Source organism: Paraburkholderia terricola (genome assembly GCF_003330825.1).
Lineage (GTDB): Bacteria > Pseudomonadota > Gammaproteobacteria > Burkholderiales > Burkholderiaceae > Paraburkholderia > Paraburkholderia terricola.
The window spans coordinates 1656046-1771388 of the sequence record NZ_CP024941.1; the positions used below are offsets into that span (position 1 = coordinate 1656046).

The 115343-nt window shown below is 64.7% G+C and carries 101 protein-coding genes, 1 tRNA gene and 1 other RNA gene (2 of these 103 only partly in view); 60 read left to right on the forward strand and 43 right to left on the reverse strand.

Going from position 1 to position 115343, the window contains the following annotated elements; all coding sequences use genetic code 11:
• Window positions 1-1688, reverse strand: partial view of a glyoxylate carboligase gene (gene gcl, locus CUJ90_RS07520; RefSeq protein ID WP_073426827.1) — the 5' portion only. Its footprint begins 88 nt before the window's first position; the window shows 1688 of its 1776 coding nt (coding positions 1-1688); the start codon lies at window positions 1686-1688; its stop codon lies beyond the left edge, outside the window.
• A 184-nt stretch (window positions 1689-1872) separates the two neighbouring features.
• Here gcl and CUJ90_RS07525 point away from each other — a divergent pair, with 184 nt between their 5' ends.
• From CUJ90_RS07525 to CUJ90_RS07560, 8 genes are all read left to right on the forward strand, one after another.
• A complete protein-coding gene (locus CUJ90_RS07525; RefSeq protein WP_073426826.1) occupies window positions 1873-2787 on the forward strand; it encodes a LysR family transcriptional regulator in 915 nt (304 codons plus the stop codon).
• A gap of 180 nt (window positions 2788-2967) precedes the next feature.
• On the forward strand, window positions 2968-3342 hold the full coding sequence (rpsF, locus tag CUJ90_RS07530) for a 30S ribosomal protein S6 (RefSeq protein WP_073426825.1): 375 nt from the start codon (window positions 2968-2970) through the stop codon (window positions 3340-3342).
• Between the two features lie 50 nt (window positions 3343-3392).
• Window positions 3393-3692, forward strand: a complete 300-nt coding sequence (priB, locus tag CUJ90_RS07535) for a primosomal replication protein N (RefSeq protein WP_073426824.1) — start codon at window positions 3393-3395, stop codon at window positions 3690-3692.
• A 2-nt stretch (window positions 3693-3694) separates the two neighbouring features.
• Window positions 3695-3970 (forward strand): 30S ribosomal protein S18, encoded by a 276-nt coding sequence (gene rpsR / locus CUJ90_RS07540; RefSeq protein ID WP_073426823.1) that lies wholly within the window; start codon window positions 3695-3697, stop codon window positions 3968-3970.
• 27 nt (window positions 3971-3997) lie between these two features.
• A complete protein-coding gene (gene rplI, locus CUJ90_RS07545) occupies window positions 3998-4450 on the forward strand; it encodes a 50S ribosomal protein L9 (protein WP_073426822.1) in 453 nt (150 codons plus the stop codon).
• 157 nt (window positions 4451-4607) lie between these two features.
• Window positions 4608-5993, forward strand: coding sequence for a replicative DNA helicase (locus tag CUJ90_RS07550; RefSeq protein ID WP_073426821.1), 1386 nt, complete (start codon window positions 4608-4610; stop codon window positions 5991-5993).
• A 130-nt stretch (window positions 5994-6123) separates the two neighbouring features.
• Window positions 6124-6750, forward strand: coding sequence for a DUF47 domain-containing protein (locus CUJ90_RS07555; protein ID WP_073426820.1), 627 nt, complete (start codon window positions 6124-6126; stop codon window positions 6748-6750).
• A complete protein-coding gene (locus CUJ90_RS07560) occupies window positions 6750-7760 on the forward strand; it encodes an inorganic phosphate transporter (protein WP_114162328.1) in 1011 nt (336 codons plus the stop codon). Before CUJ90_RS07555 ends, CUJ90_RS07560 begins: the two co-directional genes overlap by 1 nt.
• 60 nt (window positions 7761-7820) lie before the next feature.
• On the opposite strand, the gene CUJ90_RS07565 is transcribed toward CUJ90_RS07560, so the two are convergent.
• The 12 genes from CUJ90_RS07565 to CUJ90_RS07625 all read right to left on the reverse strand — a co-directional run bounded on the left by CUJ90_RS07565 (window position 7821) and on the right by CUJ90_RS07625 (window position 21215).
• Window positions 7821-8627, reverse strand: a complete 807-nt coding sequence (locus CUJ90_RS07565; protein ID WP_073426818.1) for an SDR family oxidoreductase — start codon at window positions 8625-8627, stop codon at window positions 7821-7823.
• Between the two features lie 146 nt (window positions 8628-8773).
• A complete protein-coding gene (locus tag CUJ90_RS07570) occupies window positions 8774-9952 on the reverse strand; it encodes an NlpC/P60 family protein (protein ID WP_073426817.1) in 1179 nt (392 codons plus the stop codon).
• 204 nt (window positions 9953-10156) lie between these two features.
• Complete coding sequence (locus CUJ90_RS07575) at window positions 10157-12022, reverse strand: PhoH family protein (protein WP_073426816.1); 1866 nt, start codon at window positions 12020-12022, stop codon at window positions 10157-10159.
• 338 nt (window positions 12023-12360) lie between these two features.
• Window positions 12361-12822: a peroxiredoxin gene (locus CUJ90_RS07585; protein ID WP_073426815.1), complete on the reverse strand. Its 462-nt coding sequence runs from the start codon at window positions 12820-12822 to the stop codon at window positions 12361-12363.
• Window positions 12823-12972: 150 nt separating this feature from the next.
• Complete coding sequence (locus tag CUJ90_RS07590; RefSeq protein WP_073426814.1) at window positions 12973-13869, reverse strand: polysaccharide deacetylase family protein; 897 nt, start codon at window positions 13867-13869, stop codon at window positions 12973-12975.
• Window positions 13870-13878: 9 nt separating this feature from the next.
• A complete protein-coding gene (locus CUJ90_RS07595) occupies window positions 13879-14943 on the reverse strand; it encodes a bifunctional UDP-4-keto-pentose/UDP-xylose synthase (RefSeq protein WP_073426813.1) in 1065 nt (354 codons plus the stop codon).
• Window positions 14940-15875 (reverse strand): formyltransferase, encoded by a 936-nt coding sequence (locus tag CUJ90_RS07600; protein ID WP_114162329.1) that lies wholly within the window; start codon window positions 15873-15875, stop codon window positions 14940-14942. Before CUJ90_RS07600 ends, CUJ90_RS07595 begins: the two co-directional genes overlap by 4 nt.
• Window positions 15872-16912, reverse strand: a complete 1041-nt coding sequence (locus CUJ90_RS07605) for a glycosyltransferase (protein ID WP_073426811.1) — start codon at window positions 16910-16912, stop codon at window positions 15872-15874. Before CUJ90_RS07605 ends, CUJ90_RS07600 begins: the two co-directional genes overlap by 4 nt.
• Before the next feature lie 6 nt (window positions 16913-16918).
• Window positions 16919-18070 carry a DegT/DnrJ/EryC1/StrS family aminotransferase gene (locus CUJ90_RS07610; RefSeq protein WP_073426810.1) on the reverse strand — a complete coding sequence of 384 codons (1152 nt, stop codon included), beginning with the start codon at window positions 18068-18070 and terminating at the stop codon, window positions 16919-16921.
• Window positions 18071-18294: 224 nt separating this feature from the next.
• On the reverse strand, window positions 18295-18666 hold the full coding sequence (locus tag CUJ90_RS07615; protein ID WP_073426809.1) for an SMR family transporter: 372 nt from the start codon (window positions 18664-18666) through the stop codon (window positions 18295-18297).
• Window positions 18667-18691: 25 nt separating this feature from the next.
• Entirely contained in the window at window positions 18692-20440 is a 1749-nt protein-coding gene (locus tag CUJ90_RS07620) for a glycosyltransferase family 39 protein (protein ID WP_114162330.1), read from the reverse strand.
• A gap of 400 nt (window positions 20441-20840) precedes the next feature.
• Window positions 20841-21215 (reverse strand): Mth938-like domain-containing protein, encoded by a 375-nt coding sequence (locus CUJ90_RS07625; RefSeq protein ID WP_083083591.1) that lies wholly within the window; start codon window positions 21213-21215, stop codon window positions 20841-20843.
• Between the two features lie 517 nt (window positions 21216-21732).
• On the opposite strand from CUJ90_RS07625, the gene CUJ90_RS07630 reads away from it, so the two are divergent.
• From CUJ90_RS07630 to moaE, 6 genes are all read left to right on the forward strand, one after another.
• The gene (locus CUJ90_RS07630) at window positions 21733-22980 is read left to right on the forward strand and encodes a pyridoxal phosphate-dependent aminotransferase (protein ID WP_073426806.1); all 1248 of its coding nucleotides are present in this window, start codon (window positions 21733-21735) and stop codon (window positions 22978-22980) included.
• Window positions 22981-23054: 74 nt separating this feature from the next.
• The gene (locus CUJ90_RS07635; RefSeq protein WP_073426805.1) at window positions 23055-24386 is read left to right on the forward strand and encodes a homoserine dehydrogenase; all 1332 of its coding nucleotides are present in this window, start codon (window positions 23055-23057) and stop codon (window positions 24384-24386) included.
• Between the two features lie 8 nt (window positions 24387-24394).
• The gene (gene thrC / locus CUJ90_RS07640; RefSeq protein WP_073426804.1) at window positions 24395-25846 is read left to right on the forward strand and encodes a threonine synthase; all 1452 of its coding nucleotides are present in this window, start codon (window positions 24395-24397) and stop codon (window positions 25844-25846) included.
• 179 nt (window positions 25847-26025) lie between these two features.
• Window positions 26026-27363: a molybdopterin molybdotransferase MoeA gene (locus CUJ90_RS07645; RefSeq protein WP_235004785.1), complete on the forward strand. Its 1338-nt coding sequence runs from the start codon at window positions 26026-26028 to the stop codon at window positions 27361-27363.
• A gap of 26 nt (window positions 27364-27389) precedes the next feature.
• Window positions 27390-27647 (forward strand): molybdopterin converting factor subunit 1, encoded by a 258-nt coding sequence (moaD, locus tag CUJ90_RS07650; protein WP_073426803.1) that lies wholly within the window; start codon window positions 27390-27392, stop codon window positions 27645-27647.
• A 36-nt stretch (window positions 27648-27683) separates the two neighbouring features.
• Complete coding sequence (gene moaE, locus CUJ90_RS07655; RefSeq protein ID WP_073426802.1) at window positions 27684-28160, forward strand: molybdopterin synthase catalytic subunit MoaE; 477 nt, start codon at window positions 27684-27686, stop codon at window positions 28158-28160.
• Window positions 28161-28178: 18 nt separating this feature from the next.
• On the opposite strand, the gene CUJ90_RS07660 is transcribed toward moaE, so the two are convergent.
• Window positions 28179-28742, reverse strand: a complete 564-nt coding sequence (locus CUJ90_RS07660) for a group III truncated hemoglobin (RefSeq protein ID WP_114163479.1) — start codon at window positions 28740-28742, stop codon at window positions 28179-28181.
• A gap of 302 nt (window positions 28743-29044) precedes the next feature.
• Between CUJ90_RS07660 and CUJ90_RS07665 the strand changes: the two genes are divergently transcribed.
• Both CUJ90_RS07665 and clpB read left to right on the forward strand, forming a co-directional pair.
• Complete coding sequence (locus CUJ90_RS07665) at window positions 29045-29545, forward strand: Rrf2 family transcriptional regulator (RefSeq protein ID WP_073426801.1); 501 nt, start codon at window positions 29045-29047, stop codon at window positions 29543-29545.
• A 121-nt stretch (window positions 29546-29666) separates the two neighbouring features.
• Window positions 29667-32264, forward strand: a complete 2598-nt coding sequence (clpB, locus tag CUJ90_RS07670; protein ID WP_073426800.1) for an ATP-dependent chaperone ClpB — start codon at window positions 29667-29669, stop codon at window positions 32262-32264.
• A gap of 187 nt (window positions 32265-32451) precedes the next feature.
• On the opposite strand, the gene CUJ90_RS07675 is transcribed toward clpB, so the two are convergent.
• Complete coding sequence (locus tag CUJ90_RS07675) at window positions 32452-32880, reverse strand: YidB family protein (protein WP_073426799.1); 429 nt, start codon at window positions 32878-32880, stop codon at window positions 32452-32454.
• Window positions 32881-32963: 83 nt separating this feature from the next.
• The gene (locus CUJ90_RS07680) at window positions 32964-33545 is read right to left on the reverse strand and encodes a ComEA family DNA-binding protein (protein WP_114162331.1); all 582 of its coding nucleotides are present in this window, start codon (window positions 33543-33545) and stop codon (window positions 32964-32966) included.
• 301 nt (window positions 33546-33846) lie between these two features.
• On the opposite strand from CUJ90_RS07680, the gene CUJ90_RS07685 reads away from it, so the two are divergent.
• Together CUJ90_RS07685 and CUJ90_RS07690 are read left to right on the forward strand one after the other, a co-directional pair.
• Window positions 33847-34377: a MerR family transcriptional regulator gene (locus tag CUJ90_RS07685; protein WP_114162332.1), complete on the forward strand. Its 531-nt coding sequence runs from the start codon at window positions 33847-33849 to the stop codon at window positions 34375-34377.
• Window positions 34296-34739 (forward strand): carboxymuconolactone decarboxylase family protein, encoded by a 444-nt coding sequence (locus tag CUJ90_RS07690; protein ID WP_114162333.1) that lies wholly within the window; start codon window positions 34296-34298, stop codon window positions 34737-34739. The genes CUJ90_RS07685 and CUJ90_RS07690 overlap by 82 nt, the downstream gene beginning before the upstream one ends.
• 152 nt (window positions 34740-34891) lie before the next feature.
• Here the strand turns inward: CUJ90_RS07690 and CUJ90_RS07695 are convergent, their stop codons facing one another.
• From CUJ90_RS07695 to trxA, 8 genes are all read right to left on the reverse strand, one after another.
• Window positions 34892-36229, reverse strand: a complete 1338-nt coding sequence (locus CUJ90_RS07695) for an MATE family efflux transporter (RefSeq protein WP_073426795.1) — start codon at window positions 36227-36229, stop codon at window positions 34892-34894.
• Window positions 36230-36231: 2 nt separating this feature from the next.
• Window positions 36232-37989 (reverse strand): ArnT family glycosyltransferase, encoded by a 1758-nt coding sequence (locus CUJ90_RS07700; RefSeq protein WP_073426794.1) that lies wholly within the window; start codon window positions 37987-37989, stop codon window positions 36232-36234.
• Window positions 37990-38278: 289 nt separating this feature from the next.
• On the reverse strand, window positions 38279-38545 hold the full coding sequence (locus CUJ90_RS07705; protein WP_073426793.1) for a type B 50S ribosomal protein L31: 267 nt from the start codon (window positions 38543-38545) through the stop codon (window positions 38279-38281).
• A gap of 164 nt (window positions 38546-38709) precedes the next feature.
• Window positions 38710-39543, reverse strand: a complete 834-nt coding sequence (locus CUJ90_RS07710; RefSeq protein ID WP_073426792.1) for a M90 family metallopeptidase — start codon at window positions 39541-39543, stop codon at window positions 38710-38712.
• Window positions 39544-39557: 14 nt separating this feature from the next.
• Complete coding sequence (locus CUJ90_RS07715) at window positions 39558-41114, reverse strand: MFS transporter (protein ID WP_114162334.1); 1557 nt, start codon at window positions 41112-41114, stop codon at window positions 39558-39560.
• Window positions 41111-41638: a MerR family transcriptional regulator gene (locus CUJ90_RS07720; protein WP_114162335.1), complete on the reverse strand. Its 528-nt coding sequence runs from the start codon at window positions 41636-41638 to the stop codon at window positions 41111-41113. The genes CUJ90_RS07715 and CUJ90_RS07720 overlap by 4 nt, the downstream gene beginning before the upstream one ends.
• A gap of 175 nt (window positions 41639-41813) precedes the next feature.
• A complete protein-coding gene (gene rho, locus CUJ90_RS07725) occupies window positions 41814-43082 on the reverse strand; it encodes a transcription termination factor Rho (protein WP_006048863.1) in 1269 nt (422 codons plus the stop codon).
• Between the two features lie 237 nt (window positions 43083-43319).
• A complete protein-coding gene (gene trxA, locus CUJ90_RS07730) occupies window positions 43320-43646 on the reverse strand; it encodes a thioredoxin TrxA (RefSeq protein WP_006048864.1) in 327 nt (108 codons plus the stop codon).
• A gap of 446 nt (window positions 43647-44092) precedes the next feature.
• Between trxA and ffs the strand changes: the two genes are divergently transcribed.
• From ffs to CUJ90_RS07770, 8 genes are all read left to right on the forward strand, one after another.
• Window positions 44093-44191, forward strand: an RNA gene (gene ffs / locus CUJ90_RS07735) — signal recognition particle sRNA small type.
• 218 nt (window positions 44192-44409) lie between these two features.
• Complete coding sequence (dnaX, locus tag CUJ90_RS07740) at window positions 44410-47373, forward strand: DNA polymerase III subunit gamma/tau (protein ID WP_114162336.1); 2964 nt, start codon at window positions 44410-44412, stop codon at window positions 47371-47373.
• 79 nt (window positions 47374-47452) lie between these two features.
• Window positions 47453-47779 (forward strand): YbaB/EbfC family nucleoid-associated protein, encoded by a 327-nt coding sequence (locus CUJ90_RS07745; RefSeq protein WP_006048866.1) that lies wholly within the window; start codon window positions 47453-47455, stop codon window positions 47777-47779.
• A gap of 267 nt (window positions 47780-48046) precedes the next feature.
• The gene (gene recR / locus CUJ90_RS07750) at window positions 48047-48643 is read left to right on the forward strand and encodes a recombination mediator RecR (protein ID WP_083083604.1); all 597 of its coding nucleotides are present in this window, start codon (window positions 48047-48049) and stop codon (window positions 48641-48643) included.
• 100 nt (window positions 48644-48743) lie between these two features.
• Window positions 48744-50003, forward strand: coding sequence for a CaiB/BaiF CoA transferase family protein (locus CUJ90_RS07755; RefSeq protein WP_114162337.1), 1260 nt, complete (start codon window positions 48744-48746; stop codon window positions 50001-50003).
• Window positions 50004-50161: 158 nt separating this feature from the next.
• Complete coding sequence (locus CUJ90_RS07760) at window positions 50162-51202, forward strand: ABC transporter substrate-binding protein (protein ID WP_114162338.1); 1041 nt, start codon at window positions 50162-50164, stop codon at window positions 51200-51202.
• A gap of 109 nt (window positions 51203-51311) precedes the next feature.
• On the forward strand, window positions 51312-52124 hold the full coding sequence (locus tag CUJ90_RS07765; protein ID WP_073426785.1) for an ABC transporter ATP-binding protein: 813 nt from the start codon (window positions 51312-51314) through the stop codon (window positions 52122-52124).
• Between the two features lie 91 nt (window positions 52125-52215).
• Complete coding sequence (locus CUJ90_RS07770; protein WP_073426784.1) at window positions 52216-53040, forward strand: ABC transporter permease; 825 nt, start codon at window positions 52216-52218, stop codon at window positions 53038-53040.
• 176 nt (window positions 53041-53216) lie between these two features.
• On the opposite strand, the gene CUJ90_RS07775 is transcribed toward CUJ90_RS07770, so the two are convergent.
• Entirely contained in the window at window positions 53217-54191 is a 975-nt protein-coding gene (locus CUJ90_RS07775; RefSeq protein WP_073426783.1) for an NADPH:quinone oxidoreductase family protein, read from the reverse strand.
• A gap of 248 nt (window positions 54192-54439) precedes the next feature.
• Here CUJ90_RS07775 and surE point away from each other — a divergent pair, with 248 nt between their 5' ends.
• The 6 genes from surE to rlmD all read left to right on the forward strand — a co-directional run bounded on the left by surE (window position 54440) and on the right by rlmD (window position 60734).
• Window positions 54440-55198, forward strand: a complete 759-nt coding sequence (gene surE, locus CUJ90_RS07780) for a 5'/3'-nucleotidase SurE (protein WP_114162339.1) — start codon at window positions 54440-54442, stop codon at window positions 55196-55198.
• Window positions 55195-56328, forward strand: a complete 1134-nt coding sequence (locus CUJ90_RS07785) for a protein-L-isoaspartate(D-aspartate) O-methyltransferase (protein ID WP_114162340.1) — start codon at window positions 55195-55197, stop codon at window positions 56326-56328. The genes surE and CUJ90_RS07785 overlap by 4 nt, the downstream gene beginning before the upstream one ends.
• Window positions 56329-56333: 5 nt before the next feature.
• Entirely contained in the window at window positions 56334-57257 is a 924-nt protein-coding gene (locus tag CUJ90_RS07790; protein ID WP_114162341.1) for a peptidoglycan DD-metalloendopeptidase family protein, read from the forward strand.
• Between the two features lie 12 nt (window positions 57258-57269).
• Window positions 57270-58352 carry an RNA polymerase sigma factor RpoS gene (rpoS, locus tag CUJ90_RS07795; protein ID WP_073426779.1) on the forward strand — a complete coding sequence of 361 codons (1083 nt, stop codon included), beginning with the start codon at window positions 57270-57272 and terminating at the stop codon, window positions 58350-58352.
• Window positions 58353-58356: 4 nt separating this feature from the next.
• Entirely contained in the window at window positions 58357-59133 is a 777-nt protein-coding gene (locus CUJ90_RS07800; protein WP_114162342.1) for a 3'-5' exonuclease, read from the forward strand.
• Between the two features lie 170 nt (window positions 59134-59303).
• A complete protein-coding gene (rlmD, locus tag CUJ90_RS07805) occupies window positions 59304-60734 on the forward strand; it encodes a 23S rRNA (uracil(1939)-C(5))-methyltransferase RlmD (RefSeq protein ID WP_114162343.1) in 1431 nt (476 codons plus the stop codon).
• 126 nt (window positions 60735-60860) lie between these two features.
• On the opposite strand, the gene CUJ90_RS07810 is transcribed toward rlmD, so the two are convergent.
• Window positions 60861-61721, reverse strand: coding sequence for an outer membrane protein assembly factor BamD (locus tag CUJ90_RS07810; protein WP_114162344.1), 861 nt, complete (start codon window positions 61719-61721; stop codon window positions 60861-60863).
• A gap of 38 nt (window positions 61722-61759) precedes the next feature.
• Between CUJ90_RS07810 and CUJ90_RS07815 the strand changes: the two genes are divergently transcribed.
• The 11 genes from CUJ90_RS07815 (at window position 61760) to CUJ90_RS07865 (ending at window position 75322) form a co-directional block, all read left to right on the forward strand.
• A complete protein-coding gene (locus tag CUJ90_RS07815; RefSeq protein WP_114162345.1) occupies window positions 61760-63022 on the forward strand; it encodes an RluA family pseudouridine synthase in 1263 nt (420 codons plus the stop codon).
• A complete protein-coding gene (pgeF, locus tag CUJ90_RS07820) occupies window positions 63019-63876 on the forward strand; it encodes a peptidoglycan editing factor PgeF (RefSeq protein ID WP_114162346.1) in 858 nt (285 codons plus the stop codon). Before CUJ90_RS07815 ends, pgeF begins: the two co-directional genes overlap by 4 nt.
• Before the next feature lie 698 nt (window positions 63877-64574).
• Window positions 64575-66374, forward strand: a complete 1800-nt coding sequence (phaC, locus tag CUJ90_RS07825) for a class I poly(R)-hydroxyalkanoic acid synthase (protein WP_167449664.1) — start codon at window positions 64575-64577, stop codon at window positions 66372-66374.
• Between the two features lie 145 nt (window positions 66375-66519).
• A complete protein-coding gene (locus CUJ90_RS07830; protein WP_073426940.1) occupies window positions 66520-67701 on the forward strand; it encodes an acetyl-CoA C-acetyltransferase in 1182 nt (393 codons plus the stop codon).
• Window positions 67702-67923: 222 nt separating this feature from the next.
• Complete coding sequence (locus tag CUJ90_RS07835) at window positions 67924-68664, forward strand: 3-ketoacyl-ACP reductase (protein ID WP_073426772.1); 741 nt, start codon at window positions 67924-67926, stop codon at window positions 68662-68664.
• A gap of 133 nt (window positions 68665-68797) precedes the next feature.
• A complete protein-coding gene (phaR, locus tag CUJ90_RS07840; protein ID WP_073426771.1) occupies window positions 68798-69415 on the forward strand; it encodes a polyhydroxyalkanoate synthesis repressor PhaR in 618 nt (205 codons plus the stop codon).
• Between the two features lie 228 nt (window positions 69416-69643).
• Window positions 69644-71035, forward strand: a complete 1392-nt coding sequence (rimO, locus tag CUJ90_RS07845) for a 30S ribosomal protein S12 methylthiotransferase RimO (RefSeq protein ID WP_073426770.1) — start codon at window positions 69644-69646, stop codon at window positions 71033-71035.
• 3 nt (window positions 71036-71038) lie between these two features.
• Window positions 71039-71986: a sugar kinase gene (locus CUJ90_RS07850; RefSeq protein ID WP_114162348.1), complete on the forward strand. Its 948-nt coding sequence runs from the start codon at window positions 71039-71041 to the stop codon at window positions 71984-71986.
• A gap of 68 nt (window positions 71987-72054) precedes the next feature.
• Window positions 72055-73239 carry a beta-ketothiolase BktB gene (gene bktB / locus CUJ90_RS07855; protein WP_073426768.1) on the forward strand — a complete coding sequence of 395 codons (1185 nt, stop codon included), beginning with the start codon at window positions 72055-72057 and terminating at the stop codon, window positions 73237-73239.
• Window positions 73240-73310: 71 nt separating this feature from the next.
• Entirely contained in the window at window positions 73311-73994 is a 684-nt protein-coding gene (locus CUJ90_RS07860) for a hypothetical protein (RefSeq protein ID WP_114162349.1), read from the forward strand.
• Window positions 73995-74137: 143 nt separating this feature from the next.
• Window positions 74138-75322, forward strand: coding sequence for a cystathionine beta-lyase (locus CUJ90_RS07865; protein WP_114162350.1), 1185 nt, complete (start codon window positions 74138-74140; stop codon window positions 75320-75322).
• A 248-nt stretch (window positions 75323-75570) separates the two neighbouring features.
• On the opposite strand, the gene serB is transcribed toward CUJ90_RS07865, so the two are convergent.
• A complete protein-coding gene (gene serB, locus CUJ90_RS07870) occupies window positions 75571-76410 on the reverse strand; it encodes a phosphoserine phosphatase SerB (protein WP_114162351.1) in 840 nt (279 codons plus the stop codon).
• A gap of 371 nt (window positions 76411-76781) precedes the next feature.
• On the opposite strand from serB, the gene CUJ90_RS07880 reads away from it, so the two are divergent.
• From CUJ90_RS07880 to CUJ90_RS07895, 4 genes are all read left to right on the forward strand, one after another.
• Window positions 76782-78035, forward strand: a complete 1254-nt coding sequence (locus tag CUJ90_RS07880) for a cytochrome P450 (protein WP_114162352.1) — start codon at window positions 76782-76784, stop codon at window positions 78033-78035.
• A 130-nt stretch (window positions 78036-78165) separates the two neighbouring features.
• Window positions 78166-79179, forward strand: a complete 1014-nt coding sequence (gene ku / locus CUJ90_RS07885; RefSeq protein ID WP_114162353.1) for a non-homologous end joining protein Ku — start codon at window positions 78166-78168, stop codon at window positions 79177-79179.
• Between the two features lie 94 nt (window positions 79180-79273).
• Window positions 79274-82168 carry a DNA ligase D gene (gene ligD / locus CUJ90_RS07890; RefSeq protein WP_114162354.1) on the forward strand — a complete coding sequence of 965 codons (2895 nt, stop codon included), beginning with the start codon at window positions 79274-79276 and terminating at the stop codon, window positions 82166-82168.
• A 54-nt stretch (window positions 82169-82222) separates the two neighbouring features.
• Window positions 82223-82525, forward strand: a complete 303-nt coding sequence (locus CUJ90_RS07895; protein ID WP_114162355.1) for a hypothetical protein — start codon at window positions 82223-82225, stop codon at window positions 82523-82525.
• A gap of 5 nt (window positions 82526-82530) precedes the next feature.
• Here CUJ90_RS07895 and CUJ90_RS07900 read toward each other — a convergent pair whose 3' ends face one another.
• Complete coding sequence (locus CUJ90_RS07900) at window positions 82531-83496, reverse strand: LysR family transcriptional regulator (RefSeq protein WP_114162356.1); 966 nt, start codon at window positions 83494-83496, stop codon at window positions 82531-82533.
• A gap of 145 nt (window positions 83497-83641) precedes the next feature.
• Here CUJ90_RS07900 and CUJ90_RS07905 point away from each other — a divergent pair, with 145 nt between their 5' ends.
• Together CUJ90_RS07905 and CUJ90_RS07910 are read left to right on the forward strand one after the other, a co-directional pair.
• Window positions 83642-84658: a zinc-binding alcohol dehydrogenase family protein gene (locus CUJ90_RS07905; RefSeq protein ID WP_083083623.1), complete on the forward strand. Its 1017-nt coding sequence runs from the start codon at window positions 83642-83644 to the stop codon at window positions 84656-84658.
• Window positions 84659-84917: 259 nt separating this feature from the next.
• Window positions 84918-85466 carry a DUF6013 family protein gene (locus CUJ90_RS07910; protein ID WP_073426757.1) on the forward strand — a complete coding sequence of 183 codons (549 nt, stop codon included), beginning with the start codon at window positions 84918-84920 and terminating at the stop codon, window positions 85464-85466.
• Between the two features lie 24 nt (window positions 85467-85490).
• Here CUJ90_RS07910 and CUJ90_RS07915 read toward each other — a convergent pair whose 3' ends face one another.
• Both CUJ90_RS07915 and CUJ90_RS07920 read right to left on the reverse strand, forming a co-directional pair.
• Window positions 85491-86297, reverse strand: coding sequence for an ABC transporter permease (locus CUJ90_RS07915; protein WP_083083625.1), 807 nt, complete (start codon window positions 86295-86297; stop codon window positions 85491-85493).
• The gene (locus tag CUJ90_RS07920; protein ID WP_114162357.1) at window positions 86294-87004 is read right to left on the reverse strand and encodes an ABC transporter ATP-binding protein; all 711 of its coding nucleotides are present in this window, start codon (window positions 87002-87004) and stop codon (window positions 86294-86296) included. The genes CUJ90_RS07915 and CUJ90_RS07920 overlap by 4 nt, the downstream gene beginning before the upstream one ends.
• A 101-nt stretch (window positions 87005-87105) precedes the next feature.
• Here CUJ90_RS07920 and CUJ90_RS07925 point away from each other — a divergent pair, with 101 nt between their 5' ends.
• Complete coding sequence (locus CUJ90_RS07925; RefSeq protein ID WP_114162358.1) at window positions 87106-89622, forward strand: AsmA family protein; 2517 nt, start codon at window positions 87106-87108, stop codon at window positions 89620-89622.
• Between the two features lie 122 nt (window positions 89623-89744).
• Here the strand turns inward: CUJ90_RS07925 and CUJ90_RS07930 are convergent, their stop codons facing one another.
• Entirely contained in the window at window positions 89745-90236 is a 492-nt protein-coding gene (locus CUJ90_RS07930) for a hypothetical protein (protein WP_073426753.1), read from the reverse strand.
• Window positions 90237-90610: 374 nt separating this feature from the next.
• Between CUJ90_RS07930 and CUJ90_RS07935 the strand changes: the two genes are divergently transcribed.
• The 3 genes from CUJ90_RS07935 (at window position 90611) to CUJ90_RS07945 (ending at window position 94897) form a co-directional block, all read left to right on the forward strand.
• Complete coding sequence (locus CUJ90_RS07935; RefSeq protein WP_114162359.1) at window positions 90611-92221, forward strand: sensor histidine kinase; 1611 nt, start codon at window positions 90611-90613, stop codon at window positions 92219-92221.
• 78 nt (window positions 92222-92299) lie between these two features.
• A complete protein-coding gene (locus CUJ90_RS07940) occupies window positions 92300-92815 on the forward strand; it encodes a response regulator (protein ID WP_083083629.1) in 516 nt (171 codons plus the stop codon).
• 108 nt (window positions 92816-92923) lie between these two features.
• Window positions 92924-94897: a hybrid sensor histidine kinase/response regulator gene (locus tag CUJ90_RS07945; RefSeq protein WP_083083630.1), complete on the forward strand. Its 1974-nt coding sequence runs from the start codon at window positions 92924-92926 to the stop codon at window positions 94895-94897.
• 108 nt (window positions 94898-95005) lie between these two features.
• Here the strand turns inward: CUJ90_RS07945 and mscL are convergent, their stop codons facing one another.
• From mscL to mfd, 4 genes are all read right to left on the reverse strand, one after another.
• Window positions 95006-95452: a large conductance mechanosensitive channel protein MscL gene (gene mscL / locus CUJ90_RS07950; protein WP_073426749.1), complete on the reverse strand. Its 447-nt coding sequence runs from the start codon at window positions 95450-95452 to the stop codon at window positions 95006-95008.
• Window positions 95453-95542: 90 nt separating this feature from the next.
• Window positions 95543-96577: a threonine ammonia-lyase gene (locus CUJ90_RS07955; protein WP_073426748.1), complete on the reverse strand. Its 1035-nt coding sequence runs from the start codon at window positions 96575-96577 to the stop codon at window positions 95543-95545.
• A gap of 56 nt (window positions 96578-96633) precedes the next feature.
• Window positions 96634-97872 (reverse strand): acetylornithine deacetylase, encoded by a 1239-nt coding sequence (gene argE / locus CUJ90_RS07960; RefSeq protein WP_073426939.1) that lies wholly within the window; start codon window positions 97870-97872, stop codon window positions 96634-96636.
• A gap of 151 nt (window positions 97873-98023) precedes the next feature.
• A complete protein-coding gene (gene mfd / locus CUJ90_RS07965) occupies window positions 98024-101506 on the reverse strand; it encodes a transcription-repair coupling factor (protein ID WP_114162360.1) in 3483 nt (1160 codons plus the stop codon).
• A gap of 121 nt (window positions 101507-101627) precedes the next feature.
• Here mfd and ispD point away from each other — a divergent pair, with 121 nt between their 5' ends.
• Complete coding sequence (gene ispD, locus CUJ90_RS07970; protein WP_114162361.1) at window positions 101628-102344, forward strand: 2-C-methyl-D-erythritol 4-phosphate cytidylyltransferase; 717 nt, start codon at window positions 101628-101630, stop codon at window positions 102342-102344.
• A gap of 39 nt (window positions 102345-102383) precedes the next feature.
• Entirely contained in the window at window positions 102384-102863 is a 480-nt protein-coding gene (gene ispF / locus CUJ90_RS07975) for a 2-C-methyl-D-erythritol 2,4-cyclodiphosphate synthase (RefSeq protein ID WP_073426745.1), read from the forward strand.
• Window positions 102864-102939: 76 nt separating this feature from the next.
• On the opposite strand, the gene CUJ90_RS07980 is transcribed toward ispF, so the two are convergent.
• The 4 genes from CUJ90_RS07980 to ompR form a co-directional block, all read right to left on the reverse strand.
• The gene (locus tag CUJ90_RS07980) at window positions 102940-103458 is read right to left on the reverse strand and encodes a carboxymuconolactone decarboxylase family protein (protein WP_006048914.1); all 519 of its coding nucleotides are present in this window, start codon (window positions 103456-103458) and stop codon (window positions 102940-102942) included.
• A 74-nt stretch (window positions 103459-103532) separates the two neighbouring features.
• Window positions 103533-104081, reverse strand: a complete 549-nt coding sequence (locus tag CUJ90_RS07985) for a peroxiredoxin (protein ID WP_073426744.1) — start codon at window positions 104079-104081, stop codon at window positions 103533-103535.
• A 192-nt stretch (window positions 104082-104273) separates the two neighbouring features.
• Complete coding sequence (locus tag CUJ90_RS07990) at window positions 104274-105623, reverse strand: ATP-binding protein (RefSeq protein WP_073426743.1); 1350 nt, start codon at window positions 105621-105623, stop codon at window positions 104274-104276.
• 88 nt (window positions 105624-105711) lie between these two features.
• Complete coding sequence (ompR, locus tag CUJ90_RS07995; RefSeq protein WP_006048917.1) at window positions 105712-106446, reverse strand: osmolarity response regulator transcription factor OmpR; 735 nt, start codon at window positions 106444-106446, stop codon at window positions 105712-105714.
• A gap of 226 nt (window positions 106447-106672) precedes the next feature.
• Here ompR and CUJ90_RS33185 point away from each other — a divergent pair, with 226 nt between their 5' ends.
• The 3 genes from CUJ90_RS33185 (at window position 106673) to CUJ90_RS08010 (ending at window position 110157) form a co-directional block, all read left to right on the forward strand.
• Window positions 106673-107002, forward strand: coding sequence for a hypothetical protein (locus CUJ90_RS33185; protein ID WP_073426742.1), 330 nt, complete (start codon window positions 106673-106675; stop codon window positions 107000-107002).
• 198 nt (window positions 107003-107200) lie between these two features.
• On the forward strand, window positions 107201-108841 hold the full coding sequence (locus tag CUJ90_RS08005; RefSeq protein WP_114162362.1) for a DUF1800 domain-containing protein: 1641 nt from the start codon (window positions 107201-107203) through the stop codon (window positions 108839-108841).
• A gap of 71 nt (window positions 108842-108912) precedes the next feature.
• On the forward strand, window positions 108913-110157 hold the full coding sequence (locus CUJ90_RS08010) for a DUF1501 domain-containing protein (protein ID WP_114162363.1): 1245 nt from the start codon (window positions 108913-108915) through the stop codon (window positions 110155-110157).
• 54 nt (window positions 110158-110211) lie between these two features.
• On the opposite strand, the gene CUJ90_RS08015 is transcribed toward CUJ90_RS08010, so the two are convergent.
• Window positions 110212-111036 (reverse strand): squalene/phytoene synthase family protein, encoded by an 825-nt coding sequence (locus CUJ90_RS08015; RefSeq protein WP_114162364.1) that lies wholly within the window; start codon window positions 111034-111036, stop codon window positions 110212-110214.
• A gap of 229 nt (window positions 111037-111265) precedes the next feature.
• Between CUJ90_RS08015 and CUJ90_RS08020 the strand changes: the two genes are divergently transcribed.
• Window positions 111266-111352: transfer RNA gene (locus CUJ90_RS08020), tRNA-Leu, on the forward strand.
• Between the two features lie 86 nt (window positions 111353-111438).
• Here the strand turns inward: CUJ90_RS08020 and CUJ90_RS08025 are convergent.
• Window positions 111439-111720: a hypothetical protein gene (locus tag CUJ90_RS08025; protein ID WP_083083635.1), complete on the reverse strand. Its 282-nt coding sequence runs from the start codon at window positions 111718-111720 to the stop codon at window positions 111439-111441.
• A 450-nt stretch (window positions 111721-112170) separates the two neighbouring features.
• On the opposite strand from CUJ90_RS08025, the gene CUJ90_RS08030 reads away from it, so the two are divergent.
• Window positions 112171-113646, forward strand: coding sequence for a DUF3999 domain-containing protein (locus tag CUJ90_RS08030; protein ID WP_114162365.1), 1476 nt, complete (start codon window positions 112171-112173; stop codon window positions 113644-113646).
• A gap of 238 nt (window positions 113647-113884) precedes the next feature.
• Here the strand turns inward: CUJ90_RS08030 and CUJ90_RS08035 are convergent, their stop codons facing one another.
• Both CUJ90_RS08035 and CUJ90_RS08040 read right to left on the reverse strand, forming a co-directional pair.
• Window positions 113885-114337, reverse strand: a complete 453-nt coding sequence (locus CUJ90_RS08035) for a MarR family winged helix-turn-helix transcriptional regulator (protein ID WP_083083637.1) — start codon at window positions 114335-114337, stop codon at window positions 113885-113887.
• A gap of 107 nt (window positions 114338-114444) precedes the next feature.
• Window positions 114445-115343: the 3' portion of a glycerate kinase gene (locus CUJ90_RS08040; RefSeq protein WP_114162366.1), read on the reverse strand. 247 nt of this gene lie beyond the right edge of the window; 899 of the gene's 1146 nt are visible here — the last part of the coding sequence; its start codon lies beyond the right edge, outside the window; it ends in the stop codon at window positions 114445-114447.

Sequence of the window (115343 nt, forward strand, 5' to 3'; positions counted from 1 at the left end):
ATCGAAATGTTGGTCACGCGTTCCAGAATCACTTCGACGATCACCGGCACGTTGAACTCGGAGAGCATCGCCTGGGCCCTTTGCAAGGCGGGCTTCAGTTCTTCGGGCTTGAACACGCGGATCGCCTTGCAACCCAGGCCTTCGGCCACCGCGACGTGGTCCACGCCGTAGCCGTTGGTCTCCGGCGAATTGATGTTCTCGAAACCGAGCTGCACGCAGAAATCCATGTCGAATGCGCGCTGCGCCTGGCGGATCAGGCCGAGGTAGGAGTTGTTCACCACCACGTGTACATAGGGCAGATTGAATTGCGCGCCGGCGGCCAGTTCCTCGATCATGAACTGGAAGTCGTAGTCGCCCGAGAGCGCGACGATCGGACGTTGCGGGTCCGCCGCGCGCACGCCGAGCGCGGCCGGAATCGTCCAGCCGAGCGGGCCGGCCTGGCCGCAGTTGATCCAGTTGCGCGCCTTGTAGACGTGCAGGAATTGCGCGCCCGCAATCTGCGACAAACCGATCGTGCTCACGTAGCAGGTGTCGCGGCCGAACACCTGGTTCATCTCTTCGTACACGCGCTGTGGTTTCATCGGCACGTTGTCGAAGTGGGTCTTGCGATGCATCGTGCGCTTGCGTTGCTGGCAATCGGCAACCCATGCGCCGCGGTCCTTCAGTTTGCCGGCCGCCTTCCATTCCTTCGCGACTTCGACGAACAGTTCGAGCGCGGCCTTCGCGTCCGACACGATGCCGAGGTCCGGGCCGAATACGCGGCCGATCTGCGTCGGCTCGATATCCACGTGCACGAACTTGCGGCCTTTCGTATAGACCTCGATGCTGCCGGTGTGACGATTCGCCCAGCGGTTGCCGATGCCGAGCACGAAGTCGGAGGCGAGCATGGTCGCGTTGCCGTAGCGGTGCGAGGTTTGCAGGCCGACCATGCCGGCCATCAGCGGATGATCGTCGGGTATCGCGCCCCACGACATCAGCGTGGGGATCACCGGCACGCCGATGGTTTCGGCGAACTCGACCAGCAGATCCTCGGCGGCCGCGTTCAGCACGCCGCCGCCCGAGACGATCAGCGGCTTGTCCGAATCGTTCAGCAAGGTGAGGGCGGCTTCGATCTGCTTGCGCGTCGCCTTGGGCTTGTAGACGGGCAGCGGCTCGTAGGTGTCGATGTCGAATTCGATTTCGGCGAGCTGCACGTCGATCGGCAGATCGACCAGCACCGGGCCGGGACGGCCCGAGCGCATCAGGTGAAACGCCTGCTGGAACACGCGGGGCACCAGCGCGGGCTCGCGCACGGTGACGGCCCATTTGGTGACGGGCTTGGCGATTGATTCGATGTCGACGGCCTGAAAATCTTCCTTGTACAGACGCGCGCGCGGCGCCTGGCCGGTGATGGCCAGGATAGGAATGGAGTCGGCCTGAGCGGAGTACAAACCGGTGATCATGTCGGTGCCGGCGGGGCCCGACGTGCCGATGCACACGCCGATGTTGCCGGGCTGGGCGCGCGTATAGCCCTCGGCCATGTGCGACGCGCCTTCGACGTGACGCGCCAGCACGTGGCTGATATTGCCTGCCTTGCGCATGGCCGAGTAGAACGGGTTGATCGCAGCGCCCGGAACGCCGAATGCGGTGTCGATGCCTTCTTTTTCGAGCACCAGCACGGCTGCGTCGACGGCTCTCATCTTGGCCATGAATGTCTCCTGAATGTCTGTGGTCTGTGGCGGGCGCAATCCGCGGATGAAGCTGCAACGAATTTGCGAATCAAGCGTTGTCGAATGCACTTTAGGCCTGACCTAAAGGTTTGATAAGATCAGTTCGGGTCGCTTATTTCGAAACAAAAAGTATGGAATGGCACGAGGCCGGCAGGAGACAGACATGGACCGCTTCAAGCAGATCGAAACCTTCGTGCGCGTGGCAGATGCGGGCAGCCTGGCCGCCGCCGCGCTGGAAGAGGGCGTGTCGCCGGTGATTCTCGGCCGCCGGATCGATGCGCTGGAAAAGCGCCTCGGCGTGAAGCTGATGTACCGCTCGACGCGCCGTCTGGTGGTCAGCGAGGAAGGCGCCGCGTTTCTGGAGCGCTGCCGCGGCCTTCTCACCGAATGGGACCAGGCGGAAAACGAGCTGAGCGCCGGACGGCGCGCGGTGAACGGCCATCTGATCGTGTCGGCGCCGGCCGCGTTCGGGCGCAAGCACGTCGCGCCGCTCGCCCCGGCCTTTATCGTCGACAAGCCGGAATTGCAGGTGTCGTTCAATCTGACCGACCGTGTCGTGGATCTGGTGCGCGAGGGCTACGACCTGTCGATCCGGATCGGCGGGGCGGTGGATCCGAACTTCGTCGCGGTGAAGCTGGCGTCGAACCGGCGCGTGGTGTGCGGCACGCCGGAATATTTCCGCCAGCACGGCAAGCCGAAAACGCTCGAGGATCTGCCGCGCCACAATTGCCTCGCCTTCAATCTGCAAGGGGGACAAAACCGCGGCTGGTACTTTCGCCGCAACGGCAAGCTGGTGACCGTGCGGGTAGGCGGCTCGCTCGACTGCAACGACGGCGAGCTGCTGCATCGCTGGGTCTCGGAAGGGCTCGGGCTCGGCTGGCGCTCGACGTGGGAGATCCAGCAGCAACTCGCGCGCGGCGAACTGGAAACCGTGCTGGACGAATTCGCGCTGCCCGATTACGACATCCTCGCGGTGTATCCGCAGCAGCGTTACGTGCCGGCGAGGGTGCGCTATTTCATCGATTATCTGAAAGAGGTGTACGCGAGCGAGGATTACTGGAACCGTCCGGCCTATTGACGGATGGCTCCAGCCTCGGGTTTGCGGCGCTAAACCGTTGAAAACACACCTGATTCGCGCGCCGCAATAACGGGATATCTTGCAGCCCGGCCCCATTCGGGTTACACTCTTCGGCTTCTCACTTGCCACACCGGTTCCGACGCCCGGGTGGCTTTAATCCACAAGTCCACAGGAGTGTGTATGCGTCATTATGAAATCGTCTTTATCGTGCACCCCGATCAGAGCGAGCAAGTGCCCGCCATGATCGAGCGCTACAAGACCACGATCACCTCGCACGGTGGCCAGATCCACCGTATCGAAGACTGGGGCCGTCGCCAACTGGCCTACATGATCGAGAAACTCGCGAAGGCTCACTACGTCTGCATGAACATCGAATGCGACCAAACCACGCTCGACGAGCTGGAGCACGCATTCAAGTTCAACGACGCCGTTCTGCGTCACCTGATCGTCAAGATGAAGAAGGCCGAAACCGGCCCGTCGCCGATGATGAAGGAAGTGCAGCGCGAAGAAGCCAAGAAGTCGGCTGCCACGCAACCGTCCGAAGCGCAGGCTTAAGACACACTATTTAAGCTACCAGAACAAGCGTCGCTCTCGTCAAAGGGCTCATGAACCGGCTGCAACTCACGGCCAGCGTCGTCGAACGCGAACCGGTGCGGTACACCCCCGCCGGCGTTCCGATTGCAGGCTGCACGTTGCACCACCGCGCGGAAGTCGTCGAAGCCGGCATCACCCGGCAAGTCGAACTGACCATGCAGGCGGTAGCCGCGGGTGAGGCGAGCGGTAAGCTGGAAAGCTGCCAGATGGGCGTGGAAACGCTCTTCACAGGCTTTCTGGCGAAAAAGCACCGCAACGCAAGAACTCTGGTATTTCACATCACAGCATTGCAGGACATTGGAAAGGACTGAACATGGCCCGCCCGACTGGTAAGAAATTCGACAAACGTCGTCAGCAACAAAATCCGCTCTTCAAGCGCAAGAAGTTCTGCCGTTTCACGGCAGCCGGTGTCGATCACATCGACTACAAGGACCTCGAAACGCTGAAGGACTTCATCGGCGAAAACGGCAAGATCACGCCGGCGCGTCTCACGGGTACGAAGTCGCACTATCAACGCCAGCTGGACACGGCAATCAAGCGCGCACGTTTTCTCGCGCTGGTGCCGTACACCGACCAGCACAAGGCCTAACCCGACGACGCGATAAGGAGCATCCGCATGCAAATCATTCTTCTGGAAAAAGTCGTCAATCTGGGCAACCTGGGCGATATCGTGAAGGTCAAGGACGGTTACGCACGTAACTTCCTGATCCCGAACAAGCAAGCTCGCCGTGCAACGAAGGAAGCTTTGGCCGAATTCGAAGTGCGCCGCGCCGAACTCGAAAAGACCGCCGCTGAAAAGCTGGCTGCCGCTCAGGCTCAAGGCGAAAAGCTGGCAGGCTCGACGATCCAGATCGGCCAGAAAGCCGGCGTGGACGGCCGTCTGTTCGGCTCGGTGACGAACGCGGACATCGCCGAGGCGCTCGGCAAGCAAGGCTTCGCGGTGGAAAAGGCGCAAGTGCGTCTGCCGGAAGGCCCGCTGAAGATGGTCGGCGACCATCCGGTCCAGATCTCGCTGCACACCGACGTTGTCGTCGATGTGACGGTGTCGGTTCTGGGCGAGCACGTCTAAGCATCGTCTGACATCTGCCAGGACCTTGTGCTGGCAAATGGGATAGGAGGCAGGGGCCGGGTGACCGGCCCCTGCCTTTTTTATGCCCGTTTTCGATGTCTCGAAGTATCGGTTTTTAGATTTCCCTCGGCACGCATTTACCCGATAATTCCTCTCCATGAACGCACCGTCCAAAGATCCCCAACTCGAGTCGCTGAAAGTCCCGCCGCATTCGATCGAGGCCGAGCAATCGGTGCTGGGCGGCCTGCTGCTCGACAACGCGGCTTGGGACCGCATCGCCGATTTCTTGTCGCAGAGTGATTTTTACCGCTACGACCACCGCCTCATTTTCGAGCACATCGGCAAGCTGATCGCAGCGACGCGGCCGGCCGACGTGATTACCGTCTATGAAGCGCTCGGCACCGCGGGTAAAGCCGAGGAGGTCGGCGGTCTCGCGTACCTGAACGCGTTGGCGCAGAACACGCCGAGCGCGGCCAATATTCGCCGTTACGCGGAAATCGTGCGCGATCGCGCCGTGCTGCGCCGGCTCGTATCGGTGGCCGACGAAATCTCGGCCGACGCATTCAACCCCCAGGGTAAGGAAGTCCGGCAATTGCTGGACGAGGCCGAATCGAAGGTGTTTTCGATCGCCGAGGACGGCGCGCGCGGCACGCAGGGTTTCCTCGAAATCGGGCCGCTGCTGACGCAGGTGGTCGAGCGGATCGACACGCTCTATCACACCGCCAATCCGAGCGACGTGACCGGCACGCCAACCGGCTTCGTCGACCTGGACCGCATGACCTCGGGCATGCACGGCGGTGAGCTGATCATCGTCGCGGGTCGTCCGTCGATGGGTAAAACGGCGTTTTCGATGAATATCGGCGAATACGTGGCGGTCGAATACGGCTTGCCGGTCGCGGTGTTCTCGATGGAAATGCCGGGCTCGCAACTCACCATGCGGATGCTGGGTTCGGTCGGCCGGCTGGATCAGCACCGCATGCGAACCGGGCGCCTGACCGACGAGGATTGGCCGAAGCTCACGCACGCCGTGCAGAAAATGAGCGAGGCGCAGATTTTCATCGACGAAACCGGCGGCCTGAACCCGATGGAACTGCGTTCGCGCGCGCGCCGGCTGTCGCGCCAATGCGGCAAACTCGGCCTGATCATCATCGACTATTTGCAACTGATGAGCGGCTCTTCGACCGGCGAAAACCGCGCGACCGAGATTTCCGAAATCTCGCGTTCGCTCAAGAGTCTCGCCAAGGAACTCGACGTGCCCGTGATCGCACTGTCGCAGCTCAACCGCGGTCTCGAGCAGCGCCCGAACAAGCGGCCGATCATGTCGGACCTGCGCGAATCCGGCGCTATCGAGCAGGACGCGGACGTGATCCTGTTCATTTACCGGGACGAGGTTTACAACCCCGACAGTCCCGACAAAGGCACGGCCGAGATCATCATCGGCAAGCAGCGGAACGGTCCGATCGGTCCGGTGCGCCTCACGTTCCACGGCCAATATACGAAGTTCGATAACTTTGCGGGTGCGCAAAATTTCTACGGCGAGTGACGCCCAGGAAGTAAAGCGACAACTCACGCGCCTGTTGTAACGGCGCTTTCACAAGTGCGGCATCCACCCCGGAACGGTACAATATGGCGGTTTTATGTCAGCCATTACGTGACCAATTTCCGGGATCCCAATGTTCGGTCGATTCATGCCCACCGAGGGCAAGTTCTTTGAAATTTTCAATGCGCACGCAAAGTGCATCGTCTCGGCGAGCCACGAACTCGAGCTGCTGATCGACAATCTGCAAGACGCCGAAACCCATAAGCAAAACGTGCAGAAAGCCGAGAAGGCTGCCGACAAGCTCACGCACGAAACCATCGACCTGCTGCACAAGACCTTCATCACGCCGCTCGACCGCGACGAGATCCACAAGCTGATCACCACGATGGACGACATCCTCGATCTGATGGAGGACGTCGCCACCGCCATTTCGCTGTACGACGTGCAGGCGGTGACCTCGGAAGCGAGCCAGCTGGCGCACATTTGCACGGCGACCTCCGAGCGCGTGCAGTTCGCCGTCAGCCTGCTGTCGGACATGAAGCAGGCGAGCCAGATCCTGAAGGCGTGCGAGGAAATCGACCGTCTGGAATCGGAAGCCGACCGCGTGCTGCGCTCGGCCATGTCGAAACTCTTCCGCGAAGAAGACAACGTCAAGACCCTGATCAAGCTGAAAGCGATTTACGAATTGCTCGAAACGATCACGGACAAGTGTGAGGACGTAGCGAACATCATCGAAGGCATCGTGCTGGAAAACGCATAATGCAATCGATACAACTCGCTATCTGGGTCGTCACCGGCCTGGTCGCCGTCGCACTGATTTTCGACTTCATGAACGGCTTTCACGACGCGGCGAATTCGATCGCCACGGTCGTCTCCACCGGCGTGCTGAAGCCGCAGCAGGCGGTGGCCTTCGCGGCGGCATTCAACGTCGTCGCGTATTTCGTGTTCCATCTCAAAGTGGCGGCGACCGTCGGCAAGGGCACGATCGATCCGAATATCGTCGACCATTACGTGATTTTCGGCGCGCTGGTCGGCGCGATCGGCTGGAACGTCATCACCTGGCATTACGGCATTCCGTCGAGTTCCTCGCATGCGCTGATCGGCGGGCTGGTGGGCGCGGCGCTCGCCAAGTCGGGCTGGGACTCGCTCAATTTCGACGGCCTGATGAAGACGGTGACTTTCATCTTTATCTCGCCGCTGCTCGGTTTCGTGCTGGGATCGTTCTTCATGCTGGCGGTGTCGTGGCTGTATTTCCGCACGCCGCCGAGCAAGGTCGACCGGCGTTTCAGGCGTCTGCAACTGCTGTCCGCGGGCTTATACAGCCTCGGCCACGGCGGCAACGACGCGCAGAAAACCATCGGCATCATCTGGATGCTGCTGATTGCAACCGGCTATGCGTCGTCGATCGCGGAAGCGCCGCCGCTATGGGTGATCGGCGGCTGTTATCTGTCGATGGGCCTCGGCACGCTGTTCGGCGGCTGGCGGATCGTCCGCACAATGGGCCAGAAGATCACCAAGCTCAAGCCGGTCGGCGGGTTTTGCGCGGAGGCGGGTGGGGCGATCACGCTGTTTACCGCCTCGGCACTCGGCATTCCGGTGTCCACCACGCATACGATCACCGGCGCGATCGTCGGTGTCGGCGCCACGCAGAAGCTGAGCGCGGTGCGTTGGGGCGTGGCCGGCAACATCGTCTGGGCGTGGATCTTGACGATTCCGGCTTCCGCTGCCCTTGCCGCAGCCGGCTGGTGGCTCGGCCACCACTTTCTGTAAGCGCGGGGCGGTCTCGCCGCCTTCCGCGCAATTCACATACAGCGCTTTGAAGCGCGCCGTTCAGATCAGCGGCGCGCTGGCTCCGTCCATCGGGACGATCGCGCCTGTCACATAGCTCGCGCGGCGGCTCGCCAGAAACAGCGCGACGTCGGCGATTTCTTCCGGCTTCGCAAAGCGTCCGAGCGGCACTTTCGCCTGGCCGCGCGCGAGCGCCTCCGTGTTCTCGATGCCCTGCTGCGTCGCCTCCAGGTTGACCGCTTCCTCGACGCGTTCGGTCAGCGTGGAGCCGGGGTTGATCGCGTTGATGCGGATGCCGTAGCGCGCGTAATAGTGAGCGAGGCCGACAGTCGCGAGCATCAGCGCGGCATTCGCGGCGCCGCCGGCGATATGGATATCGCTGGGAACCTTGCCGCCCATGCCGATGATGTTGACGATCGTGCCGGGCGCCGCGCCGCTGCCGGTTTTCACGCGCTCGGCCATGCGGCGCAACACTTCCTGCTGCGGATAGATGTAGGGGAAATACTTCGCTTCCATGGTGGCGCGGAACGCGTCGGCGTCGAGCGTTTCCGGGTCATAGCGGCGGGCGGCGCCCGCGCTGTTGATCAGTACGTCGATCGGGCCAACCGCGGCGCTGACTTCCTCGACGATATCGGCGGCGCTGTGCGGCTCGTGCAGATCGGCGCGGGTGCGGTGCACGTGCAGACCCTCCTGTTTCAACTGCTCGTAAGCGCGCGCCAGATTGGCGGGGTCGCGCGAGACGATCGCGACTCTGGCGCCCTCCAGCGCGAATGCACGGGCGCAGGCAAGCCCGATTCCCTTGCTGCCGCCCGTGATCAACACCACCTTGTCTTTGAGCCCGAGGTCCATTGTTACCACCCGCTGTCGGAAGAAATATCGGTGACGATAGCAGATCGGCGCGCGGGGCGTGATGCGTTGGCTCGTGGTGCGGCGCGCTGTGCATGGTGCTCGGCTCTCCTCCGATTGCGGGACGCACAGCCGAACTGAGCAGCCCCTTAGAAGTTGCCGTTAGCGAAACGGGCGATGGGGTCGTCGTTGGTTTGCGAAGGAGCGGGGGTGCCGCGCGAGGCCGTCGAGGCGCGCATGATCTGTACGTCGCCGCCATCGGCACCCGCTTGCTGGGCCTGGCGGGCGGCCACCGAAGCGGGCGGCGGCGGTTCGAACGCATCGGCGGCGGCGTCGATCGGGTCAGGCGTCCGGCTGCCCGATGTCTGCTGGCCAGTGCTTGCGGTGGTCGCCGATTGAGTCGCGGAGCCCCCGGCGGCGTCGTAGACACCGGCTTGAGCCGCGGGAACAGCCGCCGGGGATACCGCGCCTGCCGCTCGCGCCTGGATCTGCGCGGCGCTCATGCCGGGCGGCGGCGGTTCGAACGCGTCAGCTTGCGGCGCTGGCGCTGCTGTCACGACTGCGGCGGCCGATTGAGCGCCCGCGCTCGATGGAGCACGAGACGCCGTCGCGATGCGGCTCGCCTGTTGCGGCGCGGTGGCGCCGGCCGCGTAAGCCGGTGAAGTCTGCGTTGCCTTCGCCGGCGCGGCCGCCGGGCCCGTCGACGCCATCGACTCGCCCGGCACGACGCGCTCGGGCTGCGGCGCCGAGGCTTGATAGTTCGGCGTATCGAACGGGGTCGGTTTCGCGGCCGGCGCGGCCACGCGACGAATACCGTCGAAGCGCTTGGCCCAATACGGATTGGTCAGGTAATCGAGCCGCACGGTGCCGCCCGTCGACGGCGCATTGACGAAGCGCAGCTTGCCGACGTAGATGCCGACGTGCGAGTGCGCGCGCCCCGTCGTATTGAAGAAAATCAGGTCCCCCGGCGCGATTCCGTCCGGCTCGATCGATTCGCCGCGCCCGCTCATGTCGGCGGTGGTCCGCGGCAGATTCACCGATGCGGCGCGCGCGACCACGTAGCGAACCAGGCCGCTGCAATCGAAGCCGCTATCCGGCGTATTGCCGCCCCAACGGTAGGGGATGCCGACGAGACTCATCGCCTGGATCGAGATTTCCTCGCGGCCCACGCTGTGATCGACGAAATTCGGAAAGCCCGGGGGCGGCGCGCGGTAAGCGCCATTCGCGACCGCCACCGACGAACCCGACCCGCGCGACGTCTTCTGCGGCGCGCCGGCACAGGCGGCGAGCAGCACAACGGTCAGCAGCGAAAAGGCGAGTCGGCGCATGAGGACGACCGAGCGGTAAACGCTCGTTTAATGGCAAACGATGTCGGGATGGTAGCCCGCACTGCATGGCTGCGGCAAGAATTCCTGATAAATTACTTGAAGTTCGTGCGCTAAGTGTGGCCAGAACCGAACGCGCGGCGCATGAAAAAGCCGCGTCCGGAATGCTCCGGACGCGGCTTGGATGTAACGCCAATGCGCTGAAACTTAAAGAATTTCCGACGCGTAGTCGGCGAGACGGGAGCGTTCGCCGCGCGCCAGCGTCACGTGGCCGCTGTGCGCCCAACCCTTGAAGCGGTCCACCACGTAGGTCAACCCCGAACTGCCTTCCGTCAGGTAAGGCGTGTCGATCTGCGCGATATTGCCGAGACAGATGATCTTGGTGCCCGGACCCGCGCGCGTGACCAGCGTCTTCATCTGCTTCGGCGTCAGGTTCTGCGCCTCGTCGATGATCAGATACTTGTCCACGAACGTGCGGCCGCGCATGAAATTCATGCTCTTGACCTTCAGGCGCGAGCGGATCAGTTCCTGAGTCGCGGCGCGGCCCCATTCGCCGGCGGCATCGTCGGTTTTCTGCAGGACTTCGAGGTTGTCGTCGAATGCGCCCATCCACGGCTGCATCTTTTCCTCTTCCGTACCCGGCAGAAAGCCGATGTCTTCACCGACCGGCACCGTCGCGCGCGTCACGATGATCTCGTTGTAGCGCTTGTCGTCGAGCACCTGCGCGAGACCGGCCGCGAGCGCGACCAGCGTCTTGCCGGTGCCTGCCTGACCCAGCAGTGTGACGAAGTCGATTTCCGGATTCATCAACAGGTTGAGTGCGAAGTTCTGCTCGCGGTTGCGCGCGGTGATGCCCCACACGTTGTTCTTATGATGACCGTAATCGCGCAGGGTCTGCAGCAGCGCCGTCTTGCCGTTCAGTTCGCGCACCAGCGCATGAAACGTCGGCTCGCCGTTCTGCGGTTCCAGATAAACGAACTCGTTGACCAGCATCGAGGCGCACAGCGGCCCCGTCACACGGTAATAGGTGGTGCCGGTTTTCGTGTCCTGCCAGCTCTCCATGCCCTTCGCGTGCCTGGTCCAGAAATCCTGCGGCAGCGCACGGATGCCGGAGTACAGCAGGTCGCTGTCCTCGAGCACCTGGTCGTTGAAGTAATCCTCGGCGGGCAGGCCGAGCGCATGCGCCTTGATGCGCATGTTGATGTCTTTCGACACCAGCACGACCTGACGGTCCATCCGGTCGCGCTGCAATGCGCGCACGACGCCGAGAATCTGATTGTCGGCCTTGCCTTCCGGCAGGCCTTCGACCGGCTCGATGGCGGTGAGCTTGGTCTGGAAATACAGACGCCCGGACGCCTCGCGGCTGCCCAGACGCGCCAGCGAAATGCCGTCGGACATATTGCCGGCGTTCGCCACCAGCGCGTCCAGCGTGCGGCTCACCTGGCGAGCGTTGCGCGCGACTTCCGACATGCCTTTCTTGTGGTTGTCGAGCTCTTCCAACGTCATCATCGGCAGATAGACGTCGTGTTCCTCGAAACGGAACAGGCAGCTTGGATCGTGCATCAGCACGTTCGTGTCGAGCACGAAGAGCTTCTGCATTTCGAGCGTGCCGGTGGCGGCGCCGCGCTTCTTGCCGGTGCCGCGCGTGCCTGGCGCCGTGACGGCGGGCGCGCTCGCGGCAGGCTGTTTCGCGCTCGGCGCGCGCGCGACGACCGGCTGTGCTTCGGCCGCGGGCGCAGCCGGCTCCGCCTGCGGACGAGCGGCGGGAACCGGTTGCAGCAACGCGGCTTTCTGCCGCGATTTCCGGCCGGGCGCCGGCGCGGCTTGCGCGGCTGCGGCGGACGAAGCAGGGGAAGCCGACGACGCCGGCACGGGCCGCAAGGTGGTCGCGGCATTGGCGGCATGCGCCATCGGCGTGGCGACATTGGCGCGGCCGTAATCGGCCGGCTCCGCGTTGTCCCCGTCGCCAGCCTGTTTCTTCGCGGCGGAGCGCGCCGGCGTGGCGGCCTTGGCCTTGTATTCGTCAGGCGGCAGGAGATTGCCGAGCTTGCTGGGGGGGGTAGGCAAAGGCATGGTTTCCCTCGAAAAAGTCGGGTCACATATCGTGCGCCGCCTGTCGCATTCTGCCGGTGCGCGTGAGTGCGCACGCAGTTTGCGCCCGGAGGCGCGCATTCGGTCTAGAGATGCCGGTTCGCCTGGTCTTCGATCGGCTCCTTAACGGAAACGCGCGGCCGAGTGAACGAACGGCTGCGCGCAATTAAAAAAGCCGCCGCCCCGGCGTACGGGGCAAGCGGCTCGCCTACGGTCATCGCGTTGCGCCTCACGACTTCGACAAGACCACTGTCAAGTCCGGCACAGCCGCGGAAGGAATGGGGTGGACAGGCACTCATTGCGGCCCAATATAACGCGCCTCACAGCGCTTGTACAGCTTCCAGAATGTCGTCGACATGCCCTGGCACCTTCACGCCGCGCCACTCCTGGCGGAGCACGCCTTCAGCGTCGATCAGGAACGTCGAGCGCTCGATTCCCCGTACTTCCTTGCCATACATTTTCTTCATTTTGATGACGTTGAAGAGCGCGCACAGCGTTTCTTCAGGGTCCGAGATCAGCGGGAAGGGCAGTTCGAGCTTGGCCTTGAAGTTGTCATGCGAGCGCAGGCTGTCGCGCGACACGCCGAGAATTTCGGCGCCGGCCTTCTTGAACTTCGGATACAGATCGCGGAATTGCAGACCTTCGGTCGTGCAGCCCGGCGTGTTGTCCTTCGGATAAAAATACAGCACCACCTTCTTGCCCCGCAGCTTGGACAGCGTGATCTCGCCGCCGGTAGCGGGGGCGGTGAAGTCGGGGATGGGTTGGTCGACTGCGATGGGCACGAGGTTCTCCGGTTGTTATGGCCGGCGCCGAATGGATGAGTGCTGGCGGCGTCGGCCTGGCATCGATGCTTGTGGGGGAAAGTGAACCGCGGCGCGGGCAGGTTTTCGCGCGGCGCTCAGGATCGTCGGAGCCGGCTGTCGGACGGCCAGTCAGGAAGGCTGGACGATCAACTCGCCGGAGCGGCCTGGAATTTCGCCCCACGTGACAGGGTACGTGGGCAGCGTGCCGCGGTCTAGCGTGGCGTGGTAATCACCCATGGTCGCAAAGGTATGGCCTTGCGCGCGCCAGCCGTCCAGCAACTGTTCGAAAATCGGGGCGAGCTTTTGCCCTTCGAGTTCCGCGTGCAGCGTGAACACCTGATCGTGCGGATTGTTCTCGGTGTGCTTCAACATCCATGCGGCGACGTTGTGCTCGTCGACGCCGTCCACGCCGAGCACTTCGTCGAGCGTGGGCAGCGTGGTGGGCATCTGCACGTGCGCAAGCGTCTTGCCGCCCACCACCGGCAGATACGGCGAATGGCCGCGACCGTCGGACGCGTAGCGCATGCCCCAGGCGTCGATCTGTTCGAACGCGTGGCCGTTCATCTGCCAGCCGGCCGCGCCGTGCGTGACGGGCGGCGTGCCGAACACCTCGATGAAACGGTCGTGGCTTTTCTGCATTTGCGCCGCGGTCCACGCGCGGTCTTTCGAACGCACGTTGTCCTGCCAGTACACGTGATCCCACGTATGAATGCCGCATTCGAAGCCGGCTTCATGAATCGCGCGCATTTCCGCCGACGCCCGCGCGCCGATGTCGGGACCGGGCAGCAGCACCCCGTACATCAGTTGCCGGATGCCGTAGTGCTCGACCACCGAGGTGCGCGACACCTTCTTCAGAAAGCCCGGCCGCAACACGCGGCGCATCGCCCAACCGGTGTGATCGGGCCCGAGGCTGAAGAGGAACGTGGCGCGCGCCTTGAAGCGGTCGAAGATGCGCGCGAGATTCGGCACGCCTTCGCGAGTGCCGCGCAGCGTGTCGACGTCGATCTTCAGGACGATACGAGCCAAGGATCGGCCTTATTGCTGTTCGACGAGCGCGCGCGCTTCCGCGACGTGACCGCGATACGCTTCGAAAATCTTGCGCAGCGCTTCGTCGAAGGTCGACTTGGGCGCCCAGTTGAGTTCCTGCATCGTGTTGTCGATCTTCGGCACGCGGTTCTGCACGTCCTGGTAGCCCGCGCCGTAGTACGCGCCCGACGACGTCTCGACCAGTTGCACTTTCTTCGCGGTCTCGGCGTACTCCGGGAATTCGGCGGCCAGCGTCAGCATCTTGTGCGCGAGCTCGCGCACGGAGAAGTTGTTGGTCGGGTTGCCGATGTTGTAGATCTTGCCCGTCGCCACCCGGTTCTTGTTCTCGATGATCTTCATCAGCGCGCCGATGCCGTCGTCGATATCCGTGAACGCGCGCTTTTGCGCGCCGCCGTCCACGAGACTGATGTTCTCGCCGCGCACGATATGGCCGAGGAACTGCGTGACCACGCGCGAGCTGCCTTCCTTCGGCGTGTAGATCGAGTCGAGGCCCGGGCCGATCCAGTTGAACGGACGGAACAGCGTGAAGTTGAGGCCCTCCATGCCGTAGCCCCAGATCACGCGGTCCATCAACTGCTTCGAGCACGCGTAGATCCAGCGCGGCTTGTTGATCGGGCCATACGACAGTTGCGATTCTTCGGGATCGAACTGCTCGTCCGCGCACATGCCGTAGACCTCGGACGTGGACGGAAACACGAGGTGCTTGCCGTACTTGACGGCCGAACGCACGATCGGCAGGTTCGCCTCGAAATCGAGTTCGAACACGCGCAGCGGCTGCTTCACGTAGGTGGCGGGCGTGGCGATCGCGACCAGCGGCAGGATCACATCGCACTTCTTGATGTGATACTCGACCCACTCCTTGTTGATCGTGATGTCGCCTTCGAAGAAGTGCATCCGCTCATGATTGAGGAGGTCGCCCAGACGCTCGGTTTGCATGTCCATCCCGAAGACTTCCCAATCGGTGGTTTCGAGAATGCGTTTGGACAGGTGATGGCCGATGAAGCCGTTCACACCCAGAATCAGGACTTTTTTGGCGAAACCTTCGGTTTTCATGAGTGACGGGGAGTTTGGATGAGCTGGGCGAATTCGGCTGGCGTGAGAACGGTTTCGTGGCCGTCGTGCTGGTGCCGCAATTCGTGGATGGCGATTGCGCGACCGTCGCCGCATATCGCGAAAACGGCATTATCGCTTACGTGCAGGCCAGGGGGCAAATCCGAGCGGAGCGCGCCCGGCACGGCCAGACGCGCGCGAGCGATGATGAAACGCCGCCCGCCGAGATCGGCGAAAGCGCCGGGATAGGGCGGCGCGACCGCGCGGATCAGGTTGTAGACCTGCTGCGCGGGCTGCGTCCAGTCGATGCGGCCGTCTTCCGGCTTGCGTCCGCCGTAATAACTGCCTTGCGACAGATCGTTCGGCAGATGCGGCGCTTCCCCCGCCAGCAGCGCCGGCAGCACACGCCACAGCGTTTGCTCGGCGGCGACCGTGACCTTGTCGAACACTTGCGCGGCGGTGTCGTCGGGCAGGATCGGCACCGGCGTTTGCGCAATGATCGCGCCGGCGTCGGGCTTCGCGGCCATTTCATGCAGCGTCGCGCCGGTCTCGGTTTCACCGTGGATCACCGCCCAGTTGGTCGGCACGCGGCCGCGGTATTTCGGCAACAGCGAGCCGTGCATGTTGTAGGCGCCGCGCGCGGCGAGCGCGAGCAGGTCGACCGGCAACATGTGGCGATAGTAGAACGAGAAGATGAAGTCCGGCCGCGCGGCGCTCACCGCGGCGCGCAGTTCCGGGCTCTTCGGATCCGCCGGCGTCACGACCGGAATGCCGTGCTCGGCCGCCACCGTTGCGACGCTGCCGAACCAGATGTTTTCGCTCGGGCTGTCTTCGTGCGTGACGACCAGCGCCACCTCGACGCCGCGCGCGAGCAGCACCTGCAGGCAGCGCACGCCGACGTTGTGATACGCGAATACGACGGCGCGCGGTTTCATGGATTGGGTCCCTGATTGACTGGCGCCGATTGCACGGCCTGCACGACCGTTTGACGCGGCGCCTCGCTCACGGCGGCGCCGTCGCGTTGCTCGAGAATGGTCTGCACCAGATAGCGCGGACGCGCGCGCACCTGCTGATAGATCCGGCCGATGTATTCGCCGAGCAGCCCCAGCGCGAAGATGATCACGCCGAGCAGGAAGAAGGTGATGGCGAACAGCGTGAACACACCTTGCACTTCCGCGCCGATGATGAAGCGGCGAATCAGCAGCAGCACGAAGAGCGCCGCGGACCCGAGCGACAGAATCACGCCGATGAACGACAGCCACTGCAGCGGCACCACCGAAAAGCCGGTGACGAGGTCGAAATTCAGGCGGATCAGCGAATACAGCGAGTACTTCGATTCGCCGGCGAAACGCTCTTCGTGCGCGACTTCGATTTCCACCGGATTCTGCGCGAAGGTATACGCGAGCGCCGGAATGAACGTGTTGATCTCGCCGCAGCGATTGATCGTGTCGATGATGTGACGGCTGTACGCGCGCAGCATGCAGCCCTGGTCGGTCATCTTGATGCGCGTGATGCGCTCGCGCAGGCGATTCATCGCGCGCGAGGCCTTGCGGCGCCACAAGCTGTCCTGGCGTTGCAGGCGAATCGTGCCGACGTAGTCGAAGCCTTCGCGCATCTTGTTGACCAGCTTGCCGATTTCCTCGGGCGGGTTTTGCAAGTCGGCGTCGAGCGTGATGACGATCTCGCCGCGCGACTGCTCGAAGCCCGCCAGAATCGCCATGTGCTGACCGTAGTTGCCGTTCAGCAGGATCACGCGGCTCGTGTCGGGCCGCGCGCGGAACTGCTCGGCGAGGAGAGCAGCGGATTTGTCGCGGCTGCCGTCGTTGATGAAGATCACTTCATACGACGTGCCGAGCGCATCGAGCGCCGGGTAGAGGCGCGCGAACAGCGCGGCCAGCCCGGCTTCCTCGTTGTACACCGGAATGATGATCGACACTTCCGGCGTGACGGCGCGTTGTTCCGTATAAATCATTTCCGCTTATTTTCCGTATTGTTCGCAAATTTCATTGACCGCGCGGCAGACCCGCGCCACGTCGCCTTCGTTCATCAGCGTGAAGAGCGGCAGCGTGACGTTGGTGGCGCCGAAGCGCTCCGCGTGCGGGAACATCCCTTCCTTGAAGCCGCGCGCCCGGTACAGCGAGAACAGGTGGATCGCCGGATAGTGCACGCCCGAGCCGATGCCGCGCTCCTTCAACTGTCCCATGAAACCGGCGCGGTCGATCGAGAGCTGGTCGAGCGGCAGCGTGATCTGGAACATGTGCCAGTTGCTGTTCTCGAAGTCCGCGAACGGCAGGCCGACGCCGAGCTTGACCGCCGCGCCGCCTTCGAACCCGGCGAAATACGCGCGGACGAGTTTGCGGCGCTGCGCGAGGAAGCGCTCCAGATGCGGCAACTGCCCGAGGCCGACGCGCGCGGCGACGTCGGTCAGGTTGTACTTGCCGCCCAGCACGTCGCAATCCATGCCGTCGAAGCCGGTGCGGGTGATGCCTTGCAGACGGTACTTTTGCGCGAGGACCGCTTCTTCCTCGTTGTTCAGCACGAGCGCGCCGCCTTCGATGGTGGTCAGGTTCTTGTTCGCGTGAAAGCTGAACGAGACCATGTCGCCGAGCTTGCCGATGCGCTCGCCTTTCCACGTCGAGCCGAACGCCTGGGCGGCGTCCTCGACCACGCGCAGCTTGTGGGCGCGCGCGATGCCGTAGAGGCGGTCCATGTCGACCGGCAGGCCCGACAGATACACCGGAATGATCGCCTTGGTGCGCGGCGTGATGGCCTTTTCCAGCAGATCGAGGTCGATGTTGCGCGTGATCGGATCGATGTCGGCGAACACCGGCGTCGCGCCGGTTTCGTAGATGACGTTGCTGGTCGAGACCCACGAGGCGGGCGTGGTGATGACTTCGTCGCCTTCGCCCACGCCGGCGATGCGCAGCCCGATTTCGAGCGTCGCCGTGCCCGAATTGAACGTGCGCACCGGACGGCCGCCGCAAAATTCCGAAAGCGCCGCCTCGAACTTCTGATTCTGCGGACCGGTGGTGATCCAGCCGGAGCGGAGCACGTCGGCGACGCCCTGGATCGTTTCTTCATCGATCTCGGGTTTGACGAACGGCAGGAACGGGAGTGTTGACTGGGTCATGAATGCATCGCTCGATGAAAGGGCGCAGCCTGAAAACGCGAAAAGCACGACTGCGCAAATCTAGGGTGGCGGCTAAAAGGGCGGTAACCGCACAGCATAACGCGGTCAACCTTACATTTTTCTTGGCCGGCGTGACGCCCGGCTTACGGTATTTTGTGCCACGCATTCCCGCCACGGCAGCGCCGCGAGTTCGCGGAGCCCGGCCGGGCCGCGTTGCCGGCAACCTAGCTGCGCGCCAGCACCACCACACCGATCAGAATGATGCCGATGCCCACCAGCTTTTGCACCGACATCACCTCGCCGAACAGATACCACGCCGCGAACGCGTTGACGACGTAGCCGAGCGACAGCATCGGATAGGCGATCGACACGTCCACCCGCGACAGTCCCACCACCCACACGACCACGCTGATCACATAGCAGGCGAGCCCGCCGATGATCGGCGGCTGGGTCGCGAGACGAAAGGCGATGGGCAGGATGTTCGCACGGCTGAATTCGAAGTGTCCAACGGCATTGGTTCCGGCTTTGAGCAGCAATTGCGCGCCGGCGTTCAACGTCACGCCGGCAAGGATGCAAAAGAGGGAAATCGGGTTCATCGAACGGTCTGATCCTGATATGGGGTCATTGTTGCGGTTTTTCCACCGGCGCCGCGGCATTCGGCGCCGGGGTGGGCGCCGCTCCAGCGGACGCCGCCGGCGGCTTCGCCACCACCACCCGGCGCGAATCGCGGGCGATCACCTGCATCGGCAGGCCTTGCTTCAGAAGCCGGTCGTAGATCGGCGGCGGGATCAGCGCGAGCGCGTAGCGCTCGGCCTTCCAGCGCTCGACCCAGGCGTCGATCGACGGCAGCCACTTGTGCGGCTCGACGGATATCCCGAACGCCAGTTCGTCGGGATGCTCGACCATGATCGTGGTGTGCCCGATGTAGAACGGCAACGTGTGATCGAGCACGCCGACCGAATAGAACGGCGTATCCGCCGGCAACTTCGCCATCTCGGCCTTGATCGCGGGCGTGAGCTGCGCGCCGGAACTCAGCCGGCCGAACACGTCGTGACCGGTGCCGGCGATCGTGCCGAGCAACAGCCACGCCGTGGCAAAGGTCACGATCGTGCCAAGGCTGCCGGCCCGGCTGCGGCGGTTCAGCCACAGCGCGGCGAGCGTCAGCACGAACGCGACGGCGAGCGCCGCCAGCACCCAGCCGCGGTATTCGGCGTACAGCTCGGCCGGATTGCGCTCGCTGCCGAAGCGCGACAAAAACAGCGCGGCAAACGCGGCCGCCACAAGAAAGAGCGCATAGCCGGCCAGATGGCGGCGCAACTGGTCACGCGTGACGAGCGGCAGGTACATGCCGATCACCAGCGCGATCGGCGGGGCGATCGGCAGCGTGTAGGACAGCAGTTTGGAATGCGACGCGCTGAAAAACAGGAAGATGAACGCTGTCCACACCAGCATCATCGTCACCGGGGCGAAGCCGTTCGGCTGGCGCGGCAGGCGCCATGCGTGGCGCACGCTCTGCACCGTGATCGAAAGCCACGGCAGGAAGCCCACCAGCAGCACCGGCACGAAGTAGTAGAAGGCTCCGGGGCGGTTCTGTTCGGGCGTCAGGTAGCGCCTGAACTGCTGAACGATGAAAAAGAAGTTGAGGAATTCCGGATTGCGCTGCTGCACCAGCACGAACCACGGCGCGACGATCGCGAAGAACACGATCAGGCCGCCGATCAGGTGCAGGCGCTTCCACATCGCCCAGTCGCGGGCGATCAGCGTATACAGCACGAGCACCGCGCCCGGCAGGATCACGCCGACAAGACCCTTGGAGAGCACGGCGAGCGCCATCGCGCCCCAGCAGACCCACATCCATGCCCGCGTGTGGGCGGTCGGCAGATTGGGGCGCTGCGCGAGCAGCAGCGCGCACAGCGTCAGCTCCATCCAGAACGACAGGCCCATGTCGAGCGTGTTGAAGTGGCCCATCAGGTTCCAGTACGGCGAAGTCGCCAGCACGATCGCCGCGAACACGCCGGTCGCCGCGTTGAACACCCGCGCGCCGGTGAAGCCGATCAGCAGCACGCCGGCGAAGCCGGTCAGCGCGGTATAGAGCCGCGCCTGCCATTCGCCGACGCCGAACCACGCGAACGTGAGCGCGTTCATCCAGGTTTGCAGCGGCGGCTTCTCGAAGTATTTGTAGCCGTTGTAGCGCGGCGTGATCCAGTCGCCGGTGACGAACATCTCGCGCGCCATTTCGGCGTAGCGGCCTTCGTCGCTCGGCAGCAGATGGCGCCAGCCGAGCGGCACGAACCAGATCACGGCGAGGGTCAGCACCAGCAGCAGGATCGTGGTGCGATTGAGCGCTAGCCTCGACGGCGTATCGTTCATGGAATCTCAACCTTTTTGGCGACGCCGCATGCGCGGCGACGCGATGTTGTTTGGAAATGGCGATCGGCGATGCCGGGGCCGACTGTCCGCGAGACGGCTGCGGGAGCGGCTGCATGAAGCGCCGCGGGCCGCCTGGGCGGCTCGCCGGCTACCGGAGAAGCGCTGGGTTCCCGCGGCGGTCAGCGCCTCATCGGCTGTGCCAGTGCACGGCGCTCACGCGGGTCAGGGCCCTGCTCTGGGCGCCGGCACGCCACCGATGGCGCAGCAGTGTACGTTATCGGCCGTGACGCGGCCAGGGCGACGAGGCCGTTCGGCCGCCCGGAACGCGTTGGATATCGCGCATGGCGGCGCGTGCCGGCATCACGATGCCACGAACGACGAGGCGCTGACGCAGGCGTCGCTAAGCTTCGATCAGCAACGCCGCCGCGACTTTGCGGCCTTCGGCCATCAGGATGTTGTAGGTGCGGCAGGCGGCCTTGAAGTCCATCGTTTCCACGCCGATGCGTTTGGCGGTCAGCGCGGCGGTCAGGCGCGGATGCGGGAAGCGCAGCCGCTCGCCGCTGCCGAACACCACCACTTCGGGCGCGGAATCCACCAGCATGGCGAAGTGCTCGGCGCTCAACTGGTCGAACGAGGACACGGGCCAGGGGATGACAGGCGCCTCCGGCAGCACGAGAAGGCTGCCCGAATGGCGCACCAGATTGATTTCGACATAGTCGGCGCCGTAACCGGTGACGGTGTTGAGGGCGCCGCTTGCGTCCTGATGTAATTTCAAATCGGTTTTCCGAAGTCGTCGTGAGACATCATGCGTGTTAGCGGCCTGACCGGACGCAGCCGGGCGAGGGCGAGTCGACGCGAATGGAAGATGCGAACGTGACAGAAGCGGCCGAAAAGCCTTGCCGTTGCGCCTGGCGCATTGCGGAAGTCGGCCCAAATCCGCTAAATTATAACTTTTTAGCCGCCTGGCGGCGCCCCCGCTCAAGTGCCGTCTCAGGCGCCGTCACAAGCTGCGCTGAGCACACGGGCGCGGCCAACCGGCTACCTGCCTCGGTTTTTGCTCCGCTGTTCGTCCGTATTTCGTCGGGTTCTCGTCTGTTTGCCGGTGTTTTGCCGGTGTTTTGCCGGCGCATCGGCGCAACCCCCGCGGGCGCCACCCGGCCGAAAAGGCGGCCGATCCGCGTCTGACGGTCGTCGCCGGGCGCGCCGCGCCCGACGTCCCATATCGGCGAACTTGCCCGGCCCGGCGTCGCCGCCTCCGCTTGTTCGCCCCCAGGCTCATTAACCAGGATGAAGTGCCCGCCGTGAAACCGATTCTCAAATCCAACAAGTTGTTGAATGTCTGCTACGACATTCGCGGGCCCGTCCTCGAACATGCGAAGCGGCTCGAAGAAGAGGGCCACCGCATCATCAAGCTGAACATCGGCAATCTCGCGCCGTTCGGCTTCGAGGCGCCCGATGAAATCATTCAGGACATGATCCTGAACCTGCCGGGCTCGTCCGGCTATTCGGACTCCAAGGGTGTGTTCGCCGCGCGCAAGGCGATCATGCATTACACGCAGCAAAAGGGCGTGCACGGCGTCGAGCTGGACGACATCTACATCGGCAACGGCGCCTCCGAACTGATCGTGATGGCGCTGCAGGGGCTGCTGAACGACGGCGACGAAGTGCTGCTGCCCGCGCCCGACTATCCGCTGTGGACCGCCGGCGTGAGCCTGTCGGGCGGCACGCCGGTGCATTACATCTGCGACGAGTCGAACGGCTGGATGCCCGACCTCGACGACATCCGCGCGAAGATCACGCCGAACACGCGCGCGCTCGTCGTCATCAACCCGAACAACCCCACCGGCGCGCTGTATTCGGACGAACTGCTGCTCGGCCTGATCGAGATCGCCCGCCAGCACGGCCTCGTCATCTTCGCCGACGAGGTCTACGACAAGATCGTCTACGACGGCAAGGTGCATACGTCGGTCGCGGCGCTCTCCGAAGACGTGCTCACCGTCACGTTCAACAGCCTCTCGAAGAGCTACCGCTCCTGCGGCTACCGCGCCGGCTGGATGTTCATCTCGGGCCTGACCGGCGAGAACCGCCGCCACGCGAAAGACTACTTCGAAGGGCTCGGCATTCTCGCGTCCATGCGCCTGTGCCCGAACGTGCCCGGCCAGTACGCGATCCAGACCGCGCTCGGCGGCTATCAGAGCATCAACGACCTGATCGTGCCGAGCGGGCGCCTGTACAAACAGCGCCAACTCGCGTATGACATGTTGACGGCGATTCCCGGCGTGAGCTGCGTAAAGCCCGAAGCCGCGCTGTACATGTTCCCGCGCCTCGACCCGAAGATCTATCCGATCCAGGACGACCAGCAATTCATCCTCGATCTTCTGCTGGAAGAGCGCGTGCTGCTCGTGCAGGGCACCGGCTTCAACTGGAAAACGCCGGATCACTTCCGCGTCGTGTTCCTGCCGAACGTCGACGATCTCGCGGACTCGATCAACCGGATCGCGCGCTTTCTCGACGGTTACCGCAAACGTCACACGGCCTAGCGCACAATAATGCGCATGGCGCGCCGCGCCGGCACCCGTTTCCTTTTAATCACCTACTCGAAAACACACGCTGCATGGAACCGATCAAAGTTGGACTGCTGGGCTTCGGCACGGTAGGCAGCGGCACCTTCACGGTACTGCGCCGCAATCAGGAAGAAATCAAACGCCGCGCGGGCCGCGGCATCGAGATCGCGCGCATTGCCGTGCGCAATCCCGCCAAGGCGAGCGCGGCGCTCGGCGGCGCGGCCGGCACGGTGGCGTTGACCGACGACTTCAACGCGGTGGTGGACGATCCCTCGATCGCCATCGTGGCGGAAATGATCGGCGGCACGGGCGTCGCGCGCGACCTCGTGCTGCGCGCGATCAACAACGGCAAGCACGTGGTCACGGCCAACAAGGCGCTGCTCGCGGTGCACGGCACGGAGATTTTCGAGGCGGCGCGCGCCAACGGCGTGATGGTGGCGTTCGAGGCGGCGGTGGCGGGCGGCATTCCGATCATCAAGGCGCTGCGCGAAGGGCTCACGGCCAATCGCATCCAATACATCGCGGGCATCATCAACGGCACGACGAATTACATCCTCTCGGAAATGCGCGACCGCGGCCTCGACTTCGCGACCGCGCTGAAGGCCGCGCAGGAACTGGGCTATGCCGAAGCCGATCCGACCTTCGACATCGAAGGCGTGGACGCCGCGCACAAGGCGACGATCATGAGCGCGATCGCGTTCGGCGTGCCCGTGCAGTTCGACAAGGCTTATGTGGAAGGCATCAGCAAGCTCGCCGCGATCGACATCAAATACGCCGAGGAACTCGGCTACCGCATCAAGCTGCTCGGCATCGCGCGCCGCACGGATAAAGGCATCGAATTGCGCGTGCATCCCACGCTGATTCCCGAGAAGCGTCTGCTGGCGAATGTGGAGGGCGCGATGAACGCGGTCGTCGTGCATGGCGATGCGGTCGGCGCGACGCTCTATTACGGCAAGGGCGCGGGCGCGGAGCCGACGGCGTCCGCGGTGGTTGCCGATCTGGTCGACGTGACGCGCCTGCACACGGCGGACCCCGAGCATCGCGTGCCGCATCTGGCGTTCCAGCCGGACAGCCTGTCGAGCACCCCGATCCTGCCGATCGACGAAGTGACGAGCGGCTACTACCTGCGCCTGCGGGTCGCGGACGTGACCGGCGTGCTGGCCGACATCACGCGCATTCTCGCCGACACGGGCATTTCGATCGACGCGCTGCTGCAGAAGGAATCGGAGCAGGTCGACGCGAACGGCAAGGGCGAAACCGACATCATCCTGATCACGCACGAGACGGTCGAAAAGAACGTCAACGCCGCGATCAAGACCATCGAAGCGTTGAAGACCGTCGTCTCCCAAGTCACGAAGCTGCGCATGGAAGCGCTGAACTAGGCCGAACTATGAACTACCTCTCTACGCGCGGCGCCGGAGCCGGCGAGCGCCATACCTTTTCCGACATCCTGCTGGGCGGTCTCGCGAAAGACGGCGGCCTGTACCTGCCCGCCGAATACCCGCGCGTGACCGGCGACGAACTCACGCGCTGGCGTACGCTGCCGTATGCCGATCTCGCGTTCGAGATCCTGTCGAAATTCAGCGACGACATTCCCGCCGAAGACCTGCGCGCGCTCACGCGCAAGACGTACACGGGCGAAACGTACTGCCACGTGCGTGACGACGAAAGCGCCGCGCAGATCACGCCGTTGAAGACGCTCGGCGTTGAGAACGGTGCGCCGCTGTCGCTGCTGGAACTGTCGAACGGTCCGACGCTCGCGTTCAAGGACATGGCGATGCAGTTGATCGGCAACCTGTTCGAGTACGCGTTGGCGAAGCACGGCGAGACGCTGAACATTCTCGGCGCGACCTCGGGCGACACCGGCAGCGCCGCTGAATACGCGATGCGCGGCAAGCAGGGCATTCGCGTGTTCATGCTGTCGCCGCATAAGAAAATGAGCGCGTTCCAGACCGCGCAGATGTACAGCCTGCAAGACCCGAACATCTTCAACCTCGCGGTCGAAGGCGTGTTCGACGATTGCCAGGACATCGTGAAAGCGGTCTCGAACGATCATGCGTTCAAGGCGAAGTACAAGATCGGCACGGTCAACTCGATCAACTGGGCGCGCGTCGTCGCGCAAGTCGTGTACTACTTCAAGGGCTACTTTGCCGCGACGAAGTCGAACGACGAACGCGTGTCGTTCACGGTGCCGTCGGGCAATTTCGGCAACGTCTGCGCGGGTCACATCGCGCGCATGATGGGTTTGCCGATCGAAAAGCTGGTGGTCGCCACGAACGAAAACGACGTGCTCGACGAATTCTTCCGCACCGGTATCTACCGCGTGCGCAAGGCGGTGGAGACGTATCACACCAGCAGTCCGAGCATGGATATTTCGAAGGCGTCGAACTTCGAGCGCTTCGTGTTCGATCTGCTGGGCCGCGATCCGGCGCGCGTGCTGCAACTATTCCGCGACGTCGAGGAGAAGGGTGGTTTCGACCTCGCGGCGAGCGGCGACTTCGCGCGCGTGAAGGAATTCGGGTTCGTCTCCGGCCGCAGCAGCCACGACGATCGCGTGGAAGCGATCCGCGACGTGTTCGAGCGTTACGACACGATGATCGACACCCACACGGCCGACGGCCTGAAGGTGGCGCGCGAGCATTTGCAGCCGGGCATTCCGATGATCGTGCTGGAAACCGCGCAGCCGATCAAGTTCGGCGAGACGATCCGCGAAGCGCTGCTGCGCGAGCCGGAGCGTCCGGCCGCGTTCTCGGGTCTGGAGGCGCTGCCGCAGCGTTTCGAGGTGTTGCCGGCGGACGCGCAGCGCGTGAAGGACTACATCGTGGCGAACACGGGCGAGTAAGCACCGGCGAGCGTGAGCTTCGCGGCTCACGCAGCTTCGTCCGATGCAGGCACGGCGCTCGTCGCGAATCGTCGCGGCGGACGCCGACCACCGAACAACCCCGCCATCGCGCCAAGGCGCCCATGCCGCCGCCATCGACCGCTACAATATTCTTTTCACCCGCGGCTTCGAAACCACCGATGTCCACCACCACGCCCCGCGCGCCGATGCTCGCCACCGCCGAAGCGTTGGCGACCTTGCTTGGCGCCGCCAGCCCGATCGCGGGCACCGAGACGATCCCCACGCTCGAAGCGCTCAACCGCGTGCTGTCCGCCGACGTCACCTCGCCGCTGGACGTGCCGCCGATGAACACCAGCGCAATGGACGGCTACGCGGTCCATGCCGCGGATCTGACGGCGCACGGCAACCGCCGCTTGCCGGTGTCCCAACGCATCCCGGCCGGGCACGCGCCACAGCCGTTAAAACAGGGCACGGCGGCGCGCATCTTCACGGGCGCAACGGTGCCGCCGGGCGCCGACGCCATCGTGATGCAGGAACAGGCTGAAGCCGCCGGCGAGGAAGTCACGCTCCTGCACAGCCCCCAACCCGGCGAATGGATCACGGCTCAAGGCGCGGACATCCGCAGCGGTTCCATCATTCTCCCGGCAGGCACGCGGCTCACGCCGCAGGCCTTGGGGCTCGCGGCGTCGGTAGGCTGCGCCGAACTCCAGGTGCGCCGCCGCGTGAAGGTCGCTGTTTTTTTCACCGGCGACGAGCTCACCATGCCGGGCGAGCCGCTCAAGCCGGGCGCGATCTACAACTCGAATCGCTTCACGCTGCGCGCGTTGCTGGAAAAGCTAGGCTGTGAAGTGACCGACTACGGCATCGTCGCGGATCGGCTCGACGCCACGCGGGCCACGCTGCGCGAAGCCGCGCAGGCGCACGACCTCATTCTGACCTGCGGCGGCGTGTCGGTCGGCGAGGAAGATCACGTGAAGCCGGCTGTCGAGGCGGAAGGGCGCCTTGCGATGTGGCAGATCGCGATGAAGCCGGGCAAGCCGCTCGCGTTCGGCGCGGTGCGCCGGGTGGCGGGACAGGCGCCGGAGAATGCGGGCGGGTTGGCTCGGACTCAGGCTTCGGTTTCCGCTTCGGCTTCAGCTTCGGCTTCGGCGCAAACGCCGGCATCGGCTTCAGCGGAAACCTTTTTCATCGGCTTGCCCGGCAACCCGGTCTCCAGCTTCGTCACGTTCCTGCTGTTCGTGCGGCCGTTCATCCTGCATCTGGCCGGCGTGCGGACGGTCACGCCACGAGCGCTGACATTGCGCGCCGATTTCACGCAGAGCAAGGCCGACCGCCGCAACGAGTTCCTGCGGGCCCGCATCAATCAGGCCGGCGGCCTCGATCTGTTTCCGAATCAAAGCTCGGCCGTGCTGACTTCGACCGTCTGGGGCGACGGCCTGATCGACAATCCGCCGAACCACGCGATCAGCGCCGGCGAGACCGTGCGCTTCATCCCCTTTTCCGAATTGCTGAACTGAGGCCGGCAAAAAGCCGGCGGTATCCGATGAAGATTCAACTCCGCTATTTTGCGAGCGTGCGCGAAGCGCTCGACACGGCCGACGAAACGGTCGATGTGCCCGACGGCATCGCGACCGTCGGCGACGTGCGCGCGTGGTTGCGCGCGCGCGGCGGCATCTGGGCCGACACGCTCGCCGAAGGCCGCGCGCTGCGAATGGCCTGCAACCACGTGATGACCGGCGCCGCCACGCGTATCACCGAGGGCTGCGAAGTCGCGTTCTTTCCGCCCGTCACCGGCGGCTGACGCGCCGGAACGCCGCTCACCGCATAGGAGCCAGAGATGCCCGTTCGAGTCCAAACGGAAGATTTCGACCTCAGCGCCGAGGTCGCCGCGTTGCGCGCGCGCAATCCGAAGGTCGGCGCGGTCGCATGTTTCGTCGGCACGGTGCGCGATCTGAACGACGGCAGCGCGGTCGAAACGATGGAACTGGAGCATTACCCCGGCATGACGGAGAAGTCGCTGGAAGCGATCGTCGTGAGCGCACGCGAGCGTTGGCCGGGCATCGAGGTGCTGATCGTGCATCGCGTCGGCAAGCTTTATCCGCTCGATCAGATCGTGCTGGTGGCGACCACCGCCGCGCATCGCGGGGACGCCTTCGCGTCGTGCGAATTCGTGATGGACTATCTGAAGACCCAGGCGCCGTTCTGGAAGAAAGAGAAGACCGAGGCCGGCGAGCGCTGGGTCGACGCCCGCGTGACCGACGACGCCGCGCTGGCCCGCTGGGGCCTCGAATCGGGCAATCAGGCCGAGGATTGAACCCTTAGCCCGCGCGCGTCATTCGTCGCGCCCCTCGTCGGGCCCCTCGTCGCGCCCCCGGCCAATGATCCGCGTGGGAAATGGCTCGCCGCGCGGGCGGGCGGCGTGGTCGTCGCCATCGTCGCGAGGACGCTTCGGCGCCACTCGGTCCAGCAACGCCTGTTGTTCCGCCGGAATCTGGTAGTCCCAGCCGAAGCGGCTCAGTTGCAGGCTCTGCGCGATGCGCAGCGCCGGTTCCATGAAGCGGACCGCCGCGGCCGGCTGGTAGCGCGACTCGACCGTATCCAGAAACAGATACAGCCAGCGGCTGAAGTGCTCGGGCCCGACGCCCTCGAGCGGCTGATGCGCCTGCTGCACGTTGCCGCGGTACTGCTTCGCGCCCAGCACGAGGCTCGCCCAGAACGTGCACATTTTCGGCAGATGGTCGTCCCAGCGGCCCGCCAGCGTCGCTTCGAACACCGGACCCAGCAGCGGATCGGCGCGCACGCGGTCGTAAAAGCCGTAGACGAGTTCGCCAATATTCGCGTCAGTGGGTTCGGCGGCGCGCTCGACAACCGGCGCGGCGGGGAAAGACGGGTTCATGCTGGTTTCCAGAAAATGCGGTGCTTCGTCGCGGCCCGCCATACGCGCCGTCGAATGGCGGAGAATCGCTCGCGGCGTAGTCAGACGAAACAAAGTAAATCGGCAATTTCCGCTTATCGGGCGAACGGCTTATGCGGAAAACGCTACCATTACTGCCGAACGACAAACTCCGCGCCGTCAGCGCAGAATAACAAACTATGCGTAGCGCCTGCATGTTATGACCAGGCGACGGCACCGGCAACCCTTGCATCCACGCGGTTATCCCCGGATCGCGGCTTGCGCTCACCGCGGCACCTGCACTTATGAGACTCACCGACTATACGGATTACTCCCTGCGCGTCCTGCTGTATCTCGCCGTCCGTCGCGAGGGACTATCGACGATTCAGGACATTTCGAATGCGTACGGAATCTCCAAGAACCATTTGATGAAGGTCGTGCAGCAACTCGGCGAGCTCGGCTGGGTCGAGACCGTGCGCGGACGCAACGGCGGCCTGCGGCTCGCCGAGCGCTCCATCGGGCTGAGCGTGGGCGAGGTCGTGCGCGCCACCGAAAGCGACTTCGCGCTGGTCGGCTGCCTGCCGGATCAGCACGGCGAGCGCCGCGACTGTGTCATTACAGCGCAGTGCCGGCTGCGAGGCGCGCTCGAAGCGGCGCGCAACGCCTTCCTCGCGGAACTCGACCGCCATACCATCGGCGACATGGCGCAGCCGCACGGCGCGCTCGCCGCGCTGCTCGGCCTGAGCAACATCATTCCGATCGTGCCCGCCGCGCCGACGGAAGAGAGCCCCACGCCGCTGACGTGAAGCCGGCGGGGCGATTTTCCGTCGCATCGAGCGTTAAATAGTTGCCGCTGAATGCAGAAACCCGCTTGAAACCTGCCTAAAACGCCTCATTTTGGTGGTAATCGAAATTGGAGGTCTCTTGATGAGAATCGACAAACTCACCACTAAATTCCAGGAAGCGCTGGCGGATGCGCAGAGCCTGGCCGTCGGCCACGACAATCAATACATCGAACCGGTTCACGTTCTGGCGGCGCTCGTCGCGCAGCAGGACGGTTCGGCGCGCTCGCTGCTCTCGCGTGCCGGCGTGCACGTACAGGCGCTGCAAACGGCGCTCGCCGATGCCATCACGCGGCTGCCGCAAGTGCAGGGCACCGACGGCAACGTGCAGATCGGCCGCGAACTCACCGGTCTGCTGAACCAGGCCGACAAGGAAGCGCAAAAGCTCAACGACACGTTCATCGCGAGCGAGATGTTCCTGCTCGCGATCGCCGACGACAAGGGCGAGGCCGGCCGCCTCGCGCGTCAGCACGGTTTGTCGCGCAAGTCGCTGGAAAGCGCGATCGCCGCGGTGCGCGGCGGCTCGCAAGTGCACAGCCAGGACGCCGAAAGCCAGCGTGAAGCGCTGAAGAAATACACCATCGACCTGACCGAGCGCGCGCGGGCCGGCAAGCTCGATCCGGTGATCGGCCGCGACGATGAAATTCGTCGTTCGATCCAGATCCTGCAGCGCCGCACCAAGAACAATCCGGTGCTGATCGGCGAGCCGGGCGTGGGCAAGACCGCGATCGTCGAAGGTCTCGCGCAGCGTATCGTCAACGGCGAAGTGCCCGAGACGCTCAAGGGCAAGCGCGTGCTGTCGCTCGATATGGCCGCGTTGCTGGCGGGCGCCAAATATCGCGGCGAGTTCGAGGAGCGGCTGAAGGCCGTGCTGAACGACATCGCGAAAGACGAAGGGCAGACCATCGTCTTCATCGACGAAATCCACACGATGGTCGGCGCGGGCAAGGCCGAGGGCGCGATGGACGCGGGCAACATGCTCAAGCCGGCGCTCTCGCGCGGCGAACTGCATTGCGTGGGCGCCACCACGCTCGACGAGTATCGCAAGTACATCGAGAAGGACGCCGCGCTGGAGCGCCGCTTCCAGAAGGTGCTCGTCGACGAGCCGACGGTGGAAGCCACCATCGCGATCCTGCGCGGTTTGCAGGAGAAGTACGAGCTGCATCACGGCGTCGATATCACCGATCCGGCGATCGTCGCGGCGGCCGAACTGTCGCATCGCTACATCACGGACCGTTTCCTGCCCGACAAGGCGATCGATCTGATCGACGAAGCCGCGTCGAAGATCAAGATGGAAATCGACTCGAAGCCGGAAGAGATGGACCGGCTCGACCGTCGCTTGATCCAGTTGAAGATCGAACGCGAAGCCGTCAAGAAGGAAAAGGACGAAGCGTCGCAAAAGCGTCTGCAACTGATCGAGGAAGAAATCGAGCGGCTCGATCGCGAATATTCCGATCTCGAGGAAATCTGGACGGCGGAAAAGGCCGCGGTGCAGGGCAGCGCGCAACTGAAGGAAGAGATCGACCGCACGCGTGCGGAAATCACGCGCCTGCAACGTGAAGGCAAGCTGGAGAAGGTCGCTGAATTGCAGTACGGCAAGCTGCCGGGTCTCGAGGCGCAATTGAAGGAAGTAACCCAGGCCGAAGCGAAGGAGCAGAACAACCCGACCCGTCCGCGGTTGTTGCGCACGCAGGTCGGCGCGGAGGAAATCGCCGAAGTCGTGTCGCGCTCAACCGGCATTCCGGTGTCGCGCATGATGCAGGGTGAGCGCGAAAAGCTGCTGCAGATCGAGGAAAAACTGCACGACCGCGTGGTCGGTCAGGATGAGGCGATCAGCGCGGTGGCCGATGCGATCCGCCGCTCGCGCGCGGGTCTCGCGGACCCGAACCGGCCGTATGGTTCATTCCTGTTCCTCGGGCCGACCGGTGTGGGCAAGACCGAGCTGTGCAAGGCGCTGGCGGCGTTCCTGTTCGATTCGGAAGATCATCTGATCCGCATCGACATGAGCGAGTTCATGGAGAAGCACAGTGTCGCTCGCCTGATCGGCGCGCCGCCGGGCTACGTCGGCTACGAGGAGGGCGGTTATCTGACCGAAGCGGTGCGCCGCAAGCCGTACAGCGTGATCCTGCTCGACGAGATCGAGAAGGCGCATCCCGACGTGTTCAACGTGCTGCTGCAAGTGCTCGACGACGGCCGCATGACCGACGGCCAGGGCCGCACCGTGGACTTCAAGAACACGGTGATCGTGATGACCTCGAACCTCGGTTCGCAGGTGATCCAGTCGATGGTCGGCGAATCGCAGGAAGCGGTGAAGGACGCGGTCTGGGAAGAAGTGAAGCTGCACTTCCGGCCCGAGTTCCTGAACCGGATCGACGACGTCGTGGTGTTCCATGCGCTCGACCGCTCGAACATCCAGTCGATCGCGCGGATTCAACTGCAGCGTCTGCATGAACGGCTTGCCAAGCTCGACATGCAACTGGTGGTGTCGGACGCGGCGCTCGAACACGTCGGCAAGGTCGGCTACGATCCGCTGTTCGGTGCGCGGCCGTTGAAGCGCGCGATCCAGCAGGAGATCGAGAACCCGGTCGCGAAGCTGATTCTCGCCGGCAAGTTCGGTCCGAAGGACGTGATTCCGGTCGAACTGGAAAACGGCGAGCTGGTGTTCGAACGCGTCGTGCATTGAGCGACGCGAGTGCGCGGGGGAACGGCTGCGAAACGGCGGCAAATCGGCGCCGATTCGAGCCGTTTCCAGCCGGCGCGACATTAAAAAAAACGGCAACGAAGGTGACTTCGTTGCCGTTTTTTTATATTTGCCACGCGTTTGCTGCTCAGACAGCGCGAGTCGTGAGGCGAACAGCAGGGTAAAGCGCTTAGGCGGTGCCCTTGCCGAACAGCGCCGTCAGCCCGCCAAGCGCGCCGAGCACGGTGGTGGCGTTCAGCTTGCCCTCGGCCGGCACTTCGCCGTCAGGCGTGGCCGCATTGACGACATGCGGCAGGATCTGCGAGAGCAGGCCGCTGACCTGATCGGGCTGCACGCCGGCTTTCGCCGCGAGGTTGGTGACGGTTTCAGAGCCGAGCACGCCTTGCAGCGCCTCGGCGGCGATCGGCTGGTTCTCGCCGTTGCTGACCCACGACGACACGATGTCGCCGAGGCCCTTCTCCCGGAATCGCTCGATCAGGCCGTTCAGGCCGCCCGGCTGGTTGTTGACGAATTCGAGTGCGGCTGCGACCAGCGCTTGCTGGCCGCCGCCTTCGGGCGATTTACCCATCAGGGAACCGATGGTGTCGAGTAGGCTCATGACGGTCTCTCTTGAATGCCGACGCGTGCTCGACGGGTCGGCGGGTGAAAACGCCGCGCGGTTGCGCGGCGCCGTTGGGGGCGTTACGCGCCGCCGGAGGCTGCCGCGGCCGATGCAGCCTTGCTCTTCCTCGCCTTCTTTTTGGAGGTCTTGGCGCCGGATGCGTCGTCCGGCGCGCTAGCCGCGGCTGCCGGCGCGGAAGCGGCCGCGGCTTCGGACGCCGCGGCCTTGCTCTTCTTCTTCGACTTCGACGGTTTCGCGCCGGATGCCTCGGCAGGCGTAGCCGGCGCGGTGCTCGCGGCCGTGGCCGGCGCGGCGGTAGTGGCTGCCGGCGTTGCCTTGGTGCTCGCGGCGCCGCTCGACTTCGTGGCGGGCTTCGCGCCGGTAGGCGGCGCGGACGAGCCGTTGATGGTCAGACCGGCCCCTTCGAGATTGACCACCGATTTGCTGCCGATGCCCTTGACGCGCGCGGCGAGATCGTCGGCGTCCTTGAACGGACCGTTTTTGGAGCGTTCCTCGATGATCGCCTTCGCATGCGCCGGGCCAATACCCTTGACCGATTCGAGCGCCGCCTGGTCGGCGGAATTTACCTCGACGGCCGCCGCGAATCCGGCCGATAGCGACAACGCCAACGCAACGCAAAGCATCAAAAGCTTCTTCAGCATGGCAAGCACTCCATTGAGGGCAGAAAAGTCAACCGGGGAACGGGCGGCGCATGCTGTTAGCGGGCGCCGCGCTTAAGCATAGGACAAATGCGCGCCCTTATTTGCGAACGCCGACGAGTTATACCGATCGATTCGTGACAAGTAAATCAGTGCGGACAATCTTTAAACCTTTTGCCCACCGATTAGGCTCTTGTGAGCTTATCGATCAAATACATCGAAAAGAAAATATGCCGGCGCCGACAAATGACAGCGTCGCGCGCTTGACTTAAAGTGCACTCGAAGTCCTAACCTGAGTACCGTCATGTCAAAAGCACTCACCATCGGGCAGGTCGCACAGACCATCGGCGTCTCCACCCATACGCTGCGCTACTACGAACAGGCCGGCCTGATACGGGCGGTTGGGCGAACGCAGGCGGGGCATCGCCTGTATTCGCCGGCCGATCTCGACTGGCTGAAGTTCGTGATGCGTCTGAAGGCGACCGGCATGCCGATCGCCGGGATGCAGGCCTTCGCGGCGTTGCGCGCGGAAGGCCAGCCTACGATGGACGCCCGCCGCCAGATGCTGGCGGCGCACCGGGACGCGGTTTTGGCGCGGATCGACGAGTTGCAGAGCAACCTCGGCGCGATCATCGACAAGATCGCCTACTACGAGGCCGCGATCGATGCCGCCGCGCAGGCGTCCACCGGGTGCGATCCGACACGACAGACCGACGCAACTCGATCGCCTTCACATTCGGAAAAGGACTCGCCATGGAACACGCAGAAAACGACCGCTACACCCGAGGCTGGAACAAACTCAAGGAAATCGACGGCTCGGCCGGCGAACAGGTGATCGCCGCGCTCGCGCCGATCGCGCCGGATTTCGGACGTCTGCTGCTGGAGTTCGGCTTCGGCGATATTTACAGCCGGCCGCAACTCGATCTGCGCGCGCGGGAAATTGCAACGATCGCGTCGCTGGCCACGCTCGGCTGTGCGCAACCGCAGTTGAAGGTGCATATCGAGGCGGCGCTGAACGTCGGCTGCACGCGCGAGGAGATCGTCGAGGTGTTCATGCAGATGGCGCTGTATGCGGGCTTTCCGGCGGCGCTCAATGCGCTGTTCGCGGCGCGCGAGATTTTCGAGCGTCACGATCGGACGAACGGGGCGGAATTGCCGGAAGGAACGCGAGTGGCGGAGGAGGCGCGCGCCGCTTGAGATTGCCGCGTGGGCGGGCGCGTGGCCGAGGCAGCGCGCCGCTTTGGATTGCCGGATGAGCGGGCGGCTGCTTCATGTAGCCGCTTCAGATAGCCGCTTCAGGTAGCCGCTTCATGTAGCCGCTTCATGTAGCCGCTTCAGACCGCCGCTTTTTATCGCCGGCTCACCGCTCGCCAGTACATCAGCAGGCCGATGCCCGCAATCGCCAGGCTCGCCGTATTCGCCACCCAGAAACCGCGCGCGCCGGTCAGCCATGACGGCGTGAAGCCGCCCACGTTGAAGCCGAGCAGATAGCCGCCGCCGAGTCCCACGCCCCACAACGCGAGCGCATAGATGACGGTCGGCACGACCGCCACCTGATAGGCGCGCAGCACGAACGCGGTGGTGATCTGCAAGGCGTCGAACAGGTGATAGCCCACGACGATCAACACCAGCGGCAACGCCGCCGCCGCGACCTGCTTATTCGTCGTATAGCCTTCGATGATGTACGGCCGCAACACCAGCACGATCGCGCCGTAACAACTGGCGATCGCGACGGCCATGATGATGCCGTGCCGCGACAGCGTGCGCGCCGCTTCCGGGCGATGCGCGCCAAGCGCCTGGGCGACCAGCGTCGACGAAGCAATGCCGATCGCGAGCGGCGTCATGTACAGCACCGCGCCGATGTTGCCGGCGATCTGATGGCCCGCGAGCGTCGTCGTGCCGAAACGCGCGATGAAGAGCGCCATGAAGGTGTACGAGGTGACTTCGATCAGATACGACAGGCCCATCGGAATGCCGAGACGCAACTGCGCCGCCTGGCGCCGCCACACCGGCCAGCAGAAGCGCTCGAAGATCCCGAATGGCGTGAACACGTCGACGCGCGTCAACACCAGCATGCCGACGGCGGCAAGTCCCCAGTTGATCGCGGTGCTGGCGAGCGCGCAGCCGGGACCGCCCATCGCCGGCACGCCGAGCCCGCCGAAGATGAACCACGTATTGAGCGGAACCTTGAGCAGCAGCGCGCCGATTTGCAGGATCATCACGAGCCGCGGCTTGCCGACGCTATTGGTCAGCGAACTGTAGACGCGAAACGCAAGGCTCGCCGGCAAGCCGAACGACAGGATCCGCAGGTACGCGATCGTGCGCTCGTGCAGCGCTTCGGGCACCCGCGCGAGACGCAGCATCGGCCCCGGAAAATAGAGAATCAGAAAACCGAGCACGGTCAACGCAAGCGCGAGCCACAGCGCCTGGCGCACTTCCTCGCCGATTTCCGCGTAGCGGCGCGCGCCGTACAACTGCGCGGCAATCGGCTGGAGCGCGGTCAGAATGCCGGTCAAGCCGATATAGACGGAAATGTAGATCGACGAGCCGAGGCCGAGCGCGGCCAGATCGACGGCCGAATAACGGCCGACCATCGCCGTGTCGATCACGCCGAACGCGATGATCGCCAGTTGGCCGATCAGCACGGGCCATGCGAGCTCGGCGATTTTCCGTACGTCGGCGAACATGCTCAGCCGGGATTCTTGCGCCAGCCGCGGCGTTTGACGACCGGCGGTTTCGGGCGGTCGATACGCACGTAAAGGCGAAAGCGTTCGTCGCGGTCGGCCACGCGGCGGCCTTGCCACACCAGCTTCCAGACGAAGTTCGACATCGCGCTCGGCTCGCCGAAGTCCTGCGTGTCCTGGCGCAGGATCACGTCACAGTCCTGGTCGAACGAGAAGTGCATGTCGCCGAAGTAGGCGAAGGTCGCAATCTGCGCATTGCCCAGACGCACCGGCGAGATGCAGGTGTAGTCCTCGGGCAGATGGCTCGCGATCTGCTGGGCGACATCCTTATAGGTCCGGCTGTAGTTGACGACCGGCAGCCACAGCGTCATCAGCAGGACCCACATCAGCGTCGTGCCGGCGCTCGAGAGCACCACGCTGCGCCACAAGACTTTCGGATGACGTGCGAGGCGCCATTGCACCAGCACGAACCAGCAGACCGTCACGGCGACGGCGCACACGAACGACAGGATCTTGAACTGCGGCGCGAAACCCGGCGCGAGGCGCGCGAGGTTGCGCGCGAGCGGATACGGAAAGCCGGTCAGCCCGGCGATGTACACCAGCCACACGAAGCTGCCGAGGATCGTGAAGCTCAGAAGCGCGAACCAGTCGATCGCGTTGATCGCGCCGCGTTTGAGCGTGGGCAATGCGAAGGTGGCGAGAACCGCCAGCGCCGGCAGCAGCAGCATGTAGAGCCGGTTCGACTGATGGCTTTGCAGCACGACCAGCACCAGCAGCGGTCCGATGACCGAGAGCGGAATGGCCACGTGCGGCGCGCGCCGCAGGCCGGACCAGCTGAACCATGCCCACAGCGCCAGCGGCCAGGCGGGCCACGTGAAGAGCGGCAGGTTCTTCAGCGCGTACGCGGTCACCGAGCCGGGCGGCCCGGCGAACGCGTTCAGGCTGACGTGCAACCATTGATGCAGATACCAGACGGCGTCCTCGGGAAACGCGGCGAGCGCGGCGATCGGCCACGCGATCGACAAGGCGAGCGCCACCGGCAAGCCGGCCAGCAGCAGCCAGCGCGAGCGCGCCTCGCGCACGATCAAGGTCATCGAGAGCGTGCCGAGCAGCAGCGCGCCGACCAGCACCGGGCTGCTCGCCAACGTGACGAGACCGAGCGCGAGGCCCCAGATCAGCGCGCCTTGAATCGGCTTGTCGATCATGCGCACCAGTCCGTACACGAGCATCGCGATGCCGACGAACTGCGCCAGTTGGGGCGTGGTTTCGTGGCCGCGTTCGGCGAGGCCGAAGCAGGCGAGCAGGATCAGCAGCGCGCCGTCGGCGAGCGTGCGGCCGTAGTCGCGCGGTTCCGGCTCGCCGCCGAACGCATATTTGAATGGCTGCACCTCGGCGCGCCGGCCGAGCAGATAGGCGGCATACCAGACGAACGCGCAGCCCGCGCAAAACAGCAGACCCGTGAACACACGCGACGCGTTGCTCGCGTCGACCCACGGCGCGAGCGCGCGGATCGCGCTGGCGCCGAGCCAGTAACCGAGCGGACCGTCTTCCGTCAGGTACTTGCCGACCAGATTCGGCAGCAGCCAGTCGTGGACACCGCCGTTGGCCATCGTCCACATGACGCCGAAGCCGGCTGCGTCCTCGTTCTTCCACGGATCGCGGCCGAACAGACCGAACGACGCATAGACGATACAGATGGTGAGCAGCAGCCAGCGCGGCAACGCACTGGTCGCGGAGGCAGTGAGGCGAACGACAGGTCTCATGCGGTGTGTGGGTAACGGGTAAGCGGTGCAGCCGGGACCGGACGGAATGTCCGGCTGGAATGGCCAATTTGGAGCATCCGGCATTGTAGTCGTGCCGTGCGATGCGCGTCACGGCCGGTAACGGCTCGCAACGTGGGTGGGTAAGCTGTAACAACACCGGCACGGAAGAGCCGGGACGTGACGAACATGCACCCTGGGTAGAGCAACAGCTCCGGCGACAAAAAAGGGCAGCTCGCGCTGCCCTTTTTTGCTGCTGCGTGGCCGGCAAACAGCCGGCGACGAGGCGGTATTACTTTGCTGCTGCCTTGCCGGTAGCGCGCGTGCCGAACTTCTTGTTGAACTTCTCGACGCGGCCTGCCGTGTCCATGATCTTTTGCTGGCCGGTGTAGAACGGATGCGATTCCGACGACACTTCGATCTTGGCGAGCGGGTAGGTCTTGCCGTTGAACTCGGCGGTTTCACGCGTCTGGATGGTGGAGCGCGTCACAAACTTGAAGTCGTTCGACATGTCGATGAACAGGACTTCGCGGTAATCGGGGTGAATGCCTTCTTTCATGGTCTTTCCTTTGATCTGGCGGTAGCCAACCCGCGTGCAGCCGCTATGAGCGCGGACCGCATCTAGGCGCGAGCCACTTGCCTATGGTCGAAAAACGGCGATTATGCCAGAAAATCAGTCGCTTGACGACTTTCCCGCAGCTTTTCGCCGGCAGTGAGAAGCGCTCAGGCGGGACCGAACGTCACGCCGACGCGCGCCGGATCCTGCCGGTAATAGCGCGCGAGCAGCCGGTAGAGTTCCGGATATTCCGCCTCGAAGGCCTGCGGCTTCACGAACAGCGCCTCGCTGCAAACGGCGAAGAATTCCGATGGATGATCCGCCGCATACGGATCGATCAGGCAATCGCGCTCGAAACGCGCCCATCGGCGCTCCGGCACCGCGTCGACTTTGGCGCAGAACTGGTCGTAAGCATGGTCGAACACGTCCGCCCATGCCTCCGAATCGAGCGGCGCGTGCCAACGGCGCATGAGCGGCGGGTGGCCGTCCGCCTCGCCGGTCAGCATGTCGATCTTGTGCGCGAATTCGTGGATCACGACGTTATAGGCCTCCGCGCCGTCCGTCATCTGCGCGTCTTCCCACGACAGCACCACCGGTCCGCCTTCCCATGCTTCCCCGCTGGCGTCCTGTTCGACTTCGTGCACCACGCCGTCTTCGTCCTCGACGGTCTTGCGGATCACGAACTCGCCTGGATAGACGATCACGCCGACCCAGCCGCGGTACAGATCGAGGCTCAGGTTCAGCACCGGCAAACAGGCTTGCGCGGCGATCGAGACGGTCATCGCGTCGGTGAGTTCGAGCTCGTGCGCGGTCGAAAACTCCTTTTGCGCGATGAAGAGGCTCGTGAGCTCACGCAGACGCGCGAGGTCGGGCGCCTCCAGGTGTGCGAGAAACGGCAAGCCGTCGAGCGTGGCTTGCCACAGCGCGTCGTCGATCGCGTAGTCGCGCAGCGCGCGGTGGCGGCGGCGCGCGCCCAGCCATTGAGTGAGTTTCGAAAGCATGGCCTGATGAACCTTTAGTCGATCTGTCTTTGCCATGCGGCAAAGAGGCCGCCGCATATCGCCACGCCGATCAGGAAGTAGAAGCCGTCCAGCGAGGCCAGGAAGCTGGCCTGCCGCGCGACGCTCCGGCTGATCTCAACCAATGCAAGCGAGTGCGCCTCGGACGCCGGGCGGCCGGCGGCGGCGAAACTTCTCGTCAACGCGGCAAGCGAATTCTGGAACACCGGATTGTACGGATTCACGAACTCCGCGAGGCGAGCTTGATGCAGCGCCTGCCGATGCTGTTCGACGATGATCGCCGAGGCCGTCGCGAACGAGATCGTCAACTGGCGGACGATGTTTTTCAACCGGTAGCCGTGCGTGAATTCTTCGATAGCGAAGATTCTAAACGTCAGATTGGCGACCGGCAGCACGATGAACAGCAACAGCAGGCCGCGTAGCAGGAGCGGTGCGAACAGCGCCGACTCGCCGACGGCCGGCGACATGCGCGTCATCCATGCCGCGGTCAGCGCGGCTACCGCGAACCCCGACACGATGATCCACTTCTTATGCGGCAACAGCTTCGCATAACGCAGATAGACGAACAGCGCGCTCGCGGAAATCAGCGAGGTCACGCCGACGAGTTGACCGGTGTTGTCGACGGGATAGCCGAGTCCGCCCTCGAGGAAGCGCGAGATCAGATAGCCGAGCACCGTCGAGATGTAGTAATAGAACATGTACAGCACGAGTCCGGCCTGGAACACCTTTTCGCGCAGCGCGTGCAGTCGCACGAGCGGCGAGGGGTGGTGCCACTGGTGATACGCGAACCAGCCGAGTGCGACCAGGCCCGCGACCGTCAGCAGGATCAGTTCGGGCGACGCGCTGAACAACTGGAAGCGCACTTGCTGCATCACGATCTGCAGCGCGCCCTGCGCGAATGCGAATACGATGTACGGCCAGAAATGCGCTGAACCGCGTTCGTCCGGCAGGCGGTTGCCGGAGTCGGGCAGCGCGAGCAAAGCCAGCACGGCGAACAGCAGGCCCACCGGCGCGGTGCATGCAAAGAGCGCGCGCCAGCCGAAATGCGCGATCAACTGGCCGCCGATCAGCGGCGCGAGCGCGCTGCTCAGGACGATCAATATAAGAAACGCGCGGGTGGCCGCGGGCCGCTGCCGCGGCGTGAAGCTCATCTGGATGAGGATGCGGCACGTGCCCATCATCGGGCCGATGAAGTAGCCCTGAACACCGCGCACCAATGCGAGTTCGATCGACGATTCGCACAGCGTCGCGGCGAGTGCTCCGGCGGCATAGAGCAGCATGCAACCGGCCACGTAGCGACGATAGCCGAAGCGCTCGACCCACCATTGCAGCTGGAGGATGCCGAGCACGGCCGCGATCGCATAGGCGCTCGACGCCCACACGAGCTCGTCGGGCGAGGCGTTGATGCCGCCCGCGATATAGCTCGTGAAAAACGAAAAGATCGCATTGTCGAAGTAGTCGAGGCCGGTGACGACGGCCAGCACCCAAGGAAAGAAATCGCCGCGCAGCTTGTCGACGCTGAACAGCGGCGCGCGGGGCGATGCCGAACTCACGATTGTCCGCCGGACTTGCGCGCGCCCTTGGGCTTCGCAAGCAGCGCATCCGAGGATTTGGCGCGGGCGCTGCGGCGTTGTTCGAGGAGCGCGTCCGCATTTTCGCCGGCGAGGCGCCGTTCCAGATAGTCGAGGTCAGGGCTCAGTTCGGCGCGCAGCTTCTGCGCTTCCTTGAGGTCGCGGCGCATGGTTTCGATGCGCGCGTCGAGCGCCGCGACCTGCTGTGCGATGGCGTCGCGAATCTGCTGGAGCGATTCGGTCGAAAAACGGTGGCCGCCCTCGACGGGTTCGAGCGGGCGCTTCAGCATTTCAGTGATGCCGTGCAGCGAGAAGCCGAGGGAGCGCAGACGCAGAATGCGGCCGAAGCGCTTCAGGTCTTCGTCGTCGTACAGCCGGTAGCGGCCCCCGCTGCGGGTGGGCGAGACGAGGCCGCGTTCCTCGTAGTATTTCAGCGTGCGCGGCGTGACGCCGAGGCGTTCGGCGGCTTCGCGCACGGTGAGCAGGGCGGATGAATCCTTCGGCATACGCTTGAATGAACGTAACGGGGTGCTCGTATTGTACTGCAACGTGTACGTTCACGTGCAGGTTGCCGGGCTGCACGTCCTTTTGAGCGCGGACGAAAAAAAAGCCGCTCGTTTTTCGACGAGCGGCTTTCTGAAGGAGGCGGCATGTCTGCCGCGACTGTTGCTGCGCGAGGCTTTAGCTGCCGCCGCCGCGCCGCATCATGTCGAAGAATTCGGAGTTGCTCTTGGTCTGGCGAATCTTGTCGAGCAGGAATTCCATCGACTCGACTTCGTCCATGTCGTGAATGAACTTGCGCAGCACCCAGATCTTTTGCAGAACCTCGGGCTTGATCAGCAGTTCCTCGCGGCGCGTGCCGGACTTGTTCAGGTTGATCGACGGGTAGACGCGCTTTTCAGCAAGACGGCGCTCGAGGTGCACTTCCATGTTGCCGGTGCCCTTGAACTCTTCGTAGATCACGTCGTCCATGCGGCTGCCGGTTTCGATCAGCGCGGTGCCGATGATGGTGAGCGAGCCGCCTTCCTCGATATTGCGCGCGGCGCCGAAGAAGCGCTTCGGACGCTGCAGCGCATTCGCGTCGACACCGCCTGTCAGCACCTTGCCCGAGGCCGGCACGACCGTGTTGTATGCACGCGCGAGACGCGTGATCGAGTCGAGCAGAATCACCACGTCGTTCTTCATTTCGACGAGGCGCTTGGCTTTTTCGATCACCATTTCGGCGACCTGCACGTGACGCGCGGCGGGCTCGTCGAACGTGGAGGCGATCACTTCGCCGGCCACCGAACGCTGCATTTCCGTCACTTCTTCGGGGCGTTCGTCGATCAAAAGCACGAACAGCACGACGTCAGGATGATTCTGTTTGATCGCATGCGCGATGTGCTGCAGCATCACGGTCTTGCCGGACTTCGGCGAAGCTACCAGCAGGCCGCGTTGGCCCTTGCCGATCGGCGCGATCATGTCGATGATGCGGCCCGTGACGTTTTCCTCGCCACGCATTTCACGTTCGAGCAGCAGCACCTTGTTCGGATGCAGCGGCGTGAGGTTCTCGAACATGATCTTGTGCTTCGAGGCTTCCGGCGGCTGGCCGTTGACCTTGTCCACCTTCACCAGCGCGAAATAGCGCTCGCCGTCTTTCGGCGTGCGCACTTCACCTTCGATCGTGTCGCCCGTATGCAGGTTGAAGCGGCGGATTTGCGACGGGCTGATATAGATATCGTCCGTGCTGGCGAGATACGAGGTTTCCGGTGAACGCAGGAAGCCGAAGCCGTCCGGCAGCACTTCGAGCGTGCCGTCGCCGAAGATCGTGTCGCCCGTTTTGGCTCGTTTTTTTAGAATGGCAAACATCAATTCCTGTTTGCGCAGGCGGTTCGCACTTTCGATCTCGAGGCCATTGGCCATCTCGATCAATTCGGACACGTGCAGAGTCTTAAGCTCGGATAAATGCATACGGAGAACCCGCAGGAGAAGGTGCGACGAAATGAAATCTGGGAGGAGAGTGAGCGGAACCGCTCAAGGACTTACACGTCTTCACGACGTTTTGCGGATTCTAGCATAGCACACGCCAACTGCCGTCAGCGCGACGACATGGCATCTTTCTCGTTGAGCGTGTTGTCGGTAGACAACACGCTCAATACCGGCGCGGGGCGGTCTGGAGAGACTTGCCGCGTGCCGATGCGCGCCGCTTTACAGGTTGCCGTCGAGGAACGCGGTGAGCTGCGACTTCGACAATGCGCCGACCTTCTGCGCGGCGACTGCGCCATTCTTAAAGAGGATCAGCGTGGGAATGCCGCGCACGCCGAACTTGACCGGCGTCGATTGATGTTCGTCGACGTTGATCTTGGCGATTTGCAGGCGATCGGCGTAATCCTTCGCGACTTCGTCGAGGATCGGCGCGATCATCTTGCACGGACCGCACCATTCAGCCCAGAAATCGAGCAGCACGGGTTTATCGGATTTCACGACGTCCTGTTCGAACGATGCGTCGCTAATATGCTTGATTTGTTCGCTCATTGTATGAATACCTCTATCGGTTCGAGGCCCGCCTGAATTGCTCGCCACGATACGTCAAAACCCAAGGAAACTTCTGTTCGCTTTGCCGCAATCGGAGCCTTGCCGACACAGCCCGGAAAACGCGAAGACCCGGTTCCCGAATGTGCGGAAGGCGCGCGGTTGCGGGTCATCCGAATAGCAGTTTAGCTTAATTCGCTATGCGTTGCCGGGGGCGATAGTACTCGTCAGGGGCAGTGGGGCCGACGACGGCTGCCGATGAAGTGCCACCCTCTTTCACTAGCCACGACATCCCCCATCTGGTGACGCTTGCGGCAAACATCAAGTGGCGTCGACGCCCGTCGTGGGCAGAGCGATACGTGATGCAAAGCTCGCGATTCGACGTGCCAATGCGGCTTTGGCCGTATTAACAGTCGCGCGACGATCCAAGCGGTGATAGAATGTTTCGTGACGGGCCTCCTCGCATGGAGGGATGGTCAACCTGGTCAGGTCGGGAACGAAGCAGCCACAGCCGTTTTCCACCAGTGCCGAGGGTCGGGCTCGTCACCTTCCTTTTTCTGTCTTCCTCTGCCTTACCCCCAACTCCGGTTTTGTCCCAGCGTTTCCGCTGTGCGAATTGCATGCCGTCATGCCGTGGTAGCGTCGTCCGCGCACTTCATCTATTTTTTTCTATCGGTCCGTTAGCCACTTTCAATGCGGCGGCAACGTGCGTTCGCATGCCGTCTGATTCGGTTTTGCACGGCATCGTTACTGATACAATTTCCAGATGACCTATCAAGTTCTCGCACGCAAATGGCGGCCGAAGGATTTCGCTTCGCTCGTCGGACAGGAGCACGTGGTGCGCGCGCTCACGCACGCGCTCGACGGTGGCCGTTTGCACCATGCCTATCTGTTTACCGGTACGCGCGGCGTCGGCAAAACCACGCTGTCGCGCATCTTCGCCAAGGCGCTGAATTGCGAAACCGGCGTGACCTCCACACCGTGCGGCGTGTGCCGCGCGTGCCGCGAGATCGACGAAGGGCGCTTTGTCGATTACGTGGAAATGGACGCGGCGAGCAATCGCGGCGTCGACGAAATGGCGGCGTTGCTGGAGCGCGCGGTGTACGCGCCGGTCGATGCGCGCTTCAAGGTCTATATGATCGACGAAGTGCACATGCTGACCAACCACGCGTTCAACGCGATGCTGAAGACGCTGGAAGAACCGCCGTCGCACGTCAAGTTCATTCTCGCCACAACCGATCCGCAGAAGATTCCCGTTACCGTGCTGTCGCGCTGCTTGCAGTTCAATCTGAAGCAGATGCCGGCCGGCCATATCGTCTCGCATCTCGAGCGCATTCTCGGCGAAGAGAAGGTGCCGTACGACGCCCAGGCGCTGCGCCTGCTCGCGCGCGCGGCCGACGGTTCCATGCGCGACGCGCTCTCGCTGACCGATCAGGCGATTGCCTACTCAGCCAATCAGGTCAATGAAGAAGCCGTGCGCGGCATGCTCGGCGCGCTCGATCAAAGCTATCTGATACGCCTGCTCGACGCGCTGGCGGACGGCGACGGCGCCGCGGTATTGTCGGTGGCCGACGAGATGGCGCTGCGCAGCCTGTCGTTTTCGACGGCGCTGCAGGATCTGGCGAGCCTGCTGCACCGTATCGCGTGGGCGCAGTTCGCGCCGGCGTCGGTGCTGGACGAATGGCCTGAAGCAGGCGATTTGCGCCGTTTCGCCGAAGCGTTGAGCGCGGAGCGGGTGCAATTGTTCTATCAGATCGCGACGATCGGCCGAAGCGAACTGGGGCTCGCGCCCGACGAATACGCCGGCTTCACGATGACGCTGCTGCGCATGCTGGCGTTCGAGCCGGCGCCTACGGGCGGCGGTGGCGGCGTGGGCGGCGTGGGCGGTGCCGCGCGTCAGGCGGGTCAGGCGGGCGGCGCGCAGCGCGCCGGCACGCCGGCAGTGGCCGCGCAGCGCGGCGCGGCAGGTTTGCCGGCAACGGCTGCCGCAGCGGTCGCGCAGCCGGACGCGCGGGAAACGGCCAGCGCTGACGCGGCGGTCCGTGACTCGCAGGTTTCGGGTGCGATGACGGAGAAGGGCGCCGTCTCTGGCGTGTCCACTAAAAGTGCGGCGCCTGCCGAGGAAACCACCGGTGCCGTTCAGGCGCAAGCTGCGGTGGGCGGCGCGCGACCCGTGCATGCGAATTCCGCCGAAGGCACTGTAACGGCGCCAGAACCGAAAAATATTGCCGAAGCGACTGACGTCGATGAGTCGGCGCCGGTTTGTGATCCAGTGAACTCAGCGCCAGCGCCTATAGCGGACGGCGCGAATGCCGAGTCAGCGGCAGCGGCGGCCGACGTAACACCCGCGGCGTCGGCACCGATGGCAACCGGCGCCAGTTCGGCGGCAGTTGCGCCGTTGCCCGAGGGGATACCCACCGCATCGACACCGACGGCAAATGACGCCAGTTCGGTGGCAAACGTTGTGCCGGTGCCCGAGGTGACGCCAACGGCATCGACCCCCATGCCAACCGATGCGCCGGTGTCCGAAATCGCGCCTGCTGCGCCCGCACCCATGGCAACCGGCGCCAGAGCGGCGCCAGCGGCTGACGCGACACCCGCGGCCCAGGCATCCACGCCCACTCAGCCCACCGCAGCGCGAGTGTTGGCTCCGTGGGAAGACGCGCCTGCCGAGCCGGCAGTCAACCAACCGCCTCGAGCAGCCGGCCCCGATAACACGACGCCCGCGTCCGCGCTCACCGCACCGGCCGCAGCCGCCGCCGGAGGCACGGAGCAAGTCGCGGCGGCAGCGGCGTCGCAAGAACAGGAACCACAAAGCGCAGCCGATACGCCACCGCGCCGCGCGGGCGGTGCGAGCGCCGCACTCGATGTCTTGCGCAGCGCGGGTCTGAAAGTATCGTCGGACCGTGGCCGCGCCACCCCCGCAGCGTCCGCGAAGCCCGCCGCTTCAGCCGCGCCCAAACCCGCCGTGCCGCGCGTCGTCGTTCCCGTGCCGACGCCCGGCGCCGCGCGTCGCGCGCCGCAAGATGCCGCGCCGGCTGCACGCGCGCCGTCGTCAGCGGTGCCGGCCCAGCGCAACGGCACCGGACAGAACGGCGTCGAGCGGAACGGCTCGCCGATGCCGCCGTGGGACGACATGCCTCCCGACGATTACCTGCCGCTCACGGCAGCGGACGAAGGCTATTACGGATTGCCTGACGACGATTACATGCCGGTATTCGACAGCGGCCCCGACGACGTCCGCGTGAACGCCGCACCCGCACCGGCGCCGGAGGTCGATGAACGTCCGCTGCCGCCCGCCGTGCCGCTCGATCCGCTGGGCTTCAAGGGCGACTGGCCGGCGCTCGCCGTCGACCTGCCGCTCAAGGGCATTTCGTATCAGCTCGCGTTCAATAGCGAACTGATGGCGCTCGAAGGCAACACGCTCAAACTCAACGTGCCGGTGCCGCAGTACGCGGAAGCCTCGCAGGTCGCTAAACTGAAAGCGGCGCTCGCCGAAAAGCTCGGCCACAATGTCGACGTGCTGGTCGAGGTCGGCGCGGCGCGCCGCACAGCGGCCGCGCACGACGCCGCCATGCGCGCGCAGCGTCAGCGGGAAGCGGAGCGCGAGATCGGCGCCGATCCGTTCGTGCAGTCGCTGATCCGCGAGTTCGGCGCGAGCATCGTGCCCGGCTCGATCCGTCCGATTACGCCGGACGCGGGTCAGAACGGCGCGCCGCCGGCCCACTGATTCGCCTCGCCCAATAACACCGAAGCGCCCGAGCGCGCCCGATTCACCGAATTTCACGCTATCACGAAGGAGCACGTCCATGATGAAAGGCCAACTCGCCGGGCTGATGAAACAAGCCCAGCAGATGCAGGAAAACATGAAGAAGATGCAGGAGCAACTCGCGCAGATCGAAGTCGAGGGGCAGTCGGGCGCCGGTCTCGTGAAGGTGACGATGACCTGCAAGAACGACGTGCGCCGCGTGTCGATCGACCCGAGCCTGCTCGCCGACGACAAGGACATGCTGGAAGACCTCGTCGCCGCTGCATTCAACGACGCCGTGCGCAAGGCCGAAGCCACTGCCCAGGAAAAAATGGGCGGCATGACCTCGGGCCTGCCGCTCCCGCCGGGCTTCAAGCTGCCGTTCTGAACCGCGGCGCTCGACGCGGCGCGCGTGGCTGCGGTCATGCCGCGCCGCTGCGTAAGCTGAACGCGAGCCGCGCGCGCTTGCCATGCGCGCCGGCGCGCTTGGGGCGATGCGGCGCGCCTGTCGGGCACGCAGTCAGGAATCTCGACGCAGCGGACGCAGAAACGAAAGCAGTAGAAGCAACCCAGGCAGCTTAGGCAACGCAAGCAAACCAGACCCTCACCGAGTCAACCGCATACCGCGTAACACCCACTTCGACGCCGATTCCGCATGAAACAACCTTCCGCCTTGTCGGCGCTCGTCGAAGCGCTGCGCGCGCTGCCCGGTGTCGGGCCGAAGTCCGCGCAACGCATGGCGTACCACCTGATGCAGCACGACCGCGAGGGCGCCGAAAAGCTCGGCCGCTCGCTGCTGTTCGCGACCGAGCATCTGCAGCACTGCGAGAAGTGCAACACGTTCACCGAGGCGCAAATCTGCGAGGTCTGCCTCGATGCCGAACGCGATCCCACACTGCTGTGCGTCGTCGAAACACCCGCCGACCAGATCATGCTCGAACAGACGATGACCTATCGCGGTCTCTATTTCGTGCTGATGGGACGCTTGAGCCCGCTCGACGGCATCGGCCCGAAGGAGATCCATTTCGACCGGCTGGTCAAACGCGCGTCCGACGGCGTGGTCAAGGAAGTCGTGCTCGCGACCAATTTCACGAACGAAGGCGAAGCCACCGCGCACTACCTCGGGCAGACGCTCAAGGCGCGCGGTCTTGCCGTCACGCGCCTCGCGCGCGGCGTGCCGGTGGGCGGTGAACTCGAATATGTGGACGCCGGCACGATCGCCCGCGCGATGCTCGACCGTCGTTCGATGTAGCACGAGGCTTCCGCCGCCGCACGCAGCTTCAGCGAGGCGAGGCATCGCCGCCTGATGCGCTCCACCACTGCACACCTCGAAGACAGAAGAAAGGAGACACATGAGCGTCACCCCTGAATCAGACACGAGCGCCGCGCATGAAGGTCAACCCGATCAAGCCACCCGACCCGGCCCGCTTGCCGGCGTCAAGGTGCTGGAACTCGGCACGCTGATCGCCGGCCCGTTCGCCGCGCGCTTTCTCGGCGAATTTGGCGCGGACGTCATCAAGATCGAGGATCCCAAAGGCGGCGATCCGCTGCGCAAGTGGCGCAAGCTCTATCCCGAGGTGGGCGGTACGTCGCTGTGGTGGGCGGTGCAGGCGCGCAACAAGAAATCCGTCACGATCAATCTGAAGGCCGAAGAGGGCAAGGAGATCGTGCGGCGCCTCGCGAAAGAAGCGGATATCGTTGTCGAGAATTTCCGGCCGAGCTTGCTGGAGAAACTCGGGCTCGGTTACGACGTGCTATCCGCGGAAAATCCCGGCCTCGTGATGGTGCGTCTATCCGGCTACGGCCAGACCGGGCCGTATCGCGACCGGCCCGGCTTCGGCGCGATCGCCGAATCGATGGGCGGCTTGCGTCACATTACCGGCTATCCGGATTTGCCGCCGCCGCGCATCGGCATTTCGATCGGCGATTCGATCGCCGCGCTGCACGGCGTGATCGGCGCGCTAATGGCGCTGCATCACAAGCAGGTGAACGGCGGCAAGGGGCAAGTGGTCGACGTCGCGTTGTACGAGGCCGTCTTCAACATGATGGAAAGCGTGGTGCCCGAGTACGGCGTGTACGGCATGGTGCGCGAGCGCACCGGCGCATCGTTGCCCGGTATCGTGCCGTCGAATACGTATCCGTGCCGCGACGGCAGCATCGTGATCGGCGGCAACAGCGATCCGATCTTCAAGCGGCTGATGGTGGCGATCGAGCGCGACGATCTCGCGAATGATCCGGCGCTCGCGCACAACGACGGCCGCGTGCCGCGCACCCAGGAGATCGACGGCGCGATTGCCGCATGGCTCGCGACGCGCACCATCGACGAAGCGCTCGCGGTGCTGAATGCGGCCGACGTGCCGGCCGGCCGCATCTACAGTGTCGCGGACATGTTCACCGATCCGCAGTACATGGCGCGCCAGATGATCCAGCGCTTCAAATGGCAGGACGGCCAGGACATCACGCTGCCGTCGGTCACGCCGAAGCTCTCGGAAACCCCCGGCGAAACGCGCTGGCTCGGTCCCGAACTGGGTGAACATACCGATGAAGTCCTACAGTCGCTAGGTTATGATGCTGACCACATTGCAAGCTTGCACGCGCAACAGATCGTTTGAATGAGCGCGTGCCCGGCAAGGCCCGCCGCGCGTGACCAGCGACGGCGTGCGCAACTTGCCGCACGCGGTGACGCGAACCCGAACGCGGGCATGGCGCCCACGAACGCCGCGACAAGAAGAGAAAAAAGCTGAACAACGAAAGCTGGAGACTACTCGACATGCAACGCAGAACCTTCCTCGCCGGAACCGCCGCGCTCGCTGGCGCCACGCTCGCCACCACCGCGCCGCTCGCTTTCGCGCAGGGCAAACCTGAAACCACCAAGGTGGCGATCGCCGTCGGCGGCAAGAACCTGTTCTATTACTTGCCGCTCACCATTGCGGAGCGCCGCAACTACTTCAAGGAAGCAGGGCTCGACGTCGAAATCTCCGATTTCGCCGGCGGGTCACAAGCGTTGAAGGCAGCGGTCGGCGGCAGCGCGGACGTGGTGTCCGGCGCGTTCGAGCACACCTTGCTGCTGCAGGCGCAAAAGCAGTCGTTCCGCGAATTCGTGCTGCAAGGGCGCGCGCCGCAGATCGTGCTCGCGGTGTCGAAGAAGACGATGCCGAACTACAAATCGATCGCTGATCTGAAGGGCAAGAAAATCGGCGTGACCGCGCCGGGTTCGTCGACTTCGATCATGGCGAGCTTCGTGCTCGGTAAGGCGGGGCTCACCGCGAAAGACGTCGCGTTCATTGGCGTCGGTGCGGGCGCCGGCGCGATCGCCGCGTTGCAGTCCGGCCAGATCGACGCACTCGCCAATCTCGATCCGGTGATGACCAAGCTCGAGCGCACCGGCGAGATTCGCGTCGTGTCGGACACGCGCACGCTCGCCGACACGCGCAGCGTATTCGGCGGCGACATGCCGGCAGGGTGCCTGTACGCGTCGCAAAGCTTCATCACGAAGAACCCGAACACCACGCAGGCGCTCACCAATGCGATGGTGTGCGCGCTCAAATGGCTGCAAACGGCAACCGGCACCGAGTTGATCAACACGGTGCCGGAAGGCTACCTGCTCGGCGACCGCGCGGTGTATCTGGACGCGTGGCAGCACGTGAAGGAAGCCATGTCGCCGGACGGGCTGATGCCCACGGACGGCCCGGCGACCGCGCTGAAAACCTTGCAGGCGTTCGACCCGAACGTGCAAGGCAAGCCCATCGATCTGTCGAGAACCTGGACCAACGACTTCGTCAAGAAGGCGTTGGCCACCGTCAAGGCATAAACCAGGGGCAGGGAGGGACGAGCGCGACACGCGCCGCGTTCGTCCCGAGCAAGCGGCCCCTGACTGTCGACGTCACAAACCGAAACCGATCCTCGAAGCGAGCCGAACGATGACCGTTGCCGCCCTGGCGCTCGAAAACATCACCTGCACGTTCGCCGCGCGCGACAACCGCGCGCAGCGCTATACGGCCGTGAAGGACACCACGCTGCGCATCGCGCCGGGCGAGTTCGTCTCCGTGGTGGGCCCGACCGGCTGCGGCAAGTCCACGCTGCTGAACGTCGGCGCGGGCTTGCTGGGGCCGTCGTCGGGCACGGTCAGCGTGTTCGGCGAGCCGCTCAAGGGCATCAACCGGCGCGCCGGCTACATGTTCCAGGCGGACGCGCTGATGCCGTGGCGCTCCGCTATCGACAACGTCATGGCGGGCCTCGCGTTCCAGGGCGTGCCGCCGGCCGAAGCGCGCGGCAAGGCGGACGAGTGGCTCAAGCGCGTCGGCCTCGGCGGTTTCGGCGACCGCTATCCGCATCAACTGTCGGGCGGCATGCGCAAGCGCGTGGCGATGGCGCAGACGCTGATTCTCGATCCCGACATCATCCTGATGGACGAGCCGTTTTCGGCGCTCGATATCCAGACGCGCCAGCTAATGGAAAACGAGCTGCTCGATCTGTGGGCGGCCAAACGCAAAGCCGTGCTGTTCATCACGCACGATCTCGACGAGGCAATCTCGATGTCGGACCGCGTGGTGGTGCTCTCGGCCGGGCCGGGCACGCATCCGATCGGCGAATTCACGATCGATCTGCCGCGTCCGCGCGACGTTGCCGAGATTCGCGCGCATCCGCGCTTCGTCGAATTGCACGCGCAGATCTGGAGCGTGCTGCGCGATGAGGTCCTCAAGGGTTACCAGCAGCAACTGACCGCGGTTTAACCGCGCGTTCAGCGCTTCGCGCCGTTGCGTTCGGTCGTCGCGTTCGGCATTTGCGCTTATCGCTAATCAATCGTCCAAGGCAAATCGAGACATGTGGAAGACGTTGCGCCCGAACCGGGCGAATCTGGTGATCTGGCAATGGCTGCTGCTCGTGCTGTGCTTCGCGCTCTGGTACGTGCTGACCAGCCCGACGCTGCTGCCGGCGTTCTATTTCGACGACCCGAACAAGGCCGCGTTCTTCTTCGGCGAGCCGCAAAAGGTGTTGCAGCGGATCTGGGAATGGTTCACGGGGGGTGAGATCTATCTGCATCTGTGGATCACGCTCGTCGAGACGGTGCTCGCGTTCGCGCTCGGCACCGCGTTCGGGCTCGGCGTCGGCTTGTGGCTCGCGCTCTCGCCGCTCGCGAGCGCGCTGTTCGATCCGTACATCAAAGCCGCCAATTCGATGCCGCGCGTGATTCTCGCGCCGATCTTCGGGGTGTGGTTCGGCCTCGGCATCTGGTCGAAGGTGGCGCTCGGCGTCACGCTGGTGTTCTTCATCGTGTTCTTCAACGTCTATCAAGGCGTGAAGGAAGTGAGCCCGGTCGTGCTCGCCAACGCGCGCATGCTCGGCGCGAACCGCAAGCAGTTGCTGCGCTTCGTCTATCTGCCGAGCGCGATGAGCTGGGTGTTTTCCAGCTTGCACACCTCGGTGGGACTGGCGTTCGTCGGTTCGGTGGTGGGCGAGTATCTCGGCTCGGCGCGCGGCGTCGGCTACCTGATTCTGCAGGCCGAAGGCACCTTCGATATCAATACCGTGTTCGCGGGGATTCTCGTGTTGACCGCGTTCGCGCTGATTCTCGATGCGCTTGTCGGCATCGGCGAGCGGCGCCTGATGAAGTGGCAACCGAAGACGGGCGATACGGAGAAGTTGTAAGCGTTCGAGGGCGGGGCGCTGACAGGCGCGCCGGCCTCGACGAGCATCGCATTCAACCAGCGCGCGGCTGAACAAGTGCAAGCCACAAAAAACGGCGCGCGGTTCGCGAGCCGCACGCCGTTTTCCTTTGCCGCCTGGACGGCCGCCGAACGAAACACCGCTCAACCACCCGACACCTACGGCGTAATCACCACCTTGCCGATCACGCGACGCTCGGCCATATCGCGCAATGCACGGCCGGTATCCTCGAGCGAATAGCGCGCCGACACGTACGGCTTGAGCTTGCCCTCGCGGATCCAGCCGGTCATCTGCTCGAACGCGGCGTGATTGCGCTGCGGCTCGCGCCTCGCGAAGTCGCCCCAGAATACGCCGACCACGCTCGCGCCCTTGAGCAGCGTCAGGTTGAGCGGCAGCTTCGGAATCTCGCCGTTCGCAAAGCCGACCACGAGATAACGCCCGCGCCAGCCGATGCTGCGAAATGCCGGCTCCGCATAGACACCGCCGACCGGGTCGTAGATCACGTCCGGGCCTTTGCCGTCGGTGAGCGCCTTGATGCACTCGCGCAGGTCCTCGGTGCCGTAATTGATGGCGGCGTCCGCGCCATGCTTCACGCAGACGGCGAGTTTCTCGTCGCTCGACGCCGCCGCGATCACGCGCGCGCCGAGCGCCTTGCCGATCTCGACCGCCGCCAGCCCGACGCCACCGGCCGCGCCCAGCACCAGCATCGTTTCACCCGCCTGCAACGCGCCACGATCGACCACCGCGTGATGCGACGTGCCGTAGGCCAGCGTGAACGCGGCGGCCAGTTCCAGATCGACATCGTCCGCGAGCGGCACGCACGCGTCGACCGGCGCCAGCGCCTGCTCGGCGAAGCCGCCCGAACCGGTGAACGCCACCACGCGCGAGCCCGGCTTGAACCGCGTGACATCGGCGCCGACCGCCCGCACGATTCCCGCGACTTCCGAGCCGGGCGTAAAGGGCAGAGGTGGTTTGAACTGGTATTTGTTTTCGATGATCAGCACATCGGGAAAATTGACGGCCGCGGCTTTGACGTCGATCACGACGTGGCCGGGCGGCGGCTGGAGGTCCGGCAGATCTTCGACCACCAGGCTTTCCGGTGGCCCGTATTGCTTACAGCGAATCGCGCGCATCGTGTCTCCGTATCGATCAGCGTCCCGCACGGGGACTTGCTTCGGGGCGTTGCAATCCTATCGAGTGTAAAACAATCCGCACGACCGTACGGTTGTGGCGCCGCGCACGCGCTCGCAACGCGATCCGAGCCGGCTCAAACCTGGTTTAAACCCGACCCGAGACCGCCCACCCCGGACAATCCGCCCGTGCATTGCAGACCGGGCGCGGTGTCGTTCGCGCGTCTTCTTTCCTCGGTTACAATCGCCGCATGCGAATCCTACTCAGCAATGACGACGGTTATCTGGCGCCTGGTCTTGCCGCGCTTCATGAAGCGCTCAAGCCGATCGCGGATGTCACCGTGATGGCCCCCGAACAGAACTGCAGCGGCGCGTCGAATTCCTTGACGCTGTCACGCCCGCTCTCGGTGCTGCGTTCGGCGAACGGTTTTTACTACGTGAACGGCACGCCTACGGACTCGGTGCATATTGCGCTCACGGGCATGCTCGACCATACGCCGGACCTCGTCGTTTCGGGCATCAACAACGGCCAGAACATGGGCGAGGACACGCTTTATTCGGGCACCGTCGCCGCCGCCACCGAGGGCATCATGTTCGGCGTGCCGGCCATCGCGTTCTCGCTGGTCGACAAGGACTGGGTGCATCTCGAAGACGCGGTGCGCGTCGCCGCCGAGATCGTCGCGCATTACCTCGCGCAGCCGCTGCCGGGGCATCCGCTGTTGAACGTCAACATTCCGAATCTGCCGTATGAGCAAATGCGTGACTGGCAGATCACGCGTCTGGGCAAGCGGCATCCGTCGCAGCCGGTGATCCGCCAGACCAATCCGCGCGGCGAGCCGATCTACTGGATCGGGCCGTCGGGCAGCGCGCGCGACGCGAGCGAAGGCACGGATTTTCATGCGGTCGCCAACGGCCATGTGTCGATCACGCCGTTGCAGCTCGATCTGACCCATACGCAAATGCTGCCCGCGGCGCGCGACTGGGCGCGCGCGGGCAGCGGCGCTTCATGACGAACGAGCGCGCGAAGCGCTTTCCGCTCGGCCTCGAGGACCTGGTGCGCGAACCGCGCCGGCCCGAAGGCCGTCCGGGAGAAATCCGCGCGGCGGCATTCGCCGCGAGCGCGGCGCTCAACGCTCGCAAGCCGTCGGCGAAAAACGCGTCATCCGCTTCGTCGGTGAAAGGCGCTCACACCAAGCCGGTTCAGGCCAAGCCAGTTCAAGCCAGGACGCCCGAGGCGCAAGCTCCGGCCCAGGCGAAGTCGGCGGTCAAGGCGCAGGCCAGGCCGCCAGCTCAGCCTCAAGCAAGGGGGGCGGCCCACACCGCGGTCAAACCTCAGTCCAAGCCGCAGCTTCAATCGCAACCCAAACCCCTGGCGAAAGCCGCCGCGCAAATCCTCGCGCCGCGCACCGCGCCCAACGGCGCGCCGTCGAGTAAGCCCGCCGCCAAACTCAGCGACCGCGCCGCCGCGCCGAGCGTCGCCTTGAACGGCGCCCTGGCGCTGACTTCGGAACGGGTTCGCGAACGGATGGTCGAACGCCTGCGAGCGAACGGGGTCACCCATCCGCGCGTGTTGAACGCGATGTCGGTGGTGCCGCGCCACATGTTCGTCGATCCGGGGCTCGCGGCCCAGGCGTATGAAGATGCCGCGCTGCCGATCGGCCACCACCAGACCATCTCGAAGCCCTCGGTCGTCGCGCGCATGATCGAACTCGCGGCAGCCGGCCGCGCGTTGAACAACGTGCTGGAAATCGGCACCGGTTGCGGCTATCAGGCGGCGGTGCTGAGCCAGGTCGCGCGCGAGGTGTATTCGATCGAGCGCATCAAGCCGTTGTCCGAGCGCGCGAAGATAAACTTGCGTCCGCTGCGCATTCCGAACATTCGGCTGCACTACGGCGACGGACGATTGGGCTTGCCGTCGGCGGCGCCGTTCGACGCGATCGTGATCGCGGCGGCGGGACTCGACGTACCGCAGGCCTTGCTTGAACAACTCGCGATCGGCGGCCGTCTGGTCGCGCCGGTCGGCTCGCAGGAGGGGCACAGCCAGGTGCTGACTCTCGTCGAGCGCCTCGGACCCGCGCAGTGGCGCGAGTCGCGGCTTGATCGCGTTTTCTTTGTACCCTTAAAATCCGGAGTGATTTGACACCGATGAGTATGTTGCGCGCGATGCAAAGAACCACACTGAATGTCCCCATGACCGTAACCCAGCGTAGCGTGTGCGTGCTCGCCTTGTCCCTGTTGATGACGGCCTGTGCATCCCGGCTCGATCAGGCGCCGGTCGTCGACCGCTCCGGTGGCGGCGTGCTCGGCACGCAGGCAGCGCAGCCGGCCGTGCCGCTCGGTCCGCCGCCTCCGGGTTACTACCGCGTGAAGCCTGGCGATACGCTGTACCGGATCGCGCTGGAGAACGGTCAGAACTACCGCGATATTTCGGCGTGGAACAATCTCACCAACCCCAATCAGATCGAAGTCGATCAGTTGCTGCGCGTGGTGCCGCCTGGTGCGAATACCGCGGCCTTGACGCCGGGCGTTGCCACCGCGCCGATCGGCAACAGCGGCGCCGTGCAGACCGCGCCGCTCAGCAGCACGCCACCGTCGAGCGCCGCCGCGGCGCCGCCGATCTATAGTTCCAGCGCGAACAACGCGGCGCTCACGCCGCCGGCCACGCCCGGCGCGGCCAGCGACTCGACGGCCGGCTCAAGCGGCAACGTCGCATTCTCCTGGCCGGTGCGCGGGCCGCTCCTCGGCACGTTCAACGATTCGACCAACAAGGGCGTCAACATCGGCGGCGCTGCCGGCGACGCTGTCAAGGCATCGGCGGACGGACGTGTGGTTTATGCAGGAAATGGGCTGCGTGGTTACGGCAATCTCATTATCATCAAGCATGACGCAACTTATCTCACCGCATATGCACACAACCGCTCTTTGATGGTAAAAGAGGGGGACGCGGTGACGAAGGGGCAGAAGATCGCTGAGATGGGGAATAGCGATTCCGACCGTGTGATGTTGCATTTCGAAGTTCGCCGGCAGGGTAAGCCGGTCGACCCACTGAAGTATTTGCCGCCGCAATAGAGCGATACGACCATGCCGAAATCGAAGCGCCGCCTGCCGCAAGCCGAATCTGAGACGATCAGCCGTGCCACGTCCGCTTCGGTGGAGGAAAGCAGCGCTTCGGAAGCGGAAGACGAGATCGCGGAAGAGCGCGAACTCGACGATCGCCAGGGCGGCGCGGAGGAAGCCGTCGACGCCCGCGAAGGTGCGAGCGAGGTCGTGCCGGACGCCGACGATTTCCGCGCGCTCCTGCAAGCCGAGTTGACGGCCGACACGATCCAGCATTACCTGAACCGGATCAGCGTCAAGCCGCTCCTCACCGTCGAGGAAGAGCAGAAGTATTCGCGGCTCGCGAAGGCGGGCGAGTTCGACGCCCGGCAAGTAATGATCGAGCGCAATTTGCGGCTCGTCGTCAGCATTGCGAAGGGTTATCTGAACCGCGGCGTGCCGCTGCTCGATCTGATCGAAGAGGGCAACCTCGGCTTGATGCACGCCATCGAGAAATTCGACCCCACGCGCGGCTTCCGATTTTCCACTTACGCCACGTGGTGGATCCGTCAGAGCATCGAGCGCGCGATCATGAACCAGGCGCGCACCGTGCGTTTGCCGGTTCACGTGATTCGTGAACTCAATCAGGTGCTGCGCGCCAAGCGCCATCTCGAAAAGAATTCGATGAATTCGGGCGAGGCGGCCGAGCGCCGCGACGCCAGCATCGACGACATTGCCTATCTGACCGGCAAAACCACCGACGAAGTCACCGACATTCTCGCGCTCAACGAGCACACCGCGTCGCTGGATGCGCCGCTCGACCTCGATCCGGCGAGCAGCCTGCTCGATCTGCTGTCCGACGACCAAAGCCAGTCGCCGGACGCCGAAGTGCAGCATCGCGAACTGGAAACCCTCACGCGCGCATGGCTCGCGCGCTTGTCGGACAAGCATCGTCATGTGATCGAGCGCCGCTTCGGGCTCAATCACATCGAACCCGCCACGCTCGAGGAACTGGCCGACGAAATGGGCCTCACGCGCGAACGTGTGCGCCAGATCCAACAGGAAGCGCTCGTGCGGTTAAAGCGCTTCTTCGCCTCCAACGGCGTTCGCAAGGACGCCGTTCTCTAACCTGATGACACCGATTCTTGTTTTCGACATCGAGACGATTCCCGATGTCGCCGGCATCCGCCGCCTCGAAGATCTGCCCGCCACGATGAGCGACGCCGAAGTCGCCGAGCACGCGTTCGCCGCGCGCCGCGAAAAGACCGGCAGCGATTTCCTGCCGCATCATCTGCAAAGGATCGCGGCGATTTCCTGCGTGTTCCGCGACAACAACGGTTTCCGGGTGCGCTCGCTCGGTACGCTCGCGGACGGCGAGGCGGCGCTGGTGCAGTCGTTTTATCGCGTGATCGAGAAGTACACGCCGCAACTCGTGTCGTGGAACGGCGGCGGGTTCGACTTGCCGGTGCTGAATTACCGGGCGCTCGTGAACGGTATTCCCGCCTACCGTTTCTGGGATCTCGGCGAGGACGACCGCGAGTTCAAGTGGAACAACTACATCAGCCGCTACCACGCGCGCCACACGGATCTGATGGACGTGCTCGCGATGTATCAGGCGCGCGCCAACGCACCGCTCGACGCGCTCGCCAAGATGTGCGGCTTCCCCGGCAAGATGGGCATGGACGGCAGCCAGGTGTGGCATGCGTACCAGCAAGGCCGCATCGAGGAAATCCGTAATTATTGCGAGACCGACGTCGTCAATACGTACTTGCTCTATTGCCGCTTCCAGTTGATTCGCGGCGCGTTTTCGGCTGAAGAGTATGCTGACGAAATCAATCTGGTCAAAAATGCGCTGGCGCTGGAAACGGCGCCGCAATGGGCCGAGTATCTGGCGGCATTCGAACAGTAATCCGCTTTCGGGCAGGTGACGAAGCGGTTCGGCGCACGCTAATCACAATAGAAGCGCCTGGCGCGCGTCATGCCCGTCCTTGCCGTGCCGGGCCGCCGCAACCGCGGTTGGCAACCGCGGCGCTTCGTCTACAATCTCGCCTTTCCCCAAAGTTTGTCAGGAAGTCGCAGGTGTCCCGAACTGCCCCCCATCGTCGCTCGCCCAAGCGCCCGTCCAAGTACCACAAGGCCTCCGCTCCGGCGTCGGCGCCCGTCATTACCGGTCACGAGCCGATCATCGAAATCGTCTCGCTCGATATGGAAGCGCGCGGCGTCGGCCGCGTCGAAAGCGAGGACGGCACGCCCGGCAAGGTGATTTTCGTCGAAGGTGCGTTGCCCGGCGAACGCGTCAGCTATGCAACGCATCGCAGCAAGCCGAAGTTCGAGCAGGCGGAAGTGGTGCAGGTGTTCCGCGAAAGCGTGATCCGCACGACGCCGAAGTGCCGCTACTTCGATATCTGTGGCGGCTGTTCGATGCAGCATCTGGATATTCGCGCCCAGATCGCCGTCAAGCAGCGCGTGCTCGAGGACAATCTTCAACATCTCGCGAAGGTGCGCCCGGAAACGGTGTTCCGGCCGATTCACGGACCGTCCTGGGGTTATCGCTATCGCGCGCGTCTGGCCGTGCGTTATCTGCCGGAAAAAGGCGGCATGCGCATCGGCTTTCACGAGAAGAAGAGCAGCTACATCGCCGACATGAAGACCTGCGAGGTGCTGCCGCCGCACGTCTCCGCCATGCTCATGCCGCTGCGCTTCATGGTCCGCAAGCTGTCCATCTACGACCGCATGCCGCAGATCGAGGTCGCGGTCGGCTCATCGGTCACCGCGCTGGTACTGCGCAATCTCGAGCCGCTCACCGCCGCGGACGAACAGGTGCTGCGCGATTTCGCCGACGAGCACAAGGTGCAGTGGTGGCTGCAGCCGAAGGGGCCGGACACGGTCACGCCGTTTTATCCGCTCGACGCGCAGCTCGACTACACGCTGCCGGAATATGGCATCCGCATGCCGTTCAAGCCGACCGACTTCACTCAGGTGAATCACGCGATCAACCGCGTGCTGGTGAGCCGGGCGCTGCGGCTGTTGGCGCCGGCGCGTACCGACCGCGTGCTCGATCTGTTCTGCGGAATCGGCAACTTCACGCTGCCGCTCGCGCGGATTTCGAAGGAAGTCGTGGGTATCGAAGGCAGCGAGGTGCTGACTTCGCGTGCGCTCGCCAATGCGGAATTGAACGGCGTGGCGGGGCATACGTCGTTCGCCTGCCGCAATCTGTTCGAAGTCACCGCCGACGACATGCGCGCGCTCGGCCACTTCGACAAATTCCTCGTCGATCCGCCGCGCGAAGGCGCGCTGGCGGTCGCCAAGGCGCTCGCGGAAATCGCGCAGAGCGGCAATGGGCCGCTGCCGGGTCGCATCGTCTATGTATCGTGCAATCCGGCGACGCTCGCGCGCGACGCCGGCCTGCTCGTGCATGAAGCCGGCTATCGGCTGGTGGGCGCGGGCGTGGTGAACATGTTCCCGCACACGTCGCATGTGGAGTCGATTGCGTTGTTCGAGCGGAATTGAGCGAGTTCGTTGCCGGCCCGCGCTGGATGCAAGCCGGGCGGCGGTCTTTGCGCCAGCACAAACAAAAACGCCACGACCGAAGTCGTGGCGTTTTTGTTTCCCGCTAAATTCCGGGTGTCGTGCGGCTTAGAACTGCCACCACGATTTTTCCTTACCCGGTCTTGCATGGCCCGTGATGTACGGGCTGTCCGGGAAGGTGCCGGCGAGAATGCGTTTGGTGTCGTCGGCCAGTTGCGGCTGGTTCAGCCTCTGGTACGAGAGCATCATGATGTGCAGCGCGTCTTCGATAGCCGGTGCGTTCTTGTATTCCGTCAACGCCAGTTGCGCGCGGTTGATCGCGGCGACATAAGCGCCGCGGCGGTAGTAGTAATCCGCCGCGTGAACTTCGTGCGACGCGAGCGCGTTCACGATATAGCGCATGCGTTGCGCGGCGTCCGGCGCATACTTGCTGTTCGGATAATGGTCCACGACGACCTTGAACGCGTCATACGACTGACGCAGCGACTTGGGATCGCGCTCGCTCATGTCCTGGCCGGAGAAGCGGCCGAACAGACCCAGGTCGTCGTTGAAGTGGATCATGCCCTTCAGGTAGTACGCGTAAGCGATGTCCGGATGATCCGGGTGCAACTGGATGAAGCGGTCGATCGCCTGGTCGGCGGCGGCGTTTTCGTTGTCTTTCCAGTTGCAATACGCAACGTTGATCTGTGCTTGCTGTGCGAAGTGGCCGAACGGATCGCGGCCCTGGAGCATTTCGAAGTACTTCGCGCACTTGCCGTAGTCACCACCGGTCAAGGCGTCGTTCGCCTCCGTATATAATTTGTTGTTGTTCCACGTTGCCGTTTCGTCGGTCTTTTCCGGCAGGCCGTGACAAGCCGCGACAACGACGACCGCCGCGGCACACGCAATGTATCCGGCCACTTTCCGGGCCGCCTTCTTGATGGCCGCCAAATTGGTCGCCGCTTTAGTGATGGTGTTCAAGGCTCGCATTTTCCAGTCTAGCTTTACGTCCAGGTGACCCAGACTCAATGACCCGCTCAAATACTCCAGGCGCCGCAACCGGCGCCGGGAATAGCAACGAAGATTATAGCGTAAGCGCTGACCCCTCCGACGCGTTGGGCGTCGATTCCCTCGACGACGATCTGGGCACCGATGCGCTTGCCGCCGCCGGCGCGCAAAGCCTGGTGCCGACCGTGGCGAGCCCCGTGGCGGACGAGTCGCCGCGCAGCGTCGTGGTGCCGGACGAACTGGCCGGCGAACGTCTCGACAAGGTGCTGGCGCGGGTATTTCCCGAGTTTTCCCGCAACCGCCTGCAAAGCTGGATCGAAGCCGAGCGGGTGCGTATCGACGGCAAGCCGGCGAAGATCCGCCAGCCGGTGCCGCTCGGCGCCACCATCGAACTGGTGCCGGACCTGCTGCCCGAGCAACTCGCGTTCACGCCCGAGCCGGTGCCGCTCGACATCGTGTACGAGGACGACACGCTCGTGGTCATCAACAAGCCCGCCGGCATGGTGGTGCACCCGGCGGCCGGCAACTGGGGCGGCACGCTGCTGAATGGTCTTTTGTACCGCTATGGCGACGCGGCCGCGGGCTTGCCGCGCGCGGGCATCGTGCATCGTCTCGACAAGGAAACCTCGGGGTTGATGGTGGTCGCGCGCACGCTGGAGGCGCAGACCGACCTCGTGCGCCAGTTGCAGGCGCGCACGGTGAAGCGCCGTTACCTCGCGCTGGTGTGGGGCAACATGCCGGAAGAGGGCACGATCGACGCGCCGATCGGCCGCGACCCGCGCGAACGCACGCGCATGGCGGTCGTGACGGGCGCATCCGGCAAACCGGCGCGCACGCATTTCCGGCGCGTCGATACGGCGATCTGGCAGCGGCAGCCGGTTACCGCGATTCACTGCGACCTCGAAACCGGCCGCACTCATCAGATTCGCGTGCATTGCGCGCATATCGGCCATCCGCTGCTCGGCGATCCGGTGTATGGGCGCGCACGCGGCAAGCGTTCGGTCACGCCGCTGCCGGACGGCTTCGCGCGCCAGGCGCTGCATGCATGGCGGCTCGGTCTGGTTCATCCGCGAACCGGCCGCACGATGCAGTGGCGCGCCGACGTGCCGGAAGACATGGCGGCGCTGTCGGCGGCGCTCGGTCTCGGCCGCGACGATGCAGGCGAATTCGACGGGACGTACTATGAGGAAGAGGGCTATGAAGCGTCGCTCGACGAGGATGCCGAAGAAAACGGCGAACTCGATCACGACGCCGACGAACACGACGAGGACGGTCACGCATGAGCTTGCCGGCGCTGAGCTTTGACGATGTTGTGCAACCCGCATGGAATGTGTCGCCGCGCGTGCGCGCGCTCGTCACCACGCGCGACGGCGGCGTGAGTCGACCGCCGTTCGGCCGCTGGCGCAACGGCGCCGACCAGCCAGGCGGCCTGAATCTGGGCCTGAAATCCGGTGACGATCCGGCCGCGGTCGCCGCCAATCGCGAGCGGCTGCTGCGCCTCGTTGGCGTCAGCGAGGCCGCGTGGCTCCAGCAGATTCACGGCGCCGACATCGTGCGCGCGGAAGACGCGCTCGCGCAGGCTCATGCGAGCGGCACGCCGACGCGGGCCGACGCCAGCGTCACCGATCGCGCGGGCACGGTCTGCGTAGTCATGGTCGCCGATTGCATGCCGGTGCTGTTGTGCGACGAAGCGGGGCGCGCGGTGGGCGCGGCGCACGCGGGTTGGCGCGGGCTGGCGGCGGGCATCGTCGAACAGACCGCGCGGCGCGTGGCCGAACTGGCCGGCGTGCAGGCCGGTGCATTGCACGCATACCTCGGTCCGGCGATCGGACCCGATGCGTTCGAGGTCGGCCCTGATGTGCGTGACGCCTTCATGAACGGCGTCGACGGCACGCAACGCGAGGCCACCGCGAACGCGTTCGTCGAGCATCCGCAAAACGCGGGCAAATATCTGGCCGATCTCGCGGCGCTCGCGCGCTTGCGGCTGCAGCGGCTCGGGGTGACGCGGATCGTCGGCGGTGACCTTTGCACGGTCACGCAACGCGAACGTTTCTACTCGTATCGCCGCGATCGCGAGACGGGCCGCATGGCGGCGCTCATCTGGCTCGACGGTGAGGCGCAGACGATCGCCGACTAGCCCTGCGCGTGAGCGCGACTGGCACGCTCGCTGCCAGTGCAACGTGACCGAAGTCCCGCGTCCACGCGTGGCATGCGAGGCGCCTCGGTTATTCAACTGCTGAGGCGCGAACCGTGGCATCGAATGGCGTTTCGCACGTTGAGCACGATCATGAAGCCGTGCCGCCAGCGACCTCTGCGCGGCTCTCCCACCGTCCCTGGCAGCATGCGTATGCGGGTTTGTTCCGACGCGCGGCGCGCTTTTTTGCTGCGCTGCCGGAATTCGCCGCACTGCGCAAATCCGCCGCTGAAAGTTGGTTCGGGCGAATGGATAAATGCCCATAAACTCATGCGGCATAGGAGGTTTTTTCGCTTGCGGCCATGCTCGTTGATTCATGACGCAAAAGCGCGATCTGCTACACAGGGAAAACGATAATTAAAAAACTATCGCACTGCGGCAAAATCGGGAACAAGCATTGACATGCCTTGCGATGGGGAGCAAGAATGTTCCTCACGAGCTCCTCGTACATAGGACAGGGCGTGACGAGGTCGCGAGCAATCGCCCACGTGCGCATGAACCTGCCTCTCAACCCGTCCGCAAGGACTTACCGGTCAAAAGCAGGTATGGCAGCATCACATTCCTCAGCTTCCCCCAGCACGGACTCCCCGAAGGAGAAAACGCAGCAGGCCGGTACGAGCGGCGCTGCGCCGGCCGCCGGCATGCAGCAATTATTCAACGCGTGGATGAACGCATGGCGTTCGCTCGGCGCGGCCCCCGGCGCGAACGGCACGCCTTTCGCGGTGCCGCAAATGCCGTCCATGCCGCAGATGCCGTCCTTTCCGGGCATGCCCGACTTCAGCAAGCTGGCGGCGGGAACGATGCCGTCAATGCCTTCATTCGCCGGTCTCAACATACCGAGCGCCGCAATTCCCTCGGAGCGTCTGCAGAAACTGCAAGCCGACTATTCGCGTGAAGCGATGGAACTGCTTCAGCAGGCCGCCACTTCCACCAGCAAGGCTCCGGAACTCAAGGACCGCCGTTTCAGTTCCGACGCATGGAGTTCCACGCCGGCCTATGCGTTCACGGCCGCCTGGTATCTGTTGAACGCGCGTTATCTGCAGGAAATGGTCGACGCGCTCGAAGCCGATCCGAAGGTGCGCGAGCGCATCCGTTTCGCCGTTCAGCAATGGACCGCCGCGGCGTCGCCGAGCAACTTCTTCGCACTCAATCCCGAGGCGCAGAAAACCCTGCTGGAAAGCCAGGGCGAGAGCTTGCGGCAGGGCGTGATGAATCTGCTCAACGACATGCAGCGCGGCAAGATCTCGCAGACCGACGAATCGCGTTTCGTGGTCGGCGAAAATCTCGCGAACACCGAAGGTTCCGTGGTGTTCGAAAACGAGCTGATGCAGTTGATCCAGTACAAGCCGCGCACGGCCACCGTGCGCGAGCGGCCGCTTCTGATCGTGCCGCCTTGCATCAACAAGTTCTACATTCTCGATCTGCAGCCGGAAAATTCGCTGGTCGCTCACGCGCTGGATTCGGGGCACCAGGTGTTTCTGATTTCGTGGCGCAATGCGGACGCATCCATCGCGCATAAGACGTGGGACGACTATATCGGCGAGGGCGTGCTCACCGCGATCGGCACGGTCAGCCAGATCAGCGGCCGCGAGCAGATCAACACGCTCGGTTTCTGCGTGGGCGGCACGATGCTCGCCGCGGCACTGGCGGTCGCCGCGGCACGCGGCGAACATCCGGCCGCGTCCATGACGCTGCTCACCGCCATGCTCGATTTCTCCGACACGGGCGTGCTCGACGTATTCGTCGACGAGGCGCACGTGCAGATGCGCGAGCAAACCATCGGCGGCAAGAACGGCGCGCCGCCGGGGCTGATGCGCGGCATCGAATTCGCCAATACGTTTTCGTTCCTGCGCCCGAACGATCTGGTGTGGAACTACGTGGTCGACAATTACCTCAAGGGGCGCACGCCGGTGCCGTTCGACCTGCTCTACTGGAACAGCGATTCGACCAGCTTGCCGGGTCCGATGTACGTCTGGTATCTGCGCAATACGTATCACGAGAATCGTCTGCGCGAGCCGGGTGCGTTGACCACCTGCGGCGAGCCGATCGACCTCTCGAAGATCGACGTGCCCACCTTCATCTACGGTTCACGCGACGACCACATCGTGCCGTGGCAAACCGCCTATGCATCGGTGCCGCTCCTGAGCGGGCCGATGAAATTCGTGCTCGGCGCGTCCGGTCACATCGCGGGCGTCATCAATCCGCCGGCGAAGAAAAAGCGCAATTACTGGACGCTGGAAGGCGACCTCAAGACCCTTCCCGAAAGCCCGGACGAATGGTTCGACGCGGCTACCGAGGTCCCCGGCAGCTGGTGGCCCGAATGGACCACCTGGCTCGATCAGTATGGCGGCAAGAAGGTGAAGCCGCGCGCCAGCCTCGGCTCGGCTGAGTTTCCGGTAATCGAGCCGGCGCCTGGGCGTTATGTGCGGCAGCGGGAGTAGGGCTTTTGCGCGGGCTTGGCGCGCCCGCCCGGCGCTTTCGCGGTGCGAGGAGCGTCGGTTCGACTCGGCAAGGGCGTGGGAACAACCAGATTTTTAACTTGACGGGCTGCGGCGCATTCGGCCGACGTGCCCGGAGGACATGGAAATGACTGATGTTGTGATCGTATCGGCCGCTCGTACGGCAGTAGGCAAATTCGGTGGGTCGCTGGCGAAGATCGCCGCGCCCGATCTGGGCGCCGCGGTGATCCGCGCCGTGCTCGAGCGGGCTGGTCTGAAGCCCGAGCAGGTCAGCGAGGTCATCCTCGGTCAGGTGTTGACGGCGGGCTCGGGCCAGAACCCGGCGCGTCAGTCGCTGATCAAGGCGGGGCTGCCCTCGGCCGTGCCCGGCATGACGATCAACAAGGTGTGCGGCTCGGGCCTGAAGGCCGTGATGCTCGCAGCCAACGCGATCATCGCGGGCGACGCGGACATCGTGATCGCCGGCGGTCAGGAAAACATGAGCGCGGCGCCGCACGTGCTGCCGGGCTCGCGCGACGGTTTCCGCATGGGCGACGCGAAGCTGGTCGACTCGATGATCGTCGACGGCTTGTGGGACGTCTACAACCAGTATCACATGGGCGTGACGGCGGAAAACGTCGCCAAGGAACACGGCATCACGCGCGAGCAGCAGGACGCGTTCGCGGCGCTGTCGCAGAACAAGGCGGAGGCCGCGCAAAAGTCCGGCCGTTTCAACGACGAAATCGTGCCGATCGAGATCCCGCAACGCAAGGGCGAGCCGCTGCGTTTCGCGACGGACGAGTTCGTGCGTCACGGCGTGACGGCCGAGTCGCTGGCGAGCCTGAAGCCGGCCTTCTCGAAGGAAGGCACGGTCACGGCGGCCAATGCGTCGGGTCTGAACGACGGCGCGGCAGCGGTGCTCGTCATGTCGGCGAAGAAGGCGGAAGCACTGGGCCTCACGCCGCTCGCGCGCATCAAGGCTTATGCCAACGCGGGCGTCGATCCGAAGGTGATGGGCATGGGCCCGGTGCCGGCGTCGCGCCGTTGCCTCGAGCGCGCGGGCTGGTCGCCGGCCGATCTCGACCTGATGGAAATCAACGAGGCGTTTGCCGCGCAGGCGCTCGCCGTGCATCAGCAGATGGGCTGGGACACGTCGAAGGTCAATGTGAACGGCGGCGCGATTGCGATCGGTCATCCGATCGGCGCGTCCGGCTGCCGGATTCTCGTCACGCTGCTGCACGAAATGCAGAAGCGCGACGCGAAGAAGGGTCTCGCGTCGCTGTGCATCGGCGGCGGCATGGGCGTGGCGCTGGCGGTCGAGCGCGCCTGAGAGGCACGTCCATAGATGCCGGATATGGCGCGGTAAGCGCCGTAAGCCGGCATCGAGCATGAGCGTTGCCGCGCGTCACATTGCAGCAGGTGGCATTGCAGCAGGTGGCGCGCGTTCAGCAGTGGCCTCGTCGGCCGGTCGCCCGGCGGCAGCGGAGATGAAGCAAGGACGAGGGAAGAGGCAGCCGGTCGGCGCCTCGAAAACGATAATGGAGTGTAGGTTATGACACAGCGAATTGCGTACGTAACGGGCGGGATGGGCGGCATCGGCACGAGCATTTGCCAACGGCTGCACAAAGAGGGCTTCAAGGTCGTCGCGGGTTGCGGCCCGAACTCGCCGCGCCGCGTGAAGTGGCTCGAGGAGCAGAAGGCGCTGGGCTACGATTTCATCGCGTCCGAAGGCAATGTCGGCGACTGGGAGTCCACCAAGGCCGCGTTCGACAAGGTCAAGGCCGAGGTCGGCGAGATCGACGTGCTGGTGAACAACGCCGGCATCACGCGCGACGTGGTGTTCCGCAAGATGACGCATGAAGACTGGACGGCGGTGATCGACACCAACCTCACGAGCCTCTTCAACGTCACCAAGCAGGTGATCGACGGCATGGTGGAGCGCGGCTGGGGCCGCGTCATCAACATTTCGTCGGTGAACGGGCAGAAGGGCCAGTTCGGCCAGACCAACTACTCGACCGCGAAAGCCGGCATTCACGGCTTCACGATGTCGTTGGCGCAGGAAGTGGCCACCAAGGGCGTGACGGTCAACACCGTGTCGCCCGGCTACATCGGCACCGACATGGTCAAGTCGATCCGCCCGGACGTGCTGGAAAAGATCGTCGCGACGATTCCGGTACGCCGTCTCGGTCAGCCGGACGAAATCGGCTCCATCGTTGCGTGGCTCGCCTCGGACGAATCGGGTTTCTCCACGGGCGCGGATTTTTCGCTGAACGGCGGTTTGCATATGGGCTGAGTCACGGCGCGCCGCTCACAAGGCAGCGCGCTTCGGCTCGGATGGTTCCGGCGGCGTCTCGCCTGCGCAATGACCCGATTGCGCAGCCGGCAAGACGCCGTTTTCGCGCGCAACTCGCGCTCAAAGGCGTTACATGACTACTACTACAAAGAAAACAGCCGAACGACTGATCAAGAAATATCCGAATCGTCGGCTCTACGATACCGAGACAAGCACGTACATCACGCTGACGGACGTCAAACAGCTCGTGCTCGATCAGGAGGATTTCAAGGTCATCGATGCCAAGAGCAACGAGGACCTGACGCGCGCCATCCTGTTGCAGATCATTCTGGAAGAGGAGAGCGGCGGCTTGCCGATGTTCTCATCGTCGATGCTCTCGCAAATCATCCGTTTCTACGGTCATGCGATGCAGGGCATGATGGGCACCTATCTGGAGAAGAACATCCAGGCCTTCATCGACATTCAGGCGAAGCTCGCCGACCAGTCGAAGAATCTGTACGAAGGCAAGGCGATGAATCCCGAGGTCTGGTCGCAGTTCATGAACATGCAGGCGCCGATGATGCAGGGCATGATGACCAGCTACATCGAGCAGTCGAAGAATATGTTCGTGCAGATGCAGGAGCAGATGCAGAACCAGGCGAAGACGATGTTCGCCACGTTCCCGTTTCCGCCGGGTGGGCCGGGCAATGCGGCTGCCGCGCCGGGCGCGCCGGCCAATCCGCAAAACAATCCGGAGCCGGAGAACAAGTAAGGGCGTGAGCCGGACCAATCGGCGGCCGGCGGGCGTCGATTGCGCGCAGCGCGCCCAGCCGCGCCGCGCGATTGCGCGGCCATCGGCACGGTACAATAGCGGGTTGATTGCGCGGGGCGTCGCGGAGTGTTTCTCGCAGGTGGGTCGCTCGTGACCCTTGAACCTCGCTTGCCTCGACGCGCCGTCCCCATTGTCGCCATCGCCACCGCTATACGCCGGACCCCACCTATGTCGCAAACCCGTTCCCCCGCCACGCCGACGCCTTCCGTTCCGAAGGTCGGATTTGTCAGCCTCGGCTGTCCTAAAGCTTTGGTCGACTCCGAGCAGATCATCACGCAGTTGCGCGCCGAAGGTTACGAAATTTCCGGCACTTACGACGGTGCCGACCTCGTGGTCGTCAACACGTGTGGCTTCATCGACGAAGCAGTCCAGGAAAGCCTCGACGCGATCGGCGAGGCGCTCAGCGAAAACGGCAAGGTGATCGTCACCGGCTGCCTGGGCGCGAAGAAAAGCGCGAGCGGCTCGGGCCTGATCGAGGAAGTGCATCCGAAGGTGCTGGCCGTGACCGGCCCGCACGCGGTGGGCGAGGTGATGCAGGCGGTGCACAACCATTTGCCGAAGCCGCACGATCCGTTCGTCGATCTGGTGCCGGCCGCGGGCGTGAAGCTCACGCCGCGCCACTACGCGTACCTGAAAATTTCCGAAGGCTGCAACCACCGCTGCACGTTCTGCATCATCCCGTCGATGCGCGGCGACCTCGTGTCGCGCCCGGTCGCCGAGGTCATGCTCGAAGCGGAGAATCTGTTCAAGTCGGGCGTGAAGGAACTGCTGGTGATTTCGCAGGACACGAGCGCCTATGGCGTCGACGTGAAATACCGCACCGGTTTCTGGAACGGCAAGCCGATCAAGACGCGCATGACCGATCTGGTCGGCGCGCTCGGCGAACTCGCCGCGCAATACGGCGCGTGGGTGCGCCTGCATTATGTGTATCCGTATCCGAGCGTCGATGAAGTCATTCCGATGATGGCCGAAGGCCCGTATAAGGGCCACGTCCTGCCGTATCTTGACGTGCCGTTCCAGCACGCGCATCCCGAAGTGCTCAAGCGCATGAAGCGTCCGGCCAATGCCGAAAAAGTGATGGAGCGCGTGAAGGCCTGGCGCGCGGCATGTCCCGACCTGACGATCCGCAGCACGTTCATCGCCGGCTTTCCGGGCGAGACCGAGGAGCAGTTCGAAACGCTGCTCGATTTCATCCGCGAGGCGGAACTGGATCGGGTCGGCTGCTTCGCCTATTCGCCGGTCGAAGGCGCCACCGCCAACGAACTCGACGGCGCGTTGCCCGACGAAGTGCGTGAAGCGCGCCGCGCGCGCTTCATGGAAGTCGCCGAGGAAGTGTCGGCGAAGCGCATCGCAAGGAAGGTCGGCAAGACGCTGAAGGTGCTGGTCGACGAGATCAACGCCGACGGCGGCATTGGCCGCACCGCGGCGGATGCGCCGGAGATCGACGGCGTCGTGTATATCGCGCCGACCACGAAGGCGTCGAAGCGCTACAAGGTGGGCGATTTCGTCTCGGTGAAGATCACCGGCGCCGACGGCCACGATCTGTGGGGCGAGGTGTAAGCGATGACGGCAAGCCTTCGTATGCCGGGAACCCATACCCCGGACATCCTCGCGCTCGGCGAGGCGATGATCGAATTCAACCAGTCGGCGAAAGACCAGCCGAACTATCTGCAAGGCTTCGGCGGCGATACGTCGAACTTCTGTATCGCGGCCGCACGGCAGGGCGCGCGGACCGGCTTCGTGTCCGCGGTCGGCAGCGATCATTTCGGGCGTTTGCTGATCGATCTGTGGGAGCGCGAGCAGGTGGACACATCGCTCGTGCGCGTCGATGAACGCGCGTCGACCGGCGTGTATTTCGTCTCGCACGGTCCCAACGGCCATGCGTTCGACTATCTGCGCGCCGGCTCCGCCGCGAGCCGCTACGCGCCGCACGATCTGCCGCTCGAGGCGATCGCCGCGGCCAAGGTCGTCCATCTTTCCGGCATCAGCCTTGCGATCAGCCTGAGCGCTTGCGACGCGGCGCTGGAAGCGATCGCGCATGCGCGCGCGAACGGCGTGCGTGTGAGTTTCGATACGAACCTGCGTCTGAAGCTGTGGCCGCTCGCGAGAGCACGCGCGGTGATGCTCGAAGCGATCCGTCAGACCGACATCTGCCTGCCGAGCTGGGACGACGTCACCGAACTCACCGGCTTGACCGGGCGCGACGAGATCGTCGATTACCTGCTGTCGCACGGTCCGCGCGTGGTCGCGCTCAAGCTCGGCAAGGACGGCTCGTACATCGCGACACCCGACGAACGGCGTGTCGTGCCGGGCCACCTCGTCAACGCGGTCGACGCAACCGGCGCGGGCGACTGCTTCGGCGGCGCGTTCATCGCGCGCCTCATCGCGGGCGACGATCCCTTTGAAGCGGCGCGTTACGCGAACGTCGCCGCCGCGCTGTCGACGCAAGGTTATGGCGCGGTCGCGCCGATTCCTTCGCGGGCCACGGTCGAACACATCCTGGCGGGCTGATCGCAACGTACCGCGACGTGCGGCCCGCCAAGGCACATTCATCTCGAGAGACTGAAGAGGAGCGAGCGATGCAACGGGACGTAGTGGTGGTGAGCGGTGTGCGTACCGCAATCGGCGGTTTTGGCGGCAGCCTGAAGGATTTTCCGCCGACCGATCTCGGCGCACGCGTCGTGCGTGAAGCGCTGGCGCGCGCGAACGTTTCGGGCGACGAAGTCGGTCACGTGGTGTTCGGCAACGTCGTGCATACCGAAGCGAAAGACATGTATCTGGCGCGCGTGGCCGCGATCAACGGCGGTGTCGCGCAGCATGCGCCCGCGTTGACGGTGAACCGCCTGTGCGGTTCGGGCTTGCAGGCGATCGTGTCGGCCGCGCAAAGCGTGCTGCTCGGCGACGCCGACATCGCGATCGGCGGCGGCGCGGAAAACATGAGCCGCGCGCCTTATTCGATGCCCGCCGCGCGCTTCGGTCAGCGCATGGGCGACGCGCGCCTCGTCGACATGATGGTCGGCGCGCTGAACGATCCGTTCCAGTCGATCCATATGGGCGTGACCGCCGAAAACGTCGCGCGCAAGTACGACATTTCGCGCGAGGCGCAAGACGCGCTCGCGCTCGAATCGCATCGCCGCGCGGCCAATGCGATCACGAGCGGCTACTTCAAGGAACAGATCCTGCCGATCACGATTGCGTCGAGGAAGGGCGACGTCGTGTTCGACACGGACGAGCACGCGCGCATGAACGCCACGCCCGAAGACTTCTCGAAGCTCAAGCCGGTGTTCGCGAAGGAAAACGGCACGGTCACGGCCGGCAACGCATCCGGCATCAACGACGCCGCGGCCGCCGTCGTGCTGATGGAACGCGGCGTGGCCGAGCAGCGCGGCATCAAGCCGTTGGCGCGCCTGGTGTCGTATGCGCATGCCGGCGTCGATCCGGCTTATATGGGCATCGGCCCGGTGCCGGCCACCCGCAAGGCGCTGGAGCGAGCCGGGCTGACGGTCGCCGACCTCGACGTGATCGAGGCGAACGAAGCGTTTGCCGCTCAGGCGTGCGCGGTCAGCAAGGAACTCGGCTTCGATCCGGCCAAGGTCAATCCGAACGGCTCGGGCATTTCGCTCGGCCATCCGATCGGCGCGACCGGTGCGCTGATCACCGTCAAGGCGCTCTACGAATTGCAACGGGTGGGCGGCCGTTACGCGCTCGTCACGATGTGCATCGGCGGCGGGCAGGGCATCGCGGCGATCTTCGAAAGAATCTGAGGTTCGGCGGGAATGCGCGGCACGCATGCCGTCACAGGTATCGGGCAGTATCAGCAATAAGGAAGAAACGGATGCGGGAATTGGAAGCGATGTCGGGCGCGGTGCGTCGGCGCGGTTGGACGGCCCCACAAGGGCACTTACTTCGGCGCGTGCTCGGTGCCGCCGCCTTGCTGTGTGCGGGCGCGGCGGCTTGGGTGCCCGCGCAGGCATGGGCGGAAAGCGACGCCGTCAAGGAACTGGCGGCGCCTGCGCCGATTCAGTTGCCGCTCAAGCCGAGCCCTGAATTCGCCAGATTTCCGCGCTACGCCGGCATGCTGGGCGCGCGTCAGATCGTGCTGCGGCTCGGCGCGAAAACCGACGATCCGTCCGGCGTGCACGGCGAGTATCAGTACACCGATAGCGGCGAAGTGATCCTGATCGCGGGCGATCGCGACGGCGACACCCTCGAAGTCGAGGAGTCGAACGACGGCACGCATATCACCGGCAATTGGGTCGGCAGGTTCGCCGCCGACGGCTCGGTGGCGGGCGAGCGGATGAACGTCGACGATTCCGATCCGCAGCCGTTCGATCTGAAGCGGCTGGCGGCGGGGCAGGCGGTGCCGGCTGCCGGCGCGCCGGCGATCGCGGCGAAGAAGGCCGCCGCGGCGCCGCGAGACCCGGTCGGCGGCGCTGCGGCTCCCCCCCATGGCGCTTCGGCGGCTGCAGCCGGCGGTCACCCCGTGGGCGGCGTCAGCAACCTGCAAACCGGCGAGTGAAGCCACTGCCGCGCGAGCCGGACGGCTCGCGCGCTCAAGCTCAGGCGACATGCCGCCGGCTCGTCTACTCTTGCGGGTACGGCGCGCGCGGCCCGACGCGGCGCGCCTCCATCATTTTTGTCAGCTTCTAATTCGATCTCACCATGACGCAATCCAAACTCAAACGCGCTCTGCAAACCCGCATCGTGCATGCCGAGGACCAGCTCACGCCGGGCTTCGAGTCGTTCTCGATGCCAGTTACGCGGGCCTCGACGGTCGTGTTCCCCGACCTCGCCACCATGCGCGCGCTCGACTGGAAAAACGACGCGCAGTGGCGCTACGGCCTGCACGCCACGCCGACCTCGCTCGCGCTGGCGCAGCGTCTCGCCACGATCGAAGGCGGCAATCACGCGCTGCTGCAGCCCTCGGGTCTGTCGGCGATTTCGAATGTGTATTTCGGTCTCTGCAAGGCCGGCGACGACGTGCTGATTCCCGATAACGTCTACTCGCCGAACCGCGACCACGGCGATTGGCTGGCGCGCGATTTCGGCGTGACGGTGCGCTACTACGACCCGATGATAGGAGCGGGCATCGCCGCTCTGATCCAGCCGAACACGCGCCTGATCTGGCTCGAAGCCCCCGGCTCGGTGACGATGGAAGTGGCCGACGTGCCCGCCATCACCGCCGTGGCACGTGCGCGCAACGTCGTCACCGCCATCGACAATACGTGGTCGGCCGGGCTCGGCTTCAAGCCGTTCGAGCACGGCGTCGATATTTCGGTGCAGGCGCTCACCAAGTATCAATCGGGCGGCGGCGACGTGCTGATGGGCGCGACGATCACCGTCGAGCGCGACCTGCACCTGAAGCTGAAGGCGGCCCGCATGCGCATGGGCATCGGCGTGTCGTCGGACGATTGCTCGCTGATTCTGCGCAGCCTGCCGACCATGCAACTGCGCTTTGCCCAGCACGACCGCGCGGCGCTCGGCCTCGCCAACTGGCTGAAGACTCGGCCCGAGATCGCCGCCGTGTTGCATCCGGCGCTCTCCGACTGTCCGGGCCACGAGTTTTTCAGGCGCGATTTCACGGGCGCGGGCGGCTTGTTCTCCGTGGTGTTCGACGGCCGGTATAGCGCGGCGCAAATCGATACGTTCTGCGAGTCGCTCGAACTCTTTTCGCTCGGCTGGAGCTGGGGCGGCGCGCACAGTCTCGCGATGCCTTACGAGGTCGCGTCGATGCGCGCCGAAGGGCAGTGGCCGCACCGCGGCACGCTGGTGCGTTTCTACATCGGCCTGGAGGAAGAAGCGGATTTGCGCGCGGATATCGAACGTTGTCTGACGGCGCTTGGATAGACTTCCGACGCTGTCGGCCGGTCGTCGAGCAACCCCATCGAGACGTGTTCCCGATGGGGTTTTTACTTTGTCGATATAGCCATTGAGCCTGGCCGTTCGGCTGAATGTTCAACCTTCCATCACGCCGCTACGATGGCGCGCATCCTGACTAACGGTTGCGGCACGATCGTGAGCTTCGATGAATCTTTTCTTCTGGATGCGCTTCTGATGCTGGCCGTCATCGCCACGGCCAGCGCAGCACATCGGCATTAGAACAGGCGCAGCAGCCCGTCCAGTCCCACGAAATTGAAGGCCACGCTGGCCGCTTCGCGCACCACGGGCTTCGCGCGGAATGCAACGGAAAGTCCCGCTGCGGCCATCATCTTCAGATCGTTCGAGCCGTCGCCCATCGCGATCGCGCGGGTCGGCTCGATGCCCAGTTGAGCACAGGTCTCGCGCAACATCGCTGCTTTCACGTCTGCATTGACGATCTCGCCGATTACCTTGCCGGTCAGCTTGCCGTCCACGATTTCGAGCGTGTTCGCACGCGTGAAGTCGAGGCCGAGACGGGCCTTCAGCTTTTCGGTGAAGAACGTGAACCCGCCCGACACCAGCAGCGTTTTCAAACCGGCGGCCTTCGCGCCTGCAAGCATCTGCAGCGCACCCGGCGAGAGTTGCAGCCGTTCTTCGTAAACGCGCTCGAGCGCGCTTGCGTCGAGGCCCTTGAGCAGCGCCACGCGGCGCGTCAGGCTTTCGTTGAAGTCCTTGATCTCGCCGCGCATCGCGGCCTCGGTGATCGCGGACACTTCCGCTTTCAGTCCGCAGAAATCGGCGATTTCGTCGACGCATTCGATCGTGATCAGCGTCGAATCCATGTCCATCGCGACCAGCCCGAAGTCTTGCAACTTGCGGCCCGCTTCGACGAACGCGTAGTCCAGTTGATGCGTGCCGCAATACACGTCGAGGTCGGCGCGCTGCGCTTCGCTTGCGCCGGCGATGCGGATCGCGTTCGAGTCGATGGCGGCGGCATGCGAACCGCGCGCGAGCGCGACGAGCGTTTTGTGATGATCGGCGGAAAGAGGCGCGGGACTTTGGATGACGAGGTTCATTGGCGACGCGAGTGACGCAGGAAAGGACGGGCGCGCGGCGCGCGCGGAAAATCCCGCTATTGTAACGGTTCGACGAGGTGCGCCACGGCGGCCCGCCTATGCAATCCCTCGGCAGCCGGTTCATACTGACGAGCCAACGCAGCCAACGCAGCCAACGCAGCCAACGCAGCCAACGCAGCCAACGCAGCCAACGCAGCCAACGCAGCCAACGCAGCCAACGCAGCCAACCATGCCCGCAGCGCTTGCACGCGTCGAGCCTGTCTGTCGCCGCGCATCGCGCGCGGTAGGTTGCGCACGGCAGACAGCGGCGCGAGTAGCGTTGCGCAAACCAGGCGCAAAATCAAAACCACGACAAGCACCGGAGACAACGCATGCCCCCCGCGACCACCAGCGACGCAGCCGCCCTCGCGCGCGACTTCGACTTGCGCCGGCTCAGTCCCGAGTTTTACGCAAACCCCTATCCGGTCTACCACGCGCTGCGCACGCACGAACCGGTCAAGCGCATGCCCGACGGTTCGCTGTTTCTGACGCGCTTTCGCGACGTTCAAGCGGTCTACCGCGATCCGAAAACCTTCAGTTCCGACAAGACCGTCGAATTCAGGCCGAAGTACGGCGACTCGCCGCTTTACGCGCATCACACGACGAGTCTGGTGTTCAACGATCCGCCGCGTCATACGCGGGTGCGCAAGCTGATCGCCGGCGCGTTGACGGCGCGCGCGATTGCCGCGATGGAGCCGGGGCTCGTGCGTCTCGTCGACGGCTTGCTCGACGCCGCCGCCGAACGCGGCCGCATCGATCTGATCGGCGAATTCGCGTCGGCGATTCCGGTGGAAATCATCGGCAATCTGCTCGACGTGCCGCATGCCGAGCGCGCGCCGTTGCGCGACTGGTCGCTGGCGATTCTCGGCGCGCTCGAACCGTCGCTCAGCGACGCGCAACTCGAACGCGGCAATCGCGCGGTGAGCGAATTCGTCGACTATCTGCGCGGCCTCGTGGCGCAACGCCGGCGCGAGCCGGGCGACCCGCTGCACGACGTGCTCACGCGTCTGATCCAGGGCGAGGAGGGCGGCGAGCAGTTGTCCGAAGCCGAATTGCTGCAAAACTGCATCTTCATTCTGAACGCGGGGCATGAGACGACGACCAATCTGATCGGCAACGGCCTCGTCACGCTCGCCGAGTGGCCCGAACAGCGCGCCGCGTTGCTGCGCGAGCCGTCGCTGATCGAATCGGCGGTCGAGGAATGTTTGCGTTTCGAGAGTTCGAACCAGCTCGGCAACCGCATCGCGACGCTCGACGCCGAAATCGGCGGCGTTCCCGTGGCGCGCGGCACGCCCGTCACGCTGTGCATCGGCGCCGCCAATCGCGACCCGGAGCAATTCGCGGAGCCGGACCGCTTCGATATCCGCCGCGCTCCGAACCGGCATCTGGCGTTCGGCTTCGGCATTCATCAGTGCGCCGGGCTGTCGCTCGCGCGGCTCGAGGCGCGCATTGCCATCGGACGCTTCGTGCAGCGCTTTCCGGCCTATCGGCTGCACGGCGAGCCGACGCGCGGCGGTCGCGTGCGGTTTCGCGGCTTCGCCGAAGTGCCGGTGGAACTCGACCCGGCGGCACGCCGAACGCCGTAGCTTTTGCCGACGCGGCGCAAGACTTACAGCCGATGCGCGGCGCGCCCGGCCTCGCGGCGTCCCGCGTCAGCGCAAAACCCGTGGCACGCTTGCTGCTTCGCGTAAAGACCTGGGCCTTGGGGAGCGCACGATGGCACACATGATCTGGAAGGGCGCAATCAGCTTCGGCCTCGTTCACGTGCCGGTGCAGTTGTACCCGGCAACGCAGTCGGAGAAGGTCGGCTTCAATCTGCTGGATAAGCGCACGATCGACCCGGTCGGCTACAAGCAGATCAACAAGCGCACCGGCAAGGATGTGACGCGCGATAACATCGTGCGCGGCTTCGAGTACGAAAAGGACAAGTACGTCGTGCTCTCGGACGAGGAGATTCGCGCGGCGAATCCCGAGTCGACGCAGACGGTGGACATCCTTGCGTTCGTCGACGCCGCCGACATCTCGTTCCTCTTTCTCGACACGCCGTACTTCCTCACGCCCGATCGCAAAGGCGAAAAGGTCTACGCGTTGCTGCGCGAAGCGATGAAGGCGTCGGGCAAGGTCGGCGTGGCGAGCGTCGTGCTGCACAACAAGCAGCATCTCGCCGCGCTGATTCCGCTCGGTCCGGTCCTCGCGTTGAACACGCTGCGCTGGGCCGCCGAAGTGCGCGACTTCGACCAGTTCAAGCTGCCGGCCGAAGGCGTGAAGGCGGCGGGCGTCAGCGCGCGCGAACTCGACATGGCGAAAAAATTGATCGACGACATGAGCGACAAGTGGGATCCGTCGCAGTACCACGACACCTTCCGCGACGACATCATGGCGCTCGTCGATCGCAAGATTCGCGCGGGCAAGACCGAGGAAATCACGGAGGTCGAAACGCCGCGCGAGTCGCGTCAGTCGGCGGACATTCTCGATCTGTCCGATCTGCTCAAGCGCAGCCTGGGGCGCGGCAAGGGCAAGCCGGCGTCCGGTGGACGCAAGCGTGCCGCGGACGATGAGGAAGCTGAGGCCAACGACGAAGAGGCCGACGAGGATACCGATGCCAGCGCCACGCCCGCTCGCAAGAAGCCGAAGACGACGCGCGCGACGCGCGGCGGCGGCACTCGTGCCAGCGGCCGTTCCGGCAGCAAGACCGCGCCGGCCGCCCGCAAACGCCGCGCGGCCGCGTGAGCGCGGAGCGCCCGATCCTGGAGGTTAGAAAGAGGAACCGCGAGAGGAACAGTGAGATGAACCGCGCCACCCAACCCGCGATGACGTCATCCCCATGAACGACAGGCTCGATCTCTACAACCGCAAGCGCCGCTTCGACGAAACGCCGGAGCCCGCGGGCACGAGCGCGCGCAAGCGCGCCGGCCGCAAGACGAGTGCGCGCGAGTCGAACGAGGCGCTGTCCTACGTGATTCAGGAGCATCACGCGCGGCGGCTTCACTACGACTTCCGGCTCGAACTGAACGGCACGCTGCTGTCGTGGGCGGTGCCGAAGGGGCCGTGTCTGGACCCGTCGGTGAAGCGGCTCGCCGTGCATGTCGAGGATCATCCGGTCGAGTATGGCTCGTTCGAAGGCGAGATTCCGCCTGGCAACTACGGGGCGGGCACCGTGATCGTGTGGGACCGCGGCACCTGGGAGCCGGTCGGCGGCGCGGCGCAGGCGGCCAAAACCTACGCGGCCGGCAAGCTCAAATTCATCCTGCACGGCGACAAGCTGCACGGCGGCTGGACGCTGGTGCGCAGCCACATGCGCGGCAGCGGCGACAAGGAGCAGTGGCTGCTGATCAAGGAGCGCGACGACGAAGCGCGCGATGAAAGCGAGTACGACATTCTGAAGGAGCGACCCGGCAGCGTGCTCGATGGAAGCGCGCCGGCGCAGAAGGGCGCGAAGACGGCGAAACGCGCGTCCGCGGCGAAGGAAGCGACGAGCACGAGCCGGACCGGCAGGAGCGCCGCCGCCAGGACCGCTTCATCGAACCGCGCGAGCCGCGGCGATCCGAAACGACCCGACATCGTGGCGACGCGCAGCGCGCAGTCGCTGCGTGAGCTCGCCGTGTCGCCGTCGATCGAAGGCGCGGTCGAGGCGAAGCTGCCCGCCACCTTCAAGCCTCAACTGGCGACGCTGGTCGACAGCGCGCCGCCCGGCGATCAATGGTCGTATGAGATCAAGTTCGACGGCTACCGCGTGCTGGCGCGCATCGACCACGGCACGAAGGGCGGCGCGGTGAAGGTATTCACGCGCGCGGGCAACGATTGGACCACGAAGTTCAGCAAGCAGGTCAAGGCGCTCGAACAGCTCGACCTCGAAACCGCATGGCTCGACGGCGAGGCGGTGGTGCTGGACGAGAACGGCGTGCCGAGTTTTCAGGCGCTGCAGAACGCGTTCGATTCGAACCGTCCGCAGGACATCGCCATCTATCTGTTCGACGTGCCTTTTCTGAACGGTTACGACTTGCGCGGCGTGCCGCTGCAACAGCGCCGCGCGATCCTGCGCGCGTTGCTGGAAGGCGTCGACGACAACGTGCTGCGCTTCTCGAACGATTTCGAATTCAGCGCCGAGGACCTGCTCAAGAGCGCATGCGACATGGCGCTCGAAGGCATCATCGGCAAGCGGCGCGACAGCGGTTATATGTCGGGACGCTCGTCCGCGTGGATCAAGCTGAAGTGCCGGCGCCGCCAGGAGTTCGTGATCGGCGGCTATTCGGAACCGTCCGGCAGCCGCGCGGCGTTCGGCGCGCTGCTGCTCGGCGTTCACGACAGCAAGGGCAAGCTGCAATACGCCGGGCGCGTCGGCACGGGCTTCGATGCCGCGTTGCTGCGCTCGGTGAAGAAGGAGCTGGACGCGCACGAAACCCAACGCATGCCGTTCGCGGCCCCGCCGCGCGAGCGCAGTCGCACGCCGGTGCATTGGGTCGAACCCGTACTCGTCGCCGAATGCAACTTCGCCGAGTGGACGAGCGACGGCATCGTGCGCCAGGCGTCGTTCGTGAGTCTGCGCAACGACAAGCCGGCGAGCCAGATCGTCAAGGAAGCACCCCGCAAAGGAGCCGACGTGCAACAGCAAACCGATACCGCGTCCGCCGCCGCGCCGAAGAAACGCGCGGCGCGACGGGCCGAAGCAAACGCCGTGTCCGAGCCGGATGACACGCGTGCGAAGCAGGCAGGAAAAACGTCCGGCGCCAAAACCACGGCCGCGAAAACGTCCGGCGCCAAAACCTCAGCCGCCAAAACCTCGGCCGCCAAAACCGCCACGGCGAAATCGAAAGCCGCCTCGACTGCCTCCGAAGTCGCCGGCGTGCGCGTCTCTCATCCCGATCGCGTGATCGACAAAAGCACCGGCACGCGCAAGATCGACCTCGTGCGGTACTACGAATCGGTGGCCGACTGGATGCTGCCGTATCTGCGGGACAGGCCGGTATCGCTGGTGCGCGCGCCCGAGGACATCGGCGGCGAGCTGTTTTTCCAGAAGCACAGCCAGAAGCTGTCGATCCCGAACATCACGCAGCATCCCGGGCTCGACCCCGGCCATCCGCCGCTGATCACCGTCGAAACCATCGGGGCGCTGGTGGGCGCCGCGCAAATGGGCACCGTCGAGTTTCATACCTGGAATGCGGTGGCGTCGAACATCGAGAAGCCCGATCGCATGGTGTTCGATCTCGACCCCGACGCGTCGCTCGGCTGGGAGCGGATGATCGAGGCCGCGCAGCTCACGCGCTCGCTGCTGGAGGAGCTCGGTCTCACGTCGTTCTGCAAGACGAGCGGCGGCAAGGGACTGCATGTGGTGGTGCCGCTCGCCAGGCAGGCCGGCTGGGACGAAGTGAAGGGCTTTTCGCAAGCCGTCGCGCAGCATATGGCGGCCACGCTGCCGAAGTACTTCAGCGCGAAGATGGGCGCGCAGAATCGCAAGCAGAAAATTTTCGTCGACTATCTGCGCAACAACCGCGGGTCGAGCACGATCGTCGCGTTCTCGGCGCGCGCGCGGCCGGGCATGGGCGTCTCGGTGCCGCTGTCGTGGGACGAAGTCGCCAGCACCACGGCCGGCGATCAATGGAATATCGAGAACCTGCACGAGCGGCTCGCCGACCTCGCAGGCGACCCCTGGGCGGACTACCCGACGACGCGTCAGCGGATTACCGCGGCGATGAAAAAACGTCTGGACGGCGCGAAGTGAGCGCGCTGCCGCCGTTCTCATTCCGTCCTGATTCCATACGCAAAGGAGCAAGCCATGAAGACCGCACCGCAATCGTCGGACGGCGACAAGCAAGCCGATCCGCATGCCCGAAAGCATCCGCGTTCGTTGGAGGACGTGGCCGCGCCGCTACCGCATGAAACCGATCAGAGCCCGGAATCGCAGCACGAGGACGATCCGCGGCGTGTCGGCAAGCAGGCGCATCGCGACATCGAACGGGGACTGCAGGATACCGACCGCCGCGGCGGCGGCGACTATCAGCAAAAGACGCAGAACGACGCGCACGCCGATGTGAATTCCGAGGGCAAGGCGGGAGGCGGCGGGCGCGGCAAGCGGTGATCCCTTCAGCGAATCCCGCCGCTCGGCTCGGCATCCCAATACGGCGGATCGCCGAAATGCGCCGCGAGGAATTCGATGAATGCGAGCGTCTTCGGCGGCACGAACGCGCGGCTCGGATACACCGCCCAGATCGCCACTTCCTCGGCGAGCGGATACGCGTCGAGCACGCGCACCAGTTCGCCGCTGCGAAGATAGGGCGCCACGTCCCAGGTCGATTTGAGCGCGATGCCGAAACCGGCCAATAGCGCGTCGCGAATCACCTCGCCGTTATCAGTGACGAGCCGACCGCTCACGCGCACGTCGAGCGGGCCGGCGGGGGTCATGAACGCCCAGTCGCGCTGGTCCGACAGGATCATGCATTCGTGCCGCGCGAGATCCGACGGATGATGCGGCGTGCCGCGCGCGGCCAGATAAGCGGGCGCCGCGCACAGCACCCGGCGGTTGACCGCCAGGCGCCGCGCCACCAGCGACGAATCCTTGAGCACGCCGACGCGGATCGCCACGTCGATTCCCGCGTCGACCAGATCGACCAGGTGATCGGTCAGCCGCAAATCGACGCTCACGCCGGGATAGCGGCGCAGAAATTCGCTGATTACCGGCGACACGTGCTGCCGCCCGAACGAGGACGGCATCGACACTCGCACGCGCCCCTGCGGTTCGGCCTGCGCGCGGCCCACCGAGGCGCGCGCGGCGGCGGCCGCGTCGAGCAGCGCCTCGGCGCGCGTCATGAACACTTCGCCGTCCTGCGTGAGACTGATGCGGCGGGTGGTCCGGTGCAAAAGCCGCGCGCCCAGCAGCTTTTCCAGTTGCGCGATGCGCGAACTCGCGACCGCCGCCGACAACCCGAACTCACGCCCCGCCGCCGACACATTGGCGAGCAGGGCGGCGCGCACGAACAACGCGACGTCGAGCAGATCGAGCCGTTCGCGTTCAGTGGAAGGTGCGTGGGCGGATGGAGCAGGACGATTCATTCTTCTGAAATTCAAAAAGATGTTTCAGTCATTATGACGGTTTTATAAAAATAAGAAGGCGCCTAGGATGACGCCGATGGGATCGGTTGCCGTCGCCGTCCCGGATTCTCAAGCGCATCTTCATCCGAACCAACAGGAGCTTCTTATGAAAGCCGTAGGTCTCTATCGCTACTTGCCGATCGATCAAGCCGAAGCGCTGATCGACGTCGAGATCCCGCAACCTCAAGCCACCGGCCGCGACTTGCTCGTGAAGGTCGAGGCGATCTCCGTCAATCCGGTCGACACCAAGGTGCGCGCGCCGAAAGACACGGTCGAAACGGCGCCGCGCATTCTCGGCTGGGACGCCGCCGGCACCGTGGTCGCGGTCGGACCGGAAGTCACGCTGTTCAAGGTCGGCGATCCCGTGTTCTACGCCGGCAGCATCACGCGGCCGGGCGCGAACAGCGAGTTCCATCTGGTCGACGAGCGCATCGTCGGGCGCAAGCCGGCGTCGCTCGATTTCACGCACGCGGCGGCGCTGCCCCTGACCGCGATCACCGCATGGGAAGCGCTGTTCGATCGCCTCGGCGTGTCGCCGCAAGGCGCGGATGAAGGCCGCACGGTGTTGATCGTCGGCGGCGCGGGGGGAGTCGGCTCGATCGGCATTCAATTGGCCAAACAACTGGCGAAGCTGAAGGTGATCGCGACGGCCTCGCGTCCCGAGTCGGCGAAGTGGGCGACGGAGCTGGGCGCGGATCACATCGTCGATCACTTCGGCGACATGCCCGCGCAGTTGAAACAGCTCGGCATCGGGCAGGTCGATTACGTGCTGATATTCAACGACACCGACCGCCATTTCCCCGCCGCGGCCGAGGTCGTCGCGCCGCAGGGCGGCATTTGCACGATCGTCGAAAACAGCCGGCCGGTGCCGGTCGAACTGTTGAAGGCGAAGAGCGCCGCATTCCATTGGGAGTTCATGTTCACGCGTTCGATGTTCGGCACGCCCGACATGATCGAGCAGCACAAGCTGCTGACGGAAGTGGCGCGTCTCGTCGACGCCGGGACGTTGCGCACCACCGTCGGCCAGCAGCTCGGCAAGATCGACGCGCAGAATCTGCGCCGCGCGCATCGACTGCTGGAAGAAGGCCGCGCGATCGGCAAGCTGGTGCTGACGGGCTTCTGAAGCGTCGCGATCGGCCGGCAAAAAACGGCTTACCGCAAGGGGGTTAACACCCGATCCGCGCGCAGCGCGCGCGGCGTCGCTTGGCGTTAGACTGGTGGCGCATCATGCAAAAACAGTTGCGTGTCTCGCGGCCCGGCTGGTGAATGCGCAAGCACCATCGACCCGGCATGAACCTGCGCAGCCACGATGCTTCGCTCAGGCGGTAGCACCCACGCAGCACTCACGCGAGCGCGCAGCGGCACAACAACGAGGTGACAGTATGAGCTACCGCTTCAAACTCTCCGCCGTTTCAGTTGTCGCTTCTCTCGCTTGCGCGTTCGTGCCGGCGGCCCATGCGGCCACGCCGATCACGGTGACGTCGCAGTCCGCGCCCGACGGTCCGATCCGCTACACGGTTCGCGTCACGTCGAAACAGTTCGGCAATTCACAGGAAACCCGCACGATCCGCTCCGGCGAATCGGACGACTTCACGTGGAAAACCGTACCGCCGGGCGGGCCGGTTCCGGTGAGCGATGCGTGCCCGAGTTATTCGTCGCTGCCACTCGACACCAACGGCGCGATGATCCGTCAGACGCAGATCCGCTTCGCGCCGGTGGTGGCGAGCGACGGCACCGCAACCGTGCAACTGAGCTTCCAGGCGCGCACGCCGCGCGGCGTGAAGTCGGTGACGAGCGGCGGCAAGACGCTCCAATGTCCGAACGACGTGGCCGTCAGCCAGATTCTGCGCTTTACGATGCCGACCAACGGCAGCACGAAGAAGCTCACGCTGGCCGACGGCACCGAAGTGACGGTCAGCGCGAAGCGTTGAGGCCCCGTCCGCGGCGAGCCGCATTCAGCGCCGCGCCGCGGCGCGCTCCACCAGCCGCGACGACAGAAACCGGTGCTCCGCCGAAAAGAGCCGCCGGTACGTGAGCAGCACCGCGCCGACCGTCCCGAGCGCCGACGCGGCGGCGATCAGAAACATGATCACGATCTGATAACGCACCGCCTGCAACGGCGACTGGCCGGCCAGCACCTGGCCCGTCATCATGCCGGGCAGGCTCACCACGCCGACCACGGCCATCTGGTTCAGCGTCGGCATCATGCCCGCGCGCACCGCCTGGCTCGCCGGCGCCCGCGCCGCTTCCCAGCGCGTCGCGCCGAGCGCGAGCGCCATCTCGACGCGGTCGCGCCGCGCGGTCAGTTCCTCGGTCATCCGTTCGATGCCGAGCGAGACCCCGGTCAGCGTATTGCCGAGGATCATGCCGAGAATCGGAATCGCATACTGCGGCTCGTACCACGGATGAATGCGGATCACGACGAAGAGGCCGATCGCGGCGACGAGCCACGAACTGAACCCGATCGACAGCACGCTATCCGCGCGCTGTCCGGCATAGGAGCGGCTGCCGCGCTGCGCGCCCGCGAAGCCGGCGATCAGCGTCATCACGATCATCAGCGGCAACACCACGAACCAGTGGCTGTAGCGGAACACCCAGCCGAGCACGTAGCCGATCGCGAGCAACTGCACGACGGTGCGCAGCGCCGCCCACGCGAGCTTGCGTTCGAGATCGAGCTTGAGCGCCACCGACACCGCGCCGTTCACGACGATCAGCAGCGCCGCGATCGCGAGGTCCCAGAGACTCAGGGTTTGCAAGGTCATTGGCGGAACGCCTCCTGCGCGGGCGTGACCGTGGGTTCGTCGAGCATGCCGGCGCGCATTGTCAGACGCCGCTCGCTCATGCGCGCGGCCTGGGCCGGATCGTGCGATACCCAGATCGACGCATGCCGGCCGGGATCGGCATCGAACCAGGCGCGCACCAAACCCTCGATCGCATGCGACGACTCCGGGTCGAGCGACGCGGTGGGCTCGTCGAGCAGCAGCACTTCCGGTGCAAGCTGCAACACGCGAATCAGCGCGACGATCTGCGCCTCGCCGCCGGACAGTTCGCTCGCGCGCTTGTCGAGAAAATCGTCGCCGCGGCCGGCCGCTGCCACGAGACTTGCCGCTCGCGCGCGATCGAAGCGCACGTCGCGATAGGTGCGCAACTCGAACGGGTAGCGCAGATTGTCTTCAACGCTGCCGTCGAGCAGCGCGGGCCGCTGGCGAATATAGGCGACGTTGCGCCGGTAACGCGGAATCGCCGCGCGTTCGACTGGCCTGCCATGCCACACGATGCGCCCCGCATCGAGCGGATCGAGCAGGGCGAGGGCGCGCAGCAACACGCTCTTGCCGGAGCCCGACGGCCCCGTGATCGCGACGCGGTCGCCCGCATGCAACGCGAAGGTGGTGGGCTGCAGCAGCGTCTGGCCGCGCAAGGCGTCGCGCCGGACGATGCCGTCGGCGAGCACGAACGGAACATCGGTCATGAGTCGTAGGGTGGAGAGTGGGCGTCATGTCGAAGGCCATCGTTCGGGCACACTACGTGCTGGGCGAAGGGCAACGCAGAAAAAATAGCGGAGCCCCCTCGATGGCAGCGTGGAGCACGACCGGAAGACGGATCGGGAAAATCATCGCATGGCTGCTGGCGATCATCGTCATTCTGATTGTCGCGCTGACAGTTTTTCTCCTGACGTTCGACTGGAACCACGCGCGGCCTTACGTCAACGACAAGGTCACGCAGGCGATCGGCCGGCCGTTCGTCATCAACGGCGATCTGAAAGTGGGCTGGCGGCATCCGGTCGGCGAGACCGGCTGGCGCGGCTGGGTGCCCTGGCCGCGCTTCTCGGCGACGAACATCACGGTGGCCAACCCCGACTGGGCGAAACAGCCGCATTTCGCCACGCTCGACGAGATCGACTTCCAGGTCAAGGTGCTGCCGCTGCTCACCCGCGACATCGTGATTCCGGCGATCAATCTGGTGAATCCTTCCGTCGATCTGGAACGGCTGCTCGACGGGCGCAACAACTGGACCTTCAAACTGAAGCCGCGCGAGCCTTCCGAGTGGAAGCTCGATCTGCACGATATCGCGTTTGAGAAGGGCAACATCGCACTGTCCGACCAGCAGAAGAAGATCGACGTGCAGACGGTCGTCGATACGCTCGGTCAGCCGATTCCGCTCGGCGAGGCGATCCGGCAGCAGGAAGCGGCGTCGCGCCGTGCGTCGGCCGAGGCGGTCGGCAAGTCGGGCGCGAACAAGCTCTCCGCGCAGGCCAATGCCCAGGCGGCGTCCGAGGCTTCGGCGGCCGCGTCGGCGGCCGCGTCGGGGGCTGCGTCGACCGACATCAAGGCGTCGGGTGCGACGGCGGCCACGGGCGCTTCGGGCGCGTTGATCGCGGGCGGTTCGAAGGGCGCGAGCCAGGCGGCGAGCGCGGGCGTCGGCGCAAGCGCTAACGCGGAAACCAGCGCCGCCGCGGCGGCCTCCGCGCCGGCCTCGAGCGCCAGTGAAGCCGGCGACGCGGGCGGCGCGAAACCGCAGATGCCGTCGTATGCGATCGGCTGGACCGTCAAGGGCACCTACAACAAGACGCCGGTGGCGGGCAGCGGCAAGGTGGGCGGCGTGCTCGCGTTGCAGGACGCGAACCGGCCGTTCCCGGTGCAGGCCGACGTGAAGGCGGGCGATCTGCATATCGGTCTGGTGGGCACGGTCACCGATCCGGCGCATCTCGCCGCGGTCGATCTGCGCCTCTGGCTGCAAGGCAACAGCATGTCGCGGCTCTATTCGCTGACCGGCGTGACCTTGCCCGACACGCCGCCTTATGCGACCGAGGGGCGTCTCATCGGGCAGTTCAAGCAAAGCGGTAACGTCTTCAAGTATGAAAACTTTACAGGCCGGGTGGGCGGCAGCGATCTGAACGGGTCGCTGATCTATACGGCGCGCGAGCCGCGTCCGCTGTTGCAGGGCGAAGTGGTGTCGCATCTGCTGCAATTCTCGGATCTTGCGCCGGTGATCGGCGCGGACTCGAACGCGAGCAAGGCCAGGCGCGGCGATGCGAAGATGCAGCCGGCAAACAAGGCGCTGCCGGTCGAGGAATTCCACACCGACCGCTGGAAGGCGATCGACGCCGACGTGAAGTTCACGGGCCGGCGCATTATCAAGAACGTGGACCTGCCGATCACGGACCTGTACACCCATATCGTGATGACCAACGGCGTGCTCTCGCTCGAACCGCTCAAGTTCGGCGTGGCGGGCGGCTCGCTGGCCTCCGACATTCATCTGGACGGCAGCGCGATGCCGCTCAAGGGCCGCGTGTCGACGTCGGCGCGGCATCTGAAGCTCAAGCAGTTGCTGCCGAACTTCAAGACGATGCAGAACGCGCTCGGCGAAATCAACGGCGACGCCGCCTTGACCGCAACCGGCAATTCGCCGGCCGCGCTAGCGGCGACCTCGAACGGCGAGGTGAAGGCGCTCGTCACCGACGGCACCGTGAGCCGCCTCCTGATGGAAGCGGCGGGGCTGAACGTGGCGAACGTCGTGTATGAAAAGCTGTTCGGCAATCGCGACGTGAAGATCAATTGCGCGGCCGCCGATTTCGTCGCCACCAACGGCGTGCTCGATTCGCGCGTGTTCGCGCTCGATACGGGCGACGCGGTGATCGACATCGACGGCAAGGTGAATCTGCGCGACGAGTCGATGGACCTTGGCGTGCATCCGCATACCAAGGGGTTCCGGGTGTTTTCGTTGCGCTCGCCGCTCTATGTGAAGGGGACCTTCAAGGACCCGCACGTGGGCGTGAATCCGGCCGCGCTGGCGCTGCGCGGCGGCGCGGCGGTCGGGCTCGGTCTCGTCAATCCGTTCGCGGCGCTGATTCCGCTGCTGGCGCCCAGCAACAACAAGCCGCTGCCTTGTGCGCGCTTGCTCGCGCAGGTGCGTCAGGCGCCGACGGCGCCGCCGCCCGGGGTCAAGCAGAAGCCCAAGGCCGCCATTTCGCTCGAGGGCGCGCCGGTGAATAAATCATCAGGGGAAGCTTCGTCGCCTGCCGCGACCGGCAAGAAGCAGCCGGCGGTCACGGCGCCGGCGAGCGCGGTTGAATACAAGGGAAGCTGAGACCCACGCCGCTTGCGAACCGACAGCGGCGTTGCCAAGGACGAGCGGGTCGATGTGAAAAAGGCCTCGGGAACAGGCCTGTAAGAGGCCTGTAAGAGGCCTGTATGAAGAACCTGCCTCGGCTACCTCAGCGAGCGCGGAGCGGCGTCTCCAGCGGCATCTTGCCGACGAACCCCGCGACGGGCACCGATGCGGGTAGCGCCGAACTCCGTCAGGATCTTGCCGCGAGCCCGGCTGGCAAACACCAGGAAGCCGAAGCCGTCGGCCTCGTACCAGTAGCCGCCGTTCTCCAGTCCGTCGAGCGGTTGTTCCAACGCGTTGGTGATGGATTCGATACAGCGCCGCCGCAACTCGGCCGGCGCGGGATAAGGCGGTTGCGCACCGCGCACGCTGCACAGGAGCACATCGAGTCCGGGCAGTACGTGTGCATAGAGCACCGGTTCGTCTTGCGCGCGAGCACGCGCAATCTTGGTGTCGAGCTGGCCGAACGGCTTGAAATGCCGTAGTACCGCGAGGAACGACTCATCGCCGTCCACCTTCGCGCGTCTACGCTTTTTCGGGAAGGACATAAAAATTCGCCTGAAAAAGAATTGCAAGAAACGCAGCGTCCTCATGCGACAACTCCCGGCTTCGCGCGCCGCACGTCGATCTTTTATAGCATACGACAAGGCTGGATTCACGATGATTCGACGTCTGCGCCGTATCACCTTCTCCCGCACGAATCATGCCGAACCGCCTCGCCGCGCGCTTTCGCTTCCTAGCACATCTGTTTCCATCATAGACGCACGAGGCGCCGAAAAAACATCTCACACCAATAAAAAAGTCGTTTTTGTGTGGGCCGGGCGCCTCTTGCGGCTACGTTGAAATATCTCTAAATCACGCCGATAATGGCCCGTCCGGCCGCGTCGCACTCGCCGCTCTGGCGGGCGCGACGGGTCCTCCTGAGTTGCCGCGGCTTGAATGACCCTTCGCGACCCTTCGGGCGAACATGAAACTATTCACCAAGGGGCTGCTGCTGATTGCGGTGCCGAGCGTGGTCGAACTGGCGCTTCTCGGCTTCGTCTTCGATACCCAGGAAGAGACGGCGCAGGCCGCGCGATGGGTCGCCAACAGCAAGCAGATCCTTTATCAGTCGTCGGCCCTCGTCGATCCGTTGCTGCGTCAGGCCGCGCGCGTGCGCACCGGCATGGCGGTCGGCGATCCGTCGTTCATCGACCGGCATACGGTATGGATCGATCTCGGCGACCGTCTTCAGAAACTCGACGCGCTGGTCGGCGGCACGCCGCAGCAGGTCGAGCGAGTACGCAAGATGCGGCAGGCGGTCGACGCCTATCGCGCCCAGGCCGTGATGATCTCGCAGGCGCTGCACGAAGGGCGCGGCGTGGCTTCGTTCGCTGCGTTCGAAACCGGCGCGCTGCCGCGCCAGGTCGCGGTGTTTCGCGACGAGCTTGCCGCGTTCGGCAACGAGGCGTCGCGGCTCGACGCCGAACGCGGCGCGGCCCTCGCGCGGCGCCGCGAGCGCCAGCAATACGCGCTGATCGCGGCGGTGCTGGGTTCGATGCTGATCTGGGCGGCCACGGCGGTGGTGTTCGCGCGCAACATCGGCCGGCGGCTGGAAGTGTTGACCGATAACGCCGAGCGGCTGGGCAACGGGCGGCCGCTCGCCGCGCCGCTGTCGGGCAACGACGAAATCGCCGCGCTCGACACGGTGCTGCACGAGACCGGCGCGCGTCTCGCCGAGGCCGACGTGCAACAGGCCACGCTGAAGGCGCGGCTCGAGGCGCGCGCGAAGGAACTTGCGGTGGTCAACGAGGAATTGCGCCAGGAGACGCAAGACAACGAAATGTTCATCTACAGCGTGTCGCACGATCTGCGCTCGCCGCTGGTGAATCTGCAAGGCTTTTCGAAGGAACTTCAGGTGTCGTGCGACGAGCTGGACAGCATCGTCGATGCCGCCGGCTTGCCGGAAGCCGAGCATCGGCGCATGGCGCATATTCTGAAAGGGGACGTGCGCGAGTCCTTGCAATATCTGCGCACCGCGGTGACGCGGGCCGCGGCGATCATCGACGCGCTGTTGCGGATTTCGCGCGCCGGCCGGCTCGAATACCATTGGCAGCGGGTGAGCGTCGGCCGCGTGGTGGGCCGGGTGGTGGATGCGCTGGAAGGCGCGATCGGTCAGCGCGCGGCGTCGGTCACCGTGCGCGAGTTGCCGCCCGTGTGGGGCGACCCGACGGCGATCGAACAGATATTCAGCAACCTGATCGGCAACGCGCTTAACTACCTCGATCCGGCGCGTACTGGGCGCATCGAGATCGGCGCGCTGGAGCCCGATCCGGTCGATGCGACCGACCCGCGCGCGGTGCGCATGCGCACTTACTACGTGCGCGATAACGGCCTCGGCATTCCGGCCGCGTATATGTCGAAGGTGTTCCGCGCGTTTCAGCGTCTGCACGGCGACGTCGCGAACGGCGACGGCATCGGTCTCGCGGTGGTGCGGCGCATGGTGGAGCGGCACGGCGGGCGCGTGTGGGTGGAGTCGGCGGAAGGCGCGGGGTCGACCTTCTTCGTCGTGTTGCCCGAGCAGCCCGCGCGCGCCTGATGCGAGACGGGTCGCGGCAACGGGACACACCGCGGAAACGCCATGAACATAGATACGGATCGTTAGCACGGAGGGCGTATGAGTCACGGGGAAACGGTCGGCATCGTGCTGATCGAGGATGACGACGGCCATGCCACGCTCGTCGAGCGCAATCTGCGCCGTGCCGGCGTTTCGAACGGATTCCTGCGCTTTCGCGACGGCCAGCAGGCACTCGATTACTTTTTCGGCCCCGCGCCGGCCGAGGCCGCCGCCAGCGGCGCGGGCGGCGGCGCCTCCGAGCCCGCGGCGAGCGCTTATCCGTCGCGCGACGATCTGACGAATTTCGTCGTGCTGCTCGACCTGAAGATGCCGCGAGTGGACGGCTTCGAAGTCTTGCGGCGTCTGAAAGAGTCGCCGCGGACCGCCGCGGTGCCGGTGATCGTTCTGACCACCACCGACGACCCGCGCGAAATCGCCAGGTGCTACGAGCTCGGCTGCAACGTGTACATCACCAAGCCGGTCGAATATGACGCGTTCATCGAAGCCGTGCGCCGGCTCGGCTTCTTCCTGCAGGTCGTCAAGCTGCCGCCGGGCCATCGTTTCGCGGCGCCTTGAGGTAACGTTCATGTGAGCCGCACAGCCGCCGCTGGAAGTCACCTGAAAGTCACCCGAAAGTCGCTCGTGACAACATAACCACCAGACCTAGCCTAAAAGAAGATTCGCATGATCGAAGACGTGTCCACGCTGCCCGCCGCCTATGTGCTGGTCGTCGATGACGACGAAGGCATTTTGCGGCTCGCGCGCAAGTCGCTGGAGCGCGCCGGCTGCCGGGTAGCGATCTGCGCCAGCGTCGAGGCGGCCCACGAGCGGCTCGGCGCGGGCGGCCCCGATTTGCTGGTGCTCGACTATCAGCTCAGCGGACCGGAAACCGGACTCGACTTCTTTCGCCGCTTGCGCGCCGAAGGCGTGCGGATTCCCGCCATTCTCGTGACCGGCTTCACCGACGAATCGCGCGTGATCGAAGCGCTGCGCGCGGGCGTCTCCGACGTCGTGCCCAAATCCGGCGAATACCTCAATTACCTGCCCGAGGCGGTCGAGCGTGTGCTGTCGCAAGTGCGTTTGCAAAAAGCGTCGGACGAAGCCTTGCTGTTGCGCGACCGCGAACAGCATTACCGCACCTTGTCGGAGACGCTGCCGCATCTGGTGCTGACCTGCAACGCCGCGGGCGACTGCGACTTTCTCTCGAAGCAGTGGTTCGACTACACCGGCCTGCCCGACAACAGCTCACACGGCCTCGCGTGGCTAGATGCCGTGCATCCGGACGACCGCGAGGAAATCCGCCGCACGTGGCTCAACACGGTGGCGAACAACGCGGGCGACTACCGGCACGAACTGCGGATCCGTCGCCACGACGGCGAATACCGCTGGTTCGACGCGCGCGTGGTGGCGATGCGCGACGCCGAAGGCAAGGTCAGCAAATGGTTCGGCAGTTGCACGGACATTCATTCGCAGCGCGAGGCGATCGAGGAGCGCGAACGCCTGCTTGCCTCGGAGCAGGCCGCCCGTCAGATCGCCGAGGAAGCGAACCGCGCCAAGGACCGTTTTCTGGCGATGCTCTCGCATGAGTTGCGCACGCCGCTCACGCCGGTATTGGCGGGCGCGAGCGTGCTGGAGATGATTCCCGATCTGCCCGATCAGGCGCGTGCGAGCGTGCGCATGATTCGCCGCAACGTCGAGCTGGAGGCGCGGCTGATCGACGACCTGCTCGATCTCACGCGCGTGGCGAACGGCAAGCTGCGTCTGTCGCTGGAAACCGTCGACGTGCACGACGTGATGGACAGCGTGCTCGAACTTTTCCGCAGCGAGATCCAGGTCAAGCAGCAGGACGTGCACGTGCACAAGAACGCGAAGCACCATTACGTGCTGGCCGATCGCGCGCGCTTGCAGCAGATGCTATGGAACCTGATCCGCAACGCCGCCAAGTTCACGCCCGATGGCGGCCACATTTACGTGCGCACGCGCGACGAACGCATGCAGGTGCAGATATCGGTCGAAGACACGGGCATCGGCATCGAGCCGGAACAGATCGGCAAGCTCTTCAACGCGTTCGAGCAGGGCGACCAGAACATGACGCGGCAATTCGGCGGCCTGGGCCTCGGTCTCGCGATCACGAAGGCGTTGACCGATGTGCACGGCGGCACCGTCACCGCGCAGAGCCCCGGCGCGCATTGCGGCGCGACCTTCACGATCACGCTGCCGACCGCCGCTGCGCCGGCCGGCACGCCGTCCGTCGCCGTGCCTGACGAAGTGCATGCGGCCGGCCTGCTGAACATCTTGCTGATCGAGGACCACGTGGATACCGCCGAGGTGATGGCGCAACTGATTCGCAGCCTCGGCCACGAAGTCACGACGGTCGGCCGCGTGGACGATGCGTTGGCCGCCACGCAGTTGCAACGCTTCGATCTGGTTGTCAGCGACGTGGGCTTGCCCGACGGCACCGGCCTCGATTTCATCAAGGCGTTCCGCGAGCATTCGGATGCGCCGGCGGTCGCGTTGACCGGCTTCGGCACGGATGAAGACGTGCGTCGCTGCTTGAGCGCCGGCTTCACTTCGCATCTAACGAAGCCCGTTAATTTCGGCCAGTTGGAGACGATGATCGAGGGCGCGGTGAACCGAAAGGCGCAGCAAGGCGCTTAGGAGTTGCGCGTAGCGCCCGGTATGAAAGCGGACAGCGTGAAAAAAGGCCTGTTGCGACAAATCGCAACAGGCCTTTTTATTGGCGCCGCCCAATCGCGGGTTCGCGGCCTAGCGCGGCGAGTTCTTCAGCGAATCGCGGATTTCACGCAGCAGCAGCACGTCTTCAGGCGGGGGCGGCGGCTCTGCCGCTGCGTCCTCGGCCGGCCTGCGCAGATTGTTGATGAACTTGACCATCAGGAAAATGATGAACGCGAGAATGACGAAGTTGATGGCCACGGTAATGAACGAGCCGTAGCCGAACACCGCGACGCCTGCCGTCTGCAGATCTTTATACGACTCGGGGCTGCCCTTGAAGCTGGGCGGAATATCGCCGAGGCGAATGAACTTGTTGGAGAAATCGAGGCCGCCGGTGGCGACGCCGACAACCGGCATGATCAGGTCTTTAACAACGGAATTGACGATGGTGGAAAACGCGCCGCCGATAATCACGCCGACTGCCAGATCCACCACGTTGCCCTTGAGGGCGAATTCTTTGAATTCCTTGACCATGCTCATTGAGGTTCCTCCCGAGAATCGATAAACGAATCATACCAACGTCGGACGGATAGGCGAGTGCTTCGGGCAGGGAAAACGAGGCGCCGTTCTTTAGCCCGGAAACTGTGACTCGCCGTGGCGGGCGCGTTCGATATGCGCGGCAAAACTGACCGGATCGGTATTGGTGCCGCACAGCAGCACGCCCACCCGTTTGCCTTGCAGCTTTTCGCGTAGCGGTCCGAGCAAGCCCGCCGTGGCGGCGGCGCAGGCGGGCTCCACAGCCAGCTTGAGTTGACCGAACAAGGTCAGCATGGCCGCGCGCAACTGGTCGTCGGAAACGGTGACGAGATCGTCGATATGACGGCGGCACAACTCGTAGCTGTATTCCTCGGTATGCGGCGACATCAGCGAATCGGCGATGCCGTGCATCTGGCCCATCTTGACCGTGTGATTGGCCGCAAAACTCCTGCCCATCACGTCCGCGCCCTCGGGTTCGACGCCGTACACGTGCACGCGCGGATTCGCGAGCCGCATGGCCGTGGCGACGCCCGCGGCGAGACCGCCGCCGCCGATCGGCAGGATCACGGCTTCGAGGTCGGGCGTTTGCGTGACCCATTCATAGCCGAGCGTGGCCGAGCCCAGCACGGTGCGATAACCGTTGAACGGATGCACGAAATAGCGGCCTTCCTCGGCCTCGATACGGCGCACCAGTTCGAACGCCTCGGCGATGTTTTCCGCGAACACGATCTCGGCGCGATACTGCCGGCACAATGCCACGCGCGCCGGGTTGGCCGCGCGAAACAGCACGACCTTCGCGCCGATGCCAAGACGCATGGCCGCATACGCCACCGCCACCGCGTGATTGCCGCCCGACACGCAGGTCACGCCCGCGCTGCGTTGCGCTTCGTCGAGTGCCAGCAGGTTGGTGAACGCGCCGCGCGCCTTGAAGCTGCCGCCCGCTTGCAGCAGCTCGAACTTGAAGTTCACCACCGTGCCTTCCATCGACGGAAAGTCGAGCCTGTCGAACACCGGCGTTCGCGCGACCCACGGCGTCAACGCGAAGTGTTGCGTCGCGATGTCGTCGAGCGTGGGGATCGGCTCGCCGTCGATCGTGTGGTCGGTATGCAGTGGCGTGGCGGTGGACATGGCGGGGGCGCTCGTTCGTTTGGTATGGGTGAGACGGTGCGTGGCGGCGGACGGTTTCAGTGTGCGTGCGCCTCGACCGACATGCTGTGAATGAACTTGTGCAGGAAGCGCTCGCATGCCACGAGTTGATCGAGCGCGACGAATTCGTTGGCCTTGTGCGCCTGCTGGATGTCGCCGGGGCCGCACACGATGCTCGGAATGCCCGCCAGCGAAAACAGACCGGCTTCGGTGCCGTACGCGACCTTGCGTTTGTCCTGATCGGCGGTCAGGGCGCGCACGAGTTGCGTGATCGCCGCCTGTTCCGATGAATCGAGCCCCGGCGCCGCGGCGATCCTGGTGATCTCGATGGCCGCCGACGGATGCTCGCGCAGCATCTTCGGCAGCAGCGTTTCACGCGCGTACTGATCGATGCGCGCGAAGATCGGTTCGGGATCGAGCGTGGGCAGGTTGCGGAATTCGAACTGGAATTTGCATTCGGCCGGCACGGTGTTGATCGCATTGCCGCCGACGATCGTGCTGGTCTGCGCGGTGGTGAAGGGCACGTCGTACAGTTCGTCGAACGGACCTTGCTCGCGGAACTGATCGGCCATGTCGCGGATGTAGCAGATCAGGCGCGCGGCGTACTCGATCGCGTTCAAGCCCTTCGGCGTGAGCGACGAATGCGCGGCCTGGCCGCGCACGCAGCACTGGTAAGCGTTGATGCCCTTGTGCGCGACGATCGGGCGCATGCTGGTCGGTTCGCCGACGATGCAGCCGTCCGGCTTCACGCCGCGCTTCATCAGGTCCTGAATCATGAGCGGCGCGCCGGCGCAGCCCACTTCCTCATCGAACGAGAGGGCGAGGTGGATCGGCCTTGCGAGCTTCGCGCGCTGCATGTCGGGCACGAGCGCCAGCGCCGCGCCGATGAAACCCTTCATGTCGCACGTGCCGCGGCCATACAGTTTGTCGCCGCGAATTTCCGGCTTGAACGGATCGCTGTCCCATTGCTGGCCGTCCACCGGCACCACGTCCGTATGGCCCGAGAGCACCACGCCGCCGTTGGTTTCGCCGTCGTGCGCGGGGATCGTCGCGAACAGGTTGGCCCATTTGCCGCTCGCGTCGTGCGTGAGCGTGGCTTCGATGCCGGCCGCGCGCAGTTCGTCGCGCACGGTTTCGATCAGGCCGAGATTCGGGTTGCGGCTGACCGTGTCCATCGACACGAGACGGGTGACCCAGGGAAGCGAAACCGGCGACGAAGCGTTCTGTGCGGAAGCGGATAGGGAAGAGGGCTGCGCTGATTCAGCGACATGGGACATGACGGACTCCGGCATTTGAGTCTTTCGATCATATCCCAAAATATGCCCCTTTCGTGCGCCGCGGCGCGCGTTTGCGCGTTGCAACATGAGCAAAAACGCGGGACGTGGCGCGTATTCCCGAACTTCGCGCGATCGGCGCCGAAAGCGGACGTCAGCGCGCGGCGACCGGGGCCGCGGTGCCGCGGCTCGGCGCGCCGAGTGCGCGCAGCGTCTCCTTCACCGTCGCGACGCGTACCGCGAGATCGGGGCTGCGCGTTTCGATACGCAGCTTGTCCTGGCCCGCGAGCTTGATGTGCTTGTGTTTCTGCACCATCTCGATGATCCGCATCGCGTCGACCGGCGGGTTGGGGATGAACTGCAAACCAATCACGGCTTCGCCCGCGTCGATCTTCGAAATGCCCAACGGCTTCGCCGCGAGCCGCAGACGATGCGTCTCCACCAGCGCGTGCGCTTGCGGCGGCAACTTGCCGAAGCGGTCGATCAGCTCTTCCTGAATGCCGTCGATCGAATCGTTGTGTTCGCAGTTGGCGAGGCGCTTGTACAGCGACAGACGCTCCTGCACGTCGCCGCAATAGTCCGCGGGCAGAATCGCCGGCGCGTGCAGATTGATCTCGGTGGTCGCGGCGAGCGGCGCGGTGAGGTCCGGCTCCTTGCCTTCCTTGAGCGCCTTCACGGCGTCGTTCAGCATGTCGGTGTAAAGCTGGAAACCGATCTCGTGAATCTCGCCCGACTGCTTGTCGCCGAGCACTTCGCCGGTGCCGCGAATCTCCAGGTCGTGCATGGCGAGATAGAAGCCCGAGCCGAGTTCCTCCATCTGCTGGATTGCTTCGAGCCGGCGTTGCGCCTGCTTGGTCAGACCTTGCGGATCGTGCACCAGCAGATACGAATACGCCTGGTGATGCGAGCGGCCCACCCGGCCACGCAACTGATGCAACTGCGCGAGACCGAACTTGTCGGCGCGGTGAATCAGGATGGTGTTGGCGGTGGGCACGTCGATGCCGGTTTCGATGATCGTCGTGCACAGCAGCACGTTGGCGCGCTGCGCGACGAAGTCGCGCATCACGCGCTCCAGCTCGCGTTCGTGCATCTGCCCGTGCGCGACCGCGAGGCGCGCTTCGGGCACCAGGGCTTCGAGCATTTGCCGGCGATTCTCGATCGTCTCGACTTCGTTGTGCAGGAAGTAGACCTGGCCGCCGCGCTTCAACTCGCGCAACATGGCCTCGCGGATCACGCTGTCTTCCTCGCGGCGCACGAAGGTTTTGATCGCGAGGCGCTTTTGCGGCGCGGTGGCGATCACCGAGAAATCGCGCAGACCTTCGAGCGCCATGCCGAGCGTGCGGGGGATCGGCGTTGCGGTGAGCGTGAGCACGTCGACTTCCGCTCTGAGCGCCTTCAACGCTTCTTTCTGACGCACGCCGAAACGGTGCTCCTCGTCGATGATCACGAGCCCGAGCCGCTTGAACTGCACATCGGAGGAGAGCAGCTTGTGCGTGCCGATCACGATGTCGACGCTGCCTTCGTTGATCTGCTGGATGGCCGCGTTGACTTCCTTGGTCGACTTGAAACGCGACAGTTCGGCGATGCGCACCGGCCAGTCGGAGAAACGGTCGGAGAAGGTTTGCGTGTGCTGTTCGGCGAGCAGCGTGGTGGGCGAGAGCAGCGCCACCTGCTTGCCGCCCATCACCGCGATGAAGGCCGCGCGCAACGCCACCTCGGTCTTGCCGAAGCCGACGTCGCCGCACACGAGCCGGTCCATCGGCTTGCCGCTCGTCATGTCGCCGATCACGGCGGCAATCGCCGCGGCCTGATCGGGCGTTTCCTCGAAGCCGAAGCTCTCGGCGAACTTCACGTAATCCTTCGGTTCGAGCGCGAATGCATGGCCCTCGCGGGCGGCGCGGCGCGCGTACAGGTTCAGCAGTTCGGCCGCGGTGTCGCGAATCTGTTGCGCCGCCTTGCGCTTGGCCTTTTCCCACTGGCCGGAGCCGAGCGAGTGCAGCGGCGCGCTTTCCGGATCGGCGCCGCTGTAGCGCGAGATCACATGGAGTTGCGCGACCGGCACGTAGAGCTTGCTGTCGCCCGCGTATTCGAGGTGCAGGAACTCGGTTTCGCCTTCGCCGAGATCCATCGTGACGAGACCCATATAGCGGCCGATGCCGTGCTGCGAATGCACGACGGGATCGCCCACCTTCAACTCGGACAGATCGCGCACCATCGAATCGACGTTGCTCGCCTGTTCCTGGCGGCGGCGTCCCGCGCGGCGCGCGAGCGGGCCGTATAGCTCCGTCTCGGTGATGATCGCGATGCCGTCGACCGGCACGGCAAAACCGTTCGCGAGCGGCGCGACGCCCAGCGAGAAACGCTCGTCGCCGGTGAGCCAGTCCTGGAAGCTGTCGCTCGAAACGGGTTTCAGATGATTGTCGACCAGCAGTTGCAGCAGCGTTTCGCGACGGCCCGCCGATTCCGCGGCGAACAGCACGCGGTTCGGCGTGGTCTCCAGGTAGGCGCGCAAGGCCGCGACCGGATCGTCGGCGTGACGGTCGATCGCCAGATTCGGCAGCGGCAGCGACCAGCCGCCGCCGGCGTTGCCGGGCAGCGCGAGCCGCGCGAACGGCTTGGCGAACGTGAAGAAGTCCTCATCCGACAGAAAGAGACGCTGCGGCTCCAGAATCGGCCGGTCGCGATCGTGCGAGAGGAAGTTGTAGCGCTGCTTCGTGTCGTTGGTGAAGCGCCGGATCGCGGCGTCCAGATCGCCGACGAACGCCAGTTGCGCGCCTTCGGGCAGGTAGTGGAACAGCGTCGCGGTTTCGTCGAAGAAAAGCGGCAGATAGTATTCGATGCCCGCGGACGGCACGCCGTTGCCGATGTCCTTGTAGATCGACGCGCGGCTCGGATCGCCCTCGAAGGTTTCGCGCCAGCGGCTGCGGAATGCGGTGCGCGCGGCTTCGTCGAAGGGGAATTCGCGGCCGGGCAGGAGGCGCACGTCCTTCACCGGATAGAGGCTGCGCTGCGTGTCGGGGTCGAAGGCGCGGATCGAGTCGACCTGATCGTCGAACAGGTCGATGCGGTACGGCAAGGGCGAGCCCATCGGGAACAGATCGAGCAGCGAGCCGCGCACGCAGTACTCGCCCGGGCGCACCACCTGGCTCACGTGCTCGTAGCCGGCGAGCGTCAATTGCGCCTTCAGCCTCGCTTCGTCGAGACGCTCGCCTTGCGAGAACGCGAACGTGTAGCCCGCCATGAACGACGCCGGCGGCATCCGGTAGAGCGCCGTGGTGGCGGGCACGAGCAGGATGTCGCAGCGGCCCTCGCCGAGATCGTGCAGCGTGGCGAGGCGCTCGGAGACCAGATCCTGGTGCGGCGAAAAGCTGTCGTAAGGCAGCGTTTCCCAGTCGGGCAGCAAGCGCACGCGGGCCTCGGGCGCGAAAAAGCCGATTTCCTGCGACAGACGCTGCGCGTCGACCGCGCTTTCGCACACCACCGCCAGTAGCGGCACCTTCTCGCGATAGGCGAGATGGTAGCGGGCGATCAGCAGCGCGTCGGACGAGCCGTGCGTGCCGTCGAAGACGAAACGCTGGCCGGCCTTGACGAGCGCGACGGGCGGGGAGTATTGCGATGATGCGGCGATGTCTGGCATAGAAGAGAAAAGGCGGCCTTGGGCTCACACGTGACCGGCAAGTTTACGCGTGTCGGGGCGTGGATGCGAAGGACCTATTATAAAATCCGTCCTTTACTTTCACTTCGCGGCATCCGCACTCGTGACTTCCCGCCTATTTGCCCTGATTCCATGCGCCGGCACCGGCAGCCGTTCCGGCGCCGCGATGCCCAAGCAATACCGCACCGTCGCCGGCCGCGACATGCTGCATTTTTCGCTGGCGGCGTTCGACGCGTGCAGCGAGTTTGCACAAACGCTGGTCGTGATCGCCGCCGACGACCAGCACTTCGACGCCCGCCGCTTCGGCGGCTTGCGCTTCGCGGTGCGCCGGTGCGGCGGGGCGTCGCGCCAGGCGTCGGTGCTGAACGGGCTGCATGCGCTCGCGGAATTCGGCGCGCGCGACGACGACTGGGTGCTGGTGCACGACGCCGCGCGGCCGGGCATCACGCCCTCGCTGATCCGCACGCTGATCGGCGCGCTGAAGGACGATGCGGTCGGCGGCATCATGGCCTTGCCGGTGGCGGACACCCTGAAGCGGATCGACGCCGCCTCGACCGACGGGCGGATCGCCCGCACCGAGGCGCGTGACGGCTTGTGGCAGGCGCAGACGCCGCAAATGTTCCGCATCGGCATGTTGCGCGAGGCGATTTTGCGCGCGCACGCTGACGGTCACGATCTGACCGACGAAGCAAGCGCGATCGAATGGCTGGGCCATGCGCCGAAACTCGTGCAGGGCAGCTTGCGCAACTTCAAGGTGACTTATCCGGAAGACTTCGATCTGGCCGAGGCGATTCTCTGCCGGCCCGCATCGGCTTCCTGATTCGACGACTTCAAATTTCAATTACCGGACTCGACGCAGATGGATTTCAGAATTGGGCAGGGCTATGACGTGCATGCGCTGGTGCCGGGGCGTCCGCTGATAATCGGCGGCGTGACGATTCCTTATGAGCGCGGATTGCTCGGGCATTCCGATGCGGATGTGCTGTTGCATGCGATTACCGACGCTATTTTCGGCGCGGCCGCTATGGGCGATATCGGCCGGCATTTCTCCGACACCGACGCGAAGTTTGCCGGCGCGGACAGCCGGGTTTTGCTGCGCGAGTGTTTTGCCCGCGTGACGGCCGCCGGATTTTCCATTGCCAACGTGGACAGCAGCGTGGTGGCTCAGGCGCCGAAGCTCGCGCCTCATATCGAAGGCATGCGGGCCAATATCGCGGCTGACCTTGGCTTGCCTGTCGAGCGGGTCAACGTCAAGGCCAAGACCAATGAGAAGCTGGGTTATCTCGGGCGAGGCGAGGGGATCGAGGCGCAGGCCGTGGTTCTGTTGCTCAAGAATTGAGCCGCCGGGCAGGCCTTCAAACGAAGGGCGCGCGGCGGCGAAAGTAATCGCCGCGCCGCGCGTCGTCAACGCGTTTTTATTCCGCGGCAATGCACTGCGCCGCGGCATTGATCACCGCCGCAATACGCCCCACGTCGCGCAATTGAGTGGTGCTCATGCCTTCGGCCACCAGTGTGTCGAAATGCGATTTCACGCAGAAATGGCATTTACCGATAATCGACGCGGCCAGCGCATACATTTCAAACCGCCGCTTATCGACCCCGCCATGCGACGCATAGGCATTCATCCGTAATTGCGCCGGCTGCGATTTCAAATCCGCGTTATCCGTCATTTCCACATACGGATACCAGACGTTATTCATTCCCATCAACGCCGCGGCGGTCAGCGCGCCATTCGTTTCTTCCGGAGATAAAACCCCGGCGTTGCGAATCGCATTCACGATGACCGTGCTCTTCGCGGCGAACGCCGCCGCGAGCGCCACGCCGACCGCGTCGTTGCCTTCCAGCGAAGAGCGCGCAATCGTCCCGTCAAGATTCAGCCGAATGTCCTTGGCGTAGTCGGGCACGAGCGCCTTAATCGAAGATAAGAATTCCATTGGCATCTCCTATCAAGTTGTCGATAAAAAAGCCCGCGGCTTTTCCAAGCCTGGCGGGCTTCCGGCGCCACGGCTTACAGCGTTGCGCCGCCGACCGCGCGGTTGCACGGGCAGAGTTCGTCCGTTTGCAGGCCGTCGAGAATCCGCAGCACTTCTTCCGGGTTGCGGCCGACGTTCAGGTTGTTGACCGAAACGTGCTGGATCGTGTTGTCCGGATCGACGATGAACGTGGCGCGCAGCGCGACACCGGCTTCCTTGTCGCGCACGCCGAGCTGGTCGATCAGTTCGCCCTTGACGTCGCCGAACGAATAGTGGTTCAGCTTGCTCAGGTCTTTGTGCTCGCGGCGCCATGCCAGCTTCACGAACTCGTTGTCGACGCTGCCGCCCAGCAACACCGCGTCGCGCTCCTCGAAGTCCTTGGCCAGCTTGCCGAACTCGACGATTTCCGTGGGACAGACGAACGTGAAATCCTTCGGATAGAAATAGAGGATCTTCCACTTGCCCGGAAACGACTGCTCCGTGATCTCTTCGAACGCCGAGATGCCGTTTTCTTCGTGGTTGTTGAAGCCCGGCTTGGCAGCCGTGACGGTGAACGCTTCGAGTTTGTCGCCAACAGTTTTCATGCGAATGCTCCTTCGTGTGTTGGAAAAAACAGCATGTTTGAGGCTATCAGCTCGTCATCGCGAGCGCGTTGCAAGGTTTTCAACTATAGCTCTATTGAACTATCCGTTCAGTAGTTTTTCGCTAACAACCCGGATAGTTATTATTCAACGCGGATGACCGGCGGTTCCGGCAGCGCGCTTGGCTTGACGCGGTCAAACGCCTTTCGCGAGCGGGAACTCGATCGTCACCTCGAGCCCCGGTCCTGGCGTGCGATTGCGCAGCCGCAGCGCGCCGCGGTAGCGGCCCACCAGGCGTTGCACAATTGCCATGCCAAGGCCGGTGCCGTTCGCCTGGGTGCGCGCGGAATTCACACGATAGAACGGCCGTGTGACAAGCGCTAGCTGGTCCTCCGGAATACCTGGACCTTCGTCGACCACCGAAAGTTCGACCCGCGAGTGCGACACCCGCGTTTCCAGAATCACGTGCGGAATGCCGTCGCCGTCGCTCAAACCGTACTTGCGCGCGTTCTCCAGCAGATTGCCGACCACGCGCCGCATATCGGTTTCGTCGGCTTCGATCACCGCCGAGGGCGCGAGGCGCGTGATCAGCCGCATGCTGTCCTCGCTTTGCATCCGCGCGGCCAGCTCTCCCGCGATCACGGACAGGTCGACCGGTTCGGGCACCCGCTGCACCGGGCGCGCGTAATCGAGGAAGCGGCCGATGATCATGTCCATCTGCTCGATGTCGTCGACCATCGCGTCCTTGGTCGCCTGGTCGGACGGGCTCATTTCGGTTTCCAGCCGCAGCCGCGCGAGCGGGGTGCGCAGATCGTGCGAGATGCCGGCGAGCATCAGCGCGCGGTCGGCCTCGAGCTGTTCGAGGTCCTGCACCATCTGGTTGAAACTGCGATTGGTTTCGGCGGCGACGCCCATGCCGCGCTCCGGCAACGGCTCGGGCGACTGGCCGGAGCCGACCTTGCGTGCGGCCATGGCCAGCCTGGCGAACGGCCGGTTCACGAGACTCGTGATGAACGCCGCGCCGAACAGCGACAGCGCGAGCGCGAACACGCCCCAGCCGGCCCATTGCAGGCCCGTTGCGTTGTCGAGCTGGTCGCGGTCGAGCGCGACCCAGTAATCGTCGTCGTCGATCTTGAAGCTGATCCACACGCCCGGGATGTCGTTCACGCTCTGGGCAATGATGGTGTCGTCGCCGAGGCGCCCGCGAATGTCGTGTTCGATCAGCCGGTTTAGCGACTCGTCGGGCTGGAGCTTGTACTTGTCCGTGGTTTCGCGCGGATACACGCGGACCCCTTCGTTGCTTTCCAGATCCTGCAGCAACGCGCGCCGCAGGTCGGGATCGGAATAGAGGAGCGCGGTGCGCGTGAGCTTGACGATGGCGACCAGTTGCAACGCCACGCGCTGCGCGCGCGGCTCGCGTTCGATCACGCGAAAGCTCTGGAACCAGGCGGCGAGACTGACCGCGATCAACAGCGCGATCAACAGAAAGGTCCGCCAGAAAAGGCCGCCGAACGCGAGCGTCAGGAGGCGCCGGTCGATCCGCATGGGCCCTTCTTATCTGGAACTATCTTGCATGGGACCAGAGTAAGCGCTAAAGCGCCAACTCCAGTCGACACGGGAGGCGAGAACAAACTCAGGCTGCACCGTCGGGAATGAACACGTAGCCGAGACCCCAGACGGTCTGGATGAAACGCGGGCTCCCCGGATCGGGTTCGATCAGCTTGCGCAGACGCGAAATCTGCACGTCGAGGCTGCGGTCGAACACTTCATATTCGCGGCCGCGCGCGAGTTCCATCAACTTCTCACGCGACAGCGGCTGACGCGGGTGGCGCGCAAACACTTTCAGCACGGAGAACTCGCCGGTGGTAAGCGGAATTTCTTGGCCGGCCTTGGTGAGCGTACGGGTGGCGAGATTCAGCGCGAACTCGCCGAATTCGAACACTTCGGTGGTTTCGGACGGCGCGCCCGGCAACTCCGACGGCGACTGGCGGCGCAGCACCGCATGAATCCGTGCGACCAGTTCGCGCGGATTGAAGGGCTTGGGGAGATAGTCGTCGGCGCCCATCTCGAGACCGACGATACGATCGACGTCTTCACCCTTGGCCGTCAGCATGATGATCGGCGTGCGGTCGTTGCTGCCGCGCAGGCGGCGGCAGATCGACAGGCCGTCCTCGCCGGGCAGCATCAGATCCAGCACCAGCAGATCGAAGCGCTCACGCACCCACAGCTTGTTCATGGATGGCGCGTTCTCGGCAACATAGACGTTGAAGCCCTGTTCACCGAGGTAACGGCGCAGCAGATCGCGCAGGCGTGGATCGTCGTCGACGACGAGGATTTTCGAAGGGTTTTTGGTTTCCATGGTCGGCATCTTAGCGCGATTAGAAAGTGGTGCGCGGTTGCATCATTTATCGGGTTACAGTCAGTTACAAAATTTACCCGCCATGTGGCACGACGTAAAGCATCGACAGTTAGACTCCTTTACTGAATGCGGCTGTTCGGTGGATACTTCACTCGACTAAAACTCACGCGCCCGGCTCGTTACCGGGTTGTATACGCATTGAGGTAGCCGGTTGCCGCGCCACGAAGGGAACAACATGAAGGGAGGGGTTTGGCCGAATGTGCGTCTACGGGTGATTGCACTGGCGGTAGCCGGTACGATTGCAGGCTCACTGGCACCAACGCTCGCCCATGCCCAGCCTTCCGCCGACAGAGCTGCGAGTGAGCACGCGTCCAGACCCGCCAATCCGCGGGCAAACCGCCGCAACGCGAGTAACGCCGAACGCCCCGCCTCAGACGCGATGTTGCGCACCGCGATTCCTTCCGATCTCGATCAACATCGCCGCGACGGCCATATGACGCCCGACGAGCGGCGCCTCCTACGGCAGCATATCGAAGACGCCGTGCGCGAACTGTATAAGCGTTAGTCAGTTTATGTGACGGTCGCCGCCTGGCTGCCGCGCGGCTTTCACGTCAGGGTTCTCCAGCCCTTGGCCCGCGCGAAAAATTTCGTTGCACTTCTCTCGTCAACTTTGCCATCCGTTCTACCGTTGAGTGGCGAGGACGCGGCACCTGATCGCCTGCGCGATTGCTGTTACTTGACATTCCGCCAACCCGGATGACCGATGACCCAATTTCTCACAGGTGGAAATCGCCGCGGATGGTTTGCCATCGCCGTCATCACGTTGGCGGCGACGTACGGTTTGCAGACGGTGGCCGTCGCGCAGCAGAGCCCGCCTCGTGTCTCGCACGTCAAACATCGCACGCCGGCCCAGGCCTCCGCTGCGTCCGGCATTGAACAAAACATCCTTGCTGTGGACGACGCGCGCTTCTTCCTGACGCGCGTCGGCTTTGCGCCGGACAGCGCCGAGCTCGCGCAATACGTCGGACTCACGCGGGCCCAGGCCGTCGACAAGGTGCTCGCAACAGCACGAACCGAAGCTGTCACGCCGTTGCCTGAGTGGGTCTTCGAACCGGTCCCGACACGTGAAGCGCGCAAGGCGTGGACCGCCGAGCAGCGTCGCGACGAGCAGCGCTTGCGTCGGCAGCGTTACGAAACATTGCGGGCATGGTGGGTGCGCGAGATGCTGGTCACGCCGTCGCCGCTGACCGAACGCATGACGCTCTTCTGGCACAACCATTTCACGTCGGGCCAGGACAAGGTTCAGTTTCCACAACTGATGGCGCGGCAGAACCTGCTGCTGCGCCGGGAGGCGCTCGGCAACTTCGGCACGCTGCTGCACGAGGTCGCGAAAGACCCGGCGATGCTGCAGTATCTGGACGGCGCCAGCAATCGCAAGGGCAAGCCCAACGAAAATTTCGCCCGCGAAGTGATGGAGCTATTCACGCTCGGCGAAGGGCATTACACGCAGCGCGACGTTTCGGAAGCGGCGCGCGCCTACACGGGATGGAGCCTCGATCCCGACACGCAGGCGTATCTGTGGCGCGCCAGCCAGCACGACGACGGCGAGAAGACCGTGCTCGGCCAAACCGGTTCTTTCGACGGCGATCAGGTGCTCGACATTCTGCTCGCACGGCCGGAAACCGCCACGTTCGTCACGACCGGGCTGTGGCGTGAATTCGTCTCCGATACGCCGGATCCGGCGCTTATTGCGCCGATCGCGGCGCAGTTCCGCGCGAATCATTACGAGGTTAAGGTGGCGTTGCGCGGTCTCTTCATGAGCGACGCTTTCTGGGACGAGGGCGATCGCGGCGTGCTCGTGAAGTCGCCGGCGGAATTCGTGGTCGGCACGCTGCGCGCGTTCGACATCGGTTACGACAACACCGCGCCGTTCGCCGCCCAGATCCGCACGCTCGGCGAAAACCTGTTATACCCGCCGAACGTCAAGGGATGGCCCGGCGGTACGACATGGATCAACAGTTCGACGCTGCTCGCGCGCAAGCAATTCGTCGAGCAACTGTTTCGCGCCACTGAAACCGCCGGTCCGCGGCGCATGAGCGATTCGATGAACGCAAACGGCGAGGCGAGCGGCAGCGCCGCGCCGCGCGACATGCGGACGAATCCGCCGATGCAGCGCGCGACGGCGCGAGGCGCTCGGGATGCCAGGGGCGGCGTGCGCTTCGACATCGATAGGTGGCTCGCACAGTACAACACCGCGCCGACGGCGAAACCGGGGCTATCGGCCGAGCTACAACTTCAGCACGCGGTCTTGCCGCTTGCGCCGGTGAACGCGATCGACACCGATTCCACCGCGAGCGCTTATCTGGAAGCGCTGCTGATGGATCCGACGTATCAGCTCAAGTGAGCGCGAACCGCTGAAATGAACGGTCCGGCGGCGAGAGTGTGACGCGCCGTGACAATCGAACGAGGTGCAGTATGAAACGACGCAGCTTTCTCTCGATGGCCGCAACCGCCGGCGCGTCGCTCTGGCTGCCGAGCGCATTCGGCGCGCAAATGGCCGCGCCGGACGCGTCGCCCTATCGCGGCTACGGCAACCTGTTGATTCTTGTCGAGCTGAAGGGCGGCAACGATGGTTTGAACACCGTGATTCCGTTCGCCGATTCCACTTACTATCAGCTGCGCAAGAACATCGGCATCAAACGCGAGCAGGCGATTCAACTCGACGAGCGCACCGCGCTGCACCCGTCGTTGCAACCGCTGATGCCGCTTTGGCAGAGCCGGCAACTGGCGATCGTGCAAGGCGTCAGCTATGCGCAGCCGAATCTCTCGCATTTCCGCTCGATCGAGATCTGGGACACCGCGTCGCGTTCCGACCAATATCTGCGCGAGGGCTGGCTCACGCGTGCATTCGCGCGGACGCCGGTGCCCGCGGGTTTTGCCGCCGACGGCGTGGTCATCGGCAGCGCCGAAATGGGGCCGCTCGCGAATGGCGCGCGCGCCATCGCGCTCGTCAATCCGGCGCAGTTCGTGAAGGCCTCGCGCCTCGCCACGCCGGTATCGCTGCATGAGCGCAATCCCGAACTGGCGCACATTCTCGAGGTCGAGAACGACATCGTGAAAGCCGCCGACCGCCTGCGTCCCACTCAAGGCCTGGCGTCCATGAAGACCGCGTTCCCAGGCGGCGCGTTCGGCAGTTCGATCAAAGCGGCGATGCAGGTGCTCGCCGCCGCGGGCGCCCCGAAGGAAGCCGCCTTTGGCCGCACGCAGCAAGGACAGCCCGGCAACGGGCAGGGCGTCGCGGTGATCCGCCTGACGCTCAACGGTTTCGATACGCATCAGAACCAGCCGGCTCAACAGGCGGCGCTGCTCAAACAACTCGCGGAGGGATTCGCTTCGATGAAGTCGGCGCTCGTCGAACTCGGCCGTTGGGACGATACGCTGGTGATGACCTATGCCGAGTTCGGCCGCCGTCCGCGCGAGAACCACAGCAACGGCACGGACCACGGCACCGTGGCGCCGCATTTCGTCACGGGCGGACGAGTGCGGGGCGGTCTATACGGTGTACCGCCGGAACTCGGGCGGCTCGACGGCAATGGCAATTTGCCGGTCGGCGTCGATTTTCGACAGCTTTACGCGACCGTGCTCGGGTCGTGGTGGGGGCTCGACGCGTCGGCGATTCTGCAGCAGCGTTTCGAGCCGCTGCCCTTGCTGCGCGTCTGACGATGACGGGCCGCGCTTCATCGGATTCAACCCGCGGCCGTTGCAAGGTTCAAGCTATCTGGCGCGCCACGCGATCCATAGCTTGCGAATCGGCGTCAGCGCGATACGTTGATGCAGCACGTGATAGCCGTCGCGTTCGATTTCATCCAGCAGCGCCAACGCGAGCGCCGCTTGCGCGAGCAGCGTGCGCTGCGAGCGGCGCTCGCCGGTGGGCACCGCGGCGAGTGCGGCATGCAACGCATCGCCGGCGCGCTTCGTCTGGAAGCGCATCAACCCGGTGAACGCGTCGGAATACTTTCGGTTGATCAGATCGGCGGCGGTGACGTTAAAGCGCTGCATTTCGTCGATCGGAATGTAGATGCGGCCGTGGCGTGCGTCATTGCCCGTTTCGACCACCAACTGCGCGAGCAGTAGCGCCTCGCCGAGCGGAGCCGACCACGTCGACGCATGCGCGGCGTCTTTCGCCGTGGCCCGCGCCACCAGCGACGCGAAGGTGCCGCCGACGCCTTGTACATAGCGTCGCAGGTTCGGGTAGTCGAGGTAGCGCGCCTGGTCGAGGTCCATTTCGAAACCGGCAAGCAGCGCCTGCAACGCGCGGGACTCGTTCTCCACGTCCGGCAGATAGGCCGCGAGCGCCTTGGACACCGGATGCGACGGCGCGCCCGAAGCCAGCGCGGCGATTTCGTTTTGCCACCATGCGAGCTTGGTGCGGCCGATGGCGGGATCGCTTACCTCTTTCACCGTTTCCTCGAACTCGCGGCGCAGCGCGAACAGCGCGGTCAAAAGCGGCTGGCTTGTGGCGGGCCCCTGCCGAAGCGCATAGTAAGTGCTCGATCCGGGCGGTGCCGCTTTTTGCTGGCAATATTCGTCGAAATTCACTGGATTGGAATGTGGGGAAGAGCGGGCGAAGGGGGAGGCGACTGGAGCACGGCGTGCGCGCGCCAAGCCAAAAATTGTAGCATCGGCGCCCTTCATGCGGACGGCCGGCCAGATGCAGACAAGCGCGAATCAATCGGTTAGAATCTCGCGCTTACGCTTTTGGGCGCGTGTTTTTATGCGCACAGAGCATGCAGGACATCGGGCAGGGCGCACAGCGGCTTGTCCGGCTGCGAGGGTGGCGAAATTGGTAGACGCACCAGGTTTAGGTCCTGACGCCCGCAAGGGTGTAGGGGTTCGAGTCCCCTCCCTCGCACCAGGTATGTGAAGCGGATGTAGCGGAGAACCCCGTCGAGTCTTTGGACCGGCGGGGTTTTTTGTTTTTATGTGCGCTTTGCGCGACGCTCAGACGCCCGGCGGCTGTGCTTGCGTGCCCGGCAACTCAGCCTGCGCCGCGCCTTCGAGAAAACGGCGCGTCGATTCGAACGCCTGCAGCATCGGCTCCGGCCACGGCGTTTGCAGCATGACCGCCTGATGGTTTTCGAACGCCGACGACAGTAGTTTCGCCAGTTCGGGCGAGCGCAAATGACGCAGCAGCACGCTCACGGCAATCGCCGTGGCCTGGCTCGCGCCCGCGGTCTGGAGTTCCGAAGCGGTGAGGGCGGCGACCTGTTTGTTGATGTCCACTGAAAACTTCCTTGGATGAAGATGGGAGATTGAAGGGCTCGGGGGCCGGTTCCGGAATTTTGACATGCCTGGCCGGTTGCCGCGAACGTGGCAGGTTCCCGTGCTTGCGGCGTTCGAGATGGTGGCGAGGGTTTTCCGGCTGCTCGATCCGGCGAGCGATAGATGGCTGGCTATCAAGTAAGCGCAGCTGCCGTACCGATCCGATGTCATGTCGAACGCGACGCTCACGCAAGCTTCGGTATCGATACTGTCAACAGCCTGCGCACCCGGCATAATGATCCGGGCGACGCGCTGCTTACGGCGGTCGCCGTCAAACTGTTTCTGTTCGAATTGTCGCCTCTGGCGGGGAGTCGAGCGGATCGTATCGTTTATCGGCATTGGCCTGACGTGGCTGCCGATCGGCTGTCTCTCGCCGATGCCGCCCAATGCCGTGGTTCTGGAAACCGAGCAATGAAGCGTGTTTTGATCCTGACGGGCTGGTGTCTTGCGATCGCGTGCGTGTACGCGCCCGCGCAAGCGAACGCGGCCGAGCATTTTGCGCGGCATTTCGCGCTCGATCTCGAAGAGGGCGCCGCGTATTACAGCGTGACCCTGCCGGCCGCCGTCTACGCGGCCAGCCAGCGCAATGATCTCGGCGACCTGCGCGTGCTCGACGGAGCGGGCGAATCCGTGCCGTATGCGCTCGACGCGCCGCGCGAGCCTGCCCGCAAACCGCCCGCGTTGCGTCCGGCGCGCTGGTTTCCGTTGCGGACAGCCGCTCGAGGCAGCACCGGCGCGCCGCTCGGCGTCACGATCGCGTCCGACGGCTCACTGCGCGCGACCGCGGCGCCGCCCGGCCGCGCGCAACACGACACGGACCTGATCGATGCCGGACACGCGCCTCGCACAGGGCGGGTCGACGCGTTGGTCGTGCGTGTGCGGGACGACAATTACCAGGGGCGCGTCACCGTCGAATCGAGCGAGGACTTGCGCAACTGGCAACCGGCCGGCGATGCGCAACTTCTCAAGGTCAGCTACAACGGCGGCACGCTGAGCCAGGACCGTATCGAACTGGACGGCGAGCATGCGCGCTATCTGCGTTTGCACTGGCTCGACGGCTCGCCTTACGTCGAATCGATCGACATCGAAGTGCAGGCGGCCGGCGCCGCCGAGGCGCGGCGCGCGGACGCGCAGCGCATGTGGCGCGAAGGCATCGTCGCCCACGCGGGCCCGAAAGCCGGCGAGTATTTCTTCGACACGGGCGGCCCTTATCCCATCGACCGTTTGCGCCTGAATCTGCCGCAGCCTAATACGGTGGCGCCGGTCGTCGTCTATTCGCGCGCGGGTTTGGGGTCGGCCTGGCGCCAGGTTTCCAGCGCGACGCTGTATCGCCTGCATAACGAGGCGGTCGAGCAAAGCAATCCGCCGTTGGAGCTGGCGTCCGACACGGATCGTCAATGGCGCGTGGTGGTCGATACGCGCGGCGGCGGCTTGGGTAGCGGCGCGTTGACGGTCGCCGCGGGCTGGCGTCCCGCGACGCTGACCTTCGCCGCGCGCGGGGGCGCGCCGTACACGCTGGCGGTGGGCAGCGCGGCGGAGGTGTCGTCGGCGGTGAGCACGGAAGCGCTGGGAATGGGCGCCTCCTCGGTTACCGCGACAGCGCGGGTGGGCAGCGCGTTGTCCGCTGAGCAACGCGATGCGCAATCCGCGGGCAGGCATCCAGAAGCGTCGCGCCGCTATTTGTTGTGGGCGGCGTTGTTGCTGGCTGTCGGGTCGCTCGGTGCGATTGCATGGCGGCTTGCGCGCGGAGCGCGGGCTCAGGCTCAGGTGGGCGCGGCAGCCGGTAGGGGCAGTGAAGCGGCGCCCGGCGGGTCCGGCGCGGCGAGCGTTGCGCCTGGCGAGCCGAGCGCGAGCGACGCCACCGGTCACCTTGACGGCAAGGCATGAGCGCACGCCCACGAATCAGGACGAAGAGTCGCGCGGACCGCGAAGTCGCCCGACTTCGGCGCGCGCAGTGCCAGGCGGTACGCGCGGCGTTGTGCACACCGCGCCACACCTAGAGGCGCGGTGTGCGCAACGGAAGATGAGCGCCTCGCACAGCAAATGGATCGCACAGTACGGATAGCGCATAACCATTACAGCATTGCGCTACCAGGAATCAGTGCGTGCGACCGGCACCGCGCGCTCACCCGTCGTTCGCCGTCATCGTATGGATGACCTTATCCAGCGCGTAACCGAATGCGATCTTTTCCTGCTCGTCGAGACAGTCGAACAGGTCGTCGTTCCATTTACGCGCGATCGGCATCACCTTCCGATACAGCGCACGCCCCTCCGCGGTCAACGACACCAGCACGACGCGGCCGTCGTCCGCGCTCGGCTCGCGCTTCACGAGCCCCTGCCTGATCAGCGCCTCGGCTGCGCGGCTCGCCTGACTTTTGTCGAGATTGGCGTGCCGCGCCAGTTCCATGATCGAAAACGGTCCAAACGAGCCCACCGACGCAATCACGCGCGCTTCCGGCAAAGTCACGCCGAGCTTCTGCTGGTAGCGCTCGCTGATGCCGCGCTCGGCGAGCTTGTTCAGCACATGCAGACGGTACGTGAGGAACTGTTCGAGCCCGGCTTTGGCGGTGTCCTTCATGGTCTTCCCGTAATGTGTGGCGCGAGTGCTTCGGCTGACGAGAGTCGTTCGATCAGAGTGCCTTGATCGTTGCGGCGACCGTGCCCGACGGCCACTGCGGACCGTACTCAGCGCGCGCCGTACTTCAGGCGCGTCAACTGTTCGGCTTCGTCGGCGAGCAAACGCGCCGCGTCGTTGATCGCGGCCTCGAGCGTGATGGGGCCGGGCGCCGGCGAGAAGCAGCCGCTGAAGTACTCGGCAAGCCGGGGCAGTGCCGCCGAGTCGACCGCGCCGGAGAGCAGCGTGGCCGGCACGCCCGCCGCCCTTGCATGACGGCAGGCGATGAAGGGCGCCTTGCCGTGCAGCGTCTGGACGTCGGAGCGGCCCTCGCCGGTGATCAGCCAGTTCGCGCCTTCAAGCGCTGCGTCCAGGCCGATTTGCCGCGCGACGGTTTCCGCGCCGGGCTCGAACCGCGCGCCGAGCATATGCAGCGCGAAGCCGAGGCCGCCGGCCGCGCCCGCGCCTGGCTGATCGCGCGCCGATCGCCCGAGCGCCCCTTCCAGCAGATCGGCAAAATGGGCGAGGGCGGCGTCGATCGGCGCAATCTGCTCCGGCTTCACGCCCTTTTGCGGACCGAACACAGCCGTCGCGCCGTGCGCACCGGTCAGCGGATTGTCCACGTCCGACATGGCCACGAACTCGGTGTCCGCGAGTCGTGCGTCCAGTTGCGAGACATCCAGGCGCGCGACGCGCGCCAACTGTTCGGGTGAGGCGTCGAGTTCCTTGTCCTGGGCGTCGAACAGTTTCAGGCCGAGGCCGGCTAGCAAGCCCGCGCCGCCGTCGTTCGTGCTGCTGCCGCCGAGCGCGACGAAAAAGCGCCGCACGCCCGCGTCCAGCAGCGTGCGAATCGCTTCGCCCATGCCGCGCGTGCTGCGCGCCTCGACCGGCACGCCCATGCCCACGGGATCGGTAATGCCGACGACCTCGGCCGTTTCGACGATCGCGCTGCCGTCAGTCAGCAGGCCGA

What these genes read in the sequence shown, in the direction of transcription:
- CUJ90_RS07525 (WP_073426826.1), top strand. Translation starts at nt 1,873, where the DNA reads ATGGACCGCTTCAAGCAGATCGAAACCTTCGTGCGCGTGGCAGATGCG.
- rpsF (WP_073426825.1), top strand. Translation starts at nt 2,968, where the DNA reads ATGCGTCATTATGAAATCGTCTTTATCGTGCACCCCGATCAGAGCGAG.
- priB (WP_073426824.1), top strand. Translation starts at nt 3,393, where the DNA reads ATGAACCGGCTGCAACTCACGGCCAGCGTCGTCGAACGCGAACCGGTG.
- rpsR (WP_073426823.1), top strand. Translation starts at nt 3,695, where the DNA reads ATGGCCCGCCCGACTGGTAAGAAATTCGACAAACGTCGTCAGCAACAA.
- rplI (WP_073426822.1), top strand. Translation starts at nt 3,998, where the DNA reads ATGCAAATCATTCTTCTGGAAAAAGTCGTCAATCTGGGCAACCTGGGC.
- CUJ90_RS07550 (WP_073426821.1), top strand. Translation starts at nt 4,608, where the DNA reads ATGAACGCACCGTCCAAAGATCCCCAACTCGAGTCGCTGAAAGTCCCG.
- CUJ90_RS07555 (WP_073426820.1), top strand. Translation starts at nt 6,124, where the DNA reads ATGTTCGGTCGATTCATGCCCACCGAGGGCAAGTTCTTTGAAATTTTC.
- CUJ90_RS07560 (WP_114162328.1), top strand. Translation starts at nt 6,750, where the DNA reads ATGCAATCGATACAACTCGCTATCTGGGTCGTCACCGGCCTGGTCGCC.
- CUJ90_RS07565 (WP_073426818.1), bottom strand. Translation starts at nt 8,627, where the DNA reads ATGGACCTCGGGCTCAAAGACAAGGTGGTGTTGATCACGGGCGGCAGC.
- CUJ90_RS07570 (WP_073426817.1), bottom strand. Translation starts at nt 9,952, where the DNA reads ATGCGCCGACTCGCCTTTTCGCTGCTGACCGTTGTGCTGCTCGCCGCC.
- CUJ90_RS07575 (WP_073426816.1), bottom strand. Translation starts at nt 12,022, where the DNA reads ATGCCTTTGCCTACCCCCCCCAGCAAGCTCGGCAATCTCCTGCCGCCT.
- CUJ90_RS07595 (WP_073426813.1), bottom strand. Translation starts at nt 14,943, where the DNA reads ATGAAAACCGAAGGTTTCGCCAAAAAAGTCCTGATTCTGGGTGTGAAC.
- CUJ90_RS07600 (WP_114162329.1), bottom strand. Translation starts at nt 15,875, where the DNA reads ATGAAACCGCGCGCCGTCGTATTCGCGTATCACAACGTCGGCGTGCGC.
- CUJ90_RS07605 (WP_073426811.1), bottom strand. Translation starts at nt 16,912, where the DNA reads ATGATTTATACGGAACAACGCGCCGTCACGCCGGAAGTGTCGATCATC.
- CUJ90_RS07610 (WP_073426810.1), bottom strand. Translation starts at nt 18,070, where the DNA reads ATGACCCAGTCAACACTCCCGTTCCTGCCGTTCGTCAAACCCGAGATC.
- CUJ90_RS07615 (WP_073426809.1), bottom strand. Translation starts at nt 18,666, where the DNA reads ATGAACCCGATTTCCCTCTTTTGCATCCTTGCCGGCGTGACGTTGAAC.
- CUJ90_RS07620 (WP_114162330.1), bottom strand. Translation starts at nt 20,440, where the DNA reads ATGAACGATACGCCGTCGAGGCTAGCGCTCAATCGCACCACGATCCTG.
- CUJ90_RS07635 (WP_073426805.1), top strand. Translation starts at nt 23,055, where the DNA reads ATGGAACCGATCAAAGTTGGACTGCTGGGCTTCGGCACGGTAGGCAGC.
- thrC (WP_073426804.1), top strand. Translation starts at nt 24,395, where the DNA reads ATGAACTACCTCTCTACGCGCGGCGCCGGAGCCGGCGAGCGCCATACC.
- CUJ90_RS07645 (WP_235004785.1), top strand. Translation starts at nt 26,026, where the DNA reads ATGTCCACCACCACGCCCCGCGCGCCGATGCTCGCCACCGCCGAAGCG.
- moaD (WP_073426803.1), top strand. Translation starts at nt 27,390, where the DNA reads ATGAAGATTCAACTCCGCTATTTTGCGAGCGTGCGCGAAGCGCTCGAC.
- moaE (WP_073426802.1), top strand. Translation starts at nt 27,684, where the DNA reads ATGCCCGTTCGAGTCCAAACGGAAGATTTCGACCTCAGCGCCGAGGTC.
- CUJ90_RS07660 (WP_114163479.1), bottom strand. Translation starts at nt 28,742, where the DNA reads ATGAACCCGTCTTTCCCCGCCGCGCCGGTTGTCGAGCGCGCCGCCGAA.
- CUJ90_RS07665 (WP_073426801.1), top strand. Translation starts at nt 29,045, where the DNA reads ATGAGACTCACCGACTATACGGATTACTCCCTGCGCGTCCTGCTGTAT.
- clpB (WP_073426800.1), top strand. Translation starts at nt 29,667, where the DNA reads ATGAGAATCGACAAACTCACCACTAAATTCCAGGAAGCGCTGGCGGAT.
- CUJ90_RS07675 (WP_073426799.1), bottom strand. Translation starts at nt 32,880, where the DNA reads ATGAGCCTACTCGACACCATCGGTTCCCTGATGGGTAAATCGCCCGAA.
- CUJ90_RS07680 (WP_114162331.1), bottom strand. Translation starts at nt 33,545, where the DNA reads ATGCTGAAGAAGCTTTTGATGCTTTGCGTTGCGTTGGCGTTGTCGCTA.
- CUJ90_RS07685 (WP_114162332.1), top strand. Translation starts at nt 33,847, where the DNA reads ATGTCAAAAGCACTCACCATCGGGCAGGTCGCACAGACCATCGGCGTC.
- CUJ90_RS07690 (WP_114162333.1), top strand. Translation starts at nt 34,296, where the DNA reads ATGGAACACGCAGAAAACGACCGCTACACCCGAGGCTGGAACAAACTC.
- CUJ90_RS07695 (WP_073426795.1), bottom strand. Translation starts at nt 36,229, where the DNA reads ATGTTCGCCGACGTACGGAAAATCGCCGAGCTCGCATGGCCCGTGCTG.
- CUJ90_RS07700 (WP_073426794.1), bottom strand. Translation starts at nt 37,989, where the DNA reads ATGAGACCTGTCGTTCGCCTCACTGCCTCCGCGACCAGTGCGTTGCCG.
- CUJ90_RS07705 (WP_073426793.1), bottom strand. Translation starts at nt 38,545, where the DNA reads ATGAAAGAAGGCATTCACCCCGATTACCGCGAAGTCCTGTTCATCGAC.
- CUJ90_RS07710 (WP_073426792.1), bottom strand. Translation starts at nt 39,543, where the DNA reads ATGCTTTCGAAACTCACTCAATGGCTGGGCGCGCGCCGCCGCCACCGC.
- CUJ90_RS07720 (WP_114162335.1), bottom strand. Translation starts at nt 41,638, where the DNA reads ATGCCGAAGGATTCATCCGCCCTGCTCACCGTGCGCGAAGCCGCCGAA.
- rho (WP_006048863.1), bottom strand. Translation starts at nt 43,082, where the DNA reads ATGCATTTATCCGAGCTTAAGACTCTGCACGTGTCCGAATTGATCGAG.
- trxA (WP_006048864.1), bottom strand. Translation starts at nt 43,646, where the DNA reads ATGAGCGAACAAATCAAGCATATTAGCGACGCATCGTTCGAACAGGAC.
- dnaX (WP_114162336.1), top strand. Translation starts at nt 44,410, where the DNA reads ATGACCTATCAAGTTCTCGCACGCAAATGGCGGCCGAAGGATTTCGCT.
- CUJ90_RS07745 (WP_006048866.1), top strand. Translation starts at nt 47,453, where the DNA reads ATGATGAAAGGCCAACTCGCCGGGCTGATGAAACAAGCCCAGCAGATG.
- recR (WP_083083604.1), top strand. Translation starts at nt 48,047, where the DNA reads ATGAAACAACCTTCCGCCTTGTCGGCGCTCGTCGAAGCGCTGCGCGCG.
- CUJ90_RS07755 (WP_114162337.1), top strand. Translation starts at nt 48,744, where the DNA reads ATGAGCGTCACCCCTGAATCAGACACGAGCGCCGCGCATGAAGGTCAA.
- CUJ90_RS07760 (WP_114162338.1), top strand. Translation starts at nt 50,162, where the DNA reads ATGCAACGCAGAACCTTCCTCGCCGGAACCGCCGCGCTCGCTGGCGCC.
- CUJ90_RS07765 (WP_073426785.1), top strand. Translation starts at nt 51,312, where the DNA reads ATGACCGTTGCCGCCCTGGCGCTCGAAAACATCACCTGCACGTTCGCC.
- CUJ90_RS07770 (WP_073426784.1), top strand. Translation starts at nt 52,216, where the DNA reads ATGTGGAAGACGTTGCGCCCGAACCGGGCGAATCTGGTGATCTGGCAA.
- CUJ90_RS07775 (WP_073426783.1), bottom strand. Translation starts at nt 54,191, where the DNA reads ATGCGCGCGATTCGCTGTAAGCAATACGGGCCACCGGAAAGCCTGGTG.
- surE (WP_114162339.1), top strand. Translation starts at nt 54,440, where the DNA reads ATGCGAATCCTACTCAGCAATGACGACGGTTATCTGGCGCCTGGTCTT.
- CUJ90_RS07785 (WP_114162340.1), top strand. Translation starts at nt 55,195, where the DNA reads ATGACGAACGAGCGCGCGAAGCGCTTTCCGCTCGGCCTCGAGGACCTG.
- CUJ90_RS07790 (WP_114162341.1), top strand. Translation starts at nt 56,334, where the DNA reads ATGAGTATGTTGCGCGCGATGCAAAGAACCACACTGAATGTCCCCATG.
- rpoS (WP_073426779.1), top strand. Translation starts at nt 57,270, where the DNA reads ATGCCGAAATCGAAGCGCCGCCTGCCGCAAGCCGAATCTGAGACGATC.
- CUJ90_RS07800 (WP_114162342.1), top strand. Translation starts at nt 58,357, where the DNA reads ATGACACCGATTCTTGTTTTCGACATCGAGACGATTCCCGATGTCGCC.
- CUJ90_RS07810 (WP_114162344.1), bottom strand. Translation starts at nt 61,721, where the DNA reads ATGCGAGCCTTGAACACCATCACTAAAGCGGCGACCAATTTGGCGGCC.
- CUJ90_RS07815 (WP_114162345.1), top strand. Translation starts at nt 61,760, where the DNA reads ATGACCCGCTCAAATACTCCAGGCGCCGCAACCGGCGCCGGGAATAGC.
- pgeF (WP_114162346.1), top strand. Translation starts at nt 63,019, where the DNA reads ATGAGCTTGCCGGCGCTGAGCTTTGACGATGTTGTGCAACCCGCATGG.
- phaC (WP_167449664.1), top strand. Translation starts at nt 64,575, where the DNA reads ATGCAGCAATTATTCAACGCGTGGATGAACGCATGGCGTTCGCTCGGC.
- CUJ90_RS07830 (WP_073426940.1), top strand. Translation starts at nt 66,520, where the DNA reads ATGACTGATGTTGTGATCGTATCGGCCGCTCGTACGGCAGTAGGCAAA.
- CUJ90_RS07835 (WP_073426772.1), top strand. Translation starts at nt 67,924, where the DNA reads ATGACACAGCGAATTGCGTACGTAACGGGCGGGATGGGCGGCATCGGC.
- phaR (WP_073426771.1), top strand. Translation starts at nt 68,798, where the DNA reads ATGACTACTACTACAAAGAAAACAGCCGAACGACTGATCAAGAAATAT.
- rimO (WP_073426770.1), top strand. Translation starts at nt 69,644, where the DNA reads ATGTCGCAAACCCGTTCCCCCGCCACGCCGACGCCTTCCGTTCCGAAG.
- CUJ90_RS07850 (WP_114162348.1), top strand. Translation starts at nt 71,039, where the DNA reads ATGACGGCAAGCCTTCGTATGCCGGGAACCCATACCCCGGACATCCTC.
- bktB (WP_073426768.1), top strand. Translation starts at nt 72,055, where the DNA reads ATGCAACGGGACGTAGTGGTGGTGAGCGGTGTGCGTACCGCAATCGGC.
- CUJ90_RS07860 (WP_114162349.1), top strand. Translation starts at nt 73,311, where the DNA reads ATGCGGGAATTGGAAGCGATGTCGGGCGCGGTGCGTCGGCGCGGTTGG.
- CUJ90_RS07865 (WP_114162350.1), top strand. Translation starts at nt 74,138, where the DNA reads ATGACGCAATCCAAACTCAAACGCGCTCTGCAAACCCGCATCGTGCAT.
- serB (WP_114162351.1), bottom strand. Translation starts at nt 76,410, where the DNA reads ATGAACCTCGTCATCCAAAGTCCCGCGCCTCTTTCCGCCGATCATCAC.
- CUJ90_RS07880 (WP_114162352.1), top strand. Translation starts at nt 76,782, where the DNA reads ATGCCCCCCGCGACCACCAGCGACGCAGCCGCCCTCGCGCGCGACTTC.
- ku (WP_114162353.1), top strand. Translation starts at nt 78,166, where the DNA reads ATGGCACACATGATCTGGAAGGGCGCAATCAGCTTCGGCCTCGTTCAC.
- ligD (WP_114162354.1), top strand. Translation starts at nt 79,274, where the DNA reads ATGAACGACAGGCTCGATCTCTACAACCGCAAGCGCCGCTTCGACGAA.
- CUJ90_RS07895 (WP_114162355.1), top strand. Translation starts at nt 82,223, where the DNA reads ATGAAGACCGCACCGCAATCGTCGGACGGCGACAAGCAAGCCGATCCG.
- CUJ90_RS07900 (WP_114162356.1), bottom strand. Translation starts at nt 83,496, where the DNA reads ATGAATCGTCCTGCTCCATCCGCCCACGCACCTTCCACTGAACGCGAA.
- CUJ90_RS07905 (WP_083083623.1), top strand. Translation starts at nt 83,642, where the DNA reads ATGAAAGCCGTAGGTCTCTATCGCTACTTGCCGATCGATCAAGCCGAA.
- CUJ90_RS07910 (WP_073426757.1), top strand. Translation starts at nt 84,918, where the DNA reads ATGAGCTACCGCTTCAAACTCTCCGCCGTTTCAGTTGTCGCTTCTCTC.
- CUJ90_RS07915 (WP_083083625.1), bottom strand. Translation starts at nt 86,297, where the DNA reads ATGACCTTGCAAACCCTGAGTCTCTGGGACCTCGCGATCGCGGCGCTG.
- CUJ90_RS07920 (WP_114162357.1), bottom strand. Translation starts at nt 87,004, where the DNA reads ATGACCGATGTTCCGTTCGTGCTCGCCGACGGCATCGTCCGGCGCGAC.
- CUJ90_RS07925 (WP_114162358.1), top strand. Translation starts at nt 87,106, where the DNA reads ATGGCAGCGTGGAGCACGACCGGAAGACGGATCGGGAAAATCATCGCA.
- CUJ90_RS07930 (WP_073426753.1), bottom strand. Translation starts at nt 90,236, where the DNA reads ATGAGGACGCTGCGTTTCTTGCAATTCTTTTTCAGGCGAATTTTTATG.
- CUJ90_RS07935 (WP_114162359.1), top strand. Translation starts at nt 90,611, where the DNA reads ATGAAACTATTCACCAAGGGGCTGCTGCTGATTGCGGTGCCGAGCGTG.
- CUJ90_RS07940 (WP_083083629.1), top strand. Translation starts at nt 92,300, where the DNA reads ATGAGTCACGGGGAAACGGTCGGCATCGTGCTGATCGAGGATGACGAC.
- CUJ90_RS07945 (WP_083083630.1), top strand. Translation starts at nt 92,924, where the DNA reads ATGATCGAAGACGTGTCCACGCTGCCCGCCGCCTATGTGCTGGTCGTC.
- mscL (WP_073426749.1), bottom strand. Translation starts at nt 95,452, where the DNA reads ATGAGCATGGTCAAGGAATTCAAAGAATTCGCCCTCAAGGGCAACGTG.
- CUJ90_RS07955 (WP_073426748.1), bottom strand. Translation starts at nt 96,577, where the DNA reads ATGTCCACCGCCACGCCACTGCATACCGACCACACGATCGACGGCGAG.
- argE (WP_073426939.1), bottom strand. Translation starts at nt 97,872, where the DNA reads ATGTCCCATGTCGCTGAATCAGCGCAGCCCTCTTCCCTATCCGCTTCC.
- mfd (WP_114162360.1), bottom strand. Translation starts at nt 101,506, where the DNA reads ATGCCAGACATCGCCGCATCATCGCAATACTCCCCGCCCGTCGCGCTC.
- ispF (WP_073426745.1), top strand. Translation starts at nt 102,384, where the DNA reads ATGGATTTCAGAATTGGGCAGGGCTATGACGTGCATGCGCTGGTGCCG.
- CUJ90_RS07980 (WP_006048914.1), bottom strand. Translation starts at nt 103,458, where the DNA reads ATGGAATTCTTATCTTCGATTAAGGCGCTCGTGCCCGACTACGCCAAG.
- CUJ90_RS07985 (WP_073426744.1), bottom strand. Translation starts at nt 104,081, where the DNA reads ATGAAAACTGTTGGCGACAAACTCGAAGCGTTCACCGTCACGGCTGCC.
- CUJ90_RS07990 (WP_073426743.1), bottom strand. Translation starts at nt 105,623, where the DNA reads ATGCGGATCGACCGGCGCCTCCTGACGCTCGCGTTCGGCGGCCTTTTC.
- ompR (WP_006048917.1), bottom strand. Translation starts at nt 106,446, where the DNA reads ATGCCGACCATGGAAACCAAAAACCCTTCGAAAATCCTCGTCGTCGAC.
- CUJ90_RS33185 (WP_073426742.1), top strand. Translation starts at nt 106,673, where the DNA reads ATGAAGGGAGGGGTTTGGCCGAATGTGCGTCTACGGGTGATTGCACTG.
- CUJ90_RS08005 (WP_114162362.1), top strand. Translation starts at nt 107,201, where the DNA reads ATGACCCAATTTCTCACAGGTGGAAATCGCCGCGGATGGTTTGCCATC.
- CUJ90_RS08010 (WP_114162363.1), top strand. Translation starts at nt 108,913, where the DNA reads ATGAAACGACGCAGCTTTCTCTCGATGGCCGCAACCGCCGGCGCGTCG.
- CUJ90_RS08030 (WP_114162365.1), top strand. Translation starts at nt 112,171, where the DNA reads ATGAAGCGTGTTTTGATCCTGACGGGCTGGTGTCTTGCGATCGCGTGC.
- CUJ90_RS08035 (WP_083083637.1), bottom strand. Translation starts at nt 114,337, where the DNA reads ATGAAGGACACCGCCAAAGCCGGGCTCGAACAGTTCCTCACGTACCGT.